The 111583-nt window shown below is 63.6% G+C and carries 107 protein-coding genes, 1 pseudogene and 1 riboswitch (2 of these 109 running past the window's edge); of the genes and pseudogenes, 58 read left to right on the forward strand and 50 right to left on the reverse strand.

Annotated features, from left to right (window positions below; genetic code table 11):
• The 5 genes from J2X19_RS20080 to J2X19_RS20100 all read left to right on the forward strand — a co-directional run.
• Positions 1-1002, forward strand: the 3' portion of a protein-coding gene (locus J2X19_RS20080) for a hydantoinase B/oxoprolinase family protein (RefSeq protein WP_310375902.1). It extends 792 nt beyond the left edge of the window; the window shows 1002 of its 1794 coding nt (coding positions 793-1794); the start codon falls outside the window, past its left edge; the stop codon is at positions 1000-1002.
• A gap of 8 nt (positions 1003-1010) precedes the next feature.
• The gene (locus J2X19_RS20085) at positions 1011-1379 is read left to right on the forward strand and encodes a hypothetical protein (RefSeq protein WP_310375904.1); all 369 of its coding nucleotides are present in this window, start codon (positions 1011-1013) and stop codon (positions 1377-1379) included.
• 2 nt (positions 1380-1381) lie between these two features.
• Positions 1382-2449 (forward strand): CobW family GTP-binding protein, encoded by a 1068-nt coding sequence (locus tag J2X19_RS20090; RefSeq protein ID WP_310375906.1) that lies wholly within the window; start codon positions 1382-1384, stop codon positions 2447-2449.
• 31 nt (positions 2450-2480) lie between these two features.
• Positions 2481-3452, forward strand: coding sequence for a Bug family tripartite tricarboxylate transporter substrate binding protein (locus J2X19_RS20095; RefSeq protein ID WP_405048701.1), 972 nt, complete (start codon positions 2481-2483; stop codon positions 3450-3452).
• Positions 3453-3594: 142 nt separating this feature from the next.
• On the forward strand, positions 3595-4704 hold the full coding sequence (locus tag J2X19_RS20100) for a porin (protein ID WP_310375908.1): 1110 nt from the start codon (positions 3595-3597) through the stop codon (positions 4702-4704).
• 461 nt (positions 4705-5165) lie between these two features.
• Here the strand turns inward: J2X19_RS20100 and cysC are convergent, their stop codons facing one another.
• Positions 5166-5699: an adenylyl-sulfate kinase gene (gene cysC, locus J2X19_RS20105; protein ID WP_310375911.1), complete on the reverse strand. Its 534-nt coding sequence runs from the start codon at positions 5697-5699 to the stop codon at positions 5166-5168.
• A gap of 412 nt (positions 5700-6111) precedes the next feature.
• On the opposite strand from cysC, the gene J2X19_RS20110 reads away from it, so the two are divergent.
• From J2X19_RS20110 to J2X19_RS20135, 6 genes are all read left to right on the forward strand, one after another.
• Complete coding sequence (locus J2X19_RS20110) at positions 6112-7299, forward strand: hybrid sensor histidine kinase/response regulator (RefSeq protein ID WP_310375912.1); 1188 nt, start codon at positions 6112-6114, stop codon at positions 7297-7299.
• A 185-nt stretch (positions 7300-7484) separates the two neighbouring features.
• Complete coding sequence (locus tag J2X19_RS20115) at positions 7485-8180, forward strand: methyltransferase (protein WP_310375914.1); 696 nt, start codon at positions 7485-7487, stop codon at positions 8178-8180.
• 2 nt (positions 8181-8182) lie between these two features.
• Positions 8183-9421 carry a hypothetical protein gene (locus tag J2X19_RS20120; protein WP_310375916.1) on the forward strand — a complete coding sequence of 413 codons (1239 nt, stop codon included), beginning with the start codon at positions 8183-8185 and terminating at the stop codon, positions 9419-9421.
• Entirely contained in the window at positions 9418-10245 is an 828-nt protein-coding gene (locus J2X19_RS20125) for an arginase family protein (RefSeq protein WP_310375918.1), read from the forward strand. Before J2X19_RS20120 ends, J2X19_RS20125 begins: the two co-directional genes overlap by 4 nt.
• The gene (locus J2X19_RS20130; RefSeq protein ID WP_310375921.1) at positions 10239-11288 is read left to right on the forward strand and encodes an ABC transporter substrate-binding protein; all 1050 of its coding nucleotides are present in this window, start codon (positions 10239-10241) and stop codon (positions 11286-11288) included. The genes J2X19_RS20125 and J2X19_RS20130 overlap by 7 nt, the downstream gene beginning before the upstream one ends.
• 10 nt (positions 11289-11298) lie before the next feature.
• Positions 11299-13872, forward strand: coding sequence for an ATP-binding protein (locus J2X19_RS20135; RefSeq protein ID WP_310375922.1), 2574 nt, complete (start codon positions 11299-11301; stop codon positions 13870-13872).
• A gap of 385 nt (positions 13873-14257) precedes the next feature.
• Here J2X19_RS20135 and J2X19_RS20140 read toward each other — a convergent pair whose 3' ends face one another.
• The 5 genes from J2X19_RS20140 to J2X19_RS20160 all read right to left on the reverse strand — a co-directional run bounded on the left by J2X19_RS20140 (position 14258) and on the right by J2X19_RS20160 (position 18133).
• Positions 14258-14506 carry a hypothetical protein gene (locus J2X19_RS20140; protein ID WP_310375924.1) on the reverse strand — a complete coding sequence of 83 codons (249 nt, stop codon included), beginning with the start codon at positions 14504-14506 and terminating at the stop codon, positions 14258-14260.
• A 131-nt stretch (positions 14507-14637) separates the two neighbouring features.
• Positions 14638-15612: a Bug family tripartite tricarboxylate transporter substrate binding protein gene (locus J2X19_RS20145; RefSeq protein WP_310375926.1), complete on the reverse strand. Its 975-nt coding sequence runs from the start codon at positions 15610-15612 to the stop codon at positions 14638-14640.
• A gap of 73 nt (positions 15613-15685) precedes the next feature.
• A complete protein-coding gene (locus tag J2X19_RS20150) occupies positions 15686-16447 on the reverse strand; it encodes an SDR family oxidoreductase (RefSeq protein ID WP_310375929.1) in 762 nt (253 codons plus the stop codon).
• Positions 16444-17172: a fumarylacetoacetate hydrolase family protein gene (locus J2X19_RS20155; RefSeq protein ID WP_310375931.1), complete on the reverse strand. Its 729-nt coding sequence runs from the start codon at positions 17170-17172 to the stop codon at positions 16444-16446. The genes J2X19_RS20150 and J2X19_RS20155 overlap by 4 nt, the downstream gene beginning before the upstream one ends.
• Positions 17173-17179: 7 nt before the next feature.
• Positions 17180-18133, reverse strand: coding sequence for a 2-hydroxyacid dehydrogenase (locus tag J2X19_RS20160; protein WP_310375933.1), 954 nt, complete (start codon positions 18131-18133; stop codon positions 17180-17182).
• A gap of 135 nt (positions 18134-18268) precedes the next feature.
• Here J2X19_RS20160 and J2X19_RS20165 point away from each other — a divergent pair, with 135 nt between their 5' ends.
• The 3 genes from J2X19_RS20165 (at position 18269) to J2X19_RS20175 (ending at position 20883) form a co-directional block, all read left to right on the forward strand.
• Positions 18269-19435 (forward strand): citrate synthase family protein, encoded by a 1167-nt coding sequence (locus tag J2X19_RS20165; RefSeq protein WP_310375935.1) that lies wholly within the window; start codon positions 18269-18271, stop codon positions 19433-19435.
• A 222-nt stretch (positions 19436-19657) separates the two neighbouring features.
• Complete coding sequence (locus J2X19_RS20170; RefSeq protein WP_310375936.1) at positions 19658-19837, forward strand: hypothetical protein; 180 nt, start codon at positions 19658-19660, stop codon at positions 19835-19837.
• A 326-nt stretch (positions 19838-20163) separates the two neighbouring features.
• Positions 20164-20883, forward strand: coding sequence for an alpha/beta fold hydrolase (locus J2X19_RS20175; RefSeq protein WP_310375938.1), 720 nt, complete (start codon positions 20164-20166; stop codon positions 20881-20883).
• 45 nt (positions 20884-20928) lie between these two features.
• Here J2X19_RS20175 and J2X19_RS20180 read toward each other — a convergent pair whose 3' ends face one another.
• The 7 genes from J2X19_RS20180 to msuE are packed head-to-tail and all read right to left on the reverse strand — an operon-like array spanning position 20929 to position 27632.
• Positions 20929-21684, reverse strand: a complete 756-nt coding sequence (locus tag J2X19_RS20180; protein WP_310375940.1) for an ABC transporter ATP-binding protein — start codon at positions 21682-21684, stop codon at positions 20929-20931.
• A gap of 10 nt (positions 21685-21694) precedes the next feature.
• Positions 21695-23011: an ABC transporter substrate-binding protein gene (locus J2X19_RS20185; protein WP_116607054.1), complete on the reverse strand. Its 1317-nt coding sequence runs from the start codon at positions 23009-23011 to the stop codon at positions 21695-21697.
• 41 nt (positions 23012-23052) lie between these two features.
• Positions 23053-24066 (reverse strand): branched-chain amino acid ABC transporter permease, encoded by a 1014-nt coding sequence (locus J2X19_RS20190; protein WP_116607053.1) that lies wholly within the window; start codon positions 24064-24066, stop codon positions 23053-23055.
• The gene (locus J2X19_RS20195; RefSeq protein WP_207776344.1) at positions 24063-24959 is read right to left on the reverse strand and encodes a branched-chain amino acid ABC transporter permease; all 897 of its coding nucleotides are present in this window, start codon (positions 24957-24959) and stop codon (positions 24063-24065) included. The genes J2X19_RS20190 and J2X19_RS20195 overlap by 4 nt, the downstream gene beginning before the upstream one ends.
• Positions 24959-25873 carry an ABC transporter ATP-binding protein gene (locus J2X19_RS20200; protein ID WP_310375947.1) on the reverse strand — a complete coding sequence of 305 codons (915 nt, stop codon included), beginning with the start codon at positions 25871-25873 and terminating at the stop codon, positions 24959-24961. The genes J2X19_RS20195 and J2X19_RS20200 overlap by 1 nt, the downstream gene beginning before the upstream one ends.
• Positions 25874-25885: 12 nt before the next feature.
• On the reverse strand, positions 25886-27016 hold the full coding sequence (sfnG, locus tag J2X19_RS20205) for a dimethylsulfone monooxygenase SfnG (protein ID WP_310375949.1): 1131 nt from the start codon (positions 27014-27016) through the stop codon (positions 25886-25888).
• Between the two features lie 28 nt (positions 27017-27044).
• Positions 27045-27632, reverse strand: a complete 588-nt coding sequence (gene msuE, locus J2X19_RS20210) for an FMN reductase (protein WP_310375951.1) — start codon at positions 27630-27632, stop codon at positions 27045-27047.
• Between the two features lie 462 nt (positions 27633-28094).
• Between msuE and J2X19_RS20215 the strand changes: the two genes are divergently transcribed.
• Positions 28095-28469 carry a nuclear transport factor 2 family protein gene (locus J2X19_RS20215; RefSeq protein WP_310375952.1) on the forward strand — a complete coding sequence of 125 codons (375 nt, stop codon included), beginning with the start codon at positions 28095-28097 and terminating at the stop codon, positions 28467-28469.
• A 136-nt stretch (positions 28470-28605) separates the two neighbouring features.
• On the opposite strand, the gene J2X19_RS20220 is transcribed toward J2X19_RS20215, so the two are convergent.
• The 9 genes from J2X19_RS20220 to ssuD form a co-directional block, all read right to left on the reverse strand.
• Positions 28606-30039 (reverse strand): LLM class flavin-dependent oxidoreductase, encoded by a 1434-nt coding sequence (locus J2X19_RS20220; RefSeq protein WP_310375954.1) that lies wholly within the window; start codon positions 30037-30039, stop codon positions 28606-28608.
• A gap of 3 nt (positions 30040-30042) precedes the next feature.
• Positions 30043-31296, reverse strand: coding sequence for an SfnB family sulfur acquisition oxidoreductase (locus J2X19_RS20225; RefSeq protein ID WP_116607046.1), 1254 nt, complete (start codon positions 31294-31296; stop codon positions 30043-30045).
• A gap of 28 nt (positions 31297-31324) precedes the next feature.
• A complete protein-coding gene (locus J2X19_RS20230; protein WP_116607045.1) occupies positions 31325-32590 on the reverse strand; it encodes an acyl-CoA dehydrogenase family protein in 1266 nt (421 codons plus the stop codon).
• 270 nt (positions 32591-32860) lie between these two features.
• Positions 32861-33988, reverse strand: coding sequence for an ABC transporter ATP-binding protein (locus J2X19_RS20235; RefSeq protein ID WP_116607044.1), 1128 nt, complete (start codon positions 33986-33988; stop codon positions 32861-32863).
• Positions 33989-33995: 7 nt separating this feature from the next.
• Complete coding sequence (locus J2X19_RS20240; protein WP_116607043.1) at positions 33996-34883, reverse strand: carbohydrate ABC transporter permease; 888 nt, start codon at positions 34881-34883, stop codon at positions 33996-33998.
• Between the two features lie 46 nt (positions 34884-34929).
• The gene (locus J2X19_RS20245) at positions 34930-35835 is read right to left on the reverse strand and encodes a carbohydrate ABC transporter permease (protein ID WP_116607042.1); all 906 of its coding nucleotides are present in this window, start codon (positions 35833-35835) and stop codon (positions 34930-34932) included.
• A gap of 4 nt (positions 35836-35839) precedes the next feature.
• The gene (locus J2X19_RS20250; protein WP_310375959.1) at positions 35840-37207 is read right to left on the reverse strand and encodes an ABC transporter substrate-binding protein; all 1368 of its coding nucleotides are present in this window, start codon (positions 37205-37207) and stop codon (positions 35840-35842) included.
• A gap of 258 nt (positions 37208-37465) precedes the next feature.
• Positions 37466-38671, reverse strand: a complete 1206-nt coding sequence (locus tag J2X19_RS20255; RefSeq protein ID WP_310375961.1) for an acyl-CoA dehydrogenase family protein — start codon at positions 38669-38671, stop codon at positions 37466-37468.
• Positions 38668-39840, reverse strand: coding sequence for an FMNH2-dependent alkanesulfonate monooxygenase (gene ssuD, locus J2X19_RS20260; RefSeq protein ID WP_310375963.1), 1173 nt, complete (start codon positions 39838-39840; stop codon positions 38668-38670). The genes J2X19_RS20255 and ssuD overlap by 4 nt, the downstream gene beginning before the upstream one ends.
• Before the next feature lie 276 nt (positions 39841-40116).
• Here ssuD and J2X19_RS20265 point away from each other — a divergent pair, with 276 nt between their 5' ends.
• Both J2X19_RS20265 and J2X19_RS20270 read left to right on the forward strand, forming a co-directional pair.
• Positions 40117-41340 (forward strand): acyl-CoA dehydrogenase family protein, encoded by a 1224-nt coding sequence (locus J2X19_RS20265; RefSeq protein WP_405048704.1) that lies wholly within the window; start codon positions 40117-40119, stop codon positions 41338-41340.
• Positions 41337-42458, forward strand: coding sequence for a sigma-54 interaction domain-containing protein (locus tag J2X19_RS20270; protein ID WP_310375965.1), 1122 nt, complete (start codon positions 41337-41339; stop codon positions 42456-42458). Before J2X19_RS20265 ends, J2X19_RS20270 begins: the two co-directional genes overlap by 4 nt.
• Here J2X19_RS20270 and J2X19_RS20275 read toward each other — a convergent pair.
• Entirely contained in the window at positions 42427-42933 is a 507-nt protein-coding gene (locus tag J2X19_RS20275; RefSeq protein ID WP_310375967.1) for a low molecular weight protein-tyrosine-phosphatase, read from the reverse strand. The two genes, J2X19_RS20270 and J2X19_RS20275, sit on opposite strands and share 32 nt — an antisense overlap.
• 133 nt (positions 42934-43066) lie before the next feature.
• Here J2X19_RS20275 and J2X19_RS20280 point away from each other — a divergent pair, with 133 nt between their 5' ends.
• Both J2X19_RS20280 and J2X19_RS20285 read left to right on the forward strand, forming a co-directional pair.
• The gene (locus tag J2X19_RS20280) at positions 43067-43393 is read left to right on the forward strand and encodes a hypothetical protein (RefSeq protein WP_310375968.1); all 327 of its coding nucleotides are present in this window, start codon (positions 43067-43069) and stop codon (positions 43391-43393) included.
• A 71-nt stretch (positions 43394-43464) separates the two neighbouring features.
• Complete coding sequence (locus J2X19_RS20285; RefSeq protein ID WP_310375969.1) at positions 43465-43719, forward strand: hypothetical protein; 255 nt, start codon at positions 43465-43467, stop codon at positions 43717-43719.
• A 101-nt stretch (positions 43720-43820) separates the two neighbouring features.
• Here J2X19_RS20285 and J2X19_RS20290 read toward each other — a convergent pair whose 3' ends face one another.
• Together J2X19_RS20290 and J2X19_RS20295 are read right to left on the reverse strand one after the other, a co-directional pair.
• A complete protein-coding gene (locus J2X19_RS20290) occupies positions 43821-44819 on the reverse strand; it encodes a Bug family tripartite tricarboxylate transporter substrate binding protein (protein WP_116607033.1) in 999 nt (332 codons plus the stop codon).
• 50 nt (positions 44820-44869) lie between these two features.
• Positions 44870-45766 carry a DUF1932 domain-containing protein gene (locus tag J2X19_RS20295; protein ID WP_310375971.1) on the reverse strand — a complete coding sequence of 299 codons (897 nt, stop codon included), beginning with the start codon at positions 45764-45766 and terminating at the stop codon, positions 44870-44872.
• Positions 45767-45974: 208 nt separating this feature from the next.
• On the opposite strand from J2X19_RS20295, the gene J2X19_RS20300 reads away from it, so the two are divergent.
• Positions 45975-47165: a LysR substrate-binding domain-containing protein gene (locus J2X19_RS20300; protein WP_310375974.1), complete on the forward strand. Its 1191-nt coding sequence runs from the start codon at positions 45975-45977 to the stop codon at positions 47163-47165.
• A gap of 44 nt (positions 47166-47209) precedes the next feature.
• Here the strand turns inward: J2X19_RS20300 and J2X19_RS20305 are convergent, their stop codons facing one another.
• Positions 47210-47551: an SMR family transporter gene (locus J2X19_RS20305; protein WP_310375977.1), complete on the reverse strand. Its 342-nt coding sequence runs from the start codon at positions 47549-47551 to the stop codon at positions 47210-47212.
• Positions 47548-48123, reverse strand: a complete 576-nt coding sequence (locus J2X19_RS20310; RefSeq protein WP_116607029.1) for a TetR/AcrR family transcriptional regulator — start codon at positions 48121-48123, stop codon at positions 47548-47550. The genes J2X19_RS20305 and J2X19_RS20310 overlap by 4 nt, the downstream gene beginning before the upstream one ends.
• Before the next feature lie 112 nt (positions 48124-48235).
• Here J2X19_RS20310 and J2X19_RS20315 point away from each other — a divergent pair, with 112 nt between their 5' ends.
• The 4 genes from J2X19_RS20315 (at position 48236) to J2X19_RS20330 (ending at position 53053) form a co-directional block, all read left to right on the forward strand.
• A complete protein-coding gene (locus J2X19_RS20315) occupies positions 48236-48568 on the forward strand; it encodes a FlxA-like family protein (RefSeq protein ID WP_310375979.1) in 333 nt (110 codons plus the stop codon).
• 258 nt (positions 48569-48826) lie between these two features.
• The gene (locus tag J2X19_RS20320) at positions 48827-49774 is read left to right on the forward strand and encodes an ABC transporter substrate-binding protein (protein WP_310375981.1); all 948 of its coding nucleotides are present in this window, start codon (positions 48827-48829) and stop codon (positions 49772-49774) included.
• A 5-nt stretch (positions 49775-49779) separates the two neighbouring features.
• The gene (locus J2X19_RS20325; protein WP_310375983.1) at positions 49780-51996 is read left to right on the forward strand and encodes a PAS domain-containing protein; all 2217 of its coding nucleotides are present in this window, start codon (positions 49780-49782) and stop codon (positions 51994-51996) included.
• Positions 51997-52111: 115 nt separating this feature from the next.
• Positions 52112-53053: an ABC transporter substrate-binding protein gene (locus tag J2X19_RS20330; protein WP_310375984.1), complete on the forward strand. Its 942-nt coding sequence runs from the start codon at positions 52112-52114 to the stop codon at positions 53051-53053.
• A gap of 106 nt (positions 53054-53159) precedes the next feature.
• Here the strand turns inward: J2X19_RS20330 and J2X19_RS20335 are convergent, their stop codons facing one another.
• A complete protein-coding gene (locus J2X19_RS20335; RefSeq protein WP_310375986.1) occupies positions 53160-54056 on the reverse strand; it encodes a LysR family transcriptional regulator in 897 nt (298 codons plus the stop codon).
• Positions 54057-54189: 133 nt separating this feature from the next.
• On the opposite strand from J2X19_RS20335, the gene speB reads away from it, so the two are divergent.
• The 7 genes from speB to J2X19_RS20370 all read left to right on the forward strand — a co-directional run bounded on the left by speB (position 54190) and on the right by J2X19_RS20370 (position 61394).
• Positions 54190-55143 carry an agmatinase gene (gene speB, locus J2X19_RS20340; protein ID WP_310375988.1) on the forward strand — a complete coding sequence of 318 codons (954 nt, stop codon included), beginning with the start codon at positions 54190-54192 and terminating at the stop codon, positions 55141-55143.
• Positions 55144-55157: 14 nt separating this feature from the next.
• Positions 55158-56027: a sugar phosphate isomerase/epimerase family protein gene (locus J2X19_RS20345; RefSeq protein WP_310375990.1), complete on the forward strand. Its 870-nt coding sequence runs from the start codon at positions 55158-55160 to the stop codon at positions 56025-56027.
• Positions 56028-56029: 2 nt separating this feature from the next.
• Complete coding sequence (locus J2X19_RS20350; RefSeq protein ID WP_310375991.1) at positions 56030-57085, forward strand: isopenicillin N synthase family dioxygenase; 1056 nt, start codon at positions 56030-56032, stop codon at positions 57083-57085.
• Positions 57086-57136: 51 nt separating this feature from the next.
• The gene (locus J2X19_RS20355) at positions 57137-57943 is read left to right on the forward strand and encodes a transporter substrate-binding domain-containing protein (RefSeq protein ID WP_310375992.1); all 807 of its coding nucleotides are present in this window, start codon (positions 57137-57139) and stop codon (positions 57941-57943) included.
• 207 nt (positions 57944-58150) lie between these two features.
• Entirely contained in the window at positions 58151-59680 is a 1530-nt protein-coding gene (locus J2X19_RS20360; RefSeq protein WP_310375993.1) for an amino acid ABC transporter permease/ATP-binding protein, read from the forward strand.
• A gap of 1 nt (position 59681) precedes the next feature.
• Complete coding sequence (locus tag J2X19_RS20365; protein WP_310375994.1) at positions 59682-60437, forward strand: class II aldolase/adducin family protein; 756 nt, start codon at positions 59682-59684, stop codon at positions 60435-60437.
• A gap of 12 nt (positions 60438-60449) precedes the next feature.
• Positions 60450-61394: a 2-hydroxyacid dehydrogenase gene (locus tag J2X19_RS20370; protein WP_310375995.1), complete on the forward strand. Its 945-nt coding sequence runs from the start codon at positions 60450-60452 to the stop codon at positions 61392-61394.
• A 10-nt stretch (positions 61395-61404) separates the two neighbouring features.
• Here J2X19_RS20370 and J2X19_RS20375 read toward each other — a convergent pair.
• Positions 61405-62351 (reverse strand): annotated as a pseudogene (locus J2X19_RS20375) (AEC family transporter).
• A 254-nt stretch (positions 62352-62605) separates the two neighbouring features.
• On the opposite strand from J2X19_RS20375, the gene J2X19_RS20380 reads away from it, so the two are divergent.
• The 9 genes from J2X19_RS20380 to J2X19_RS20420 all read left to right on the forward strand — a co-directional run bounded on the left by J2X19_RS20380 (position 62606) and on the right by J2X19_RS20420 (position 73188).
• Positions 62606-63601 (forward strand): LysR family transcriptional regulator, encoded by a 996-nt coding sequence (locus tag J2X19_RS20380; RefSeq protein WP_310375996.1) that lies wholly within the window; start codon positions 62606-62608, stop codon positions 63599-63601.
• Positions 63598-65079 carry an NAD(P)/FAD-dependent oxidoreductase gene (locus J2X19_RS20385; RefSeq protein ID WP_310375997.1) on the forward strand — a complete coding sequence of 494 codons (1482 nt, stop codon included), beginning with the start codon at positions 63598-63600 and terminating at the stop codon, positions 65077-65079. The genes J2X19_RS20380 and J2X19_RS20385 overlap by 4 nt, the downstream gene beginning before the upstream one ends.
• A gap of 82 nt (positions 65080-65161) precedes the next feature.
• Positions 65162-66136 carry an ABC transporter permease gene (locus tag J2X19_RS20390; RefSeq protein WP_310375998.1) on the forward strand — a complete coding sequence of 325 codons (975 nt, stop codon included), beginning with the start codon at positions 65162-65164 and terminating at the stop codon, positions 66134-66136.
• A complete protein-coding gene (locus tag J2X19_RS20395; RefSeq protein ID WP_092759252.1) occupies positions 66133-67032 on the forward strand; it encodes an ABC transporter permease in 900 nt (299 codons plus the stop codon). Before J2X19_RS20390 ends, J2X19_RS20395 begins: the two co-directional genes overlap by 4 nt.
• Entirely contained in the window at positions 67029-68051 is a 1023-nt protein-coding gene (locus J2X19_RS20400; RefSeq protein ID WP_310376006.1) for an ABC transporter ATP-binding protein, read from the forward strand. The genes J2X19_RS20395 and J2X19_RS20400 overlap by 4 nt, the downstream gene beginning before the upstream one ends.
• A complete protein-coding gene (locus tag J2X19_RS20405) occupies positions 68048-69073 on the forward strand; it encodes an ABC transporter ATP-binding protein (RefSeq protein ID WP_310376007.1) in 1026 nt (341 codons plus the stop codon). Before J2X19_RS20400 ends, J2X19_RS20405 begins: the two co-directional genes overlap by 4 nt.
• A 31-nt stretch (positions 69074-69104) precedes the next feature.
• A complete protein-coding gene (locus J2X19_RS20410) occupies positions 69105-70673 on the forward strand; it encodes an ABC transporter substrate-binding protein (RefSeq protein ID WP_116607012.1) in 1569 nt (522 codons plus the stop codon).
• Between the two features lie 3 nt (positions 70674-70676).
• Positions 70677-71993, forward strand: a complete 1317-nt coding sequence (locus tag J2X19_RS20415) for an acyl-CoA thioesterase/bile acid-CoA:amino acid N-acyltransferase family protein (protein ID WP_310376011.1) — start codon at positions 70677-70679, stop codon at positions 71991-71993.
• 31 nt (positions 71994-72024) lie between these two features.
• Positions 72025-73188, forward strand: a complete 1164-nt coding sequence (locus J2X19_RS20420) for a CMD domain-containing protein (protein WP_310376013.1) — start codon at positions 72025-72027, stop codon at positions 73186-73188.
• On the opposite strand, the gene trhA is transcribed toward J2X19_RS20420, so the two are convergent.
• The 5 genes from trhA to J2X19_RS20445 all read right to left on the reverse strand — a co-directional run bounded on the left by trhA (position 73185) and on the right by J2X19_RS20445 (position 76554).
• Positions 73185-73820: a PAQR family membrane homeostasis protein TrhA gene (gene trhA, locus J2X19_RS20425; RefSeq protein ID WP_116607438.1), complete on the reverse strand. Its 636-nt coding sequence runs from the start codon at positions 73818-73820 to the stop codon at positions 73185-73187. The genes J2X19_RS20420 and trhA overlap by 4 nt on opposite strands.
• Before the next feature lie 133 nt (positions 73821-73953).
• On the reverse strand, positions 73954-74370 hold the full coding sequence (locus J2X19_RS20430; protein ID WP_310376016.1) for an ACT domain-containing protein: 417 nt from the start codon (positions 74368-74370) through the stop codon (positions 73954-73956).
• A complete protein-coding gene (locus tag J2X19_RS20435) occupies positions 74367-75143 on the reverse strand; it encodes an ABC transporter ATP-binding protein (RefSeq protein ID WP_310376018.1) in 777 nt (258 codons plus the stop codon). Before J2X19_RS20435 ends, J2X19_RS20430 begins: the two co-directional genes overlap by 4 nt.
• Before the next feature lie 11 nt (positions 75144-75154).
• Positions 75155-75868 (reverse strand): ABC transporter permease, encoded by a 714-nt coding sequence (locus tag J2X19_RS20440; protein WP_310376020.1) that lies wholly within the window; start codon positions 75866-75868, stop codon positions 75155-75157.
• Positions 75868-76554: an ABC transporter permease gene (locus J2X19_RS20445; RefSeq protein WP_310376022.1), complete on the reverse strand. Its 687-nt coding sequence runs from the start codon at positions 76552-76554 to the stop codon at positions 75868-75870. Before J2X19_RS20445 ends, J2X19_RS20440 begins: the two co-directional genes overlap by 1 nt.
• A gap of 135 nt (positions 76555-76689) precedes the next feature.
• Between J2X19_RS20445 and J2X19_RS20450 the strand changes: the two genes are divergently transcribed.
• The 13 genes from J2X19_RS20450 (at position 76690) to J2X19_RS20510 (ending at position 91147) form a co-directional block, all read left to right on the forward strand.
• Positions 76690-77586, forward strand: a complete 897-nt coding sequence (locus tag J2X19_RS20450; RefSeq protein WP_310376025.1) for a LysR family transcriptional regulator ArgP — start codon at positions 76690-76692, stop codon at positions 77584-77586.
• A gap of 30 nt (positions 77587-77616) precedes the next feature.
• A riboswitch (cobalamin riboswitch) is annotated at positions 77617-77820 on the forward strand.
• A gap of 204 nt (positions 77821-78024) precedes the next feature.
• Positions 78025-79314 (forward strand): cobyrinic acid a,c-diamide synthase CobB, encoded by a 1290-nt coding sequence (locus J2X19_RS20455; protein ID WP_310376026.1) that lies wholly within the window; start codon positions 78025-78027, stop codon positions 79312-79314.
• 20 nt (positions 79315-79334) lie between these two features.
• Entirely contained in the window at positions 79335-79904 is a 570-nt protein-coding gene (gene cobO / locus J2X19_RS20460) for a cob(I)yrinic acid a,c-diamide adenosyltransferase (RefSeq protein ID WP_116604232.1), read from the forward strand.
• Positions 79905-79933: 29 nt separating this feature from the next.
• Entirely contained in the window at positions 79934-80773 is an 840-nt protein-coding gene (locus J2X19_RS20465) for an ABC transporter ATP-binding protein (protein ID WP_310376028.1), read from the forward strand.
• A gap of 29 nt (positions 80774-80802) precedes the next feature.
• Positions 80803-81777 carry an ABC transporter substrate-binding protein gene (locus J2X19_RS20470; RefSeq protein WP_310376030.1) on the forward strand — a complete coding sequence of 325 codons (975 nt, stop codon included), beginning with the start codon at positions 80803-80805 and terminating at the stop codon, positions 81775-81777.
• Positions 81778-81791: 14 nt separating this feature from the next.
• Positions 81792-82832, forward strand: coding sequence for a FecCD family ABC transporter permease (locus tag J2X19_RS20475; RefSeq protein ID WP_310376032.1), 1041 nt, complete (start codon positions 81792-81794; stop codon positions 82830-82832).
• 43 nt (positions 82833-82875) lie between these two features.
• Positions 82876-83922 carry a cobalamin biosynthesis protein CobW gene (gene cobW / locus J2X19_RS20480; RefSeq protein ID WP_310376034.1) on the forward strand — a complete coding sequence of 349 codons (1047 nt, stop codon included), beginning with the start codon at positions 82876-82878 and terminating at the stop codon, positions 83920-83922.
• Between the two features lie 8 nt (positions 83923-83930).
• Positions 83931-87737, forward strand: coding sequence for a cobaltochelatase subunit CobN (cobN, locus tag J2X19_RS20485; RefSeq protein ID WP_310376036.1), 3807 nt, complete (start codon positions 83931-83933; stop codon positions 87735-87737).
• Positions 87734-88777 (forward strand): magnesium chelatase ATPase subunit I, encoded by a 1044-nt coding sequence (locus J2X19_RS20490; protein WP_310376038.1) that lies wholly within the window; start codon positions 87734-87736, stop codon positions 88775-88777. Before cobN ends, J2X19_RS20490 begins: the two co-directional genes overlap by 4 nt.
• Positions 88778-88845: 68 nt before the next feature.
• The gene (locus tag J2X19_RS20495) at positions 88846-89457 is read left to right on the forward strand and encodes a vWA domain-containing protein (protein ID WP_310376040.1); all 612 of its coding nucleotides are present in this window, start codon (positions 88846-88848) and stop codon (positions 89455-89457) included.
• Between the two features lie 22 nt (positions 89458-89479).
• Positions 89480-89890 (forward strand): DUF1636 family protein, encoded by a 411-nt coding sequence (locus J2X19_RS20500; RefSeq protein WP_310376042.1) that lies wholly within the window; start codon positions 89480-89482, stop codon positions 89888-89890.
• 70 nt (positions 89891-89960) lie between these two features.
• Complete coding sequence (locus J2X19_RS20505) at positions 89961-90155, forward strand: CbtB domain-containing protein (RefSeq protein ID WP_092759215.1); 195 nt, start codon at positions 89961-89963, stop codon at positions 90153-90155.
• A gap of 155 nt (positions 90156-90310) precedes the next feature.
• Positions 90311-91147, forward strand: coding sequence for a CbtA family protein (locus tag J2X19_RS20510; RefSeq protein ID WP_310376045.1), 837 nt, complete (start codon positions 90311-90313; stop codon positions 91145-91147).
• Between the two features lie 315 nt (positions 91148-91462).
• On the opposite strand, the gene J2X19_RS20515 is transcribed toward J2X19_RS20510, so the two are convergent.
• The 5 genes from J2X19_RS20515 to cbiE all read right to left on the reverse strand — a co-directional run bounded on the left by J2X19_RS20515 (position 91463) and on the right by cbiE (position 95389).
• Positions 91463-92101 carry a LysE family translocator gene (locus tag J2X19_RS20515; RefSeq protein ID WP_310376047.1) on the reverse strand — a complete coding sequence of 213 codons (639 nt, stop codon included), beginning with the start codon at positions 92099-92101 and terminating at the stop codon, positions 91463-91465.
• 210 nt (positions 92102-92311) lie between these two features.
• The gene (cobF, locus tag J2X19_RS20520; protein WP_310376049.1) at positions 92312-93067 is read right to left on the reverse strand and encodes a precorrin-6A synthase (deacetylating); all 756 of its coding nucleotides are present in this window, start codon (positions 93065-93067) and stop codon (positions 92312-92314) included.
• Positions 93064-93849 carry a precorrin-4 C(11)-methyltransferase gene (cobM, locus tag J2X19_RS20525; RefSeq protein ID WP_310376051.1) on the reverse strand — a complete coding sequence of 262 codons (786 nt, stop codon included), beginning with the start codon at positions 93847-93849 and terminating at the stop codon, positions 93064-93066. The genes cobF and cobM overlap by 4 nt, the downstream gene beginning before the upstream one ends.
• Complete coding sequence (locus J2X19_RS20530; protein WP_310376053.1) at positions 93846-94211, reverse strand: cobalamin biosynthesis protein; 366 nt, start codon at positions 94209-94211, stop codon at positions 93846-93848. Before J2X19_RS20530 ends, cobM begins: the two co-directional genes overlap by 4 nt.
• Positions 94208-95389, reverse strand: a complete 1182-nt coding sequence (gene cbiE / locus J2X19_RS20535; protein WP_310376055.1) for a precorrin-6y C5,15-methyltransferase (decarboxylating) subunit CbiE — start codon at positions 95387-95389, stop codon at positions 94208-94210. Before cbiE ends, J2X19_RS20530 begins: the two co-directional genes overlap by 4 nt.
• On the opposite strand from cbiE, the gene J2X19_RS20540 reads away from it, so the two are divergent.
• On the forward strand, positions 95388-96137 hold the full coding sequence (locus J2X19_RS20540; RefSeq protein WP_310376057.1) for a cobalt-precorrin-6A reductase: 750 nt from the start codon (positions 95388-95390) through the stop codon (positions 96135-96137). The genes cbiE and J2X19_RS20540 overlap by 2 nt on opposite strands.
• Here the strand turns inward: J2X19_RS20540 and cobJ are convergent.
• The 4 genes from cobJ to cobG are packed head-to-tail and all read right to left on the reverse strand — an operon-like array spanning position 96113 to position 99351.
• Positions 96113-96847: a precorrin-3B C(17)-methyltransferase gene (gene cobJ / locus J2X19_RS20545; RefSeq protein WP_310376059.1), complete on the reverse strand. Its 735-nt coding sequence runs from the start codon at positions 96845-96847 to the stop codon at positions 96113-96115. The genes J2X19_RS20540 and cobJ overlap by 25 nt on opposite strands.
• A complete protein-coding gene (locus J2X19_RS20550) occupies positions 96844-97575 on the reverse strand; it encodes a precorrin-2 C(20)-methyltransferase (protein ID WP_310376061.1) in 732 nt (243 codons plus the stop codon). The genes cobJ and J2X19_RS20550 overlap by 4 nt, the downstream gene beginning before the upstream one ends.
• Positions 97575-98207, reverse strand: a complete 633-nt coding sequence (locus tag J2X19_RS20555) for a precorrin-8X methylmutase (protein ID WP_310376063.1) — start codon at positions 98205-98207, stop codon at positions 97575-97577. Before J2X19_RS20555 ends, J2X19_RS20550 begins: the two co-directional genes overlap by 1 nt.
• The gene (cobG, locus tag J2X19_RS20560; RefSeq protein WP_310376065.1) at positions 98191-99351 is read right to left on the reverse strand and encodes a precorrin-3B synthase; all 1161 of its coding nucleotides are present in this window, start codon (positions 99349-99351) and stop codon (positions 98191-98193) included. Before cobG ends, J2X19_RS20555 begins: the two co-directional genes overlap by 17 nt.
• A gap of 401 nt (positions 99352-99752) precedes the next feature.
• Between cobG and J2X19_RS20565 the strand changes: the two genes are divergently transcribed.
• Positions 99753-100439, forward strand: a complete 687-nt coding sequence (locus tag J2X19_RS20565) for a DUF2076 domain-containing protein (protein WP_310376067.1) — start codon at positions 99753-99755, stop codon at positions 100437-100439.
• 16 nt (positions 100440-100455) lie between these two features.
• Here J2X19_RS20565 and J2X19_RS20570 read toward each other — a convergent pair whose 3' ends face one another.
• From J2X19_RS20570 to J2X19_RS20595, 6 genes are all read right to left on the reverse strand, one after another.
• A complete protein-coding gene (locus J2X19_RS20570) occupies positions 100456-100923 on the reverse strand; it encodes a CreA family protein (protein ID WP_116604210.1) in 468 nt (155 codons plus the stop codon).
• Between the two features lie 16 nt (positions 100924-100939).
• Positions 100940-101203, reverse strand: a complete 264-nt coding sequence (gene minE / locus J2X19_RS20575) for a cell division topological specificity factor MinE (RefSeq protein ID WP_092762361.1) — start codon at positions 101201-101203, stop codon at positions 100940-100942.
• A gap of 3 nt (positions 101204-101206) precedes the next feature.
• A complete protein-coding gene (gene minD, locus J2X19_RS20580) occupies positions 101207-102022 on the reverse strand; it encodes a septum site-determining protein MinD (protein WP_116604209.1) in 816 nt (271 codons plus the stop codon).
• 26 nt (positions 102023-102048) lie between these two features.
• On the reverse strand, positions 102049-102783 hold the full coding sequence (gene minC, locus J2X19_RS20585) for a septum site-determining protein MinC (RefSeq protein WP_310376073.1): 735 nt from the start codon (positions 102781-102783) through the stop codon (positions 102049-102051).
• 75 nt (positions 102784-102858) lie between these two features.
• Positions 102859-105426, reverse strand: a complete 2568-nt coding sequence (gene cphA / locus J2X19_RS20590; RefSeq protein WP_310376075.1) for a cyanophycin synthetase — start codon at positions 105424-105426, stop codon at positions 102859-102861.
• Positions 105426-107663: a cyanophycin synthetase gene (locus J2X19_RS20595; protein ID WP_310376226.1), complete on the reverse strand. Its 2238-nt coding sequence runs from the start codon at positions 107661-107663 to the stop codon at positions 105426-105428. Before J2X19_RS20595 ends, cphA begins: the two co-directional genes overlap by 1 nt.
• Before the next feature lie 150 nt (positions 107664-107813).
• Between J2X19_RS20595 and J2X19_RS20600 the strand changes: the two genes are divergently transcribed.
• From J2X19_RS20600 to J2X19_RS20610, 3 genes are all read left to right on the forward strand, one after another.
• Positions 107814-110087 (forward strand): cyanophycin metabolism-associated ABC transporter, encoded by a 2274-nt coding sequence (locus J2X19_RS20600; RefSeq protein WP_310376076.1) that lies wholly within the window; start codon positions 107814-107816, stop codon positions 110085-110087.
• A complete protein-coding gene (locus J2X19_RS20605) occupies positions 110087-110560 on the forward strand; it encodes a cyanophycin metabolism-associated DUF1854 family protein (protein ID WP_310376078.1) in 474 nt (157 codons plus the stop codon). Before J2X19_RS20600 ends, J2X19_RS20605 begins: the two co-directional genes overlap by 1 nt.
• Positions 110561-110699: 139 nt before the next feature.
• The gene (locus J2X19_RS20610; RefSeq protein WP_310376080.1) at positions 110700-111386 is read left to right on the forward strand and encodes a hypothetical protein; all 687 of its coding nucleotides are present in this window, start codon (positions 110700-110702) and stop codon (positions 111384-111386) included.
• A gap of 51 nt (positions 111387-111437) precedes the next feature.
• Here the strand turns inward: J2X19_RS20610 and J2X19_RS20615 are convergent, their stop codons facing one another.
• Positions 111438-111583, reverse strand: the 3' end of a protein-coding gene (locus tag J2X19_RS20615; protein WP_310376082.1) for an ABC transporter ATP-binding protein/permease. 1630 nt of this gene lie beyond the right edge of the window; the window shows 146 of its 1776 coding nt (coding positions 1631-1776); its start codon lies beyond the right edge, outside the window — the gene reads right to left on this strand; the stop codon is at positions 111438-111440.

Here is a 111583-nt window from a genome sequence, read left to right on the forward strand (position 1 = left end):
GTCGCGGGTGACGAGATGACGGTGGATTTGTCCGAGGTCAGCAAGCAGGTGCGCGGCTTCTACAACTCCGGTTTCACCACCGGCATCGCCTGCGCGCAGGTGGCCTACAAGTGCCTGACCACACCGACCGACTACCCGGTGAATGATGGAAGCTTTCGGCCGCTGAAAGTGATCATGCCCATGGGCACGGTGATCAGCGCCCAGCGGCCATACCCGATGCGGGTGTGGATGACCTTCCCGATGACGGTGATCGACACCATCTTCAAGGCACTGGCCCCGGCCATTCCGCACCGTTCCATCGCCGGCCACCACGCCGACCTGGTGTTCCCCAATATCCACGGCATCTCGCCGGAAGACGGTCGGCTGTTCATCGTGGGCATCGGCCCGCTGGGCGGCGGCTGGGGTGCCAAGAGCAGCGAGGATGGCGTATCGGTCACCGTCTGTATTAACGACGGCGACACACACAACAGCCCGACCGAGCAGCTGGAGGCCAAGTATCCGGTGTTGGTGGAGAAGTACGAGATTCGACGGGACAGCGCGGGTGCCGGAAAATACCGTGGCGGCCTTGGCGCAGAGATGGTGGTGCAGGCGCTCTCGCCCTTCACCGTCACCACCCGCATCGACCGTGTGCACTGCAAGCCCTGGGGCCTGGAAGGCGGCGGCGACGCCATGGGTAATGGCCTGGCCGTGCGCCACAAGGGTGAGTGGAAGACCGATCACCTGAACGCGAAGATCTTCAACGTGCGCCTGGAGCGCGGCGACGCTTACAAAATGCTCTCGGGCGGTGGCGGCGGCTTCGGTGACCCGCTGGAGCGCGATGTCGAACTGGTCGCCGAGGATGTGCGCGAGGGCTACGTCAGCGCCGAGGTGGCGCGCGAAGTCTATCGGGTTGCGCTTGATTCGCAGGGGCAGGTTGCACAGGAGGCTACACGCGCTTTGCGAAAATCGTCTCCTGCGGCGCGCAATGGCACGACGGAAAACGTCGCCTGGGACGGACAGTGAGTCTCGCCATGGCGGATGACCTGGCGCAGCGTGCCGACCGCATGCTCAGCCTGTGGAGCGACCTGTCCATGCGCCATGTCGCCCTGGGGGGGGGCTGCGCCTGCGGTACCGGTGGCATAAGCCTGAGGCTGGAAGACTTCGAGCTTGACATTGTTGGCTACCTGGAAGACGTAGGCCTGCGCTGTGACGTGCTGGAAGTTGTCGACTTCTTCAATGCGCTGCAGAAGTCTGCTGCGCAGGATCAGCCCCTGCGCCACTTGCTGCACGAAGTACAGCAAGACCGGCTGCCAGGCGTTGTGGCGGAATGGTTGCTTCCCAAAATTGAGCGCACTTTGACGTCGTTTTTCGAGCTGCACGGTGCCGGGGCGAAGGGGTGATCATGGGCGGTCATTTTTCTTCATTGCTGGCTTCCGACGTTGCTCCGGGAGAGCGTGTGCCGGTGACGGTGCTGACAGGTTTCCTCGGTAGCGGCAAGACCACGCTGCTGAACCGGCTGTTGCGGCTCCCGGACTTGCATGGCACGGCGGTGATCGTCAACGAGTTTGGTGCGGTGGGTATTGACCACGACCTCATCGCGCAGACTACGGAAGGCACCATTCTGCTCGCCAATGGTTGCATGTGCTGCGCGGTACGCAGCGATCTGGTGGAAGCACTGAATCGGATTGCCGAGCGTACCGGGCCACCGTTGCGGCAGGTGCTGATCGAGACCAGTGGCCTGGTCGATCCAGGGCCGATTCTTCGCACCTTGATGGCGGATCCCGGCATCCGCAGTCGCTTCGAGCTGGCGGGCGTCGCCTGCACCGTCGATGCGGTGCTGGGCATGGGTACCCTGGATCGCCATCCTGAGTCTGTGCGGCAGGTGGCGGTCGCCGACCGTCTGCTCTTGACCAAAACCGATCTGCTGGAGGACGCCGCATTGCTGTCACCGCTGGTGGAGCGTCTACGCGAGATCAATGGGCTGGCCCAGCTGCATGCGGACCGCGAAAGCCAGCCCCAAGTGCTGCGCGATCACATCCAGGCCCGAAAGAGTACGCATGTGGCGCCGACCGATACGCTGTTCTACCGTGCGCAGTACGCCGCAGGGGATATGGCCACGGACAGTACGCCACAGCACCGGGACGGTATCTCGACCTTCGTTCTGGTGCGGGATATGCCGCTGCCGCGCGATGCGTTTGCTGCCTGGCTGGACATGGTGATCGCGATGCGCGGCGAGGATTTGCTGCGCGTCAAAGGCCTGGTCCACCAGGCCGAAGATCCTGACCGGCCCCTGGTAATCCATGGCGTCCAGCACCTTTTCCATCCTCCGGAGCTATTGCCGGCCTGGCCCAGCGCTGACCGGCGCACGCGCATCGTATTCATTACCCGCGGGGTCGATGCACAGGCGCTGGGAGAAACCCTCGACGTGCTGGTCCGCAGACACCTGCGGCGCAGTCCGTCCACTCTTTGACGATCCAAACTTTCGAACAGTAGGAGACAAGATGAAATTCCTGAAAATAATCGCCGCGACCGCCGCATTCGCAATGCTGCCGGCCTGGTCCCAGGGAGCGAAGTTCCCGGAGCACGAGCGCACCATCAAGATCATCGTGCCCTTTGCTGCCGGCGGCGGGGTGGACAACGCGGCCCGTCTGTTGGGCGACCAGCTGCGTAAGTTACTCGGTGTGACCGTGATCGTGGACAACAAAACGGGGGCCAGCGGTACCCTCGGTGGCAGGTTTGTCCAGACCTCAGCCGCCGATGGCTATACCTTGCTGTTCTCTGCCGCTACCCATGTTCTAGCCAAACAGGTGCTGGCCAATGCCCCTTACGATCCACAGACGGATTTCACGCCGGTTGCACGGGTGGGAGAGGCTCCACTGATGCTGGTCATAGCCCCGCAACTGCCACAAACAAAGGTGGCCGAGGTGCTCAGTGCAGCAAGGCAGCAACCAGAGAAGTGGACGGCTGGCATCCCCGCAGCGGGCGCACCCAGTCATCTGGCCACGCTGCTGCTGGCCAAGCAAGGCAACGTCAAGTTCACCTTTGTTCCCTATAAGGGCACGCAGCCGGCACTCGTGGACGTCGCCGGCGGCCATGTGAACGTGCTGCTGGATTCGATGATTTCGGTAATGCCGCTTGCCAAGGCGGGCCGGGTCAAACCCATCGCCATCACGTCGAAGAATCGCAGCGCACTGGCGCCTGAGGTTCCTACCGTGCAAGAGAGCGGTATTCCGAACTTTTCCTACGTGTCCTGGTATGGCGTGTGGGCTCCCAAGGGCATGCCCGCCGACCGGGTGGCGATCCTGAATGCCGCGATCAATGCTGCGACTACGGAACTCGCGAAGACGGGCGTGTTTGCCAATTTAGGGATCGAGCCCGTCACCGAGACTGCCGAGCAATTCCGGCAGTACATCGCCACCGATGTGGCGCAAGGCACCGAGCTTCTGAAGAGCGCTGGGTTCAAGCCCGAGTAGCGACTAAAGACTCTGACGCTCGGCGCCGCCAATCAGCGGTTTCCGGCGCCTTGCCGGTGGCGCCTGAGAGTGCCATCGGGGATCACTTCTGCGCGTTTGCGATAGCAAGGTTGCAGCACACACAACTTAAAGGAGAAGAAGTATGTCCCGAGCTATGGGTATGGTTGGCCTCGGCATGGCCTGTGTTTCAGTGATGGCGCAATCGTCGGTCACCATTTCAGGTACGGTGGACGTCGCCATTCGGCAGGTACGCAACGGATCACTGGGAGCGGTCAATTCTGAAGTCAGCGGCGCCAATTCAACGAGCAAGTTGATCCTTCGCGGGACGGAGGATTTGGGTGCTGGCTTGAGTGCAGCTTTTTACCTAGACGGGACTATCCTCGCTGACACCGGCGTCGGTGGGGCGAATGTGCCGGCCGGCCAGCTCTGGGACCGGCGCTCCACGGTGGGCCTGATCGATGCGCGGCTCGGCGAGATCCGTTTGGGCCGCGACTGGGTACCGACGCACCTGGTGTGGAGTAGTTTCGATCCATTCGCCACCCTCGGCATCGCCAGCGCCAACACCTTTCGATCGTTTTCCGCGTCACGTGCGCTAGGCCAGGCATTTGGCACCGCGCCTGAAAGTCAGGCGGCCAACCCAACCCTGCGGGTCAGCAACGCAGCAGAGTATTTCCTGCCTGCCGGTCTCGGTGGAGTGTATGGCAGCCTCATAGCCACAGCGAAAGAAGGTGGCACCACGGCAGCTGGCTTCACGCGGGGTGACGGCTTCCGGCTCGGCTGGTCTGGCAGTGGCTTCAATATCGCGGCTGCGCAATTCCGCACCCGCAATGCCGCCGCGGATCAGACATTCAAGGACCAGGTGTACGGCGCATCCTATGACTTTGGGGCCGCGAAGCTCGGCGTCGCCCAGAGACGCTGGATCTACGGTGCGGATCGCACGGTCAACACCCAGCTGGGCGCATCGATTCCCGCGGGCCCGGGTGCCATCAAGCTCAGCTACGTTCGCGCGGACCAGACGGGTGCTACTGTCGCGCAGAGCGCGAACGATGCCCATCTCATAGGCGTGGGCTACGTTTACAGCCTTTCCAAGCGCACGGCTGTGTATGGCCATATGGCTCGCGTGACAAATAAGGGTTCCGCGGTGTTCGTGGTTCCTGGTGGAATTGCGGTAAGTGCCAATGCGGTGGCAGCGAACTACTTTGGAGGCCAGAAGTCGAACGCTTTCGAGGTAGGTATTCGCCACGACTTTTGAGGCTACAACACGAGGCATATGACGAGCGCTACCTATGGACGCGGAGCTATTTATCCGAGGATTTGGCAGTTCAGAAAGTGGCGGGTTGAGGTCAAAAAAACCTGCTTACGACTTCAACTACGATTTAGCAACGGTCGAATTTAAAGTCGTAAACAACGCCACCAGATCATGCGGAGCAGGGCTGGTGACTGGAGCCAATAAAGTTCGTCGGACCTGATAGGTGGTCTTAACTTGAATGCTCTACGCGGCTAAAGGGGACTATTCGATCGTCATTTGCGACGCCAGGTATCGCCTGTGTAGTGTTTGCTGGAGTGACTGCCGCTGGTTGCAGCCCTTCGCTGTGAGCATGTCGGCTGGCTGCTATCGACGGCGAATTTAACCTATCGATGCAACACGACTAGGGGGGCAGGATTGGATCGGCTCTGACAACCATCCCGTCAAGACACGTAGTTGGATTCCATTCAGCTAAGTAGGCGTGCTGCAAGTAAATCCATGGTCAGGCCAACGCACTCTGTCAGTGGCTGAACAGCTGTATTGAAGGATAGGTCGGGCGACAGTGGCGCTTCGTATGGATCACTGATCCCGGTAAAGCTGGCAATGCCCCCGCTTCTTGCGCGGCGGTAAAGTCCTTTGGGATCGCGGGCCTCGCAGACGTTCAATGGTGTTGCCAAGTACACCTCGACAAAGCGTGCTGCGCCCACCGTTTCCCGGGCCAAGTTCCGGTCATCCCGGTAGGGAGATATCAGAGCAGCAATAGCCAGAGTTCCCGCATCATTCAATTGCTGGCATAGGTTGGCTACCCGGCGGATATTCTCGCGGCGATCTTTCCGTGAAAACCCCAGATCCCGACTCAGCTGCTGGCGTACCGCGTCACCGTCTAGAACTCGACATAACACGTCATCGGCCTCGAGGGATTCAGCCAGCGCCTCGGCTAAGCTCGATTTACCCGACGCACTGAGCCCAGTTAGCCAAAGGGTACACGCTAGTTTCGGCATTCAGTTCCTCATTGACTGGAACAACCTGGCACACCAACTCGCTTGCTCGGTGCTGATTCAGGCATTGAGTTGGCTTGCACGCATATCCACAAAAGCACGGATGGCCCCTCAATGAACGCAGCGTGATGCTGGAGTTACTCCATCTTAGGTATGGACGATCCTGTAACAACCGACTTCTGCTCGCTTTTGTCCCCCATATTGAGGAAACGGATGCCCCAAATCGCTGTTGGCCGCGACCGACGGGGCAGAGCCCCCATTGCGCTGACGGTGCATGTGCGACATGCTGTAATCAACAGGAAACAAGTTGTGATTTGTGCTTATTGGGCAGCACGCGGCACATGATTTTCTACGCCATGGCCAAGGAAATGTCCTGTGGATGAGCATCAAATTTCAATAGCAGCCAGGAGGTCACATGACCAGAACGGGAAAGGCTCCCAATATCCTGATCGTTGATGACGAAGCTGTACATATGCGCGCGTTGTGCGATATCTTGCGCCACCACGAATACACGACAACCGGCCTTGTCTCTGGTGAGGCTGCACTGAAACTGCTGCAGGCGGAACAATTTGATCTTTTGTTGTCCGACCTGATGATGCCTGGTATCGATGGCATCGCCTTGGTGCAGGCCGCCAGCAAGATCGACTCCAACTTAGCCTGCATCATCATGACCGGCGAAGGCTCCATCACCTCGGCGGTGCAGGCTATGAAAGTCGGGGCGCACGACTACATCGTCAAGCCGTTCAAGGTTTCCGTCATCCTTCCCGTGCTTGCGCGCGCTCTGGAGACGCGACGGCTGAGGATGGAGAACATCGTCCTGGAGCAACGCCAGCTTGCGCATGCCGCCGAACTCAAGCAACTGAACGGCGAGCTTGAGTTGGCGAAAAAAGAAGCGGAGCGAGCCAATCACGAGAAATCAAATTTCTTATCGCATATGAGCCATGAGCTACGCACACCGCTGAATGCGATTCTTGGATTTGCACAAATTTTGCAATCAGGGTCGGCTCCAACCACGTCCGAAGAAAAGAAGAAATTCGCAAAAAATATTGAAGATGCGGGCAAGCATTTGCTCACCTTGATTAATGAGGTCCTTGATCTTGCTCAAATTGAGTCTGGGACCATCTCGGTTTCACTTGAACCAGTTTCGCTGGCCGCTGTTTTGGAGGAATGTCGGACGATGATTGCGCCCATTGCGCAAAAATACGGAATTAGTATGTTTTATCCTGAATATATGGATGTATGCGTATTTTCAGATGAAACTAGACTGAAGCAGGTTTTGATAAATTTGCTATCTAACGCAATCAAGTACAACCATAAGAATGGAACAGTTACGCTAGATTGCCAGCTCACAGACGTCGGACGCATTCGAGTGTTTGTTATTGATACTGGTATTGGCCTTAGCTCTGAACAGTTGAAATTAATATTTCAACCATTTAACCGACTTGGCAGAGAAAAATCCAAAGAAGAAGGTACCGGAATTGGCCTCGCGCTAACAAAAAAGATCGTAGAGACTATTCGGGCGGAAATTGGCGTTGTAAGTAGGTTGAATATTGGGAGCACATTTTGGATTGAACTTCCAGTCCATCCAGTTGTTTTTCAGTAACGAATGATGTTAAGTGGAGATTTGACTCTATATGGCGGCATGAATAGTCCTTTTCCGTATATTGGGATTAATATTTTTTCTGGCGATTGAGGAATGGTGTATTTGCGGACTGGAGGTGTTTAATGAAATTATTGTAATTAATTATTTACTGAAAGTGTTCATTGATTTTTCAATAGGTGAATAATATGGAAAATGCATCGATGCCGGATGTTTTACGCATAGATCGGTGGCAAAAAGGCCGGCAAAAATTGTTCAAATCAGTTCCTGTTGATGGAAAAATGATTAAATATCTTGGTAAGGAATTTAAGGTATATCCAAATACTTTCTGGCCGTTTACGGACAGCAAACCGCTTGTCAAGAATTTTCATATACAACATGGCGAAAGTGTGCTTGATGTTGGAACAGGGTCGGGCGTTATTGCCATATTTTCCTGTTACCAAGGTGCTGGAAAAGTGGTTGGGATTGATATCAACCCCGCAGCAATAAAAAGCGCAAAGCATAACGTAAAAATGCATGGCTTTGAAAAAGTAATGAAAGTCGTTAAATCTAATTTATTTGATAATATTGCCGGTCAGAAGTTTGATGTTATTACGGCAAATATTCCATTTAGAGATAAATTCGCACATGACATCGTTGCCAGGGCTCAGTGGGATACCGATTTTCAAACGAACACTCGTTTTTTTGCTGAGGTGGGAAATCATTTGAATCCAGGTGGGCGAATTTACTTTATACACTCCAATTTTGGAGAGACTGATAGAGTAAAAAAACTGGCTAAAGCAGCAGGGTTCTCCGTTAAAGCAATTGGGCGTGAGGTTGCGGATAAATCTGAAACGAAGGTGTTTCACGCTTTTCTAATGAAAATAATTGTAGAAAATCACTGACGATGAGTAATATTATCGAGTCCGTTAATTCAAATCGGAATGTGCCACATTCTGATTTGAATTACTTGGTTAAGACGGTGGCGGTGATTTTGTGTAGTCCTCGATCTGGATCAAGTCTACTGAAGAAGTCCTTGGAGTCACATCCGGATGTTGCAACACTTGGCGGTGAAATTGAACCGTTTCTTGTATTGACGGGTAACGGTTTTGGATTTAACTCAGACTGCGATGCCATTGACAAGATAGAGAATAAGGAAAGTTTGGTAAATAATATATTTGACGATTTGAGCGTGGCCTCCGACGCGTTGTTGGGTGTGGATACTATTTTCAGAAAATACAGAAACAGGTTTTTGTTGCAGTTTCCTGAAATTTTTTCTACTGACATCATGCATGAAAATTTAATTCGTGTTTTGCATGCTGCCTTAGCGGATGGTAAATATTCCGATGTACAAGAGAGCGGTGTATTTGAAAAATTTGTTATTACCAATATTTTTGAACACGAGCAATGGAGAATAAATTACTACGATGGTTTTTTGAATTCAGGGACTGTTAGGTGGTTTAATGAGCCATTTAAGCTCGAGGAGCCACCTTTTGTTTTGCCTCATAACGGAAGGCGACCATTTCGAGAAAGCGATGCTGAAAATAAGATATTGCTTTTTAAAACACCGCCGGATGTCTACCGGATTGGAATGTATGAGGCACTGTTTCCGAATGCAAATATAAAATATATTCATTTGACGCGAGGGTACGCGCAGTCGGTTAATGGATTAATGGATGGATGGCTATCACCAATTGGATTCTTCTCTCACGATTTGCGACGCGCTGGCCTGGACTTGAATATTAAAGGCTATTCAGATCGGGTTCCATTTGGAAGGTGGTGGTGGAAATTCGATTTGCCACCCAATTGGCGAGAGTTCCTGGAAAGAAGATTGGAAGATGTTTGTCTCAATCAATGGATTTCGGCGCATCGGTCTATATTAGAAAGCAGAGTGGCTTGCCTTCGAATTTCTTTTGAGGATTTTTTGGTTTCACCAAACTCCGTATTAGGGAAAATTGAGAAATATTTAGGATTATCCCCGAGGAAGGTGCTCAAACCACTTCCGCACGTGATGGCAACGGACGTTCCCAAATTGCAACGATGGAAAAAGAGAAACGATTTGATGCTTTCATTGGGAGAACAGCAGCAGGTCGGAGTGATGATGGAGTCGCTGGGCTATGAGATGAACACGGAGACCTGGTTATGAACAACCACCTTATTGTTCCTTTCTTAATAGGGCAACGCCGTGATGGCCTTTGCCGCATTCGGGATGTGGATGACCATGCTTGGGACACCCTCATGCTTTCCGAATTCCAAGCAACGAAAATTGAAGATTCCAATGAGAAATTAAGAAGGATGGGTAAGGTTTACCGTATTCTGTCGGAAAAAGTAAAAACGTTGAGCGGCATGGGATTGGTGCCCATCGTTCTTGCTGGAGACTGCATTTCTACATTAGGTGTTTTAGCGGGATTGCAAAAATCCGGAAAACAACCAGATCGTATTCTTTGGCTGGACGCGCACGGCGATTTCCATACTTGGAGAACGTCCTCAACCAAATATTTAGGAGGAATGCCACTGGCGATGTTGGTTGGTCTGATTGATGAGAGTGAAGAGCATTTTTACCATATCAACTCTATGCTGAGGGAGATTGAGGTGAATCCATATCCAGAAAAACAAATCATACTGTCCGATGCACGTGATTTGGATATTGGCGAAAAAGAAGCATTGCAGAAATCAAAAATCGTTGTGTGTGAAATATCGGAAATTCTTGCGCAATTGACCAAGAATGAGAGTTTGTATATTCACTGGGATACGGATGTGGTCGATGCGGAAGTAGAAACTCCCGCCCTTAAATATCATGTAAAGAATGGTCCAAATTATTCGGAAATTGAAAATATTTTTAAATGTATTGCACACAAAGATATAGTGGCTGTTTCAATTTCTGCTTGGCACGAAGAGAAGGATTTGGAAAATAAGGCGGTAACGGCATGTCTGGGAGTCATTAAAAACTTGCAGGATGCACTATGCTAATAAATATTTGGAGGTTGGGTGCAGGTAAGGTATTGCATTTCATGCTTGCAGGCTTAATAGGTTTGCTAGTCATTTCCTCTCTTGGTGTCTATATATGGATTAACTACAGGTCGATTGATTATACAAACATGCCCCTAGAGAAAGTTATTGTCGCGGCGAATAGTGAGTATGTTGGGAGTTGTGCTGTTTTGGTAGCGCAAGAGAAGGGATTTTTTACCAACGAAGGGCTCAGTGTCACCATAAAACCTTACACCAGTGGCAAAGCCGCGATGGCGGCCATAGTGGATAAAAAAGCTGATATTGGCACTGTGGCAGATATTCCTGTCATGTTCGCTGGATTGGACAATATCCCCGTGTCGGTGATTGCAACCATCTTTGCGGCAAAGAAGGACCATGGGGTGGTTGGGCGAAAAGACAAAGGGGTTGGCATTGCTGCAAGTCTTAAGGGCAAACGGATAGGTGTTCCACTAAGTACGTCGGCACATTTCACGCTAGACGCTTTTTTGAATAGGCAAAAGCTGCTGCCCAATGAAGTTACAACGCGCAGCTATAAGCCCGAAGAACTTCCTGGCGCGCTTGCACAAGGCGATGTGGATGCTGTCGCTATATGGGAACCATTTTTAAGTACGGCAATGGAGAAATTGGGCACCAATGGCGTGATTTTTTATGGCCAAGATGTTTATGAAAGTATCTACAACATTGTAGGAATGCAAAGCTATATTTCCGAGCATCCTGAGACCATAAAGAAGATTTTGCGGGGCTTGATTGGTGGCGCAAGTGTATGCAGAAATAACCCGCAGTTAGCTCAAGAAATAGTATCTCAAACTACGAAGATAGATATCGGAGCACTGAAGGCATCCTGGCCTTCATACCGATTTGATATTGTTTTGGATCAAGGTTTGATACTGGCCCTAGAAGATGAGGCACGGTGGGCCATTAAGAACAAGTTGACCAGTAAAGAAAAGGTGCCAAATTACCTTAACAATATTTATATGCATGGGCTAGAGTCCTTGAGTCCATCGGTTGTAACAATAATACACTGAGAATTTCAGTATGAAAATCTCAACTAGACTCAAACTGGCCGAACTATTTTGTGGAGTAGTGGTCGCCATTATTGTGGGCGTTTTATTGTTCACAACCTCACAGATGAAGCGTGAGCTGTTGAAGAACGAGCAAGCGGGTGAAGTGCTACGCGCGGTGACGGCTCTCAGGTATCTCTCGATGGAATATGAACTCCGCCACGAGGACCGTTCGCGCGAGCAGTGGCAACTGCGGTCTACCTCTTTCTCAGCACTTCTCATGGGAAAAATGGGGCTCATCGATTCGGGTGACACCGAGACCATTGCCGGCCTCCGTCGTAACCAAGAAGATCTTCAGAAACTATTCGGTTTGTTGGTGGCAAATCGCCATGCGCTTGAAAATGAGCAGGGGCGAGCCGAGGTACTCAAGGAGTTGGAGTCGAGACTGTCTGGGCAGATCTCGAATAAGACGCAGGCCATGATTTCTGACGCCTTGCTTCTATCAGAACTCAGTCGCAAGGCCGTGCTCGATGCGCAGCAGAGGGCGAATGTGGCAGTGATAGCCTTTGGTCTGCTGGTCATGTTGGCTGTCGCTGCCACCATATTTATTACGCTGAAAAGCGTCACGCAGCCACTGGAGAAATTACGTGAAGGCACAACGGTGGTCGGGGCCGGCAACCTTGATTTCGTTCTGGGTGTCCACTCGCAAGACGAAATCGGAGAGCTTGCGCGCGCCTTCGACGGTATGACGGAAAAATTAAAGCTGACAACGGTTTCCCGGGATGAGCTTTTCAAGACAAACGAGGCGCTTGCGGCAGAAATTTTGGTGCGTCAGCAGGCAGAGCAGAAAGCGCGCGCGCAGCTCGAGCGTCTGAATTTGCTGCACCAGATTACGCGCTCCACAGGGGCACGCCAGGATTTGCGGAGCATCTTTCAGGTCGTCATCCGCAGCCTGGAAGACCAGTTGCCGATGGATTTTGTGTGTCTTTATTTATACGACCAGCCACAGAACGCGCTGGTGGTGACATGTGTGGGCCTTCGCAATGAGGCGTTGGTGCACGAGCTTTCGATGACCGAGAACAGCCGCATTTCGATAGATGAGAATGGCCTTTCCCGATGCGTACGCGGACAACTGGTCTATGAGGCGGATATCACGAAAGTGGATTTTCCTTTCCCGCAACGCCTGTCGCGAAGTGGACTGCGCGCTTTGGTGATGGCGCCATTGCTGGTTGAAAGTACCGTGTTTGGTGTATTGGTGGTTGCCCGGCAGCAGGCCCATAGCTTTAGCAGCGGCGAGTGCGAGTTCCTCCAACAATTGTGCGAACATGTTGCTCTTTCGGCGAACCAGGCACAACTGTACGCTGCCTTGCAGCAGGCCTATGACGATATGCGTCAGACCCAGCAATCGGTGATGCAGCAGGAGCGCTTACGGTCGCTCGGTCAGATGGCCAGCGGAATCGCTCACGACATCAATAACGCCATTTCTCCTATCGCCCTCTATACGGAACTACTGCTGGAGACAGAGCCCCATCTTAGTACCGGTGGTCGTAACTATCTGGAAATAATCCAGCGCGCCATTGACGATGTCGCAGCGACGGTCGCTCGCATGAGAGAGTTTTACCGACAACGTGAAACGCAACTCACCTTGAGTCCGGTGAACGCCAATCTCCTGATACAGCAGGTTGTGGACCTGACCCGCGCGCGCTGGAGCGATATGCCGCAACAGCGTGGTCTTGTGATTGAACTATGTACCGAATTGGACCCTGATCTGCCGTTCTTCATGGGGGTCGAGGGGGAAATCCGAGAGGCTCTGACCAACCTGGTTTTTAACGCGGTCGATGCTATGCCAGAGGGGGGCACATTGACTCTTCGCACCCGGGTGGCCGGGGTTCCCAGTAGGGATGGGCAGACCATGTCGCGGCATGTATTTGTTGAAGTGAGCGACTCCGGCGTGGGAATGGATGAAGATACCCGTCGACGCTGCCTGGAGCCGTTCTTTACGACAAAAGGGGAGCGGGGGACAGGATTGGGGTTGGCTATGGTGTACGGGATGATAGAGCGTCACAGTGCAAATATCGAATTGGAATCCCAGCCGGACGTTGGAACCACGGTGCGCATGGATTTTCTGATTCCTCCCGATGTTGCGGAAGTCGCGCCACTTGTTGAAGCGGATACTGCACCGTTGCATTTGCACATTCTGGTTGTCGATGACGACCCCCTGGTACTGAGATCGCTGCGCGATATCTTGGCATTCGATGGCCATTCGGTCGTCGAGGCCGATGGCGGCCAAGCCGGTCTCAACATATTCCACAGCGCGCAAGAGCAAGGCAAACCGTTTGATATTGTCTTTACCGACCTGGGAATGCCGTATGTAGATGGGAATAAGGTTGCAACGGCCATCAAATATTTATCGCCGGCAACACCTGTGGTTCTGCTGACGGGCTGGGGACAACGACTGGTCTCGGACGGCGTCGGCCCCGCCCATGTGGATTGCGTGTTAAGCAAACCCCCCAGGCGCAAGGAGCTGCGCAGTGCATTGACAGGAATATTTCAGAATGGTGGTGTGGTTGCCGGTACTGATTTGACCTATCTTGTCAAGGACCAGTGATCAGGTCTTTGACTGTTGACGCCAACTGCAGAATGACCAACACCACCAGTAATTTCATGACCACCCCGAGTCCTTGCAGAACAAAGCTGGATGCGCCTTTCCTGATATATGCGACCTATCAGTTCGGTATTGGCACAAGCGCGCTGAACTGGTCAATTCAAAGTCAGAGGTAACACCCGAACGATTGAAAGCGAGGGGTAGTGGGCACAAGGCTGTGCGTGTGAAAAGCTGTTTACGACTTTAATTACCTAGAATAATTGGAGTCGCAAAATAGAGTGCGAGCAAGAGTGAGCCGTTGTCTGGGTGTGTGCATGTCAACGTATTTGGCCAATCATCTTGGTCACTCTGGCGACCACCCCATCTCAAAGATCAACGGATGGTTCGACTAGCCCACGGGAGCCATGTTTTCGTCTTCCCCCACCAGGCGGGGGCCATCTGCATCGCTGCCCATCGACACCAGAATGGCCACGCCGGTGCGCAGAGCTTCCCCATAGGTCGGTACGCTCTCTCTCGCTGCGTACAGTTCATTCCAGACGGTGATGTCACCGGTTGATTCCATTAGCGTCCAGTAGAACTCACCCCGCTTGGGTTCATCTACGCTAACGGCGATGCGTCGTAAATGGTTGGAGGCCATGTGTTTTTTCCGTAGTGTTAACCCATAGAATCATGGCCGCATTGCTCTGGAACCGTTGTAGGACCAAGGCGCATGTGGGGAGGGAGAAAGCTGGTGGAGGCGCTAGGCTTATCCGCCCGCCGCCTGGAGACTCACTCCGGCTGAATGCCAGCCTCTTTGACGACCTTGCCCCATTTGACGAGGTCGGACTTGATCAGTGCCGCGTACTCCTGTGGGGTTCCACCCTGGATTTCAATGCCGGCAGCCTCCAGCTTGGCTCGCACATCCGGCAGTTTCAACGCCGCATTGATCTCGGCGTTCAGTTTGTTGGTGATGGCCTTGGGCGTGCCGGCCGGCGCCAGGAATCCGCCATTCGTATTGGCATCAAAACCCTTGAGTCCTTGTTCGTCGGCGGTCGGCACGTCAGGCAGTGATGTTGTGCGCTTTTTGGTCGACACCGCGACGGCCCGGACGTTGCCGGCCTTCACCTGTGACTGGATGGCGCTGATGGTGTCGATGTAGAGCGCGGTGCGCCCGGCCAGCAGATCCGGATGGGCGGCCGAAGATCCTTTGTAAGGCACCAGCAACATCTGTACTCCGCTTGCCATGCGGAACATCTCCGCTGCCATTTCCTGGGCACTGCCGCGGCCCGAGGTTGCTACCTTGGCTTCGTTCGGATTGGCCTTCATCCAGGCCACGAATTCGGGCAGTGTCTTGGCGGGAATCTGTGGGGATATGGCGAAGACCAGCGGAACCTCATGGGTGTAGACGATGGGTTCGAAGCTTTTTTCGGGGTCCCAGCCCAGGTTCTTGAAGAGGAACTTGTTGATGTTGTGGCTGCCACCCACGATGCCGATCGTGTAGCCATCGGGTGCTGATTTGGCGAGAACGTCTGTGCCCAGATTATTGGATGCACCGGGCTTGTTCTCGACGATCACCGCCTGGCCCATTGAAGCTCCTATCTTGTCGCCAACCACGCGGGCAATGATGTCGATAGCACCGCCCGGCGGCGCAGGCACGATGATCTTGATGGCGCGGGTCGGGTAAGCCTGGGCCGATGCCACGAGCGGAATCATGGCCAGAGATGCCGAGACGGCAAGAATTTTGAACAGGGATGTGGTTTGCATGGTTGTCTCCTTTTGTGGTGTCTTCAATCGTGATCAAGTGCCGATGGACTCAATGACTGTGGTGCTCTGCCTGCTAGCCGCGTCCGACGAAGGGCATTGCGCTGGCCATGACCGTCATGTTCAACACGTTGGCACTGAGTGGCATTGCGGCGATGTGGCGCACCGCATCGGCCACATGCGTTGCGTCCATCATGGGTTCGGGTGCTGTCGTGCCGTTGGCCTGCAGCACGCCGCGTGTCATGCGTTCGGACAGCTCGGTCAGTGCGTTGCCAATGTCGATCTGGCTGGCAACGATGTTGAAGGTTCGGCCATCCAGTGCCAAAGCCTTGGTCAGGCCGCTCACCGCGTGTTTGCTGATGGTGTAGGGCGCCGTGAACGGGCGCGGCGTGTGCGCCGAGATCGAGCCATTGTTGATGATGCGTCCGCCCTGCGGCGATTGGCGGCGCATCAGGCCGAAGGCGGCGCGCGCGCACAGGAACACGCCCGTCACGTTGGTATTGACGACGCTGAACCATTTGTCCAGGGGTAACTCATCCATGGGAACAGCGGGTGCATTCACGCCGGCGTTGTTGAACAGCAAATCCAGCCTGCCAAAGCGGTGCTCAATGGCAGCGAACAGCGCTTGCACACTGTCCGGGTCGGTCACATCGGTGGGTACGGCCATGGCGGTCTGGCCGCGTGTCTGGGCCTCATTCGCCAATGCCTGCAAGGGTTCGGCACGCCGACCCGCCAGGACGACGCTCCAGCCGTCGTTCAGCAAACCGATGGCCGTCGCACGGCCGATGCCGCTGCCCGCACCGGTAACCAACGCGATTTTCGGGGGTATGGTATTCAAGCGCTATCTCCTGTGAAGGGTGTTGAAGATCCGTAGCTGGCGTTTCCCACGGTCATGGAAAACTGGCCGATGTCCGCTACCCCGCCTTGGACAACGTCACCGCCTTGCAGCGGGCCCACGCCTACGGGGGTGCCGGTGTAAATCAGGTCACCCGGAGCGAGCGTGACCGAGCGCGACAGCATGGCTACCAGTTCGGGTACCGGCCACAGGAGGTCTGCCAGATCGGCGCGCTGTCGTTCTACGCCGTTGACCGTGAGCCAGACAGCGCCCTGTTTGGGGTGGCCGCAAACCGTTGCCGAGACCAGGGGTGTGCAGGGCGCCGAGTGGTCGAAGGCTTTGGCGGCCTCCCAGGGGCCACCCGCCCGCTTGGCTTGCAGCTGCAGGTCGCGCCGCGTGAGATCCAGTCCTGCGGCGTAGCCCCAGATGTGGTGCGTCTCTACCTGCGCCGGCGCTATGTTTTGACCGCCACGACCAATTGCCACCACCAATTCGATTTCATGGCAAAAGTCGCCGGTGCCTGGTGGGTAGGGCAGTACACCCTGTGCCTGCACTACTGCGTTGGCGGGCTTCATGAACCAGGTGGGCATTTCTTGAGGTGTTGCCTCGTCCTGGCTCCAGCGGTAGTTACGTCCGATGCAGTACACGCGCCCCACAGGGAAAACCGCCGTGCTATTGGTCACGGGCAAAGTGGTTGGCGCGGGTGCGGGAAATACGAAATACGCCATGCGGGGCTCAGGTAGTCAAACTCATCGCTGGGCGTTCGCCCGCCAGGGCCTGGGCGATACCGGCCAGAACCATTTCACCCATGGCGGTCCGGGTCTCCCAGGTGGCACTGGCACGATGGGCTTGCAGGGTTACGTTGTCGGATTCGCGCAGCTTCAGCGGAACGTGGGGTTCGTCGACGAACACGTCCAGGCCTGCACCGGCAATGCGACCAGCGGCCAGCGCTTCCGTCAGGTCGGCCTCGTTGACCAGTCGGCCACGGGCCACATTGACCAAGAAGCCGCGCGGGCCGAGTGCGTCCAGTACGGCGGCGTTGACGATGCCTTCGGCCGTGTCCGCCGCTGCGCACAGCACCAATGCGTCGGCGCCATGTGCCAGGTCTATGAGATTGGGCACGAATGCATGCGCAATATCGTCCATGGACCGCAGGTCGGTGTAGCTGACAACGCAGCCAAAAGCCGCCGCCCGGGTTGCAACGGCCCGGCCGACCCGGCCCATGCCGACGATGCCCACATGCATGCCACTGAACCGGCGGGCGAGGGGAATAGCGCTCGGCTGCGGGTGAAGCTCCCATTGGCCGTTGCGCACAAAGCGGTCACCTGCACACAGGTTGCGGCAGGCTGCGATCAACAAGCCTATCGCCAGATCGGCCACGTCTTCGGTCAGCGCACCCAGGGTTGCTGTGACGGGTAGGTGCCGCTCTCGGCAGTACGCCAGATCCACCGCGTCGGTGCCGACGCCATTGACCGCTACCACCTTGAGGTTGGGCAGCTGCTCCAGCATTGCACGCGAAATGCCGGTGTGCCCACCGGTGATCACGGCGTCGATGGACGCACCGTGCTCTCGCAGCCAGGTCGCCGGGTCGGGGGTCTCGAAGTGTTTGTCGACGCTGTAGAGCGATGCGAGCTTGTCGTTGATCGCGGGAATGAGGATCGGATTGAGTTGGAGGATTCTGGGTTTCATGTCGGTTCGGTCAGCAGGGGTAGGCGATGGGGTCTAGGTAGATGCTTCATAGATGGATGCATAGTAGTAAATGATTGATTTATTCGTCAATATTGATGTATAAAATCAACATAAATAAACTTTTTGCACCCAACAATGGCTTCCTGGATTTCAATGAACGAGGTTTGCAACCTCCTGGGGGTACAACCCCAGACGGTTTATGCGTACGTGAGTCGCGGCAAACTCGAAGTCACGCCGGATCCGTCCGACTCGCGCCGCAGCCTGTACCGTGCCGAGGATGTAGCCGGCTTGGCCAAACGCAAACAAGCCGGCCGCAAGCACGAGACCCTGGCCGCCAATACGTTGTTTGGCTCGGAGCCCAGCATTCCAACCGCCCTGTGTGCGTTTTTTCGGGGGCGCCCTTATTACCGCGGCCAGGATGCCGTGGGTCTTGCCGGGGCGGCTTCTTTGGAAGAAGTGGCTCAACTGCTGTGGGGCGCTGAGCAGCCCATCGACTTTTCGTCATCAATGTCCATGCGCTCGGGCAAGCAGGAGCCCGGGCGTGTGGCCGCATTCACCGCCTTGGCCAGTCTGGCGGCAGACGGTCATTCCACCCGCGGACGTCTGACCCGGGTGCTGCATAGCGAGTGCCAGAGCCTGGTCGGGACATTGGCCAATGCCTTCGGCGCGCAGGGAGGGCATGGGCCACTGCATCTGCGTTTTGCGCAAGGCTGGAAGCAATCCCCCCAGGTGGCAGATCTGTTGCGAACGGCTATGGTGCTACTGGTTGACCACGAGTTGACCAGTTCTGCGTTTGTCGCACGCATTGCGGCTTCCACAGGCGCCTCGTTGCCGGCATGCCTCTTGGCCGGATTGACCACGCTCTCAGGCCCGTTGCATGGCGATGCTTCAGGCCGCGTTCAGGCGCTGTTCAGTGAAGTAGAGCGATTGGGTGAAGACAAGGTGGTCGCCCACTATCTATCGACCGGTTTGCCCTTGGCTGGATTTGGTCACCACCTTTATCCCGATGGCGATCCACGCGCGGCCGCGTTGCTGGCCTTGTTCGAACCTCCGGAGGTGATTGCGCGCTTCATACACAAGGTAACGGTGCTGACCGGCTTGCAGCCCAATATCGACGTGGCTCTGGCCGCCCTGGTCGCGCACCATCAGCTTCCCTCCGATGCGGCCTTCGGCTTGTTCGCCACGGCGCGCAGCATCGGCTTACTGGCGCACAGCTTGGAGCAACTGGGCGTGGCGCAAGTCATCCGACCACGTGGACGTTATGTGGGGCCGATGCCGGATGTGCCGGGCGCTCGCACTTGAGCGCTATCTGTTGTCTTTGGGGGCGCTCATGGCGGGGATTTGGGGAAAAAGCGATTCAGCGGTCAACGTTGCAATATAGGGTCGCGCCGTTTGGTAGGCCTATCGCATGAAGCAGAGGAACTGCGCCCCGACGACGCATGACATGTTCGACGTGTGTATGTCTTTTGACATTCCATTGTTTTCGCCCGCGAGTACCCTAGGTGCATGGACATTACGAAATTTATGACGGTCATCGAAGACCTTGCCGTCAATGGCGGCGCGATATCTCCAGAGGAAGCGCTGATTGAGCTTGGGGACTACATTGAACATCTGGACCCCGCTCACGAGGACTACGACAAGAGCGTGGTGTTGCTGATGCGGATCGCTGCCAGCATGTGGAAGCAGCAACGCCTGTCGCACTAGCAATCAAGGCTGCTCGCTGCAGCCCATACGTGAAAAAGCCCGCTTGAAGCGGGCCTTTTTTGTATGTGGTCGTGGGCTCTTACGCGACCCACGTTTACGGACACTCTCGTGCAGGAGCTCTTTGTTATTTTTCTCGTCGCAAAAAGCTCTACTCGACGTGCCGCCGTGAGATTCGGCTTTGCCTGGCCAGGCTCCCAGCAGAGCGCTAACGGCTTGCTGGAGGCGGGATTATAGCGGATGTGGCCGGCGGCTGCACACCGCGGACCGCTTGCATGGGCCTGAGAAAAGCAATGCGCTGGGTTTTGCTGGAGCGCTACTATCCGCCTATGACACCCATTCTGCTTCCCGGTTTGCTGTGCGATGCCAGCGTATGGCAAGACATGCTTCCTGCGCTGCAACGCCGCTGGCCTTGCGTCGTACCGGACTACCGCGCGCTGGACAGCATCGAGGCCATGGCACAGCATGTACTGCAGACCGCACCGCCTGGGCCTCTGGCCCTGGCTGGTCACTCCATGGGCGGGCGCGTGGCTTTGGAGATATTGCGCCAACAGCCCGAGCGCATACAGCGCCTGGCTTTGATGGATACCGGCTTTGAAGCCCTGGCTCTGGGTGCCGCCGGGGAAAAGGAGCGCGCAGGCCGTATGGCTTTGCTGCAGACAGCGCGCCAGGATGGCATGCGTGCCATGGGTCGGGATTGGGCGCGCGGCATGGTGCATCCGTCCCGCTTGGACAGCCCGCTGTTTGACCGGATTCTGGACATGATTGAGCGCTCCACGCCCGAGATATTCGAAGCGCAGATCCATGCTCTGTTGCACCGCCCAGATGCGGCCGCGCTCTTGGGCCAGATACGTTGTCCCACGCTGCTGCTGTGTGGTCGTGAGGATGCCTGGAGTCCCTTGGCGCGGCATGCGCAAATGCGCAGCCTGCTGGGGGCTGCACCCGTTGAACTCGTGGTGATTGAACACGCGGGTCATATGAGCCCCATGGAGCAACCCGACGCCGTGTGCCAAGCGATGCAGCATTGGCTTGATGGGAGCCCCGCATAAGCAGCGGGTGCGGCCAGCCGCATCGCGCGGGTATCCGTTTGAGACTTAGGCCGCGGCCTGCAGGGTCGCCACACTCTCACCAAAGTAGAACGACTGGATATCGGAGCGCTGCCGCAGTTCTGCGGTGGTGCCGGCCAATACCGCTACCCCCGTATCCAGCACGGTCGCGCGATCGGCATATTGCAGCGCCACCGTCGAGTTCTGCTCGGCCACCAAGATCGACAGACCTTCTTCCCGGTTCAGTCGTTTGAGCTGTCGAAAGATGTCTTGCACGATCAACGGCGCCAGTCCCATGGAGGGCTCGTCCAACACCAGCAAACGCGGCCGCGACATCAGCGCCCGGCCTATTGCCGTCATCTGCTGCTCTCCGCCGGAGGTCAGCCCTGCCAGTGCACGGCGCTTGTCCCGTAGGTGCGGAAAGATGGCGTACACCCTCTCCAGATCCTTTGCCAGTTCGGTCCGGCTGGAACTGCGGCCCAGACCGCCGGTCAGCAGGTTTTCCTCCACCGTCAGGCTGCGAAAGCAGTGCCGTCCTTCGAGTACCGTCACCAGCCCTAGCCGCACCAGCGCAGCCGGGCTGGTACGACCCACGTTATGTCCGTCAAACACGATGCTGCCCGCAGTCACCTTGCCGCGCTGTGCTGGCAGCAGGTTGGATACGGCTTTCAGCGTGGTCGATTTGCCTGCGCCATTGGCCCCGAGCAAGGCGTGGAATTCGCCTGCCCGTACGTTCAGACTTACGCCATGCAAGGCCGCGATGGCATTTTGGTAAACCGCTTCGACAGCATCAATCTGCAGCATGGTGTGGGTTTCAATCGTTGATGCTGGTGCGCACTTTGATGTTCTTTTCCTTGGCGTAGGCCAGGGACGACTTTTCAATGATGGGGCGCAGCAGTTTCCAGTCGGGGGCGATCCAGTCGGACACCACATTCCATTTGCTGCCATCCCACTGCTGGAAGGCCACGCGGCCATCGCCTTCGTGGTTGTCCCAGGTCACGTTGATCGAATGAAACAAGCCCTTGGCACCCAGTGCGGCGGCGCGGGCTTCGTCGATCTTCAGGTTTTCCAGGCCCCAGCGGATTTCGTCACCGGTCAGCGTGCGTTTGCCGAACTTGGCCTGCGCGATGCGGATGGCTTCCACGTTCAGGATGCCGTTCAAAATGCCCAGATTGTGGTAGCGCGTACCGATGCGCTTCTTGTCTTCCAGATTGCCCTTGCCGGCGTCGTACACCGTCTTCACGATGTCCTGCACCACGGGAAACTGCGTGCCCGCAGCCACGCTGGTGATGGCCACATAGCCCTTGGCGGCGTCGCCAGCGGGGATCACGTCTTCTTCCGAATTCGACCACACATTGCCGATGATGTGGTCGGCTGGGAATCCAGTCTTCTGCGCGGTCTTCAACGCCACCGGGTTCATCACGCCCCAGCCACGCAGCACCACGTAATCGGGCTTGGCGCGGCGGATGGTCAGCCACTGTGACTGCTGTTCATTGCCAGGGTGTGGCACTTCGATTTGCTGCACGGTGAAGCCGTATTTCTTGGCCAGCAGCTCATAAATTGGGATGGTCTCTTTGCCGTAGGGCGAGCCGTGGTACAGCACCACGATCTTCTTGCCCTTGAGCTTGTCTTCACCACCCACCTTGCCGGCGATGTAGTTCACTATCCCTGAGGTTTCGCTGTAGGGGTTGAGCAGCAGCGGGAAGATGTATTTGAAGACGCGGCCGTCGGTGGTGTCGGTGCGGCCGTGGTTGATGGTCAGCAGGGGCACCTTGTCGGCCGTCACGCGGTCGATCAGCGCGTAGGCAATGCCGACCGACAGCGGGTTCCAGGCGGCGATGCCGGGTTTGGTTTTCAGGCGCTCGTACACCTCCACACCGCGTTCGACTTCGTACTGGGTTTCGCCTTCTTCCCAGGTGAGCTTGACACCACCCACGCCGCCGTCGCGGGTGTTGACCAGGTTCAGATAGTCAATGAAGCCGCCAAAGAATCCGGTGCCGCCGGCCGCATAGGGCCCGACGCGGTAGCTTTGCAGCGGAAAGAATTGTTCGTCGGCCTGGGCCGCTTGCAGGCCGCTGATGGCCAGCGTAGCGGCGATGGCCGCGGTACGCAGGTTTTTGATGAAGGACATGGATGAAAACTCCCGTGTATTTTTGAATTGAAATGCTGTTTTCAGACAGCCGGAGACAACTTCTTCCGCAGGCGACTCCCGAGGGCGGCCAGGCCTTGTGGTTCCACGATGAGGAAAAAGATGATCAGTGCGCCCAGCACGATGCGCTGGGTCATGTCGAGTACGCCGGAATCGAACCAGCCGCCAAATAGCAGGGCGCCTACGCGCGACAGCAGCAGCGGGAACACCACGATCAGCGCGGCACCCAGAAAAGCCCCGCGTATGGTGGCCAGGCCACCGATGATGACGATGAACAGAATCTGGAACGAGCGGTCCAGGTTGAAGCCCGCGGGCTCCACCGTGCGCAGGTACACAAAGGCCCACAGCACACCCGCCACGCCAACGATGAAGGACGAAATCGCAAACGCCAGCAGCTTGGTACGCAGCACCGGCACACCGATCACGCGGGCGGCCAGCTCGTTGTCGCGGATGGCGATGAAGTTATGCCCGGTCTGCGTACCCACCAGACGCCAGACCAGGGCCGTCAACACCGCCACCAGGGTCAGCGCAAACAGGTAGCGGCCCACGGGCGTGTCAAAGCTGAAGCCAAGCACCTGCAGCGGAGGTGCGTCGATCACACCGGATGCGTTGTCATTGGTGAACCAGCTGAACTTGGTCAAAGCCCATTGCACAAAAAACTGCGCTGCCAGTGTGGACACGGCCAGGTAGAAGCCGCGCAAACGCAGGCTGGGCAGGCCGAACACCAGTCCAATGGCGGTAGCCGACAGACCCGCCAGTGCGATGCTGGCCAACAACGGCAGGCCGGGCAGGCGCAGGTTGAAGTTGTATGCCGCGAACGCACCTACGGCCATGAAGGCGGCCGAGCCCAGCGACAGTTGACCTGCGTAGCCGGTCAGCAGATTCAGCCCCACGGCCGCCAGCGATAGCGCCAGGAACGGGATCAGGATCGCGTCGAACACATAGGCGCTGCCCAGCGCGGGCACCACGCCATAGGCGACCAACAGCAAGGCCAATGGTGCGCCCCAAGCCTTGGCGGGGAATGCAGCCTTGCTCATGCGCGCTCCACCAGCTTCTGGCCAAACAGGCCGGACGGGCGCACCAGCAAAAAGGCCAGCGCTGCGACATAGGCAAACCAGCTTTCAATGCCGCCGCCGACGAAGGGGCCTAGATACACCTCGGCCAGCTTCTCCAGCGCGCCGATCAGCAGGCCGCCGACGATGGCGCCCAGGATGGAATCAAAGCCGCCCAGCATCAGCACCGGCAGGGCCTTCAGCACCACCAGCGACAGCGAAAACTGCACGCCCAGCCGGGCACCCCACAGCAGGCCCGCCACCAGCGCGATGGTGCCGGCGGTGGCCCACACCGTGGCCCAGATGCGCGGCAGGCGCAGACCTACAGCGATGGCCGCATAGGTGTCGTCGGCCACGGCGCGGAAGGCCAGGCCCACATGGGTGTAGCGGAAGAAGGCCGACAGCAGCGCCACCATGGTGCCGGCAATGGCGGCCGCAAACAGGTCGAAGGTGGAGATCAAGATACCCCACACTTCCAGCGGTTCGTCGGCAATGCCCAGGTCCAGCGCATGGACCTGGGTGCCCCACAGCATTTGGGCCGCGCCCTCGATCACGTACGACAGGCCTAACGTGGCCATGAACAGGGTGATGGGCGGCTGGTTCACCAGCGGGCGCAGCACCACGCGCTCCACCGCCAGGCCCAGCAGCACCATCAGTGCAAAAGTGGCCAGCAGCGCCAGCGGAAAGCTGATGCCGCGCTCCACCAGGCTCACAAAGGTCAGTGCCGCAAACAGCAGCTGCGCACCCTGCGCAAAATTCAGCGCACCCGAGGTCTTGTAGATCAGCACAAAGCCGATCGCCACGAGGGAATACATCACACCGGAGAGCAGGCCGCCGACCAGCACTTCGGCAAAAAAGGCGAAATCAAATCCGTCCATCACAGGCTTTCTTCTGCATGGGCTACGCCCAGATAGGCGTCAATGACAGCCGGGTCGTCGCGCACCTGGGCGGGTGTGCCGTCGGCGATCTTGCGGCCATAGTCCAGCACCGCCACGCGGTCCGACAGGGCCAGCACCACACCAATGTCGTGCTCGATCAACAGGACGGTGGTGCCAAACTGGTCGCGGGCGGCGCGCACGAAATGCGCCATCTCGCTCTTCTCGGTCACGGTCATACCGGCCATGGGTTCGTCCAGCAACAGCAGTTGCGGGTGGGCCACCAGAGCGCGTGCCAGCTCCACCCGTTTTTGCAGACCATAGGGCAGGGTGCCGGCCAGGCGCTCGCGCACGCTGTGCAGGCCCAAGAAGCCCATGATCTCGTCGCTGCGGGCCCGCGCGTCGTCACGCTCGCGCCGTGCGCGGCCCAGGCCTATCCATTGCTCGATGAACGTGGAGCGCACCGTGGCGATCCGGCCCATCACGATGTTGTCGCGCACCGTCAAGCCCTTGAACAGCGCCAGGTTCTGGAAGGTACGCGCCACGCCCAGCCGCGCCAGCTGTGGAGTGGGTACCTGGGCGAAGTCTTTGCCGCCTATCCATATGCGTCCCTGGTCGGGCCGGTACAGTCCGCTGACCACATTCACCAGCGAGCTTTTACCCGCACCATTCGGCCCGATCACGGCGCGGATTTCTCCGGCCGCAATCGACAGGTCCACGCCGGCCAACGCGGTCACGCCGCCGAAAGACAGATGGATGTCTTTCAGCCGCAACACGGGCGTCGCTGCCGTGGCAGCGGCGGGCGCTGTGTGGGCGGGCCGTGCCGGGCGGGGCCGCTCGGTGCTTTGCCTGAGCGTGGTGGTGGGTGGCGGCGAGACCGGTGCGAGCCGGTCCAGGCCTAGGCTGGCGCTGGGCATGTTGTGCAGTCCTTAGGCCACGGCTTCCAGCGCAGGCTCGGCCTGCTTTTCTGCCTGGGCTGCTTCAAGGGCGCGCACCAGGGGCAGCACCTTCTGGCCGAAGTACTCCACCTCTTCGATGAAGTGCAAAAAGCCGGTCAGCACCAGGTCCACGCCAATCGCCTTCAGCGCCACGATGCGCTCGGCGATCTGCTGCGGCGTGCCTATCAGGTTGGTGCGGAAGCCGTCGTTGTACTGCACCAGGTCTTCAAACGTGGACTTGGCCCAGTTGCCTTCGCCTTCGGGCGACGCCTTGCCGGCCTGCTTCACCGCGTCGCCAAAGGCGTGCACGGCTTCCACGTGGGCATGTTTGATGATGTCGGCCAGCACGGCCTTGGCTTCTTCCTCGGTGTCGCGGGCGATGACGAAGGCATTCACGCCGATGCGCACCTTGTGGCCGTTTTTGGCGGCCTTGGTCTGGATGTCGTCGATCTGCTCCTTCAGCTTGTCGGGCGTGTTGCCGTTGGTGAAGTACCAGTCGGACACGCTGGCCGCGTTGTCGCGTGCCGCGCGCGAGCTACCGCCCTGGAATATCTCGGGGTGCGGCTTTTGGATGGGCTTGGGGCTCAACGTGTAGTCGGTGAAACGGTAGAAGTCGCCCTTGAAGCTGAAGTTGTCCTGCGTCCAGATGCCCTTGAGCGCGCGGATGAATTCGTTGGTGCGGCGATAGCGCTCGTCGTGCTCCAGCCAGGGTTCGCCAATCGCCTGGAACTCGCCCTTGAACCAACCGCTCACCATGTTGACGGCAATGCGCCCGCTGGAGATGTGGTCGATGGTGGCGATCTGCTTGGCCACTACGGCCGGGTTCCAGGGGCCGGGCAGGATGGCGGCTATCACTTTCAGCTTGGTGGTTGCATGCAGTAGCGCCTGGCTGAAGGACACGGATTCGTGCTGGTACTCGGCGCCGTAGCCGGCGGTGAAGCGGATCTGGCTCAGCGCGTAGTCGAAGCCGGCTTTCTCGGCCGTCTGCGCCAGCTTCTGGTTGTATTCCAGGCTCCAGTCGGTGCGCTGCGCGATGGTGCTGACCACCAGGCCGCCACTGACATTGGGTACCCAGTAGGCGAACTTGACTTCTGCGGGTGGGGTGCTGGATGCGTTGCTCATGGGAAGACTCCTGTGCGTTAGAGGTGGATCAGGCGGCGACGGCTTCTTGCGCCGTGGCAGTCACTTCATCGAGGGTGGCGCGGTGCGACAGCTGGGGAACGGCGCGGGCAATCGCCAGGGCAATGCGGTCGCGCAGCGCGGGGCTGCTGATCTCGTAGCCTTCGAAGTCCTTCTCCGTCGCATATACGCCGATGGGTAGCGTGCGCGACTGGAAGAAGCTGAACAGTGGTCGCAGCTGGTGGTCGATCACCAGTGCATGGCGGTCGCTGCCACCGGTGGCGGCCAGCAGCACCGGCACATCGGTCAGCGCCTCGTGGTGCACGAAGTCGAACAGGTGCTTGAACAGGCCGGTGTACGAGCCGCGGTACACGGGGCTGGCCACGATCAGCAGGTCGGCGGATTCGATGGCGGCCACTTCGGCCTCCACGTGGGCCGGCAGCTGGCTGCGGTACAGCGCGCCAGCGAACTGCGGGCCGATGTTGCCGAGCTCGATCAGATGCACGTCGATAGGCAGGGCATCGCCCAGCGCGGCCAACAATTCTTGTACCAGCACCAGCGTGCGGGAGGGGCGCTGCAAACCACCGGATACAGCCACGACTTTGAGTTTCTTCACCATGTTGATAGGACCTCTGTTTGGAAGCCGCAACCTATTTGCAGCACAGTGGCTTTATGCGAATGGCGTGCCAGAGAAAATATTGATGTAAATCAAGGGTTTAGTGTGTTTTTATGGAGCGTGTGAGTGCTGGGTTTGCAACATGCTGCGGATGTGTTGCTGCTGGAGCAGCAGTGCCTGCGGCATAGTCGGTTTGCGCGCATGCATATGCTGTTTTTGGATGCTGGTGGGGCAGCAGATGTCGGTGGTGTTGCTGCGTCGGCAGCAAGAAGCATTGCGGGTCGGTACGGTGTGGGATGGTCTTTTCCGAACCACTGGGCTGACTTATCGCAGGAGGAAGACCGGCTGCTGAATCGACGGCTAACATTGCCATCAAAGCCCTACGGGGTTTGGTAGAGCCTTTGTATCCCTGGACACTTGCCCAGGTATCTAAAGCGTCAACGATATAAGTGAAATGCAGTCGCCATGAATTCCCTTCTTTCCACCATTCAAGCCCTAGAGGGCGAGCTACACCATCCGGGTGTTCCTTGTGAAGTCGGTCGCCTAGAGCAGTTGCTACACAAAGACTTCTCCGAGGTGGGCCGCTCGGGGCGTGAGTACGATCGCGCAACGGTCCTTCGCTTCCTGGGCGCGCAGCAGACTTCTCCGCCTGTGGTCTCAAGTGACTTCTCGGTGTATGTGCCTGCAGCCGGGGTGGCATTGCTCACTTACCGCTCGGCGCACCGCCAACAAAACGGTGGTCTGGAAAATCACACGCTGCGTTCATCTATCTGGATGCAGGTAGATGGCCAGTGGCAGCTGCGCTACCACCAGGGAACGCCAGCTGCAGAGGCCTGGTAAGCGCGACCTCGCAGAATGCGACTCGCGGTACCGACGGTTGTTCACGTATTCCGATTCACAAGAAAAAATAGCCACCAGCGCAGAAGAGCCCTGCGCTGGCAGCTATCAAAAATGAAGCAAACGCCAATATGACGGTTTAAGACAAGGCAGCCTCCCGCTCTGTCTCCGCCGCCGCTGGCGCGCTTCTTTGCCCACCCTCTCTCTTCACCTTTTCAATATCGCGGTACTGCTGCGCTGGGTGGCTGGCGGGCAGCAGGGGGCCGTCGCCAAACAGCTTTTCGCGCAGCGTGCCGGGCTTGTAGGCCGTGGGGTAGACGCCACGGCGTTGCAGTTCGGGCACCAGGTGGGTGACGACATCTTCAAAGGTTTCGTGGGCGATGGCATAGGCCAGGTTGAAGCCGTCGATGTCGGTGGCCTCCACCCACTGTTGCAGGATGTCGGCCACGGTGGCGGCCGAGCCTACGAACACCGGGCCTAGGCCGCCCACGCCGCCCCACTTCGCCAACTCTTCAATGCTCCATGAGCGGTCGCCTCCGGCCAGCACTTCCACGGCCGACAGGATGGCGTTGGTGTCTACCTTGCGTACCAGTTCGGTGGGCGCGTACTGGCCAAAGTCGATACCGGTCCAGCCGGACATGAAGACCAGCGCGCCGTCGTAGGAGGCGTAGCGCTGGTATTCCTCGAACTTGGCCTGGGCCTTGGCATCGGTCTCGTCCACGATGACCGTCACCAGGTTGTAGACCAGCAGCTTGCGCGGGTCGCGCCCGGCCAGTGCCGCTTGCGCGCGTACATCGCGCACATAGTTCTTCAGCACGTTCTGCGTGGGTGCGGCGACGAATACGCATTCGGCATGCTTGGCCGCAAAGCTCTTGCCGAGGCCGGAGGCACCGGCCTGGTACAGCACCGGTGTGCGCTGGGGCGAGGGCTCGCTCAGGTGGTAGCCGGGCACGTCGAAGTACTTGCCCTTGTGGGCGATTTCGTGGATTTTTTCCGGGTGGGCGAAGATGCCCTTGGCGCGGTCACGCACCACGGCGTCGGCCTCCCAGCTGCCTTCCAGCAGCTTGTACAGCACCTCCACGTATTCGTTGGCCACCTCGTAGCGGTTGTCGTGGCGGCGCAGGCCGCCCTGGCTGATGTTCTTGGCGCCGCTCTCCAGGTACGAGGTGACGATGTTCCAGCCCAGGCGGCCCTGGGTGTGGTGGTCGGCGGTGGAGAGGCGGCGCGCAAAGGTGTAGGGGTGTTCGAACGAGGTGGACGCGGTAATACCTATGCCCAGATGCTCGGTCACCATGGCGATGGGCGCGGCCAGCTGCAGCGGGTCGTTCACCGGGATCTGCGCGCCTTGTTGCAGCGCGTGGTAGTTGCTGCCCTTGTAGACGTCGTAGTAGCCGATCACGTCGGCAATGAAGATGCCGTCGAAGAAGCCCTTCTCCAGCGTCTTCGCCAGGTCGGTCCAGTAGCGCAGGTCCTTGTATTCCCAGGACCGGTCGCGCGGGTGGGCCCACAGCCCGGGGGACTGGTGGGCTACGCAGTTCATTTCGAACGCGTTGAAGCGAATGTGCCGTCCCATCCATCAGCTCCAGGCGTGACGGGGAGCGTGCACACCGTTCAGGTGGTAGTTGCCCAGGTGGTAGTACTTCCAGCGCACCGGGTCGTGCAGGGTGTGCACGCGGGCGTTGCGCCAGTGGCGGTCCAGGTTGTGCTCGGCCAGGGTGGAGCGGGTGCCGGCCAGCTCGAACAGCTTGTTGGTGGCGGCAATCGCGGCTTCGGTGGTCAGCACCTTGGCTTCGGCGGTGGCCAGGGTGGCGGCGTTGACCGTGGCCTCGTTCGGCTCGGCCAGGGCCAGGTCGATGGCGCGGCCGGCGCGCTCCAGCAGGGCCTCGGCCGCATGCAGGCGCAGCGTCAGGTCGCCGATGGCGCTGATGGTGAACGGGTCTTCGGCAGCGGTTTCCTTGCCGCTGTCGATCCAGGGGCGGCTGCGGTTCTTCACGAACGCGATGGTCTCGGCAATCGCGCCAGCGGCAATGCCGCCGTCGATCGCGGCCTGGATGATTTGCGAGATGGCGCCCGCTGCCGTGGGCCGGTCGAACGCGGCTACCGGCACCAGCCGGCTCAGCGGCACGCGTACGTCCACGATCTGGATTGAGCCGGATGCTGTGGTGCGCTGGCCGAAGCTGGACCAGTCGTTCAGCACCGTCAGGCCGTCGGCGTTGCGGTCGGCAAACGCCAGGTAGCCCTTGCCCTCCAGCGGGTCCACCGTGACGATGGGCACGATGTGCGCCAGCAGCGCGCCGGTGGTGTAGAACTTCTGGCCGTTCACCACAGCGGTGTCGCCCTCGATCTTGAAGGTGGTCTCGAAGGCGGCCACGTTCTTGCTGTTTTTTTCCGAGAACGCATTGCCGAAGCGTATGCCTTGCAACACCAGGCCGAACAGCTCGGCCTGCTGGGCCGGCGTGCCATCCAGCCCGATGTGGGCGACCAGGGCCAGGTGGTTTTGCGTGATCTGGGCCAGGCTGGAATCGCCCTCGGCCAGGATGCGTATCACCTGCGCCAGCGTGGCGTAGGAGACGCCCGCACCGCCATAGGCTTTGGGCACGTTAATGCCCCACAGCCCGCTTTGCGAATACGCGTCCAGCTCTGAAAGTGGTAGCAGGCCTTCGCGGTCGCGCAGTGCGGATTCGGTGCGGAACTCGGCTGCCAGGCGGTGCGCCACGGTGATGGCTTCGGCATCGTCGCGGATCACGTGGGCCGGTTGACTGGGGCGGGGGCGGGCGGTGAACGGCGCGGTGGAGTTGACGCGGGGGCGGTCCAGGGTGGCAGTGCTCATGGTGATTCCTTGAAGATGAAAGAACGCTTCAAACCTTGCGGCCTGTGCCGTTGCCGATTTGCCAGACGTAGGGCGGCTCGGTGCCGTTGATGCGCCAGTCGCCCACGATGCGCGACTTGTAGACGATGGGGTTGTGCGATGCCACGGTGCGGGCGTTGCGCCAGTGCCGGTCCAGCGACTTGCTGGTGCTGGCGGCGGATGCGCCCAGCGCGTTGAACAGGTCGGTGCCCGCGCGCAGCACCAGCTCGGACACGACGATCTGGCCCTGGGCGGATTCGATTTCGGCGTCGATATTGGCCTGGCGTTCGGCCTCGGCGTTGTCGCCCTGCAGCCGCGCTTCAAATGCGCGCTGGGCGGGCAGGGTGGCGCGCAGGGCCGTGGCCTCGGCGGCATAGACCAGGGCCGATATCTGGCCCACCACTTGCTGGATTTGCGCGTCCTGGCTGACGTGCGATGCATTGCCGTTGCTGTAGACGCGCTGGCGGTCCCGCACCTGCTGGGCCACATCGCGTTCAATCGCGCGGCCAATACCGGCCAGCGTGGCCAGGTGGAACAGCTGGTAGTAGGCGGTCTGGTACTTGAAGCGGGTCTCGAAGGGGAAGATGTTTTCTTCGGCAATCTTGGCGTCGGTGTACACCGAGGTGCCGCTGCCGGTGGTGCGCTGGCCAAAGCCGTCCCAGTCGTCCTGCTGCACCACGCCCGGCTGGTGGGTGCTGACGGCGGCGATGATGTCTGCGTTGTTGTCGGCACGGCGCGCGTACAGGTCGATCCAGTCGGCAAAGATGCTGCCGGTGCTGTAGAACTTGCGGCCATTGGCCACCCATTCGCCGTCCTTCTGCGACACCTTGGTGATCACGTCGCCGATGGCCACGCTGCCCACTTCCGACCAGGCATTGCCCACCAGCTCGCCCGCCACAAAGCGCTGCAACCACAGGTCGCGCTGCGCGCTGGCCGGGGCGTTGAGCCGGTCTTCGACAAACGCGAAATGCCCGCGCAGCGCCTGGGTGACGTTGGAGTCGGCTTCCGACAGTTCGATCAACAGCTGGAACAGCTGCGGAATCGACGCGCCGCCGCCGCCATGCTCCACCGGCACCCGCACCGCGCCAAAGCCCGCCTGCTTCAGCCAGGTGATGGGTTCAAACGGCAGGGTGCGGGTGCGCTCGCGCTCCAGCACGGTGTCGGCGATGCGCTGGAAGATGGGGCGGAACTTCTCGGCCAGCGCCGGGTGGTCGTAGGGGCTGGGCCGTGCGTCGTGAACGCTAGGGGGAGCAAAAACCTGTGGTGTGCGATCCATGCTGATATGCCTTTTGGTTACAAGCCGCAAACGATTAACGGCATGTTGGCTATGTGCGAATCCTGTGCCAATATTTTTGTATTTGAAATCAAGGGTTTAGGTGTTCTGTGGGGCGGCGGGTCTGCTGTGTTTGCAGCAGGCTGCGGTTGGGGTGCTGCAAGGGCAGCAGCCAGGGCCAGGCTGCGCAAGGCGCCTCTGGCCTGTGGAGGATCGCAGGGAAGAGTTCCTAATTTGATAGCGGTCTGCGCAGGTACTACCTGCGCTAGAGGCCTAAAACGCTTGTAATTCTGCAGGGCGCGTTGCCGCTGCCCAGCGCAGCCCGGTAGTGGCATCAAACAGGTGGTTGCGCTGCGCTTCCCAGGTCAGCGTGACTTCGTCCCCCGCCCGTGCGAAGTAGCGGCCATGCAGCCGGGCCAGCCAAGGGCCCTGGTCTTCGGCGCCCACCACCGTGCCGTACAGCTCGGTCGCCGCGCCCAGGTGGTCCAGGCTGTGCACCCGCAGGCGCAGGCGGGGTGCGTCGGCGGGCAAGGGGCTGTCTCCGGTCCACAGCAGCAGATGTTCGGGCCGCACGCCCAGGTGAACTGGCGCGCCCTCTGGTCCTGTGCTGCCGGGGGGCGCGGGCAGGTGCACGCCGGGGCCTAGGGTCAGGCCCTGGGGGCTCCAGCGGGCGTGGATGAGGTTCATCGGCGGGGAGCCAATGAAGCGGGCGACGAAGGCGTTGGCGGGGTGGTCGTACAGCTCCAGCGGTGCGCCGATTTGTTCGATGCGGCCCGCGCGCAGCACCACGATGCGGTCGGCCATGGTCATGGCCTCTTCCTGGTCGTGGGTCACGTAGACGGTGGTGGTGCCCAGCTGGCGCTGCAGGGCGCGGATTTCGGCGCGCATCTGCACCCGCAGCTGGGCGTCCAGGTTGGACAGCGGTTCGTCGAACAGAAAGGCCACCGGCTCGCGCACCATGGCCCGGCCCATGGCCACGCGCTGGCGCTGGCCGCCGGAGAGCTGGCGCGGGTAGCGCTCCAGGTAGTCGTCCAGGTGCAGCACGGCGGCGGCTTTGGCGATGCGCGCCTGCACCAGCGCCTCGGGCTGGCGTTGTTCGCGCAGGCCGAAGGCCATGTTGTTGCGCACTGTCATGTGCGGGTACAGCGCATAGCTTTGGAACACCATGGCCAGTTTGCGCTGCTGGGGCGGCAGGTGGTCGATGCGCTGGCCGTCGAAGGCAATGCTGCCGCCGTCGCTGCGCTCCAGCCCGGCCAGCGCGCGCAACAGGGTGGACTTGCCGCAACCAGACGGGCCGACCAGTACGACGAACTCGCCCTCGGCGATGTGCAGGTCGATACCGTGCAGCACGGCGGTGTCGCCATAGGTCTTGTGCAGGCCGGAGATGTGGATGTTGGCCATGGGATTCCTAGCGACCAGCACCGGCGCTGAGGCCGCCGATCAGGTTTTTCTGGAAAGCCAGGGCCAGCAGGTAGACCGGCGCAATGCCGACCAGGGATGCGGCGGCCATCTGGCCGAAGTTGACGATGCGCTCGCCCTGGAACAGCGAGATGGCCACGGTGATACTGCGCAAATCGGGCCGGCTGTTCAGCACCGATGCCAGCAGGAATTCGTTGTACGACAGGATCAGGCAGACCAGCGCGGTGGACACCAGGCCGGGCCACAGCAGCGGCAGGTTGATGCGCCACAGCGTCTTCCAGTAGCCCACGCCGTCCAGCCAGGCGGCCTCGTCCAGCGCCAGCGGTATCTGCTTGAAGAAGCTGCGCAGCAGCCAGAAGGCCACCGGCACGTTCACCAGCCCGTGCACCAGGCCCAGGCCGACCAGGCTGTTGTTCAGCCCCAGCCAGCGCAGCAGAAAGAACAGCGGCAGCAGGGCCACCACCGGCGGCGCTACATAGCTGGACAACAGCGCCCCGGCCAGCCAGCGGCCGCGCTGCAGCTTGACCACGGCGTACACCGCGGGCACGGCAATGGCCAGGGTGATCGCCACGCTGAGCACGGCCACGGCCAGTGAATTCAACAGGTGCAGGTGCAGCGGGGCGATGTCGAACACCTTGCTCCAGTTGGCCAGCGTGGGGTGCAGCGGCAGGAACTGGCCGGACAGCACTTCGTCCCGCGTCTTGAACGAGGTGGCGGCCAGAAAGGCGATGGGCAGCATGAAGAACACCAGCACCGCCGCCATTGCCGCCCACAGCCAGGCGCGCAGCGGCGGCCTGGGGAAGCGCAGCTTGTGCAGGCGCAGCGGCAGATGCCATAGCGGCAGTGGCGAAGTGGGTGGGTTGGGCAGGTAGGACATGGGGGCTCCGGCAGCAGGTGTCTGGTGTAGGCTGTCTGGGCCGGCTTCAGCCGGTGCGGCGTTCCACCCATTGCAGGGCTTTGAGGATCGGCCAGGTGACGGCGGCCACCGCCAGCGAGAACACCAGGGTCTGGGCGGCAGCCGCTCCGATATTGAAGTTCTGCAGGCCAGTCTTCCAGACCTCGTAGCTGGCCAGCGTGGTGGCGCTGCCCGGGCCGCCGGCGGTGAGGATGTAGACCAGGTCGAAGGTCTTGAGCGACATCACCACCCGCAGCAAAAAGATGCCCAGCAGCGCAGGGGCCAGCAGCGGCAGGGTGATCTTCAAGAAGGTGCCGCGCGGGCTGGCGCCGTCCAGCGCGGCGGCTTCAAAGACGTCGGCCGGCAGGGTTTGCAGGGCGGCAAAGCACAGAATTACCACGAAGGGCAGCCACTGCCAGGTATCGGCCAGCAGCACGGCCGGCAGGGCCCAGGTGTCCGAGCCCAGCAGCGACACCGGCTCGCTGATCCAGTCCAGGCGCAGCAGCGTGCCGTTGACCAGGCCGCCCGCCGGCGCCAGCAGCAGCTTCCAGGCCACGCCCACCAGCACCGGCGGGGTCATCAGCGGCAGCAGCACCAGGCTGCGCACGAACTGGCCCTGGCGCAGCGCCTGTAGCAGCAGCGCGATGAGCAGGCCCAGGCTGAGTTGGATGAAGCTGGCCGGCAGGGCATACAGCACGGTGCGCAGCAGGGTCTGGGCAAACGTGCTGTCGCGCCACAGCGCCTGGAAGTTGGCTGCGCCGTTCCAGGCCGCCAGCGGCTGGCCCAGGCTGGAATGCGTGAAGGCCAGCGCCAGCGTGTACAGCGCGGGCACGATGGACACCACCAGCAGGCCGAAGCTGCCGGGGGTCAGCATCCACAGCGGCGCGCTGCGCGCCAGCCTTGGGCTCACCCGGTTCGGGCGCAGTGCGGCCATGGCTTCAGGCGCTCAGCAGCTGTTCCCAGCGGGCCTGGGCGGCGGCCAGCGCGTCGCGCGGCTTCTTCTTGCCGGACACGATCAAGGCCAGTTGCTCGGTCAGCGCGTCCATCAGCTGCGGGCTTTGGGCTTGCAGCGGCCAGGCCAGGGCACTGCCGATGGTGGCCTGGATTTCGGCCTGCAGCGCAGGTGCGGCCTTGCCATACACCGGGCTGTTGAGCACCGAGCTGCGGTTCGGGTCGATGCCGCTGCCGGGCAGCACGTCCTGCTTGAGCGACACATCCTTGCTGGTCGCCCATTTGATGAATTCCCAGGCCAGCTCGGTCTTCTTGGTGCCGGTGGTGATGCCCAGGCCGAAGCCGGCATTCAGGGCGGCCCGCGGCGTGGTGTTTTTGCCGCCCACAGGCAAGGCCACCAGCGCCCATTTGTCGACGATCTGCGACGACTGCGGGTCTTGCGCGGTGACGCCCAGGTCGGTCCAGAAGTCGATCATCGCGGCCTTGCCGGACAGAAAGGCCGGCAGCGCGTGTTCGAACGCGGTCTCAGCCGGGGTGGGCAGGGCGTAGGGCACGATGCGCAGCAGCTCTTCGGCGGCGGCGATGGCTTCCGGGCTGGTCAGCGCGGGCTTGCCGTCGGCAGTGAAGAAGCTGCCGCCAAAGCCGGCCAGCCGGTTGGCGTAGGACGAGCCCACGATCACCGGGATCTTGAAGCCCTGCACCGCGGCACCGTAGATGCCGTTGGCCGATTCTTTCTGGGTGATGAGCTTGGCAGCCTGGTAATAGTCTTCCCAGGTTTTGGGTGCGCTCAGCTGGTGGCGGGCGAAGATTTCTGTGTTGTAGAACAGCACGTGGGTGTCGCCGTCGTAGGGTAGGCCCCAGCGGCGGCCGTTGCGCAGGGTGTAGGTGTCGTACAGCGAGGGCAGGAAGTCGGCAGGCTCGATCTGCGCCTGGTCGCGTGCTATCCAGTCGGTCACGTCCACTACCACTTTGTCGGACACCAGCGCGCCCAGCGTATGGTAGAAATAATCGATCACATCGAACTGGTTGGCGCCCGACTGCACATCCAGCGTGGCCTGCGCATGCAGCTGGTCGTACGGCACGGGGGTGATGTTGATCTTGGCGCCGGTCAAGGCCTCGAAGTCTTTGGCCAGCAGCTTGCCGGCCACGGCGTGGGGCTGGTTGAACAGCAGGTTCAGCGACTGGCCCGCATATTTTTTGCTGTCTGTGCTGGCAGCGGGGGCTGGTGCGGATGCGGCCGGTGCTGGCGCGGCGGGCTCTTTGCCGCAGGCGGCAAGCATGCCCGCTGCGCCCAAGGCGGAGGCCGTGCCCAGGAAGCGGCGGCGGTTGAAGGGGGACGCATCGAATGGAGTCATGGTGGTCTCGCTGTGTGGATGTTGATATGCCATCTGTATAGAAGCCGCGGTAAATTTGCGGTGCATTGCATATATGCGAATGGCATGCCAGTCCACTTTTCTTTATGAATCAAGGGTTTACGTATTCCTGGGTTCGGCGGTTTGCTGTGCCTGCAGCAGGTTGCGAACAGATTGCTGCCAAACAAGCAGCACGCCAAAGTCAAAGCGGGCCCACAGCTTTCGCTGTGGGCCCGCGGGGTCGGCAAGGGGATGGCTGGGTCAGGAATAGAAGCTGGGATGGGGAAGGGTATCGTTCAGCGCCCATTCGCCCAGCTCGCGCAGCTTGTAGTCCACCGGGTCGTGCAGGGTGTGCACGCGCAGATTGCGCCAGTAGCGGTCTAGCCGCAGTGCAGCCGTGGTGGCGCGCGCGCCGGTGACTTCGAACATCCTGTGCACCACGTCCAGGCTGGCGCGGGTGGTAGCCACCTTGGCGGCGGCCACGGCAATGGCGACGGCGCCGCGTTCGGCCTCGGTGAGCGCCGTGCCGCGGGCCCAGGCCTGGTCGAAGGCGGTGGCGGCGTTTTGCAGCAACAGGCGTGCGCCTTCGAGCGCCAGCCAGAAGTCGCCGTAATGGCCGAGGATGTACGGGTCTTGCTGGGCCGACGCCGCGCCGGAGGCCATCCACGGCCGGCCTTGCTGCAAAGTGAACTGGCGCGCTTCGGCCAGTGCGCCTTCGCCCAGGCCCTGGTAGATGTGGGCCAGGATCAGCTGTGCCAGCAGGGGGCGCAGGCAGGCATAGGGCGTAGACAGCGGGCCGGGGTCGGTCAGCAATTCGTCTGCAGCGACGGCCACCTGGTCGAAGACGACGCTGCCGCTGTCGGTTTGCCGCTGGCCCATATTGTCCCAGTCGTTCAGCACGCGGATGCCGGTGCGGGCGGTAGGCACCACGCTAATCAGCAGGCGGCCATGGACGTCCAGGGCCGAGGCCAGCAGCATGTCGGAGTCGCTGGCGCCCGAGCAAAAGCTTTTGCGGCCGGTGAAGGTGTAGCTGCCATCGGCCTGCTGCAGTGCATGGGTGGATTTGTCCAGCGGGTTCAGTGCATTGCCCCAGAACCAGCGCTGCGCCAGCGTTTGCTCTATCCAGGGCTGCCACTGTGCGGGGCGGCCAAACAGTTGCGTGGTGGCCAGCAACAGGTGGTGGAAGGCGAATAAATGGGCCAGCGCGCTGTCGACCTGCGCAAAGCTGCGCACTACCTCCAGCGTCTGCTGCCAGTTGGCGCCCAGGCCACCGAGTGCGGTGGGCACGCTCAGGCCCAGCAGGCCGCTGGCGCGGATGGCATCGCGCTCGGCCTTGGCGGTGCCGCCGCGCTGGTCGCGGGCCACGGCGGTGGCGGCCAGCGCCTGGGTGACGGATTGCACGCTGTCCTGCCAAGGCAGGCGGGCCTCACCCTCGCCTTTTCCCGTCTCCGACTGAAAATGCTTCATGCGGCGGTCTCCTCGCGCACGGCAGCATGCGGTGCGCGGGCGGCCGGGGGCACGATGTCGTTGGCAATCACCTCGCCAAACGGGCCGGTGATGTTGGCCGTGCCGGGCGGACGGGTGTTCTCCAGCGGCAGCAGCGGGAACAGCAACTCGGCCACGCGGTAGGCCTCTTCCAGATGCGGGTAACCCGAGAAAATGAAGGTATCGACGCCTAACGCCGCGTACTCCTGGATGCGGGCGGCCACCTCTTGCGGATTGCCGACCAGGGCCGTGCCGGCACCGCCGCGCACCAGGCCGACACCGGCCCACAGGTTGGGCGATACCTCCAGCTTGTCGCGCCGCCCGCCGTGCAGCGCGGCCATGCGCTGCTGGCCCACCGAGTCGAAGCGCGAGAAGGCTTTTTGCGCAGCCGCAATCGTGTCGTCGGTGACGAAGGAGATCAGCTCGTCGGCCGCACGCCAGGCCGCGTCGCTGGTCTCGCGCACGATCACATGCAGCCGGATGCCGAAGCGCAGCGTGCGCCCGTGCACGGCGGCGGCGGCACGGGCCTTGGCGATCTTGTCGGCCACATCGGCCGGCGGCTCGCCCCAGGTGAGGTACACGTCCACCTGCTCACCGGCCAGGGCAATTGCCGCGTCGGACGAGCCACCAAACCACAGCGGTGGATACGGCTTTTGCACCGGGGGGTACAGGGTCTTGGCGTTCTCCACGCGCAGGTGCTTGCCGCTGAAGTTGACGGTTTCGCCAGCGGCCACACCGCGCCAGATGCGCAGGAATTCATCGGTGACTTCGTAGCGCTCGGCATGGGTCAGAAAGCTGCCGTCGCCGTGCTGTTCATCCGGGTCGCCGCCAGTCACCACGTTGATGAGCAGGCGCCCGTTGGAGAAACGGTCTAGCGTGGCAGTCTGGCGTGCCGACACGGTGGGCGAGATGATGCCGGGGCGGATCGCCACCAGGAACTTGAGCCGCTCGGTCCACGCGGCCAGGGACGACGCGACCACCCAGGAGTCTTCACAGGACCGGCCGGTGGGGATCAAGACGCCTTCATAGCCCAGCTCGTCGGCCGCCTGCGCCACCTGCCGCAGATAGTGGTGGCTGACGGTGCGCGCACCGCGCGAAGTGCCCAGGTAGCGGCTGTCGCCGTGCGTGGGAAGAAACCAGAAAATCTGCATGGCGGGCCTTTGTAGAGATGTCGCTAACGTAGAAGCTAATGCCATGGATCAGCAGTAAGCATGCCAGTGCGGCATCCCCTTGGTGGCGTGGCCGCTGCCGTGTTTTTCTGCTGCTACAGCAGCAGTCCATCACCAGCATTGCTGGCATTTACGCAGCGGGAAGGCCTGGTTGCTGCTACAGACGCATTTCACCTATGCATATCTGAATTGCGTGCTTGGTCTTCGGCCTGAAACCCGCAGAATCTGCTGGATACGCAGCAACCCAAGGTTTCACACGTGAGTACTGTTTGGATGGAAGCCACCCCGCCTGTTCTGGATGCCGATGCAGCTGCTGCGCAGCCAGCATCGCTGCAGCAAGTTGCCCAGCAGCTGGCAGCCGTTTTCGCTGCCACGGCCGCGGAGCGGGACGAACGTGGCGGCACGCCCAAGGCCGAGCGCGATGCCTTGCGCAGCAGCGGCCTGCTGGCCTTGAGCATTCCGGTCGAGTTCGGCGGCATGGGGGCCAGCTGGCGCGAGACCCTGGACGTGGTGCGGCTGTTGGCCCAGGCCGATAGTTCGCTGGCCCATGTGTTCGGCTTCCACCATCTGATGCTGGCCACCGTGCGCCTGTTCGCCCAGCCGCAGCAGTGGCAGCCCTGGTTTGAGCAGACCGCGCGCCGGCGCTGGTTCTGGGGCAATGCGCTGAATCCGCTGGACGACAGAACCCTGTCCAGCGTGCACGGCCCCTGGCGCGAGTTCACCGGGCAGAAGAGTTTTTGCTCGGGTGCGTTGGACTCCGAAATGCTGATCGCCTCGGCCCGTGAAGCCGATACCGGGGCTTTGCTGGTTGCGGCGCTGCCTACCGGTCGCTCGGGCATTTCGGTATCGCCCGACTGGAACAATATGGGCCAGCGCCAGACCGACAGTGGCAGTGTGACTTTTGAAAAAGTGCGTGTGGAGCACCACGAGCTGCTGGTCGATCCCGGGCCCTTGTCTACACCGTTTGCCTGTCTGCGGCCCCTGGTGTCGCAGCTGGTGCTGGCCAATGTCTACCTGGGGATTGCCGAAGCGGCCTTCAACGACGCCCGCTACTACACCTTGCATGAAGCCCGACCCTGGCACGCCGCCAAGGTGGCGCAGATGACAGACGACCCCTATGTGCTGGGCCACTACGGCGACTTCTGGGTGGGGCTGGAGGGTGTACGCGTGCTGGCCGACCGCGCAGCCGAGCGTCTGGATGCCGCCTGGCTGCGGGGTGCGGCTTTGACCGAAAAAGAACGCGGCGAGACGGCGCTGGCAGTCGCCACAGCCAAGGTAGCCGCCACCCACACCGGGCTGGACATCTGTACCCGGATGTTCGATGTGGCGGGAGCGCGCGCCACCCACGGTGGTCTGCGGTTGGACCGCCACTGGCGCAATCTGCGCACCCATAGCCTGCACGACCCGGTGGCCTACAAGCTGCGCGAGATTGGCGAGTGGGCGTTGAAACAGCAATATCCCGTACCGAGCTTTTACTCATGAACATACAGTCCAGCTACCTGCACACACCGGACGTCTTCGAGCCCGCAGACCGGCTCTGGGAGCCGCCGCAACTGCTGACCTTGCCCGACCCGCGCAAGCTGACCACCTCCATCCGCGCGACCGCCCAGGTATTTGAAGACCCGCGCTCGGTGGCCTTGCTGGAGCGCATCCGCATGGTGGCGCCCAGCGATGCCAGTGTGCTGATCATCGGCGAGACCGGTACTGGCAAAGAGCTGATTGCCCGCCATGTGCACGACCTGAGCCAGCGCCGCAGCCGCCCGTTCGTAGCGGTGAACTGCGGGGCTTTTTCCGAGACCCTGGTGGAGAGTGAATTGTTTGGCCACGAAAAAGGCGCGTTTACCGGCGCCTTTGCGGCCAAGACCGGCTGGTTTGAAGCGGCCAATGGCGGCACCCTGTTTCTGGATGAGATTGGGGACTTGCCGCTGTCCATCCAGGTCAAGCTGCTGCGGGTGCTGCAGGAGCGGGAAGTGGTGCGTCTCGGCTCGCGCAAGAGCGTGCCCATCGACGTGCGCGTGGTAGCGGCCACCAATGTGCGGCTGCAGGACGCGGTGGCCGCCGGCCATTTCCGCGAAGACCTGTTCTATCGCTTGCATGTGGTGCAACTGGCCCTGCCCACGCTGCGCGATAGGCCCGGCGACATCCTGCCGCTGGCACGCCATTTCATCGAGGAATACCGCGGTCGGCTGGGCTATGGCCCGGTGCGGCTGGATGCGCAGGCCGAGCGCAAGCTGGGCGAACACAGCTGGCCCGGCAATATCCGCGAGCTGGAAAACGTGATCCACCATGCGCTGCTGATCTGCCAGCACGGTGTTTTGGGTGCGGACGATCTGCATCTATCGTCGATGCAGATCCAGCGTCGTCCTGCAGAGAGCGAAGCGCCCCAGGGTACGCCCCAGCAGGCGCTGGAGGCGGCGCTGCACGGCCTGTTCAACGAATCCCATGACGACCTGTTCGAACAGATCGAAGACACCGTGATGCGTGCGGCATTCGAGTTTTGCCACCGCAACCAGGTGCAGGCCGCCAAGCTGTTGGGTATCAGCCGCAACATCTTGCGCGCGCGCCTGATCAAAAGCCGGGAGATCTCCGCGCTGAAGTAGCCAGCTGGCGCTGCACATACTTGAGCAGGCCGTCGCATGCGTCCTCCACCAGGTCCAGCACGTCCTCAAAACCGCGGTCACCACCGTAGTAGGGGTCTGGCACGACGGGGCTGTCGTGGCGCTCACAGAACTCGGTCAAGCGCCGGATCTTGGCGTGGTGGCGGGATGGGCTTTCGCTTTGTGCCAAGGCCAGGTTGTCCCAGTCCATCACCAGGATCAGGTCGTGGGCTTCAAAGTCCGCGTCCAGTATTTGGCGGGCCCGTAGGTGGGACAGGTCGTAGCCGCGCCGGGATGCATGTGCTTGGGAACGGGTGTCCGGCGGGCTGTTCGGATGGTAGTTATGGGTGCCCGCAGAATCCACCTGGATCTGCTGGCCCAGGCCGAGCGCGGCTACCTTGTGCAGAAACACGCCGTGGGCGGTCGGGCTGCGGCAGATGTTGCCCATGCAGACAAACAGAACAGAGAAGGTTTTCATCGTCCAATCGTGTGAGGTGTGCGGAAGTGGTGGTGCGGATCATGCTGGAACCCACGGTATCAGAAGTCGCTCGCACAGGTGTGTGTACGGGGTTTAATGCTGTATATTAATACAGTATTTTGTCAATATCCGCATGGAAGGAACCCGTATGGAAGCCCTGATCGAAACCCTATACACCGTCACGCTCACCGACTATCCAGGGCTGCCTGCCAAGGAGCGTATCGCCGCGGAAGCGCGCTACTGCAAGGCGTTGGAGCGGCGGATCGGCCCGCCGGAGGATGTGGTGCATGCGCTCAAGGCGGTAGAGCGGCTGGCGGACGATGGCGATGTGTCGGAGCTCACTGACGAAGCCCGTCGGCTGGTAAGCCAGTGGCATCTGGCCTGCAACACGGCGCGGACCGCAGGCCTGCAAGGCCTGGGCGATCTGCCCGAAGCCTGGTTTGAGGTACGCGTTTCGTGAGCATCCTCTAGCCATGTGGGTGGTGGTTGACCCACAATCTTCTCAAACTTTGAAAGGCCGTGGCTGTCTGGATGGCGCGCATTGCTAGCGTCGAATATCAAGCTCTGAACCTTATGCTGAATATCGCCCTTATGTCCTTTGCCGCTGTGCTTGCCGCCGCCGGGGCGTCCGTTTTGGCGCCGCCCTGGTTGGGGCGCAATCTCAGCCTTTGGGAGGGCTTGCTCTGCGGCGGCTTGGCGTGGCTCATTGCCGGCCTGGTGCTGCGTTACCGGAAGCGCCAGGAGCGCAAGCGGCTGATTGGCATGCGCGACTCTGCTTTGTGGTGATTTCGTAGTCTTTTTGCTATTTAAATAGTAGCTGCTGGCGCTTATTGAATATGCGCCAGAGACCAATTTGTTCTTGGATTTTCTAGGTGCTGGCGCAAGCCTCACTCCACCTTGACGCCGCCTTTTTCGATCACCGTGCGCCAGCGCGAGAGTTCGCTGACGATCAGGTCGGCAAATACCTTGGGCGGGCTGGGCATGGCCTCCGCGCCTTCGCTGGCCAGGCGGTTGCCGATTTCCGGCGAGGCCAGCGCCTGGTTGATCTGCTGGTTCAGCTTGGCGATGATGTCCGGCGGGGTTCCGGCGGGTGCCACCACCCCATACCACTGGTCGGCCTCGAAGCCCGGATAGCCGCTGGCAGCGACCGTGGGCAAGTCGGGCACCGCCTTGACGCGGTTCGGTGACGACACCGCCAGCGCCCTCAGCTGCCCGGCCTTGACCTGGCCCATCACCGCGGGCACGCCGGTAAACATCAGCTGGATCTGCCCGGCCACCAGGTCGGTCACCGCGGGGGCTGTGCCTTTGTAAGGCACGTGCTGCATCTGCGTGCCTGTCTGCAGCTTGAAGTATTCGGTGGCGATGTGCGCCGCGCTGCCGTTGCCGCCCGATCCGTAGTTGATCTTCCCCGGGTTGGCCTTGGCATAGGCGACCAGTTCCTGCACCGTCTTCACCGGTAGCGAGGGGTGTACGACCAGCACGTTGGGCACCCGTGCGACCCAGGCCACCGCGGCAAAGCTTTTGATTGGGTCATAGGGCAGGCGCGGATACAGCGACGGCGTCACCGCCAGCGTTCCGATGTGGCCCATCAGCAGGGTGTAGCCGTCGGCCGGTGCCTTGGCGACTTTGTCCGCGCCTATGCTGCCCCCGGCGCCGGGCACGTTGTCTATGACCACCGACTGGCCCCAGGCCTGGGTCAGCTGCTGGCCGATGGTGCGGCCCAGGATGTCGGTTGAGCCGCCGGGGGTGAAGGGCACCACCATGCGGATCAGCTTGTTGGGGAAACTGCTTGCGGCCGATTGCGCTGCTGCGGACAGCGGCAATGCGGAGGCCAGCAGCGCCAAATTGAAGTGGCGGCGGGACGCCGAGGTGTGGATGGTTGTCATATGCGTGTCTCCTTGGATTTTTTAGCGGGGAAGTGTGGCGCTTGCGGTTATCAGGCCTTGCCAACCTGGGCAATGAGCCGGTCTGCATAGGCTTGCCAAGGGGCTTTGTCGGCGATGCCGTCGAATACCCCTTCGCGTGCCAGCCCGGCCACCCAATCCTGCTTCTCGGCGATGGCACTGGCCATCACGGGAGCGAAGCCGCCTTCTTCCACCGTATGGGCCGATTCGCGCATTTCCTCGGCACGGCGTTTGCCGTGCTGCACCACCCGGCTGAAGAAGTAGGCGCCTTGTGCCTCCCAATCGATCTGGGGAAAGGTTTCTTTCAGCGTGGGCAGTACATGGTCTTCCACGCCATAGCGGCGGGCGTTGGTATAGCTTTCCACCACCAGGGCTTCCAGGCCTTTGATCATGATGCTGCGGCTCATCTTGATGGCCGAGGCGATGCCGAGCTTTTCCGACACCGCCTTCGCGTCCATGCCCCAGGCCGTGAGCTGGGGTACCAGCGTTGCGGCATGTTCGCCACCCAGCAGCATAGGCACGCGGATGCCATAGGGCGGCACCGAGGTCATGACGCCGGCTTCAACATATTGCGCGCCGGCCGCTTCCAGCGCTTGGGCCGCACGCAGCTTGGTACCGGGCGAGGCGGAATTCAGGTCCAGGAACACCGTGCCCGGACGCACATGGCGTGCGGCTTCTTCCGCGACCGCCCAGGTGTTCGATGCCGTGACCGCCGACACCAGAAAGTTGCTGCTCGCGCACAGGTCCGCCATGCCGGTTGTGACTTGCATGCCGTGCGTCTGCGCGGCTGTGCGGGCCTGCGCGCCCGCGGCGCCGGTGAACTTCAGGTCCCAGGCATGGACCGATGCCACTCCGGGTTTGCCGCGCAGGCCGCGGCCGAAAATGCCGCCCACCTCGCCGTAGCCGATGATGCCGAGAATCGTGTCCATGCCTGTCTCCTTGTTTGAGGGCCAAAGTTGCGTTTTATCAATGTCTATGCCATCGAAACGGCGCTGTGGGTGTCCCGGTTTGCCCATGTCGCATTGTGTGAAGCCTTGACCCATCCAAGGTTGCTTTATCGCAGCGGGACCGTTCGAATCGGTTGATGAAGAAGATTAAAAAACATGGCACGATGGTTTTTTTGTGAAGCCGTGATCCATGCTGTCCTTGCACAAGCTCCGCACCCTGGGCACCGTCGTGCGTCTGGGGGGTATTCGACCCTCCGCTGAACCTTTGTTGCGGGCCGCGTCCGCTGTGAGCCGGTCGGTGGGGCTGCTTGAGGCTTCATTGGGTACTGCGCTGTTCGAACGCAAGGGGCGAGGCATGCTTTTGACCCCCATGGGGGAACTGGCCCACAAGCGCTTTTTGCGTATCGCGCAGGAACTGGGGGCGGTGCTGGACGAGGCCGCAGTAGGAAGAGACTCTCTGACGGCAGCGGCGCTGGATGTCCTCTACGACGAAAAGCGCCTGCTGGCGGTTTCCCTGCTGGCCGAAGTCCACCACATGCCGACGGTCGGGCGGCACCTGGGCGTTTCACAGCCGGCCGTTAGCGCAGCGGTGGCGCGGCTGGAGCGCGCGCTCGGGCACAAGCTCTTTCTGCGCACCGCGCGCGGCCTGATGCCCACCGATGTGGGGGCCCGATGGGTGCGCCGCTTCGACCGGGTGCTGGCCGAGCTCCGTTATCTGGAGGACGACGTGGCCGCGGCCCGGGGCACGATGGAGGGCGTGATCACCGTCGGGACATTACCGCTGGTCCGCACCCATGTGTTGCCATGCGCGATCAGCAGCTTGCTGGCGAAGCACCCCCGCTTGCAGGTGCAGTCTGTCGAAAGCCCCTACGAGCAGCTGTGCGCCGGGCTGCTGAGCGGCAAGGTCGACTTCATTCTGGGGGCTCTGCGTCCTTTGGCCGACAAGGCGTTGACCAGCGAGCCCTTGTTTGCCGACCGGCTGGGTCTGATGGCTTCTGCCAATCACCCGTTGAATCGGCGCCGCCGCATCCGGTTCCAGGATCTGCGGGAGTTCCCCTGGGTACTGTCACGTTCCGGCACGCCCTTGCGCGAGTCGCTGGCCACATTCTTTGCGGCGCATGGCGAAGCTGCACCGATGCCCACGGTGGAAACCGGCGACCTGGCGATGGTGCGGGGCCTGCTGCTGCAGGGGCCGATGCTGACGGTCTTGTCCACCCACCAGTTGCGCTACGAAGTGGACGCCGGCCAGCTGTGCGTGCTGCGCTTTCCGATGGAGGGCTTGCAGCGCCACATCGGTGTCACCACGCGGGCTGGCGCCCATTTGTCCGTAGCGGCATTGGCTTTGTTGGCGGCGATACGGGAGTGCTCTCCAGCTGAATGAGCCAAGCTTGCCGCAGCTGAACTGCGGCCTGCGGTTAGGCGCTGTCAGTGCGTCATGCTCTTGGAGAACAGATTCACCACCAGTACGCCAGCGACGATCAGGCCCAGTCCCAGCATGGCGGGAAGATCCAACCGCTGGCCGTAGTAGATCCAGCTCACGCTCGAGATCAGCACGATGCCCGCACCCGACCAGATGGCGTAGGCAATACCGATAGGCAGGGTCTTGAGTGTCAGCGACAGCACATAAAAGGATGCGGCATAGGCCACCACCGTTACCAGGCTGGGTACCAGGCGTGTAAATCCATCGGACGCCTTGAGGGCCGTGGTTCCAGATACTTCTGCCAGGATCGCAATGCCCAGAAGCAGATAGCTTGTAGTCAGGTTCATTTCACCGCCTCGTCACATAAACGCAAAAGTACAAGAAGAATGCTGGCCTTGCGTGGCTCGTCCAGGTCGTAGGCATCCAGCATCTGGGCGAACCAGAAGCCGTCGGCAGCCAAACGGCAGACCAGCAGAAGATTGGCGACCTCTGGGGCCGATCCGTCCTGGTTCAGGGCAAGCCGCATCATGGTGTTCCAGCGCTCGCGGCACTCGGGCAAGCTCAACGCGAGCAGGGCGATGGCCCGTTGTGTTTCCACCTGCTTGCAATCACCACCGCTGTCAAAGCAGGTGCGTACGTAGGCCCGGGCATGCCGGCCTGGCGTTTCTTCCTCGATGCGGAGCGCTTGCTCGTAGCGTTCTTCAAATTCTTCGAACAGCTGGTCGCTCAGCGCATTCAGCAATGCCTGCTTGCTGCGAAAGTGGTGCTGGAGCCCGCCTTTGGTGACGCCCGCACGCTTGGAAACTGCGTCCAGGGTCAGCGCTTGTGGGCCTTCAAGCACCAGCAGTTCCCGCATGACGGCCAGCAATTGGCTGCGGACCAGTTCGGGCTGTTTTTGTCGTTGGTGGGCTAATGTCATAAAGAAACCATCTAGATGGAATGTTTATTGTAGCTGCAAACAAACTTTCACGCTGGGGTTCAATTTCCGAAGCAGCACTTCAGAATTTGCCGTTTTTGCCGATAACGGTTGTATGCAGATTTCCTCAACAACTTCGACGGGTGGGCTGGGTTCCAAGGCTGGAGGCGACATCGCTGCGCTGCAAAAGCAGTTGCGTCAGCTCACAGACCAACTGAAGAACGTGGCGTCGCTGGACATGGAGCCCAAAGCCAAAGAGGAAAGGGTGAAACTGATCCAGGCCCAGATCCAGATGGTGCAGCAGCAAATTGCCGCCATACAGCGGCAAAGCCAGCAAGAACAGATGAGCAAACAGCTCGCGGAACAAGCTGCCAAGCAAGTGAAGGCCAGCGATGCAAGCCCGGCACGTACACCGGGCCTGGGTGGGTCTGTAGACGTGTACGTGTAAGTCTTACGCCCGACGACGTTTGACGGCGTCTGCATTGAGCGATTGACCGCTGCGCCGGTCGTGCTCGTCCACTCCTTTTGGGTACCTACTCCGGCAATGCAGAATTTGCGCGCGACTTCGCCGCATGGCGTGCAAGAATAAGTCACGACACACCATCCCATTCCAAAATTCTGGGGCGACGCCATGCAGCTATCGAATTGTTTTCGACGCAACCGTTGGAAGAAGGCCGGCCTTCGTTTATGCGGTGGCCTTTGCCGTATGGGTGTGCTTGCCTGGATGGCTGCGGGGGCCACCGCGCATGCCGGGGCCTTGAATATTGCTGTCGCCAAGACGCCTTTGTCGCTGCCGATCTATATCGCCAGCCAGAAAGGATTCTTCGCGGACGAAGGGCTGGATGTGACGTTGACCGAGTGCAGCGGCGGCCACCGTTGCCTGCAGCTGGTGCTCGAGGGGCAAGCCGATGTCTCCACATCGAGTGAGTTGCCCATCGTCTTTAACAGCTTCGAGAGAACCGACTTTGCGGTGATCGCCACCATGGTCACAACGAGCCAGGATGTCAAGCTGTTGGCCCATACGCGCTCGCGTATCGCCAAGCCTATGGATTTGGCAGGCAAGCGTGTGGGGGCTGTGGCCCGTACCTCCAGCCAGTATTTTCTGGAACTGTACCTGCTGACCATCGGCCTGAATCCGCAAAACCTGACCGTGGTGAACATGCAGCCAGAGGAGATGTCCACGGCCCTGCAGAATGGCCAAATTGATGCGGTGGCCTTATGGGAGCCGTATGCCTATTCCGCCATCAAGGCGCTGGGCCGCAATGCCGTCGTTCTTCCTCCCAACCGGGCCTACATTCTGACTTTCAACTTGGTGGCGCACCGCAACGTGGTCAAACAGCGCGACGGCGACCTGGTGCGGTTGTTACGCGCCGTAGAGCGCGCCGAGCGCTTTATCCGGGAGTCGCCGGTGGAGGCCAAATGGGTGTTGCGCAACGCGTTAAAGTTGGACCAGGGCTTCGTCGATTGGGTGTGGGCGGGTGCTACCTACCGGCTGGGGCTGGACCAGTCCCTCATCAGCACCATGGAGGGTGAGGCCCGATGGGCCCGCCGCGAGGGCCACGTAACCGGGGCTGCGACGCCCAATTTCCTTGGATTAATGCATATGGCGCCTCTCAAGGCGGTCAATCCGTCGGCGGTAGGCATCCACCCCTAGTTGCTATGCGCGTGAGAACCCAGCTGATTGCCGCGATTTCTGTGACCTTGTTGGTGGGCCTCGTTGTCGCCGTGTTTACCGTCGGTGCCGCCCAGGACGAGAATGCTGCCGACGAACGCCAGTCGCGTGCGCAGACGGCCTCGCACGAGGTGTCGGGTCTGCTGGTGTTGACGCAGGAATATGTGCGCCATACCGAAGACCGGTCGGCGCAGCAATGGCGGCAGCGCCACGGCGAGATCGTGGATTTGCTGCAGGAGGAATATACGAAGGCCGGCATCGGCCCGACTTTGCTGGAGTTTCGCTCGGTGGTGCAGGCGCTGCCAGAGCTGTTCTCCAGCCTGCAGCAGCTGCCCCAGGAACCCGATAGTTTCACCCAGCGCCGCAAGGAGCTGCTGATTGACCAGCTGCTGACCAGCACCCAGGCGATGAGCGACCTCGCGTACCAGTGGTACCAGGAGGCCGCCCGCAACCGGCGCCAGGCCGAGTTGCGCTTCCAGGCGCTGGCCATTGCATCCCCGCTGGCGATGTTCGCCATTCTCGTGGCGGTATCTTTGCTGGTACGCCGGCGCGTACTCGGCCCGCTCAGCCAGCTGGACGATGCCACGGCCGCCGTGGCGCGTGGCGACCTGAACGTCCGCACCGCCTACGACCGCAACGACGAGTTCGGCCAGCTGTCGCGCCGGTTCAATGAAATGACCTTGGCGCAGGCCAAAAGCATAGAGAAGATGCACCGCACGCAAAAGCAGTTGAAGGCAGTAGCCGACAATCTGCCCGCACGCATAGCCCATGTGGATGGGGAAGGGCGCTACACCTTCACCAACGCGGGCTTGCAGCAAGCCATGGGGCAGGACGCCGACACCTTGTTTGGCCGCAAAGTGGTGGACGCCAATGGCGGGCCTGGTACGGATATGGCGCCCCATGTCGCGGCGGCGCTGGAGGGCGAGTACCGCGCATTTGAGCGAACGGTCAAGAGCGACCAAGGCGACGTTTACTACCACTCGGTCTACATCCCGGACACCGACGCAGAAGGCCAGGCCAATGGCTACTACGAGATGACTTTTGACATCAGCGAGCGCAAGCGTGCGGAGCTGGCGCAGGCGCAAAGCGAGCAGCGCATACGCAGCATCCTGACGCACGCCCCGGACGCCTTCATCGGTATCGATGCCGACAGCCGGGTGCATGAATGGAACCGCCAGGCCGAGATTACCTTTGGCTGGCAGCGCGACGAGGTGTTGGGCAAGCCGTTGATGGATTTCTTGATCCCACCGGACGCGCGCGCTGCCCATACCCACGGAATGGACAAGTTCGCCTTGACGGGCGAAGGCCCTATCGTCAACCGGCGCATTGAAATCCAGGGGCAGAACAAGCAGGGCCAGCTGATCCCGATTGAGCTGTCGGTGGCCGCAGTCCGTGACGGTGAGCGCTACGGTGCCAACGCCTTTTTGCGTGACATTACCGAACGCAAGCGGGCCGAAACCCAGCTACTCGCCAGTGAACGCCGCTTGCGGGATATCACTGACCATATCCCCGCAATGGTGGGCTATTTCGACCGGGATGAACGCTGCCTGTATGCCAACAGCACCGTGCTCCGGATCTACGGTATCAAGGCGGAAGATACCGAAAGCTACACCTTGCGCTCCGGCCTTGGCGAAGAGGCATATGCCATCCATGAACCGCACGTGCGGCAGGTGCTGAATGGCGAGGTAGCCCACTTCGACGGGCATATCCAGCACAAGGGCCAGGGCGCGTACTTCCAGGCGCACATGGTGCCGGACAGGGCCGAAGATGGGTCGGTGCGTGGTTTCTATGTCATGACATTTGACGTGACACGGGTGCGGCGTGCGGAGGTGGAGCAGGCGCGCAGCGAGCAGCTCTTGCGCGCCATCACCAACAATGTTCCGGTGCTTATTTCGTACATAGATGCCGGGCACCGTATCCAGTTTGCCAACGATACCTACCGTCTTTGGCTGGGCGCCGATCCGGTGGGCTTGGTCGGCATGCATCTGCGTGACGTGGGCGGCGCCGCGCTGTACGAGCAACGCCTGCCCTATCTAGAGCGGGCCTTCGGCGGCGAGCGCGTGGAGTTCGACAGCGAGATGCTGATGCAAGGCGTCACGCGCTCCACGCACACCTCGTATGTGCCGGATCCGCACCCGGACGGCAGCGTGCGCGGCCTGTATGCGGTGACCGTAGATGTTTCCTCCCTCAAAAGGGGGGCATAAACCCACACGCCAAGCGCTTCCTTCTGCCGGCAACTTTAAGATGCGAGAGAGCTTTTACAGGAGGACATCGGCAATGGGTATTTGGCGCAGGCTGGTTGTTTTCTGGAGCGTATGCGTGCTGTTGGCTACGGGGAGCGGGTCTGCCGCCGCGGCCGGCTTGAGCGTGGCGCTGGCGGAAGGGCCGGTGTCACTGGTTTTCTATGTCGCGCAGGCCAACGGCTACTTTGACAGCGAAGGCGTGGCGGTAACCACCCGCAGCTGCAGCAGCGGCCGTGACTGCTACCGGCTGATGGCGGATGGCAGTGTGCAGCTGGCCACGGCGGCCGAACTGGTGGCCACCATCAACAGCTTCACCCGGCCGGACCTGGCTTTTATTGCGTCCATCAGTTCCTCGGCAAACCAGATCAAGGTGGTGGCGCGCCGCAGTGCCGGCGTATCGGCGCCCGCCAGCCTGGCGGGCAAGCGCATCGGCACGGTGGTGGGCAGTTCGGCTGAGTACTTTCTCGACAGCTGGTTGCTGTTCCATAACCTGAGCGCACGCAACCAAACCATTGTTCCCTTGACGCCCGACAAGATGGTCCGGGCGCTGCAGCAAGGCGACATTGACGCTGCCGCCATCTGGGAACCGGTAGCCACCAACGCCTTGGTGGCCTTGGGCGCCGATGGCGTGCTGCTACCGGCCCCGCGCGTTTATACCCAGCACTTTGGCCTGCTCACCACCCGTGCCATGCTGGACGCACAGCAAGCCGATCTGCTCAAGCTGCTGCAGGCCTTGCTGCGTGCCGAACGCTGGATTGCGGAGCAGCCCGTGAAGGCACAGCAGGTGCTGATGGCACGCCTGGGCCTGAGCCAGGCGGTGGCCGAAGCCCATTTGCGCGAGCATGATTTCAGGATACGCATGGACCAGTCGTTGAGCAACACCATGGACAGCCAGGCGCGCTGGGCCGTCCGTGAAGGCCATGTACCGCCCAGATCCAAACCCGAAGACCTGCTGTCGGTGACCGAGCCCGCATTGCTGCGCAAGCTTGCGCCGAATGCGGTGACCATCGTTCGATAGGCCATCCGGGCTGATTTCCAGTGAAATCAATTTGCTATTGAATTTGTAGCTGGTTGCGCAGGATAAATATGCGCTGGGCACCAATTTCTTATACATGCTTGCTGTCCTAGCGCTTGCTGGCCCGCTTGGCGGGCTGCAGCAGTTCGCGCATGGCCTGCAGCGGCAGTTCGCGGCTGCGTCCGCGGCGCAGCACCAGGGAAAACTGCGACTGGTAGCCAAACTCGGCGGGCAACAGCACCTTCAGCCGGCCCTGCTCGACCCAGGACTGGGCGTAGTGCTCGGGCAGGTAGCCGATGTAGCCGCCCGACAGGATCAGGATCAGCTGGGCTTCCATGCTCTCCACCGTGGCCACGCTGCGCTTGAAGCCGTGCCGGCTGAGCTCGGTCTGGCTCCAGTAGCTGCGGCTCACCACATTCAGCTCGGACACCACGGCCGGCAGCAGGTGCTTCTGGGTAAAGCAGGGGTGCCGGTCGCTGCAGTACAGCCATTGCTGCTCGCGGTACAGCGGGTGGTAGACCAGGCCATTGGCCTTGGCGGGGAAGAAGCCCACGGCGATATCGAGCTCGTTGTCGAGCAGGCCCTTTTGCAGCTCGTAGGGGCTGCGGATCAGCAGGCTCAGGTGCATGGCCGGGTACTTGCTGGAAAACACCCCGATCGCCTGGGCCAGCGGCAGCGAGGCATCGGTCACCGTGGTGTCGAGCACGCCCATCTTTAGCGTGCCGCCGAGCTCGCCCTTGAGCGACTGGGTGTAGCGCTCAAAGCCGTCCAGCTCGCCCAGCACGCGCAAGGTTTCCGACAGCAGCAGTTCGCCCTTGGCCGTCAGCGCAAAGCCGCCGCGGCCGCGCCGGCACAGCGAGAAGCCCACATCGCTCTCCAGCTGGGCCATATAGGTGCTGATGGCCGAGGTGGTCAGGTTCAGCTCCTGCTGGGCGCGGGCAAAGCCCTGGTGGCGGGCTACGGCCGCAAAAATACGCAACAGCTTGAGATCAGCGCCCTGTGCCATGGGAAAACCCTGTGTTTGGTTATGAATTTCAAAAACTGATTATTTGTTTACTGCTATTTTTCCATAACCCAGACTGGCTAAAGATCAGCCCATCGCAGCACGTAGGCGTGCTGCCAGATGAAAAGGCTGATGCATGGTGTCCAAAGTTCTGTACCAACCCCAAAGCGGCAACGAGATGCCGCGGTTTGCCGGCCGCTCCACCATGATGCGGTTGCCCGCCATGGAAACCGCCGAGGGCCTGGACGCGGCCTTCATCGGCGTGCCGCTGGATATCGGCACCTCGCTCCGCGCCGGAACCCGCTTTGGGCCGCGGCAGATCCGCGCCGAATCCGTGATGATCCGGCCCTACAACATGGCCACCGGCGCTGCCCCGTTCGATTCGCTGGCCGTGGCCGATATTGGCGACGTAGCCATCAATACCTACAACCTGCTGGAGTCGGTGCGCATCATCGAAGACAGCTACACCCGGCTGATGCAGTACCCGGTGGTGCCCATGACCCTGGGCGGCGACCACACCATCACCCTGCCGATTCTGCGGGCCATCGCGCGCAAGCACGGCCCGGTGGCCTTGGTGCATGTGGACGCCCACACCGACACCAACGAAGACATGTTCGGCGAAAAGATCGCCCACGGCACCACTTTCCGCCGCGCGGTGGAAGAGGGCCTGCTGGACTGCAGCCGCGTGGTGCAGATCGGCCAGCGGGCCCAAGGCTATGCGAGCGGCGACTTCCAGTGGGGTGTGGACCAGGGCTTTCGCCTGGTGCAGGCCGAGCAATGCTGGTACCAGTCGCTGGCGCCGCTGATGGCCGAGGTGCGGGCCCAGATCGGCGACAAGCCGGTGTATTTGACGTTTGACATCGACGGCATCGACCCCGCCTGGGCACCCGGCACCGGCACCCCCGAGGTCGGCGGCCTCACCGCCATCCAGGCGCTGGAGATCGTGCGCGGATGCCGCGGCCTGAACATCGTCGGCTGCGATCTGGTCGAGGTGTCGCCGCCATACGACCTCAGCGGCAATACCTCGCAGCTGGCAGCGAACTTGCTTTACGAAATGCTGTGTGTGCTGCCGGGTGTGGCATACCGCTAACCGGTTTTTGGTCCATGGAACTCAAGATATTCCGCTCTACTTGGGGCGCCCAAGGCGATATGGCTGCCACCGTGGCCCAGCTGCGCGAAGCCGGCTGCGTGGGCCTGGAAGCCCGCCTGCCCATGGATGCACCGGAGCGGCGCCTGCTGCGTGACAGCTTGCAGGCCGAAGCCCTGGACTACATCGCCACTGTGTTCAGCGGCGCTGACGTGATTCCGCGCCAGCAGGACGGTCCTGAAGTGCATTTGCAGCATCTGGCGCGGGCCTTCGATGCCGCCGCCGAATTGAATCCGCGTTTCGTCAACCTGCTGGCCGGCAACGACCGCTGGCCATTGGCGTTGCAGGTGGATTTTCTGGGCCAGGCCCAGGTCCTGGCCGATGCCGCCGGCGTGGCCTGCACCTTCGAGACCCACCGCGCCAGTTCGCTGTACAGCCCCTGGGTCACGCTGGACATCGTTCGCCAGCTGCCGCAGCTGCAGTACACCGCCGACATCAGCCACTGGGTGGTGGTGTGTGAGCGCCTGCTGGACGACCCGTTGGACGACCTGACGCCCTTCCTGGAGCGGGTCCACCACGTCCAGGCCCGCGTGGCCTATGCCCAGGGGCCGCAGGTGCCCGACCCGGCCGCGCCCGAGTACGCCGCCGAGCTGGCGTTTCACCAGCGTGTCTGGGAGACGGTGTGGGCGCTGCAGCTGCGCAAGGGCTACACCACCACCACGCTGACCCCCGAGTTCGGCCCCGACGGCTATATGCATTTACTGCCCTACACCCGCAGCCCGGTGGCTGACCTGTGGCAGGTGAATCGCTGGATGGCGCTGGAAGAACGGCGGCATTTCCAGCGCTGGTCGCAACACAACATTTCCCAACCCACGGCAGGACTCTGAGCATGCAACCCGGACCACGTAACTTCACGGCCTTGCCCGTGATCAACATCAGCGGCCTCTACAGCGACAGCCTGGCCCAGCGCCAGACGGTGGCCGACGCCTTGGGCCAGGCGGCGCGCGATGTTGGCTTTTTCTACATCGTCGGCCACGGCATTGATGCCAAGCTGATCGCCGGCCTGCGCGAGGCCAGCCGCACTCTCTTCGCCCAGCAGATGGAATGGAAGATGCGCTACTACATCGGCGAATCCTGGGGCCACAAAGGCTATGTACCCGAAGGCGAAGAGGTGTATTCCAAAGGCCGGCCCGACCACAAGGAAGCCTTCGACATCGGCTTTGAAGCGCCGGCCGACCACCCGCTGGTGCTGGCTGGCACGCCGCTGATCGGCAACAACAAATGGCCGGATCTGCCGGGCTTCCAGGCCGCGGTGGCCAGCTATTACGCCGCGGTGTTCGCCCTCGGTCGCCAGCTGTTCCGCGGCTTTGCTTTGTCGCTGGGCCAGCCGGAAGACGCGTTCGAGGCGCTGGTGACCTGCCCACCTTCCAAGCTGCGGCTGATCCACTACCCGGTGGACACCGAGGCGGTGGATGCACCCGGCATCGGCGCGCATACCGACTACGAGTGCTTTACCCTGCTGCTGGCCGACCAGCCGGGCCTGGAAGTGATGAACGACCAGGGTGTCTGGGTCGACGCGCCGCCGTATTCCGAAGCCGGTGAAGAAGCCTTCGTTATCAACATCGGCGACATGCTGGAGGTGATGACCGCCGGCGCTTTCCCCGCCACCTCGCACCGGGTGCGCAAGGTGCAGCACGAGCGCTATTCCTTTCCGCTGTTCTTTGCCTGCGACTACCACACGCGCATCCGGCCGCTGCCGCAGTTTGCCCGTGAAGCTGCGACCACCAGCTACAGCGAGCTGTCGATCGGCGACCACATGTATTCGCAAGCCCAGCAGACCTATACCTACCTCAAGCGCAAGGTGGAGGCCGGCGAAATCGCCTTGCCCGACGGCGCCTTGAAGCCGAACAGCTTCGGCCACCTGAAGTCCCAGGCCACGGCCTGAACCCCGTTTCCGTTTCCCTTGTTTGTCCACCCACCCCAGGAGTTAAGCACCATGATGAAAACCATCCGCACCGCATCCCTCAACCGCAGCCTGCTGGCTGTCGCACTGGCGGCTTTGCTGCCGGTGGCTGCATTCGCCCAAACCATGGTGCCCGGCCAGATCAAGGTCGGCATGGAGATCACCTACCCACCGTTCGAATCCTGGCGGGGCGACAAGGTGGTGGGCTTCGATCCCGATGTCGCCGAGATGCTGGGCCGTGTGATCAAAGCCAAACCGGCTTTTGTGGACACCAAGTTCCCCAGCCTGATCCTGGGCCTCGGTAGCGGCCAGTTTGATACCGTGATCTCCGGCATGTACATCACCCCTGAGCGCACTGCCCAGGCCGATGCCATTGCCTATGCGCGTACCGGAGCCTCCATCATGGTGGCCAAGGAGGGTGGCGTCGCGCCCAAGACCGAGCAGGATCTGTGCGGCATGAAGGTCGGTCTGCAAGCGGGCACCAGCTGGGTCAAGGCCCTGGCAAAGCTGTCTACCGATTACTGCGTGCCGAACGGCAAGCCTGCCGTGGCGGTGAGCGAGTTCCCTACGGCACCCGAAGCCTCCCAGGCCTTGCTGTCCAAGAACATCCAGGCCCAATTGGAAATTGCCGGTGCCGCCAAGATGCTGGCCGAACGCAGCAAGGGCCGCATCGTGGTCAGCTCGCCAGCCCTGGTGTATCCGCAAACCCTGGGCATTTACGTGAAGAAGGGCAATACCGCGCTGTACCAGGCGATGGAGAAGGCCCTGGCAACAGCGCAAGCGAACGGCGAGTACGCGGCCCTGATCGCCAAGTACGAGCTTGAGCCCGTAGGGAAGTAAGAAACACCCCCAGGCTGCAGTGCTGCGCATCTTTCGGCAACCCCCTTGCAGGGGGCGATACCAGTGGCCCGGCAAAGCCGGTTCCACGGTATCTCTGGAAGGGGCGTTCTGCCTATCTGCCGCTGGGGAGCCGTTATTAAGTAAGTCAGCAAAAAGGGGGGTAGCGCTGCTGCGCCCCTTCGATAGTTTGCCTCCTGGAGCATCCGCATGGATTTAGATTGGTCGTATTTCTGGTCCTTGTTTTCCATGGGGGTTTTCTGGCGGGCCTGCGTGACCGTGGTGCAGCTGGGCTCGCTGGCCTGGGGGCTCGGCCTGGTGCTGGGCTTCTTCCTGGCCTGCGCGCGCATCTCCAGCACCGGCTGGATCAGCGCGCTGGCGGGGGCTTATATCTGGCTGTTCCGCAGCGTGCCGCTGCTGGTGCTGGTGGTGTTTGTGTTCAACCTGCCGCAGATCTTTCCGGCGAGCCGCAGCGTGATCGGCGAGCCCTTCTTTGCCGGTCTGCTCGCCATGGTGCTGACCGAGGCCGCCTATATGGCCGAGATCCACCGTGGCGGCCTGCTGTCGGTGGCGCGTGGCCAGCGCGAGGCGGGCCGGGCGCTGGCCTTTGGCCGCTTGGGCGCGATGCGTCTGATCGTGGTACCGCAGGCTTTTCGCATCGCACTGCCCACGTTGATCAACGAATTCGTCACCATCATCAAGCTGACCTCGCTGGTGTCGGTGATCTCCCTGCCCGAGCTGCTGATGACCGGGCTGCGCCTGTATTCGCAGAATTTCCTGGTGATGGAAACCTTGCTGGGTGTGGCGGTGTACTACGTGATGCTGGTCACCATATTCAGCACGCTGCTGGGCTGGCTGGAAAAGCGCCTGGACCTGCAACTGCGTCGTCCGACCACCTTGGACGATGCCGCCTGCACCGCGCTGCGCAACAGCCTGGGCGGCCCGGCGGCCTTGCAGCCGGTGATTGCTGCGCCCGGCCAGCCCGCCGCGCTGGAGCTGCGCAATATCCACAAAGCCTATGGCGCCCACCAGGTGCTCAAAGGCGTGAACCTGAAGGTCGGCGCGGGCGAGGTGATCTCCATCATCGGCCCTTCGGGCTCGGGCAAGACTTCGCTGATCCGCACCATCAATGCGCTGGAGAAGATCGACCAGGGCGAAGTCATTCTGTTTGGCGAAAGCTATATCCACGCCCACGAGTCGCTGGACAGCAGCCGGGTGCGCAACGGTATCCGCCGCATCGGCATGGCTTTCCAGAGCTTCAACCTGTTCCCGCACCTGAGCGTGATGGACAACGTGCTGCTGGCGCCGCGCTACCACGGCCAGCCGGCCGATGGCAAGCTGCGCCAGACCCGGGCCCAGCAGCTGCTCGACAAGGTCGGCCTGCTGGCACACCAGCACAAATACCCGCACCAGCTGTCCGGCGGCCAGCAGCAGCGCGTGGCGATTGCCCGCGCGCTGGCCATGGCGCCCGACGTGATGCTGTTCGACGAGCCCACCTCGGCCCTCGACCCGGAGCTGGTCGGCGAAGTGTTGAAGGTAATCCAGGACCTGGCGCAAGAGGGCATGACCATGGTGATCGTGACCCATGAGATGGACTTCGCGCTGGCCATCTCCGACCGCGTGCTGTTCATGGAAAACGGCCTGATCCAGCTGGACGCCGCGCCGCAGCAGATACAACAACCCGACGCGCCCGATAGCACAACACAGCGCGTACGCAGATTCATGGGATTGGAATCCTGATATGACAAGCACTTCTGACGAAGCCACCCTGCGCCGCGACCTGGCGGCCGCCTACCGTCTGGCCGCGCTGTTCGGCTGGGACGACACGCTGTACACCCACTTCTCGGTGCGCTTGCCGCGTGCTGCCGGTGCGGCACCGGAAGACGACCGCTTCCTGATCAACCCCTTCGGCCTGCTGTTCGAGGAAGTCCGGGCCAGCGACCTGCTGGTGGTGGACATGCGCGGCCGGGTGGTGTCGGGCAGCGCGGATTACAACGTGGCTGGCTTCACCATCCACAGTGCCGTGCACATGGCGCGCGACGACGCCCACTGCGTGCTGCACACCCATACCCTGGCGGGCATGGCGGTGGCGGCCTGCGAGGGCGGGCTGCTGCAGCTGAACCAGATCAGCACCGAGTTCTACCAACGCGTAGGCGTGCACGCCTACGAGGGCGTGGCTTTTGACCTGGGCGAGCGCGAGCGCATCCAGCAGTCGCTGGGTGCGAACATCGCCTTGCTGCTGCGCCACCACGGTCTGCTGTCGGTGGGGGCCAGCGTGGCCGATGCGTTCTGCATCATGTTCTACCTGAACCGCGCCTGCGAGATCCAGATGGCGGCCAGCCAGATGGCCGCTACTGCCGGCCCGGTCACAGCGATCCCCACGCACCTGAGCCAGCATGCCTGCGAGCAACTGCAAAGCGTGGAGCACGAACGCCAGATACTCTGGCAGGCCTGGCTGCGCCGCCTGGACCGCATCGACCCCTCTTACCGCGATTGATCTCTTAGCTCCATGCCCACTCTGCTGCTCTGTAGTGCCACCGATGACCTGAGCGACCTGTACCCGCTCTTCCGCGACGAGGTCGCGCGCCGCCTGCCTGGTTTGCAGGTACGGCTGTGGCCCGACATGCCCGACCCTGCCGATGTAGAGGCCGTGGCCGGCTGGTATCCGCCGGCCGGGCTGATGCAGACCCTGCCGAACCTGCGCCTGGCCTCGTCCATCGCCGCCGGTGTCGACCATGTGCTCGGCCCGGCCCAGCCGCGCCCCGAGGTGCCGGTCTGCCGCATCGTCGATCCCGGCCTGGCCGCCGGCATGGCCGAATACGTGCTGTGGGCCGTGCTGTACTACCACCGTGCGCTGGACCAGGCAGTCCAGCAGCAGGCGCAGCGCCTGTGGAAGATGCCAGTGCAAAAGGCCGCCCCGCAAACCCATGTAGGCCTGATGGGCCTGGGCGCGCTGGGCAGCCACCTGGCCCGCGTGCTGCGGGCTCAGGGTTTTGCCGTCAGCGGCTGGTCGCGCTCGGCCCACGCCATCGACGGCGTGACCACCTATGCAGGGCCAGAGGCGTTGAATGACTTTCTGCGCGCGCCCGATGTGTTGGTGTGTCTGCTGCCGTTGACCGATGCGACCCGCGGCATATTGAATCGCCCGCTATTCGACAATGTGAAGCCTGGTGCGGCCCTGGTGCATTGCGGCCGGGGCGAGCATCTGGTGGTCGACGACCTGCTGCAGGCGCTGGACCAGGGCCATCTGCGCGGTGCTGTGCTCGATGTATTTGCCCAGGAGCCCTTGCCGGCTGCCAGCCCGCTGTGGGCGCACCCGCGCGTGGTGGTCACGCCGCACATGGCTTCGGGTGCGCAGCCCGCGGTCATCGTCGGCCAGATCCTCGACAACCTGCAGCGCGTGCGCAGCGGCCAGCCGGTGCTGAACACCGTGGACCGCAGCGCCGGTTACTGAGTTTGCTGGCTTAGCCGTAGAGCCAGGCTACAAAGCCCATCACGGCCGACACCGTGATCAGGGCCAGCAGGGTGGACACCGCCACGCTGGCGGTGATCAGCTCCTGTTTCACCTGGTAGCGCTGGGCGAACAGGAATACGTTCGCGCCCATGGGCAAGGAGGCGGCCACCACCATCACGGTCAGCGGCAGGCCGCCCAGGCCCAGCAGCCAGCCTATGGCGACCACCAGCAGCGGGTGCAGCAGGTTCTTCACCAGGGCTAGGCCCATGGCGCCGTGTAGATGCGGGCCGATGCGGTTCTGCGCCAGGGTCACGCCCACCATCACCAGGGCCAGCGGGCCAAACGCCTGGCCCAGCAGCATCAGCGGGGTGTCGACCACCGCCGGGATGGTCCAGCCGGTTTGCGCGAACAGCAGGCCCGCCAGGATGGGAATCGGCACCGGGTGGACCACCGCGTTGCGCACCGCCTGCCAGACCAGCAGGGCCATGTGGTGCTGCGGACCGCCGCTCTGCGCATCCTCGCGCGCCACGGCCAGCTCCACGGCCACCGTGGCCGTGGTCAGCATCACCAGCGCATGCAGGGATACCAGGGTCAGCAGCGTCACCATGCCTTCGGGCCCGTAGGCCAGGCCCACCAGCGGGATGCCAATCATCACCAGGTTGCTGTAGGTATTGGCCATGCCCAGCACCGCGGCCGTGCGGTTAAAGCCACGGACCAGCAGCGTGCCCGCAAAGATCAGGCCGGCGGCCAGAAAGTACGCGGCCACCGGCTTCAGGTTCAGCTGTTCCACGTGCACCTGGCTCATGGCCCGGAACAGCAGGGCGGGCGACAGCAGCAGGAACACCAGGTTCGACAGGTCTTTGACCGAGGCCGCGCCAATCCACTGGCGGTGGCCGGCCAGCCCAGGCTGATCAGCAGCACCACGGGCAGCAGGGAAGAAAGGATGAGGTGGTTCACGAGCGGGTCAGCGGGGTTGTGGCCGCAGTGTAAACACCGCGTTGACTGCGGCTTGTGCGTGATTTGCTATTAAATAAGTAGCTGCTTGCGCAGGAAGAATATGCGCTAGAGCCATTATTTCCTTAAATTTCTGCGGAGTACGGCGGTGCTTCTGCCTGGGCACTTGGCCGATTTCTGCATATGCACATGCGGATTTATTATTTGTAAATGGCATGCTAAATGCGTCATGATTCATTATTTGGATAATACGAGCGATGGAATTCCGACAACTTGAGGCCTTTGCCGCGGTCATGTCCACTGGCAGCATCACCGCTGCGGCCCAGCTGTTGGCGCGTTCCCAGCCGGCGGTGACGCGCTTGGTGCAAGAACTCGAGGCCGAGATCGGCTATGCACTGTTTTCGCGCAACGGCCCGCGGGTTACGCCCAGCGAGCAAGGTTTTCTGCTGTATGAAGACGTGGAGCGCGCCCTGGGCGGCCTGCGCCAGATCCACCAGCGCGCCGCCGAAATTGCCCGCGGCGATGCCCAGCCGCTGCTGCTGGCCGCTACCTCGGCCTTGTCGGTCGGCCTGCTGCCGCAGGCGCTGAAGCGCGTTGAAACGCAGACCGGCGCCGCACCTATCCAACTGCGCACCGCCTCGCCCGAGCAGGTGGTGCATGCGGTGCTGACCGGCGCGGTGCAGCTCGGCGCCAGCAGCCTGCCGCTGGAGCACCGTGGCCTGGACGTGCACTGGATCGCCCAGCTGCCCTGCGTGGCCGTGCTGGCGCAGGACGACCCCCTGGCCGCCCATGCCACCGTGCCGTTGGCGGCCCTGGCCCAGCGCCGCATCATCACCATGAGCAATCCATTCCGCCTGCGGCACCGGCTGGACGCGGTGCTGGCGCGTGCCGGCCGTCCGCCCGAGCAAAGGGCGGCGCTGATAGAAACCAATTCCTCGGTGAACGCCCAGGCCCTGGTGCGCGCCGGCTTGGGCGTGGCCGTGCTGGAGCCGCTGACGGCCCACGGCGCGCCGCTGGAAGGCGTGGTGGTGCGGCCCATCGATGTAGATATTCCGTTTTTCTTCGGCGTGATCACGCCCCAGTCCCGGCCGCTGACCGCCGCGGTGCAGGCCGTGATCGACGCACTGCTGGTCGTCGCTTCCGTGCTGCCCGGCTTTGTGCAGCACGACGCCGCCAACCACGCGGCCCTGCTGCAAGCGATTTACGGCGACGAGGCCGGAGTGCAAAAAGTTTCCCGAAAGGTGTCCCGATGAATTCCCGCTCTCCCGACCTGGCCGCAGCCACCGGTCTGCCCGCGCTGGAAGCCCGCCTGCGGCAGGACCTGCAGTGGCTGGGCTTGCCCGCGCGCCGCTGGGTGCCGCCGCGCAGCCGCGACGGCGCGCCGGTGCTGGACGTGGCCATCGTCGGCGGTGGCATGGCCGGCCTGGCGCTGGCGGCGTCGCTCAGCCACCTGGGCGTGCAGGCGCGCATCTTCGACCGCGCACCTGCGGGCTTTGAAGGCCCGTGGGCTACCACGGCGCGCATGGAAACCCTGCGCTCACCTAAGGAGCTGACCGGCCCGGCCTTGGGCCTACCGGCGCTGACCTTTCGCGCCTGGTTCGAAGCCCAGTTTGGCCTGGCCGCTTGGGACGCGCTGGACAAAATTCCGCGCCTGCAGTGGGCCGAATACCTGCGCTGGTACCGCCAGGTGCTGGCCCTCGACGTGCGCAACCAGCAGCAGGTGCTGGCCGTGCGTCCGCGGGCCGATGGCCTGGTGCAGCTGGATTTGGCAGACGGCGCACGCGGCGGCGCGACTTACCAGGTGCTGACCCGCCATGCGGTGCTGGCCACCGGCCGCGATGGGCTGGGTGGCCCCTGGGTGCCCGACTGGGCGCAAGCGCTGCCGCGCGCCGCCTGGGGCCATTCGGCCGAGAACTGGGATGCCGCGACCCTGGCTGGCAAGCGCGTCGCTGTGGTCGGCGGCGGTGCCTCGGCCATGGACAGCGCGGCCACCGCGCTGGAAGCCGGTGCCGCCCGGGTTGACCTGCTGGTCCGCCGCGCCGAGCTGCCGCGCATCAACAAGGGCAAGGGCGCCGGCAGCCCCGGCATGGCCCACGGTTTCCAAGTCTTGCCGGATGACTGGAAATGGCGCATCCGCCACTACATCAATGTGCAGCAGGTGCCGCCGCCGCAGGGCAGCACGCTGCGCGTGTCGCGCCACGCGAATGCCCACTTCCACCTGGGCGCAGCGGTGCAGTCGGCTGCGCTGCGGCCCGATGGCGCACTGCGCCTGGAAACCGCCAAGGGGCCTATTGCCGCCGACTTTGTGATCTTCTGCACCGGCTTCCGCGCCGACTGGAGCCTGCGCCCCGAGTTTGCCGCCTTTGCACCGCAAGTGCGCCTGTGGCAAGACCGCTACCAGCCCGCCGCCGGCCTGGCCGATGGCGAGCTGGCCGAATCGCCCGACCTGGGGCCGCTGTTCGAGTTCCAGGAAAAAAAACCCGGCGCCTGCCCGGGTCTGGAGCGCGTGCACTGCTTCTGCTACCCGTCCGCGCTGACGCATGGCGCGGTGTCCGGCGATATTCCGCAGATCAGCGACGGCGCCAAGCGCCTGGCCCAGGGCCTGGCGGGCAAGCTGTTCAGTGACGACGTGGCCCTGCATTTCACCGCGATGGAAAACTACGCGGAGCCCGAGCTGGTGGGCGACGAGTGGATGCCCGCCGAGTTTCCTGCTTACGAGGAGCGGACATGAGCGCCGCCGAGCCGTCCCAAGGCGCGGGCCTCCTTGAGGGGGTGGGTGCAGCACACGCAGTGGCAAGCCTGAGGGTGTGCATATGACCGGCTGGCTGTTGCGTCGCATCGGCCAGGCCGGGCTGGTGGTGCTGGTGATGACCCTGATCGTCTTCGTCGGCCTGCACGCCATCGGCAACCCGGTGGACATCCTGATCGGCGACGACCTGAACCAGCAGGAGCGCCTGGCCGCCATCGCCCGCCTGGGCCTGGACCAGCCGCTGTGGCAGCAATACATTGCTTTCGCCAAAGGCGCGCTCAGCGGCAACCTGGGCAAGAGCTTTGTCTACCAGGAAGACGCGGTGCGCCTCATCCTGCAGCGCCTGCCAGCCACGCTGGAGCTGGCGGTGTCGGCGCTGCTGCTGGCTGTGCTGCTGGGCGTGCCCATGGGCTTGTTCGCCGGCATGAAGCCCGACCATGCGCTGTCCAAGGCCTTGATGGCGACCAGCATCGTCGGGTTCTCGCTGCCGGCCTTCTGGGTGGCGCTGATGCTGATCATGCTGTTCAGTGTGCAGCTGGGCTGGCTACCGGCCAGCGGCCGTGGCGAGACGCGTATGTTCCTGGGCATTGCCTGGTCCTGGCTGACGCTGGACGGCCTGCAGCATCTGGTGCTGCCGGCTTTCAACCTGGCGCTGTTCAAGATCTCGCTGGTACTGCGCCTGACCCGCGCCGGTGTGCGCGAGGTGCTGCCGCAGGACTTCGTGAAGTTCGCGCGCGCCAAGGGCTTGTCGCCGCTGCGCGTGATGCTGGCCCATGTGCTGCGCAATACCTTGATCCCGCTGGTGACGGTGCTGGGCCTGGAGCTGGGCTCGACCATCGCCTACGCGGTGGTCACCGAAACCATCTTCGCCTGGCCGGGTGCCGGCAAGCTGATCCTGGACAGCATCAACTCGCTGGATCGCCCGGTGGTGGTGGCCTACCTGATGGTGGTGGTGGTGCTGTTCGTCTGTATCAACCTGGTGGTGGACCTGCTCTACCGCCTGCTCGACCCGCGTGCGCGGCTGGAAGGTGCCAAATGAAGCCGGCGCGTAATTTTGACGAGCGCTCCATCTGGTGGCGCGTGGCTACGGACTTTGCGCAGTCGCGCATCGCCCTGGGTGGCTTGGCGGTGCTGGCCCTGGTGCTGCTGGCCGCGCTCTGCGCGCCCTGGATCACGCCGCAGAACCCGTATGACCTGATGCAGCTGGACGTGATGGATGCGCGCCTGCATCCGGGCACGGCCAACGGCCTGGGCAGCTTCACCTACTGGCTGGGCACCGACGGCCAAGGCCGCGACCTGTACTCGGCCATCGTCTACGGCCTGCGCATCAGCCTGCTGGTGGGCATAGGCTCGGCGCTGATCGCCGGCATTCTTGGCACCCTGGTGGGCCTGCTGGCCGCCTATGCGGGCGGCAAGGTCGATGCGCTGCTGATGCGCCTGGTCGATCTGCTGCTGTCCTTCCCCACCATCCTCATGGCCTTGATGATCCTGGCCTATGTGGGCAAGGGCGTGGGCAATGTGATCCTGACCCTGGTGCTGCTGGAGTGGGCGTATTACGCGCGCACCGCCCGCGGCCAGGCACTGGTGGAGGGCCGGCGCGACTACGTGGAAGCCGCGCGCGGCCAGGGCATTCCGGCCTGGCGTATCGCCATCGGCCATGTGTTACCTAACTGCATGCCACCGCTGATGGTGATCGGTGCGCTGCAGGTGGCGCGCGCCATCACGCTGGAGGCCACGCTGTCCTTTCTGGGCCTGGGCGTGCCGATTACCGAGCCCTCGCTGGGCCTGCTGATTTCCAACGGCTACCAGTACCTGCTGTCGAACGAATACTGGATCAGTTTCTTCCCCGGCGTGGCGCTGCTCGCCACCATCGTCGCCATCAACCTGGTCGGCGACCAGCTGCGCGATGTACTCAATCCAAGGTTGCAAAAATGACGACTACCGCAACCACATTCGCCGAAGTCCCGCTGTTGGAAGTGCGCGGCCTGCGCACCCAGTTCAATACCCGCGCCGGCGTGCTGCCGGTGGTCGACGGCGTGTCGTTCACCCTGGGCCGCGGCAAGGTGCTGGGCCTGGTGGGAGAGTCGGGCTCGGGCAAGTCGGTCACCGGTTTTTCCATCATGGGCCTGGTCGATGCGCCGGGCAAGGTGGTCGGCGGCGAGGTGCTGTTCAAGGGCCAGGACCTGACGCAGATGCAGCCGTCGGCGCTGCGCCAGCTGCAGGGCGACCGCATCGCCATGATCTTCCAGGACCCGATGGCCACGCTGAACCCGGTGCTGCGGGTGGACACGCAAATGGTCGAGGCGGTGCGCGCCCACCGCAAGGTCTCGCATACCCAGGCCTGGAACCATGCGCGCGATACCTTGGGCCTGATGGGCATTGCCAGCCCGGAGGATAGGCTGCGCGCCTATCCGCACCAGCTGTCGGGCGGCATGCGCCAGCGCGTGGCGATTGCCATCGCCATGCTGCACGGGCCGGACCTGATCATTGCCGACGAACCCACCACCGCGCTGGACGTGACCATCCAGGCGCAAATCCTGTCCGAGGTGCAGAAGCTGGTGCGCGAGCGCGGCACCTCGCTGGTCTGGATCAGCCACGACCTGTCCGTCGTGGCCGGCCTGGCCGACGAGATTGCGGTGATGTATGCGGGGCGCATCGTCGAGCATGGCTCGGTCGATGACGTGCTGGACCACCCGCAGCACCCCTATACCCAGGGCCTGATCGGCAGCCTGCCCAGCGCGAACCGGCGCGGCGCGCGGCTCAAGCAGATTCCCGGCATGGCGCCGAGTCTGCTGGACATGCCCCCAGGCTGCGCGTTTGCGCCGCGTTGCACCCGCGCATCCAGCGCCTGTGCCGTGCCGCCCGGTTTGACCCAGCCGCGCGCACAGCAGCCCGGCCACCAGGTGCGCTGTTTCCACCCCGGGGCCGTGGCCCCCGCCAAGGAGTTTGCATGAGTGCCGTGTCTGTGGAAGCGACCCCGCTGGTGGAGTTGCGCGGTGTCGCCAAGCGCTTCGGCGCGGCACCGCCGCCCGGCCCGGTCGGCCGTGCTTTGCGCACGCTGGGCCTGACCCAGCCGCCGGTCGTCACCCATGCGCTGGACGGCGTCGATCTGGCGGTGCGGCCCGGCGAGGTGGTCGGCCTGGTTGGCGAATCCGGTTGCGGCAAGTCCACGCTGGGCCGCATCGCTGCCGATCTGCTGGCGCCGACCGAAGGCGAGGTCTGGGTCGGCGGTACGCCGCTGGCGCAGCAAACGCCGGCCCAGCGCCTGGCCGCGCGGCTGCGCATCCAGATGGTGTTCCAGGACCCGTTCGCCAGCCTGAACCCGCGCCTGCGCATCTCCCGCATCGTTGGCGAGGCAGCGCTGCTGCACGGCCTGACCGATGCGACCGGCTACGACGACTATGTCTGTGCCCAGTTGCAGCGTGCCGGCTTGGACCCGGCTTTGCGGCACCGCTACCCGCACCAGTTCAGCGGCGGCCAGCGCCAGCGCATCGGCATTGCGCGCGCGCTGTCGGTACAGCCCGGCCTGCTGGTCTGCGACGAAGCCGTGGCCGCGCTCGATGTGTCGATACAGGCGCAGATCCTGAACCTGTTCATGGATCTGCGCGACCAGCTGGGCCTGACCTATCTGTTCATCAGCCACGACCTGGGCGTGGTCGAGCATGTATGCGACCGGGTGGTAGTGATGTACCTGGGCCGGGTGGTGGAGAGCGCGCCAGTCGAAGAGCTGTTTGCCCGCGCCCACCACCCTTACACCCGCGCACTGCTGGCCGAGATTCCGCGCATCGATGCGCGCCGCACCCGCTTCAGCGCGCTGCGTGGCGAGATACCGAGTCCGATCGCGCCGCCCCCGGGCTGCCACTTCCATCCACGCTGTCCGCAGGCCATGCCGCGCTGCCGCACCGAGGTGCCGCGCCTGCGTGGCATTGCCATCCACCACCAAAGCGCCTGTCATCTGGATGACGACGCAGTCTGAACTTTCTCTACTTTTCATCTGAAGGATTGCCATGCACCCCCTGAAGCTTTCTCCCTTGTTCGCCGCCGCCCTGCTGGCCGTGGGCGTGTCCGCCTCGGCCCAGACCCTGTCCATCGGTTTTGCCGACCCGATTTCGTCGGCCGACCCCGAGCTGAACAACCACGCGGGCGACCGTTCGCTGGCCCTGCATTTCTGGGACTCCATCATCAGCTCGCGCGACGGCGGCAAGCTCGAGCCAGCGCTGGCCAGCAGCTGGAAGTCGCTGGACGACCGCACCTGGGAATTTAAGCTGCGCACCGACATCAAGTGGCAGGACGGCACGCCGTTCAGCGCGGACGACATCCTGTTCTCGTTCCAGCGCGCGCGCAATGTGCCGGGCAGCGTGGCCTCTTATGTGGGCGCCTTGCGCACGGTGGAATCGGTGACGGCCAAGGATGCCAGCACCGTCATCATCAAGACCAATACGCCGAATCCCAACCTGCCGCTGGAGATCGCCTCGGTCTACATCGTCAGCAAGCACATCGGTGAAAAGTCCAAGACCGAGGACTACAACGCCGGCCGCGCCATGGTCGGCACCGGGCCGTACAAGTTCATCTCCTATGTGCCGGGCGACCGCGCGGTGTTCGAGCGCAGCAGCAGCTACTACGGCCCCAAGGCCCGCTGGGAGAAGGTCAACTACCGCTACATCAACAACGGCTCGGCGCGCACTGCCGCGCTGCTGGCCGGCGATGTGGACGTGATCGACAAGGTGGCCGTGTCCGACGTGGAGCGGCTGAAGAAGACCGCCTCGGTCAGCGTCTACACCTACCCCGGCCTGCGTGTGCTGTTGCTGCAACCCAGCTTCCGCCCCGGACCCAACGAGTTCATCACCGACAACGCCGGCAAGCCGCTGGAGAAGAACCCGCTGCAGGATCTGCGCGTGCGCCAGGCCTTGTCGCTGGCGATCAACCGCAAGGCCATCGTGGACCGCATCCTGCAGGGCACGGTGACCGAGGCCAACCAGTGGATGCCCAAGGGTACCTTCGGCTACAACGCCGAGGTCAAGGACATTGCCTACAACCCCGAGCAGGCGAAGAAGCTGCTGGCCGAGGCCGGCTTCCCGCAGGGTTTCCAGATCACCATCCACGTGCCCGGCGACCGCTATCCGCAGGCCCCCGAAACCGCCCAGGCCGTGGCCCAGTTCTGGACCCGCATCGGCGTGAAGACCCAGCTGCAGGTCGTGCCCTGGTCGGTGTATTCCGGCCGCGCCAACAAGAACGAATACGCGGTCACCGCACTGGCCTGGGGCAATGGCACGGGCGAGGCGGGCTACGGCCTGCTGAATGCTTTTGCCAGCGCCGACCCTAAGAAGGGCCGCGGTGCTTCCAACTGGGGCCACTACAGCAATGAATCGGTGGACAAGGCGCTGGACGCCGCCACCGTGGAGTTCGACGCCAAGCGCCGTGAAGCCATGCTGCGCCATTCGGTGAAGCTGGTGACCGACGACGTGGGTGCGATCCCGTTGTTCCATTACCAGAACATCTGGGCCGCCAAGAAGGGCCTGAAAGTGGTGCCGCTGCTCAGCGACCGCACCACCGCCATCCAGGTCAGCAAGCAGTAGGCCATGGCTGTGCTGTCCATCACGTCGGCCGATGCGCTGATCGACGTGCCGCGCCGCATCGCGGTGCAAGGCCTGGCAGCGGGCGAGGAGATTCTTGTCTCCAGCCGCACGCTGCGTGGCCCCGGTATCGTCTGGCATGCCGAGGCCCGTTTCCGCGCTGCTGCCGATGGCACGGTGGACCTGGAACGCGACGCGCCCTTGTCGGGCAGCTATGCCGGTGTCTCGGCCATGGGCCTGGTTTGGTCGCAGGCGCCCGAAACAGCCGGTGCCTCGCGCGAGGTATTCGCGGCCGAGCCAGGTGCTGCGTTGGAAACGTCTATCCGCGTGCAGCGCAGCGACGGCAGCCAGCTGCAAGGCCATTTTGTCCAGCGCCTGGCGGGCGAGGGCGTGGGCCGGCGCGAGATCCGCGAGGACGGCCTGGTCGGCACGCTGTACCTGCCGCCCGGCCCAGGGCCGCATCCCGCGGTGCTGGTGCTGAACGGCTCGGGCGGCGGCATCAACGAGCCGCGCGCTGCGCTGTATGCCTCGCACGGCTATGCGGCCCTGGCCCTGGGCTACTTCAAGGCACCGGGTCTGCCGGACTACATCTCCAACACCCCGCTCGAATACTTCGAGAAAGCCCTGTACTGGATGCACCGCCGGTTGCGGCCCGCGCAGGGCTTTGTGGCCCTCAGTGGCCAGTCGCGCGGCGGCGAGCTGGTGCTGCTGCTGGGCTCGCTGTTCCCGGATTCGGTGTCGGCCGTCATCGGCTACGTGCCGGGCGCCGTGGTGCACAGCGCGCAGAACGCCTGCGACCCGGCCACCGGCAGGGATGGCCCGGCCTGGATCTACCGCGGCAAACCGCTGCCGCACCTGTGGCAGAACAACCGCACCGCGACCTGGGCGCCCTGGGACGAAGGCCCGCAGCCGCGCCGCCATGCGAACGCCTTGCTGACCGCGCTGCAAGACCCGGACGCTGTGGAGCGGGCCCGCATCCGTGTAGAGAACATCCGCGGCCCGGTGCTGCTGCTGTCGGCCAGTGACGACGGCTCCTGGCCGTCCAGCCGCTACAGCCGCATGGTGGTGGAGCGGTTGGAACAGCACCAGCATCCGCATGCGGTGGAGCATCTGGACTTTGCAGATGCCGGCCACTCCATCGTCTTCCCCTATGTGCCCACGACCCAGCTGGTGTATGCGCATCCGGTGTCGGGCCGCAGCAGCACCAGCGGTGGTGCGCCTGCGCCGAACGCTGTTGCAGATGCGCAATCCTGGCCGGCCGTGCTACGATTTTTGAAGCATGCCGTGCAGGTGCAATCTGCGCCAGAGGCCGAAAACGCTTAAAGAATTGAATTCCCCCCGATTGGAGACACTGATGACTTTGACCACAAGTACCGCCGACGTGGTGGATAGCGTTGCCGCCCTGTCCAATGCCAGCGCAGCCTACGCCGTGCGCCACCAGCGCGACAAGGTGGTGACCGCCACCCAGGGCAGCTACGACGGCCTGTTCGACCCGGACCTCAGCGGCCCCACTCTCGCCGAACGCCTGCTGGCCGCACACAGCATCGCCCGCCTGGCCGGCAGCGCGGTGCTGCTGGCGCATTACCTCGAACGTCTGGCGGCTTTGCCAGCACTGACGGCTGCGCAGCAGGCTGCCATCGATGGCGAAGCGCCCAGCAGCGACCCGCGCCTGCAAGCCATCCTGGCGTTCACCCGCACGCTGACCGAGCGCCCGGTGGACGGCGACCAGGCGGCCTTGCTGCAGCTGCCGGCTGCCGGCTTGGCTACGGCCGAAGTGATTGCTCTGGCCCAGCTGGTGGCCTTCGTGGCCTACCAGCTGCGCGTGGTCGCTGGACTGCAGGCGCTGGCGGCTCTTGGGGACGATGGCGGTTCGGCTCCCTCCGTTGTTGCCGATGCACCGTTCGTGCACCCGGCAAACCTGCCCAAGCCTGGCGAGGTGCTGCGCGTCAACGGCTACACCAGCGAAACCCTGGGCTGGAAAGCCTGGCTGCCGGTGGTGGATCTGGAGCAGGCCACGCCGGCGCAGCTGGCGGTGCTGGAGGCCAGCCACCCCAAGGCCAAGACCAGCGACTACTACCGCGTGCTGGTGCACCAACCACGCATTCTGGAAGAGCGCTCCACGGTGTTCAACGCCATCATGTACGCGCCGGGCGGCTTGTCGCGCGCCGAGCGCGAGCTGGCCAGCGCCGTGGTGTCGCGCATCAACGGCTGTGTCTACTGCGCCTCGGTGCACGCCCAGCGCTTTGAGCAGCTGGCCAAGCGCAACGACGTGATCTTCCAGGTGTTTACCGAGCCGCAGGGCGCCGGCACCAACGCCCGCGAGCGCGCCATCGTCCAGGCTTCCATCGACTTGACGCTCAGGCCGGCGCAGTTCGGCGCGGCCCAGTTGCAGGCGGTGCGTGCCGCTGGTTTGTCGAACCTGGAGATACTGGACCTGGTGCACGCCATCGCCATCTTCGCCTGGGCGAACCGGCTGATGCTGAACCTGGGCGAGGCGGTGTTCCCGGCGGCGGCCTAAGCCGCGTAGCCCAGCACGGCAAAGAAGTGGAAGGCCGTGCCGGCCGTCACAAAGCCGTGCCACACCGTGTGGGCGTAGCGCACCTTGTTGTCCAGCATGAAGAACACCACGCCCAGGGTGTAGGCCAGGCCGCCGGCGACCAGCAGCGCCACGCCGGCCGAGGGCACGCGCTGCACCAGGGGCACGGCGGCGATCAGTACCAGCCAGCCCATGGCCAGGTACAGGCCGGTGGACAGCCAGGGGTGCGACAGGCGGTTAAAGGCCTTGAGCAAAATGCCCATGGCCGCCATCGACCAGACCAGGCCAAACAGCGTCCAGCCCCAAGGCCCCTTGAGTGCGCCGAGTGCGAATGGCGTGTAGCTGCCGGCGATGAACAAATAGATGGCGCCGTGGTCCAGCTTCATGAAGACGCGTTTGCCGCGGCCTGCGGGCAGGGCGTGGTACAGCGTGGAGGTCAGGTACAGCAGCACCATGGTGAAGGCAAACACGGCGGCGCCGACCAGGCTGGCGACCGACAGCTCGCGGGCCGACAGAATCAGGAACGGGGTTCCGACGATGGCAGCCAGCAAGGCCACGCCGTGGCTCACGCTGTTGGCGATTTCCTCGCCAAGGGTTTGGGTGCGCTCAGTCATGGGCGAATTTTCGCACCCATAGGTTACAGAAATGTAAAACTGCATCCATGGCCCTTCGAGGCCCACTGGCAGCGCCGGGGTGTTTTAAAGAAAACCGGCCGCTGGCGCTTATTCCATCAGCGCGAGGCGCTATTTAAAACGTAGCGTTGTGCTGCAGCTGCCGCAGGGCAGCCATCGCATCCTCGGCCCGCTCCACAGGCACAAAGATGTGGTCATGGCAGGCGCCGGCGACCACGTTGCAGCTGATGCCCGCATCCCCCAGCGCCCTGGCAAACGCGGCGGTCAGGCCGACGGCCTGCAGGTCGGAGTGCACGGTCAGCGTGATCCAGGCGCAGCGGAACAGCGGCGTCAGTTGTAGTTCCAGTGCCCGGGCCTCGGGCAGCACGATGGACAGGCCTTCGGGCTCGCGCACCGTGGCGACCACGTCGCCGAGGGTGATGGTACTGCCCGGGTCCACGCTGCAAAACGCATAGCTGCCGGGGTTCAGCGTGGGCTCCATGTGGGCCAGCAGCGTCGGCAAATCGCTGATCGGCGAGGTGATGGCGTTCACTTCAAGCTACCCGACAAGAACTGCTGCAGCCGCACGCTCTTGGGCTGGCCCAGCACCTCGCGCGGCACGCCTTGCTCTTCGATGCAGCCCTTGTGCAGAAACACCAGGTGGTTGGCTACCTCACGGGCAAAGCCCATCTCGTGGGTGACCACCACCATGGTCCGGCCTTCCTGGGCCAGGGTCTGCATCACCTTCAGCACCTCGGACACCAGCTCGGGGTCGAGCGCGCTGGTGGGCTCGTCGAACAGCATCACCTCGGGCTCGATGGCCAGGGCCCGGGCAATCGCTACCCGCTGCTGCTGGCCGCCGCTCATATGGGCCGGGTAGCTGTCTTCCTTGCCCTGCAGATCGACCAGCTTCAAATATTTGCGGGCGCGCTCGATGGCTTCGTCCTTGGACACGCCGAGTACGTGGATGGGCGCTTCGATGATGTTCTGCAGCACCGTCATATGCGCCCACAGGTTGAAATGCTGGAACACCATGGCCAGCCGGGTGCGCATGCGCTGCAGCTGCTTGGCCTCGGCAGCCACCAGTTCACCGTTCTTGTCGGCCACCAGCTTCAGCTCTTCACCGGCGACGACGATGCGCCCGGCGTTCGGCTTCTCCAGCAGGTTCATGCAGCGCAGAAAGGTGCTCTTGCCCGAGCCCGAGCTGCCGATGATGCTGATCACGTCGCCGGCGCGGGCCTCGAGTGACACGCCTTTGAGCACCTCGTTGGAGCCGAACTTCTTGTGGATGTCGATGGCCTGGAGTTTCAGGGATGGGGTCGTCATGGGGTGCGTCCTTACTTTCTACGCGGAGCCAAATAAGCCAAGAAATGCCGTTCCGCCAGCCGGAACATGGCAATCAAGGCAAAGGTGCCGACCAGGTAGATCGCGGCGGCAAACAAATAGGCCTCGAACGGCAGGTAAAAATCGGAATAGATGCGGCTGGCTGCCGCCGTCACATCCAGCAGCCCCGGCACCGCACTGGCCAGGCTGGTGCTTTGCAGCATCATCACCACCTCGTTGCTATAGGCCGGCAGGGTGCGCCGCATGGCGCTGGGCAGCACCACCCGGGCCAGGATCTTGAAGCGGCCCATGCCAAACGACTGCGCAGCCTCGATCTCGCCCGCGTTGGTCTCGCGGATGGCCCCGGCCAGCATCTCGGCGGTATAGCCGGCGGTGTTTAGCGCAAACGCCAGCAGCGCGCAGAAGAACGCGTCCTTGAAGTACACCCAGGGCCACAGCGTGTCCCAGCGCGCCTGGATCCAGTCCAGCTGGGCCAGGCCGTAGTAAATCAGATACACCTGGATCAGCAGCGGCGTGCCGCGGATCACAAAGGTATAGGCGCCCACCAGCCGGCGCAAGAAGGCGCTGTTGCTGGTCAGTGCCAGCGCAAACAGCAGGGCCAGCACCGCACCGATGGCCACCGAGGCGCACAGCAGCCACAAGGTGGTCAGGATGCCTTCGCCGAACATCGCCAGGCTCTCGGCCCGGAATATGACTTCCCAGTTCATTACAAGCTAATCCTCTTGGTTCCGAGGCTATAGCGCTCGTTGAGCTTGCGCAGCACCTGCAGCGACACCCAGGTGTAGACCAGGAACAGCCCACCCGCAAACAGCAGGAAGGCAAACGGCGAACGGGTGGCCGCACTGGCCTGCTTGGCCAAATAGGTCATCTCCTGCAGGCCGATCAGGCTCACCAGGGCCGTGGCCTTGATCAGCACCAGCCAGTTATTGGTAAAGCCGGGCAGGGCATAGCGCACCATCTGCGGGGCCGTGATGCGCAGGAACGCCTGCTTGGGGCCCATGCCGAAGGCCGCAGCGGCTTCGAACTGGCCGCGCGGGATCGCCATGATGGCGCCGCGGAAAGTCTCGGTCATGTAGGCGCCGTAGATGAAACCCAGGGTCAGGACCCCGGCGAAGAACGGGTTCAGGTCCAGCGTCGCCTCGCTGCCGGCCATCTCCAGCAGGGCATTCACGCCAATCGTGCCGCCGTAGAACACCAGCAGCATCAAGACCAGGTCGGGGATGCCGCGGATCACGGTGGTGTACAGCGTGGCGGGGACCACCAGCACCGGCCGGCCCGAGAGCTTGGCGGCAGCGCCCAGCAGGCCCAGCAGCACCGAGACCACCAGGGCGGCCAGGGAGATGCCGACTGTGAGCACCGCGCCGTGAAGAATGGATGCGTAGTAATCGTTCAAAGGAGGTCCTTTGGAAGAACAAACAAGCGATAGCGGCTACGGATGCACCGCCGGTCGCCAGGGAGCCGCAGGTTAGTGGCAAAGCAGAAAGAAATAAAACTAATTTTTTTAACGATGGTTTAGTATTTCTAAATAATGAAGATAGACAACGCCCATCTTTCGGCTTTTGCCACGGTGCTGCGCGAGGGCAGCTTCGAGGCCGCCGCCAAGCGCCTGCACGTCACGCCATCTGCCATCAGCCAGCGCGTCAAGCAGCTGGAAGCCCATCTCGGCCAGGTGCTGCTGCAGCGCTCCACGCCCACCCAGGCCACCAGCGCCGGCATGGTGTTGGCCCGCCATGCCGAGCAGGTGGCGATGCTGGAGGCCGAGATGCTGAGCGAGGTCGGCGCGCCCGAGATGCTGGGCGGCGCCACCCAGCGGGTGCCGATTGCGGTGAACGTGGATTCGCTGGAAACCTGGTTTCTGCAGGTATTCGAGCTGTTGCCGCCGGGCCTGCCGGTGTGCCTGGACATCCGCGTCGAAGACCAGGACCATTCGGCCATCCTGCTGCGCGAGGGCACGGTGATGGGCGCGGTCAGCTCCAGCGCCGAGCCCATCCACGGCTGCACCGCCGAAACCCTGGGCGTGATGCGCTACGTGGCCGTGGCCTCGCCGGCGTTTGCGCAGATCCATTTTGCGGCGGCCGACCGCGAGGAGGCGTTGCACCGCGCGCCCATGCTGGGCTTCAACCGCAAGGACAGGCTGCACGACCTGTTCATCGCCCAATTGGCCAACACCGCCCAGCTGTCGCCCACGCACTACATCCCCTCGGTGCGCGGCTTTGTGCATGCGGTGAAGCGCGGCCTGGGCTGGGGTCTGGCGCCCGAAGCCCTGGTGGCCGAGGGCATTGCCGCTGGCGAGCTGCTGGACATCCTGCCCGGCCAGCACCTGGACGTGGCCTTGTACTGGCATCGCTGGCGCATGCGCTCGGCCTTCCTGGACCTGATCGGCGCGGCGCTGAAGCAGGCTGTGCAAAGTGGGCTGCGGGTCTAGCCTGCGGGGCGGCTGGTACACTCGAACGACGTTAGCAGGTGTCTTTCAGCCCTTGGATATGTTCTTGGGTTTGGAGGATTAAACGGGAAGTCGGTGCGATGCCGACGCTGCCCCCGCAACGGTAAGCGAGCCAAAGCGCGGCCTTATCTGCCACTGTGCATCCAATGCATGGGAAGGTGGCCCCGCAGAAAAGTCCCCCTTTTCCCTCGTGAGCCCGGATACCGGCCTGCCAACCATAGCGTGACCTTGCGGTGGGCGGGTGTCAGCGGGCTCCATGGTGTGCCGGACATTGCTCCGTCTGCGCCTGCGCCTTCTGATCTCTTTGCCCCCGGGTCACACCGATCCATCTTGTCGCGCGGCGGGCGTGTGGGGCTGAACCATGTACTACCAAATTTATAGCTGCTCGCGCAGGTGGAATATGCGCTGGCGGGCAATTTGATGCCTAAAGTGTGCGACGCACTGCTGGTGTCCGCCCCGGCCTCCGGCCAGGGCAAGACCACGGTCACGGCTGCGCTGGCCGCCTGGCACCGCAGCCAGGGCCGGCGCGTGCGCGTGTTCAAGACCGGCCCCGACTTTCTGGACCCCATGGTGCTGGAGCGCGCCAGCGGCCACCCTGTCTACCAGCTGGACCTGTGGATGGTGGGCGAGGCCGGGTGCCGGGCGCTGCTGCATGCGGCTGCCGCCGAGTCCGATGTGATCCTGGTGGAAGGCGTGATGGGCTTGTTCGATGGCACGCCCAGCAGCGCCGATCTGGCCCAGGCGCTGGGCTTGCCGGTGCTGGCGGTGATCGATGGATCGTCCATGGCCCAGACCTTTGGCGCCGTGGCCCATGGCCTGTGCAGCTACCGCCCCGGCCTGCAGTTTGCCGGCGTGCTGGCCAACCGCGTCGGTAGCGACAGCCATGCCCAGATGCTGAAAGACAGCCTGCCCGCCGGCCTGCGCTGGTTCGGCGCCATGCCCCGCTCGGCCAGCTACAGCCTGCCCGAGCGCCACCTGGGTTTGGTGCAGGCGTCTGAAGTCGCGCAGCTGGACGAGCGCATTGCCCAGGCCGCCCAGGCCATCGGCCCCAGCGTCGAGGGTATGGCCAGCCCGGTGCGTTTTGAGCCGGTGGTCGCCGAGCCGTTACCGCCGTTGCTGGCCGGTGTGCGCATCGCGGTGGCGCGCGACGCGGCCTTTTCTTTCTTGTACACCGCCAATCTGGACTGCTTGCGTGCGCTGGGTGCCGAGCTGGTGTTCTTTTCGCCGCTGGCCGATGCCGCCTTGCCCGATGCGCACAGCCTGTACCTGCCCGGCGGCTACCCCGAGCTGCATCTGCACACCCTGCAGGCCAACACTGGGATGCGCGAGGCTATTCGTAGCCACCACGCGCAGGGCAAACCCATCGTCGCCGAATGCGGCGGCATGCTGGCGCTGCTGGACAGCCTGGCCGGCCACGATGGCGTGCCGGTGCCCATGTGGGGCCTGCTGCCCGGCACCGGTGCCTTGCAAAAGCGCTTCGTGAACCTGGGCATGCACGCAGTGCAGCTGCCCGAGGGCCGTCTGCGCGGCCACAGCTTCCACCACGCGCGCATGGACAGTACGCTGCCCGCCGTGGCCTTTACCGCGCCGCAGCGCGAACGCAGCCACGCCGAGCCGGTGTACCGCAGCCGTCGCATGCATGCCTCGTTCATGCACCTGTACTTTCCGTCCCACCCCGGCGCCGTGGCGCAGTTGTTTGCGCCCGGCTGACTCTTCACAAGGACAACCCCATGGAAATTGAATCTCCCCCGCTGCTGCGCGACACCCCCAAGCCCCAGGGCGAACGGCGCGGCCTGGTCATCGTCCACACCGGCACCGGCAAGGGCAAGAGCACGGCCGCCTTCGGCCTGGCCCTGCGCGCCCATGGCCGCGGCAAGACGGTCAAGGTCTACCAGTTCATGAAGGTGCCGACCGCGCGTTTTGGCGAGCACCGCTTGTTTGAGCAGCTCGGCATTCCCATCGTCGGCCTGGGCGACGGCTTCAGCTGGAAGAGCCGCGACCTCGACCATTCGGCCGAGCTGGCCCAGGCCGGCTGGGCCCAGGCCGAGGCCACGGTGCGCGCTGGCGAACATTTCATGGTGGTGCTGGACGAAATCATGTACCCGCTGCGCTATGGCTGGATCGCACTGGAGCCGGTGCTGGCCTGCTTGCGCGAACGTCCGCCCCATGTACACGTGGTGCTGACCGGCCGCGGCGCACCCGCCGAGCTGGTCGAGCTGGCCGACACGGTGACCGAGATGACGCTGATCAAGCACCATTTCAAGGCCGGCGTGCCCGCGCAGCGCGGCATCGAAGACTGAGCGTTTGCTGCAGCCATGACCACCCCACCATGACCACCCCGAATTTCTCCGCCCAACCACTGCTGGAAGTGCAGTCCGTGTCGCTGCAGCGGCAGGACAAAGCGGTGCTGAGCCAGGTCTCGGTGTCCGTGCCGTTTGGTGCACACATCGCGCTGGTGGGGCCGAACGGTTCGGGCAAGACCAGCCTGCTGCAGGTGATGGCTGGACGGCTTCAACCCAGCGCAGGCCGGGTGCTGGTGGGTGGCCAGGATCTCGCGCAGATGCCCGGCATGCAGCGCGCGCGCCAGCTGGCGGTGGTGCACCAGCACGAGCAGGTGCATGGCCAGCTGCGGGTACGCGACTACGTGGCCCTGGGCCGCACGCCGTATCCCGAGGCCAGCCGCGATGAAAACACGCAAGTGGTCAGCGACGCACTGCAGCGCTGCCGGCTGGACGGGTTGCAGGACCGCCTGATGCGCAGCCTGTCGGGCGGCGAGCAGCAACGGGCCGCCATCGCCCGCGCCATCGCGCAGCAGCCGCGCATCCTGCTGCTGGACGAGCCCACCAACCACCTCGATCTGCGTACCCGCGCCGACATGCTGGACCTGCTGACCGGGCTGGGCGTGACCGTGGTGGCGGCCCTGCACGAGCTGAGCCTGGTGCAGCGTTTCGCCCACCGTGTGCTGCTGCTGGGCCAGGGCCGGGTGGTGGCCGAAGACCTGCCGTCCAAGGTGTTGACCAAAGAGCTCGTGCTGGGCAACTTTGGCATGGACGTTTTCTACCTGCCGCTGCCGCACCGCGCGCATGAGATTGCGGTGTTCGAGTCGCCGCAAACCGCACACAAGCCGCTGCATACCACGCGGCCCCATGCCCGGCCGCGGGCACACTGATGTTTAACCCTTGAAGCAAAGAAAAAACCATGGCATCTACCGTGCGTCGTTGGAAGTTCCGCCCTGTTGTGCATCTGCTGCTGGGTGCGGCATCGCTGTGGGTTGCCGGCGTGCAGGCCCAGACCTTCCCGGTGACGGTAGACAGCTGCGGTGAAAAACTCACTTTCGCCGCACCGCCCAAGGCCGCGCTGATCCACGACATCAATATGACCGATATGGCGCTGTCGCTGGGCTTGCAAAAGAGCATGGTGGGTGTCAGCGGCATCAGCGGCTGGTACAAGATGAGCCCCGAGTTCAAACAGGCGCTGGGCAACATCCGCGAGATTGCACCCAAACAGCCGACCCTGGAAAACATCCTGGCCGCCAACCCCGATTTCTTTTTTGCCGGCTGGAACTACGGCATGAAGGTGGGCGGCGACGTCACGCCGACCACGCTGCAGAAGTACAAGATCCCCACTTTGGTGTTGTCCGAGAGCTGCATCCATGTGGACAAGGCACGCCCGCGCGCATCCATGGACCTGCTGTACGGCGACTACCTCAAGCTGGGCACCATCTTCGGCAAAGAGGCCGAAGCCAAGGCCCAGATAGAGGGCTGGAAGCAGCGTCTGGCGCGCCTGCCCAAAGCCGCGGGCAAGCAGCCCTTGCGCATGTTCCTTTTCGATTCGGGCGAAGACAAGCCCTTCACCGCAGGTAAGTACGCCATTCCCACCGCCATGATGGAGGCCGCTGGCGGCCGCAATGTGATGGACGATGTGGAAACCAGCTGGGGCACGGTGTCGTGGGAGGCGGTGGCCGCGCGCAACCCCGAGTTCCTGGTGCTGCTGGACTACCAGAACGACGGCGGCGCCGACAAGCTGCTGCAGCTCCTGCAAAAGCATCCGCTGATGCAGCACACCGATGCGGTAAAGAACAAGCGTTTTGTAGCCCTGCGCTATGAAGAGCTGACGCCCGGCCCGGCCAATATCGGCGCCATCGAAAAGATCGCCAAGGCAGCCACCCGTTGAGCACCTCGACCACCATGCCGTCTGTATCCCGCTGGCTGACCGGCGGACCTGCACCGGTGCGCGTGGCGCTGCTGTTGGTGGCGCTGGTCTGCGTAGGCATGGTGTCGGTGGTGTCTGGGTCTACCCCCGTGGGCCTGTCTGAGGTGGGGCACAGCCTGGGCCTGCTGCTCAGCGGCGCAGGCGATGCGCGCTACAGCATGGTGGACCGCATCGTGGTCGATCTGCGCCTGCCGCGCATGCTGCTGGCCATCCTGGTCGGTGGCGGCCTGGCACTGGTGGGCGCCTTGCTGCAGACGGCCACGCGCAATGACTTGTCCGACCCGTATCTGTTCGGCCTGTCCTCCGGCTCGGCCGCGGGGGCGGTGGCGGTGATCACGCTGACCGGCGAGGTGCTGGGCATCTGGACGCTGCCGCTGGCGGCGTTTGTGGGCGGCATGGCCTCGGTGGCCGTCGTCTTGTTGCTGCTGCGCCGTTACCGCAGCCACACGCCGGAGCGGATGATTCTGGCGGGCCTGTCGGTGTCCTTCTTGTTCACCGCGCTGACCTATTACTTCACCTTTTTCGGCGACCAGCGGGCTGCGCAGTCGGTGCTGTTCTGGACCATGGGGGGCCTGGGTTCGGCGCGTTGGGACAACCTGTTTGTGCCCTTGCTGGGCCTGCTGGTGCTGGCGGTTTTTTGCTGGCGCAAGCTGGGCGCACTGGATGCGATGCTGGCCGGCGAGAACACCGCGCACAGCCTGGGCATCAACCCGCAGCGCCTGCGCATCCAGGTGTTTGTGGTCTGCGCATTTGCCACCGCCTGCTTTGTGGCGGTGTCGGGCGTGATCGGCTTTGTGGGCTTGATGGTGCCGCATTTGGCGCGTGCGCTGGCCGGCGCCTTGCACCGTGGCATGCTGGGCCTGGCGGTGCTGATGGGCGCGCTGCTGCTGTTGCTCAGCGATGTGGTCTGCCGCACCGTGCTGGCGCCGCAGGAGCTGCCGGTGGGCATCATCACCGCCAGCCTGGGCGCGCTGTTTGTGATGTACAACTTGCTGCACCAGCCCGACGCGGCGTGACAGCACTTTTTATTCTTTGAATTCTGTTTTGAAAGACTGCACCATGCAAACCCGCAAGATCCCCGCCACCATCGTCACCGGCTTTCTGGGCAGTGGCAAGACCACCCTCCTGCGCAACCTGCTGACCAACGCCCAAGGCCGCCGCATTGCGGTCATCGTCAACGAGTTTGGCGAGCTGGGCATTGACGGCGAACTGCTGCGCGGCTGCGGCATTGGCTGTGACGAAAACGGTGTCGAAAACGGCCAGCTGTTCGAGCTGGCCAACGGCTGCCTGTGCTGCACGGTGCAAGAAGAATTTGCCCCGGTGATGGAGCAGCTGGCCGCGCGCCGCGACCAGATCGACTATCTGGTTATCGAGACCTCTGGCCTGGCCCTGCCCAAGCCGCTGGTGCAGGCCTTCCAGTGGCCCGCGCTGCGCAATGCCTTCACCGTGGACGCGGTGATCACCGTGGTGGACGCGCCGGCCGTGGCCGCTGGCGATTTTGCCGACGACCCTGTGGCTGTGGATGCCCAGCGCCGCGCCGACGACAACCTGGACCACGATTCACCGCTGCACGAATTGTTCGAAGACCAGTTGGCCACGGCCGACCTGGTGATCGTGCACAAGGTGGATGGCATGGATGCAGCCGCGCTCGCAGCGGTGGAAGCCACCATCCGGGCAGAAGCGCCTGCCGGTGTGAAGCTGGTGCGGGCATCGCACGGCCAGGTGCCCATGGATGTGCTGCTGGGCCTGGAGCGCGCGGTGGAAGACGTGATCGACGCCCGTAAAACCCACCACGACGCGGAAGAAGACCACGACCATGATGCTTTCGATTCGGTGTCGATTGCGCTGGAAGTGACGGACCGCGCCAAGCTGCTCACCGCCTTGGCCGCCCTGGTACAGCGCCACGAGATCTACCGCGTCAAAGGCTTTGTGGCTGTGCCGGGCGCGGCCATGCGCCTGGTGGTGCAGGGCGTGGGCCAGCGCTTTGACAGCTACTTCGACCGCGCCTGGCGCGCCGATGAGACACGTGCCACCCGACTGGTGTTCATTGGCGACCATCTTGAGGCCGCCACCCTGCAAGCCGAGTTGCAAGCCGCATTGGCGTAAGGGACTCCATGCATTTGCTCTCCACCCGCCCCGGCGGCCATGTCGAAGACGATGGCAACGGCATCGTGCGCGTGGAGCAAACGCCGGGCGACATCGTAGTGCTCACCGTGGCGGACACCACCTTGTCGCTCCTGGCCGAGGTGGCCAGCAACCTGCCGCTTGATTTCCCGAGCGTACGCCTGGCCAACCTGATGTGGCTGCGCCAGCCCGCGTCTACCGATTTGTACATGGACGACGTGCTGCGCCACGCCAAAGCCATCGTCATCGAGCACCTGGGCAGCCCCAGCGACTGGGCCTACATCGTGGACCAGGTGTGCGCATCCGCCCAGGCGCGCGGCCAGTGGCTGGTGATGGTGTCGGGCGAATCTGTGGAAGACGCGCAGCTCCTGCTGCGCAGCACCGCCACACAAGACGACTGCAACCACCTGTGGCGCTGCCTGCGCGAAGGCGGACGCGACAACGCCCAGAACTTTTTTCAGCTCATCGCCCACGCTGCATTCGGCCAGGGCGAGCGCCCCGCGCCACCCGCAGCGTTGCCCGCCGCCATGCGCTACGCACCCGCTGTGCCCTTGGCCCCCTGGCGCGCTGGCGCACCCGTGGCCCTGTTGGTGTTTTACAAGGCACATTTGCAGGCAGGCAACACGGCGGTGTTTGATGCCATGCTGGCCGCGCTGGCCGAGGAGGGCCTCAACACCCTGGCCGTGGCGCTGGACTCGCTCAAAAATCCCGCCAGCATGGCGCTGCTGCAATCGCTGGCCCAAGAGCACAGGGTGGACGTGGTGCTCAACGCCACCAGCTTTGCTGTGGGTGCGATGGACGGCAACGACAGTGGTGCCGAAGTGCAGCCCGTGCTGCTGGCAGGCGACGCGCCGGTGTTGCAGCTCATCACCGCAGGCTGCTCGCAAACCCAGTGGCAAGACGACCCGCACGGCCTCACCCCGCGCGACCTGGCCATGCAAATCGTGCTGCCCGAGGTGGACGGCCGCATCGGCACCCGGCCCATCAGCTTCAAAGGCCTGGCCTGGCGCTGCGAGCGCGCCGAGATCGACGTGGTGCGTTACCAGCCCGAGCCCGAGCGTATTGCCTATGTGGCCGCTCTCGCCCGTCGCTGGTGCGCGTTGCGCTATAAAAAATGTAGTGAAAAGCGCGTGGCCCTGGTGCTGGCCAATTACCCGAATGACGACTCCCGCCTGGCCAATGGCGTGGGACTGGACACGCCCGCGTCCACCGTGGTCATCTTGCAAGCCCTGCAGGCCGCGGGCTATGCCACTGGCGATGTGCCGCAGCACGGCGACGCGCTGATGGCCGACCTGGTGCGCGGCATCACCAACAATCTGGACGCCAACAACGACCGCCCCGCAGGCCAAAGCCTGGCCATGGCGGACTACCTGCAAGACTTTGCCGCCCTGCCGCCCGAGAGCCAGGCCGCCATCAACGCGCTGTGGGGCCCGCCAGAGCAGGACCCGCTGGTGCGCGCCGGCCGCTTCATGGTGTCGGGCCAGCGCTATGGCAATGTGTTCGTAGGCAACCAGCCGGCCCGCGGGCGCGACCTGGACCTGGTCGCCACCTACCACGATGCCGATCTGGTGCCCACCCACAACTACCTGGCCTTTTACTTCTGGCTGCGCCGCGCCTACGCGGTGGATGCAGTGGTGCATGTGGGCAAGCACGGCAACCTGGAATGGCTGCCCGGCAAAAGCGTGGCGCTGGGCGCCGCCTGCTGGCCCGATGCCATCCTGGGCCCGCTGCCGCACCTGTACCCCTTCATCGTCAACGACCCAGGCGAGGGCGCGCAGGCCAAGCGCCGCACCCAGGCTGTCATCATCGACCACCTGATGCCGGCCATGACCCGGGCCGAAACCTATGGTCCCTTGCAGCAGCTCGAAGGCCGTATGGACGAGTACTACGAAGCCTTGTCGCTCGACCCGCGCCGCGCCAAGTTGCTGCGCGCCAGCATTCTCGAAAAAGTGTTGGCAGACGGCCTGCACGAAGAACTGGGCTTCACCAAGCCTGTCGATGATGCACAGCGCGACGCGCTGTTGCGCCGCCTCGATGCCTACCTGTGCGAGATCAAGGAATCGCAGATCCGCGACGGCCTGCACGTCTTCGGCCAGTCTCCCACTGGGCGCCAACGCGTGGACACCCTGGTGGCGCTGGCCCGTTACCCTGGCGGCGCAGGTGCCGCGCAAGGCAGCCTGACAGTCGCCTTGGCACACGACCTGGGGCTGCAAGACTTTGATGCGCTCAGCCACGACTGGGCCGCGCCGTGGACCGGTGAGCGCCCGCAGGTCTTGCAAGCCTTGAGCGCCGACCCCTGGCGCCATGCAGGCCACACCCGTGAGCGGCTGGAGTTGCTGGCCGTGCAGTTGGTGCAAGACGGCGCAGCGCTTGCGCCCGCGCTGTGGCCCCACACCGGCCAGGTGCTGGAGCGCCTGCACACCATACTCGCCCCGCGTCTGGATGCCTGTGGCCCGAATGAAATCGGCCAGCTGCTGCGCGGCTTGGACGGGCGCTTTATCCCTCCCGGCCCCAGCGGCGCGCCGTCACGCGGCCGGCCGGATGTGCTGCCCACCGGGCGCAACTTCTATTCGGTGGACACGCGTGCCATCCCCACCCAAACCGCCTACGCCATGGGCGCCAAGGGTGCAGACCGGGTGGTGGAGCGGCACCTGCAAGACCACGGCGCGTACCCTAAGGCCATGGGCTTGTCGGTCTGGGGCACCAGCACCATGCGCACCGGCGGCGAAGATGTGGCCCAGGCCTTCTCGCTGCTGGGCGTGCGGCCCAAGTGGGCGGCGGGCAGCAATCGCGTGGTGGACATTGAAGTCATGCCCATGACCGTGCTGGGCCGCCCGCGCGTGGACGTGACGCTGCGCGTCTCTGGCTTCTTCCGCGATGCATTCCCCAATGTGATCGACCTGTTCGACACCGCCGTGCGTGCCGTGGCCGCCATTGCGGTGGAGGATGAGCCGGACGACGTGAATCCCATCCGCGTACGCGTGCAGGCCGAGGCTGCGCAAGCGCAAGCCGCAGGGCAGTCGGAAGCGGACGCCGAGCGGGCCTCCACCTGGCGCGTGTTCGGGCCACGGCCCGGCGGCTATGGTGCGGGTTTGCAGGCCAACATCGCCAGCGGCAATTGGACCGAGCGTTCGGAGCTGGCCGAAGCCTATTTGCGCGCCGGTGCCTTTGCCTATGGGCAGGACGCGCACGGAACCAAAGCGCCCGAGGCGTTTGCCCAGCGCCTCGCCGGGCTGGACGCGGTGCTGCACAACCAGGACAACCGCGAGCACGACATTCTGGATTCCGGCGACTACTACCAGTTCATGGGCGGCATGGCCGCCGCGGTGGAGCACCTGGGCGGCACGCCTGCCGCGCTGTACCACGGCGACTTCAGTGTGCCCGGTGCGCCGCGCATCCGCACGCTGGGGGAAGAGGTGGCGCGGGTCGTGCGATCGCGAGCGGTCAATCCCAAGTGGCTGGACGGCATCAAGCGCCACGGCTACAAGGGCGCGTTCGAGATCGCCGCCACCGTGGATTTTCTGTTTGCCTTTGACGCCACCACCGGCGTGGTGGGCGACCACCAGTACGCGCTGGTGGCCGATGCCTATGTGCACGACGCTGCCACCCGCGATTTCCTGTTGCAGTACAACCCGCTGGCGCTGCGCAGCATCGGAGAGCGCCTGCTGGAAGCGATGGACCGCGGCCTCTGGGCCGAACCGGGCGACCAGCGCACACGCATTGAAGACCATCTGCTGGCCTTGGAGCAGCAGTTGGAAGCATCTGAAGAAGTATTAGAAAAAGGGGCTATGCGATGAGCACTGTTCAATCTGCCGCACGCGTGGCATTCCCGTTCACCGCCTTGGTAGGCCAGCCGTTGCTGCAGCGCGCCTTGCTGCTGGTGGCCATCGATCCACGCATCGGCGGCGTGCTGGTCAGCGGCCCGCGCGGCACCGCCAAATCCACGGCCGCGCGGGCATTGGCCGCCATGCTGCCGGAGGCGCCGTTTGTCACCCTGCCGCTGGCTGCCAGCCTGGAGCAGTTGGTGGGCACGCTGAATGTGGAAGACGTTTTGCGTGATGGCCAGCTGCGCCTGGCGCCGGGCCTGGTGGCGCGCGCCCACAACGGCGTGCTGTATGTGGACGAGGTGAATCTGCTGCCCGATGCGCTGGTCGATGCGCTGCTGGACGTGGCCGCCAGCGGCATCAACACCGTGGAGCGCGACGGTATCTCGCAGCAGCATGCCGCGCGGTTTGCGCTGGTCGGCACGATGAACCCCGAAGAAGGCGAACTGCGGCCACAGCTGCTCGACCGGTTTGGCCTGTCGGTTTTGCTGGGCAACCCTAGCGATCCACAGCAGCGGCAAGAGATTCTGCGCACCCGCCTGGCTTTCGACGAAGACCCGCAGGCGCTGACCGCAGCCCATGCGGCGCAGCTGCGCCAGCTGGCGGATACCGTGGCTGCGGCCCGGGCTGCGCTGCCGCGCCTGGCGTGGCCGGACGCCGTGTTGCAACATGCCGCCGCGCTGGCCCTGGCCGCCGGTGTCGATGGCATGCGGGCCGACCTGGTGATGCTGCGCGCTGCGCGGGCCTTGGCCGCGTTGGAAGGCCGCGACGCGGTGAGCACGCAGGACGTCGACGCCGTGGCCGAATTGGCGCTGGCGCATCGGCGCACGGTGGAGCCCTCTACCAACCGCACAGCGCCTTCTGCCAACGACAACAGCGGTCCGCGCTCAGACAAGCCGCCCGCCCCCGCTGCCACGCCCAGCTCCGAGGGCGACTGGGGCGCGCTGCCGCCGCAGCCCACGCCCACCACCCGTGTGCTGTCTACAGGAGCCTGGCCCGCAAAAAAAGCCTGAGCCACCACACCCGCCGGCCGCCCACATCGGCCGGCAGTGTGCGGTGGCGCAAACCCTTTTCAAGTGCATTGCCGCCGCTCAAGCCGGCGGTGCAAGCCCTGGGCGACACTGCGGTGATTGCCTGGCTGCGTACCCTGTTGGCCAAAGGCCCGCAGGCGCTGCAGCGCGAGCACCTGCGTTACCAGCCGCAGGCGGTGGCCGTGCCGCGCCTGCATCTGATCCTGCTGGACACCTCGGGCTCGATGCGCCAGGGCGGCCGCCTGGCGCTGGCCAAAGGCCATGCGGCCCGCCTGATCGAGCAAGCAGCGCGTGCCGGCGACCACGTGGGCCTGCTGTGTTTCGGTGGCAGTGGTGTGGAACTGGTGGTACCCCCGGGCCCGGCGCGGGCCGCCGGTGCGGCACGGGTACGCCAGTGCGGTGGCGGCGGTGGCACACCGCTGCGGCGGGCATTGGACGTGGCGAACACTTTGCTGGCGCAGGCCCAGCGGCGCAGCGGCATAGGGCCGGCCTGGTTGTGGCTGCTGAGCGATGGCCGCACCCTGGAACAGCCGGCCGCGCCGCGGGGCACCGAGCACGCGGTGGTGCTGGATTTTGACGACCGCTCGCCGGCGATAGGCCGCTGTGCCGCCTGGGCCGAGCGCTGGGGCGCGGAGTACCGTCTGGCCAGTGCACCCACTTAATTATTCAAATATGCCGATACCCATGACCGAATTTGTTTCTGAACCCACCGTGACCGAGCTCATCATCTGCACCACTTGCAGGCCCGCCGGTGTGTCGCGCGACGTACCGGCTGCCGGCGAGGCACTGCTGGAAGCCGTGCAGGTCGCCACCTGGGATCTGGACGCTACCCAGCAGGCGCGCATCCGCGTGCGCGGCCTGGCTTGCATGAGCGGCTGCGCGCGTGCCTGCACCGTGGCACTGCAGGCTGCGGGCAAATACACCTACTACTTTGGCGATCTGGTGGCCGATGAGGTCACCGCTGCCCAGGTGCTGGCCTGCGCGCAGTTGCACGCCGACAGCGCCGACGGTAACCTGTTGCGCAAAGAGCGGCCCGAGCGCCTGCGCAGCGGCATCCTGGCGCGCCTGCCCCCGCTGGGGTTGGCTACCAGTTAGCAATAGTTTTTTCGCAGCGCATCCGTAGCCCCACGGGTGCATTTATCTGGTTTTTCAAAAGGAGCATCGCATGCAGCCATCCAACCCGTCCACCACCACCGAACTGCCCCGCACCTCCAGCGCGACGCGCAGCCTGTTGTTGCAACTCGCCGCCGGCGCCGCCCTAGGGCTTGTCGTGCTGTACGGCGTGGCTTTCGCCGAGAGCCCGCTGATGCACAACGCCGCGCACGACGTGCGCCACATCACCGTCAAGCCTTGCCACTAGATTTGGCTCACCCCCAGGCTGCAGTGCTACGCACTTTTCGCCAACCCCCTTGCAGGGGGCAACACCTGCAGCCTGGCAAAGCCAGTTCTGCGGTGTTTCTGGAAGGCGTGCGTTCTGGCTGTGACTTGGTTTAACGACATTTACCGGGAGAAGAGATGATTTTTCAAAAATTGGTATGGGCCGGTCTGGCCGTTGCCGTGGTCGTGGGCAGTGTAGAAACCGGCGTGCAGCGCCTGCAGGCCGCGCCGCTGATTCTGGCCGCCGAAGTCTATGAAGGGCAAAAGGCCGAAGCGCCTGCGCCCACCGATACGCTGACTGCACCTGCGCAGGCCACGGCCGTTGCGCATGAACACGAACACGAGTATGAACACGGCGGCGCCGCGGAATGGGAGCCTGCCAATGGCGCCGAGCGCATCGGCTGGACCTGGGTGGCCAATGTGCTGCACGCTTTCAGCATGGCTTTGCTGGTGTTTGCTGTGATGGGCGTGTGGGTGTACCAGCGCGGCACCAAGCTGGCATCCCTGCCGCTGGCCTGCCTGGTGGCCGCTGCCGGTGGCATCAGCTTCAACCTGTGGCCGTCCCTAGGCCTGCACGCTGAAGTGCCAGGCATGGAAGCCGCGCCCTTGCATGCGCGCCAGCTCTGGTGGCTGCTGTCCATGGGCAGCGCCGCCCTGGCCTGCGCGGTGCTGGGCTTTGGCCGTGGCGCCTGGCGCTGGATCGCCGCTGTAGCGCTACTGGCGCTGCCGTTCGTGGTCGGTGCCCCTGAGCTGGAAGGCGATGCCCTGGCCGGCTACGGCCCCGAAGCGCATGCGGCGCTGAAGCAATTGGGTAAGCAGTTCATCTGGGCCACCAGCTGGGTGGCAGTGTCCTTCTGGGTGACTATGGGCGTGGTGTCCGGCCTGGCTTTCCAGCGCTGGGTGCGTCCGAGCTTGTTGGCCGTTCTGAAGGGTGCTGACGTGGCCGATGCGAAGGCGGTGAACGCAGTTCGCTAGCAGGGTAACGGTATGGTGGGCTGCGCTGACCACGGGCCCCGCCGTGGTCAGCACTCCGTAGCGTGGTTGCGGATTTGGATGCAACCAAGTGATTGCCAGAAATATGCCCAGATTGGGTATGGCGATGGTTGGTGAGTATCTGTGAGCTTAGTTCCGATTTTCTACTTTTTTAATAGCTGATTGCGCTGGTTACATCTGCGCTAGCCGGGTATTTGACTTGATTTTCTAAGCAATAGAGAAATGTGATGCGTGTGAATGACGATTCTTAGCGACCCGCCGCCAGAAGCCGCCGTTCGGCGCGGATGAGAGCGAGCGTCAGCGCGCGGGGCGGGTGCCCATGGCCGTGAGCACGCCCAAACCGATAAATGATGTTCCCGCGAGCCGGTTACCCCAGCGGCCGCCCCATGCAGCCCGTCTCAGGCGCGGAGCGACGAGACTTGCTGTTAGCACATAGATGACGTCGGTGCAGCAAGCAATACCAACGAAAACACCACCGAGCGCAACGGTCTGCATCAGCGGGTTGCCATGAGCGTCCATGAACTGCGGCAGGAAGGCGGCGAAGAACAAAGTGGTTTTTGGGTTCAGCAGCGCGACCATGAAGCCATCTCGAAAGACGCGCCGCAAGGGCTGCGCCAGCGCCTGCGGCGTTGCGTCGGCGACTGGCGACGCCGTCCTCCACATCCGGATACCGAGATACACGAGGTAGGCGGCGCCGGTCCATTTCACTGCGGTGAAAGCGGCCGATGACACGGCGAACAAGGCGGCCAGGCCGAGCGCAGCTCCCAACGCATTGGAGAGATTGCCAAGCGCGACGCCCAGTACGGATGCAAGACCGCATGCGCGACCCTGCGCCAAAGTACGGGCCACGATGTAGACGACGGCGGGTCCGGGGGTGATGGCCAACACCAGGCTGGCACCCACAAAAGCCAGGAGCAAAGGCGTGTCGGGAAGCATATGAACTCCGAATGTTGAGGTGGCAAGCATCGCTGCACCACCGCTATTTACAAGGAACCATCCTACAGAATACTTGCATAAAGGATGCCTTGTACCTCGTCTTGCAGGCGCGAGTTGCAAGGTCAGCTTCGGAGCAGTGGCGAGGTCGGTTTGGGTTCCAAATTTGACCTTGGGCATTGGTTGCCGAATGTCTGCTTCAAGTCAAGCAGCCTATCCCCGCCGCATCAAATACGTATCCATGATCCATCCATGCGCCGCCCGCGCCGCCTGCCGCTCCGCCTGAATCCTTTCGCCCACCTCGGCCAGTGGCCCGGCGATGCACAGCTGCTGCGGCATGCCCAGGTAGGCGCCCCACCAGATGGTGATGCCCTCCGGCACCAGGTGCTGAAACGCGCAGGCCCCGTCCAGCATTACGGCAACAGTGTCGGCGCTTGGGGGCCAGCCGTGGTCGCGCAGCTGGCGGCCGGTGGTGATGGTGACGGGGGCATTGATGTCGTTCAGCGCAATGGCATGCGCGGCGGTTAGCGCCTGCAGCGCGGTGATGCCAGGCACCACAGAGACCTTCAGCGGCAGTTGCACCGCCAGGCGCTCCGCGATGCGCAAGGTGCTGTCGTACAGCGAGGGGTCACCCCACACCAGCAAGGCCACGCGGCCACCTGCGGGTAGGTGGGTGCGGATGGTGGCCAGCCACACTTCGGCAATCGCGTCATGCCAGCGGTGCACTGCGGCGGGGTAGTCGGGGTCGTCGGCATCGCGCACCGGCATGTCAAAGCCGACCACCTGCGTAGCGGGGTTGGTAACGAGCGCCCCGCACAGCTGCAGGCGCAGCTCGGCCAGGTCGGCTTTGCCCGCACCTTTGCGCGGCACCAGAATCAGGTCGGCGGCATTGAGCGCCTGCACGCCTTGCCGGGTTACATGGTCGGGGTTGCCGGTGCCTATGCCGACCAGGCAGAGGTCGATATTCACTCGGTACCCGCCGGAAAGCGCGGCGCGGTGCCTAGCGGGCGGTAGCGGCGGTCGTAGTCGCCGGCATACAGGCGGCTGGTGGCGAAGTCCTCGGCGCCCAGGGTGTGGCCGACCAGGATCAGCGCGGTGCGTTCCATGCTGTCGCCGACGGCTGCCTCTATGGTGGCCAGCGTTCCGCGCACCACGCGCTCGTCCGGCCAGCTGGCGCGCCAGACCACGGCGACTGGGCAATCGGCGCCGTAGTGCGGGCTCAGCTCGGCCACAACCCGCGCCAGCACGTGCACCGACAGGTGGATCGCCAGCACCGCGCCCGTGGCCGCGAAATTCGCCAGCGCTTCGCCCTCGGGCATGGCCGAGGCGCGGCCCGAGGTGCGGGTTAGCACCACCGATTGCGCCAGGCCGGGCAAGGTCAACTCGGCGCCCAGCGTCGCGGCAGCTGCCGCAAACGATGGCACGCCGGGCGTGACGGTGTAGGGGATGCCAGCGGCGCGCAGCCGGCGCAGCTGTTCACCCATGGCCGACCAGACCGACAGGTCGCCCGAATGCAGGCGCGCCACGTCCTGGCCTTGTGCGTGGGCGGCGCTGATTTCTTCGATGATGCTGTCCAGCGACATGGGCGCGGTGTTCACCAGCCGCACGCCGGGCGGGCAGTGGGCCAGCACACCTTCGGGTACCAGGGAGCCTGCGTACAGGCAGACGGGGCAGGCGGCGATCAGGTCGCGGCCGCGCAGGGTCAAGAGGTCGGGGGCGCCGGGGCCGGCACCGATAAAGTGGACAGTCATAGCCCGGTATTTTCCGCGATCGCAGCGGTGGCCAAGCTGTCGGCGGACACGGCGCGGGCCGCGAGCAGCCGCGCGCCAGGGCCGGCCGCTGCCAGCGCTGCCGCTTCGGCCAGGCTGTGGCTGCCGTAGCGTGCGGGCACGTAGGGGCTGGCGGTGGCGGTCTGCTGCTGCAGTGCGGTTAGTGGTACCGCGATTACCGGTAGTCCTAGTTCCTTGGCCAACTGCAGCAGCGCGGGGGCGTGGGCTTTGTCTTCGGCCGTTGCCAGTGCGCTGAGGCCGGTGCTGTTGCCCGCAGCCTGCAAGGCGCTGCGCAGCGATGCCACACTGGCCTGGGCCCGAAAGCCCAGACCGGCTACCTTCACAGCGTGGTGCTCCACTGCACTACCGGGCGCACCGGTGACCAGCCGCGCATCGTGCCCAGCGGGGCCGAATGGGCCAGATCGATGCGCAGCAGACTGCCGCCGTGCTGCAGGTGCAGCTGGGCCAGCGCGGATTCGGTCTCCAGCGTGACCGCATTCACCACCAGGCGACAACCCGCAGGCGCCAGCGATTGCAGCGCCGCGAACAGCGCCAGGTTGAAACCGCCGCCGACAAAAATCGCCTGCGGTGCGGCCAGGCCGGCCAGTGCCTGCGGTGCCAGGCCTTCGAGCACCTGCATGGCCTTGCCCAGGCCAAAGCGGGCGATGTTGGTACGGATGTTGGCAACCCGCGCTGCGTGCTGTTCGATGGCGGTGGCACGCCCACCGGCCAGGCACCATTCCACAGAGACCGAGCCCGAGCCAGCGCCTATGTCCCACAGATGCTCACCCGGCCGCGGCGCCAGCGCGGCCAGCGTCAGTGCGCGCACCGGGGCCTTGGTGATCTGGCCGTCATGCGCAAAGTGGGTTTCGGGCAGGCCGGGACTGCGCGGCAGGCCGAGTGCGCCTGCTACCTCTACGGCCACCGCGACCGGCGCCACGATGCCATCCAGATCGAAACCTGTGGCGCTGCTGCTGCGGATGCGCTCGCGCGGCCCGCCCAGCGCTTCCAGCACCCACAGCGACGATGCGCCACAGCCTTGCCCGTCCAGCCAGCGCGCGAAGTCACCCACCGCCGCGCCGTCGCGCAGCAGGCAGAGCAGCCGCGCGCCGCGTTGCAAGGACGAGCGGGTACTTTCAAAGGCGGTGGCGTGCAGACCATGGCAGTGCACGTCTTCGAGTCGCCAGCCCAGCCGCGCAGCGGCCAGGGCGAAGGTGGAGGGCGCTGGATAGGCCATCCACTCATCCGACGCCAGATGCGCCGCCAGGCTGCCACCGGCACCAAACCAGAACGGGTCACCCGAGGCCAGCACCGCCACCGCCTGGCCGCGCAAGGCCAGCACCGGTGCGACGTCGAAGGGCACAGGCCAGGCCTGGCCGCGTGTGCCCACCTCGGCCAAGGCCAGATGGCGCGGCCCGCCGAATACGGTGTGGGCGGCATCCAGAGCGTCGCGGCTGGTAGCCGACAATCCTGCCAACCCGTCCTCGCCCATACCAATGATAGAAAGCCAGCGCTCAGCCATGTCCCGCATCCTTGTTCTGGGTGGAACCACCGAAGCCAGCCAGTTGGCCTGTGCACTGGCCGAGGCGGGTGTCGATGCCATATTTTCGTATGCCGGCCGCACCGAGGCGCCCATCGCCCAGCCGTTGCCAACGCGGGTGGGCGGCTTCGGTGGGGCTGTGGGCCTGCTGGCCTGGCTGCGCGAAAACCGCATCACGCAGGTGGTGGATGCCACGCACCCGTTCGCCGCGCAGATGAGCTGCCACGCCATCGTCGCCTGTGGCGAGGCGCGTATTCCGCTGCTGGCCCTGGAGCGCCCGGCCTGGGTGGCGCAGGCTGGCGATGCCTGGCAGCACGTGCCAGACATTGGTGCCGCCGTGGCCGCCTTGCCCGCTGCGCCGGCCCATGTGTTTCTGGCCATCGGGCGCCAGCAGCTGGCGCCGTTTGCACGTCTGCCCCAGCATCGTTATTTGCTGCGCCTGGTCGATGCCGTGCCCGATCTGCCTTTGGCGAACGCCGAGGTGGTGCTGGCCCGCGGCCCGTTCACCGAGCAAGGTGACCGCGCGCTGATGCTGGCCCATGGCATCACCCACGTGGTGGCCAAGAACGCCGGTGGCAGCGGTGCCGAGGCCAAGCTGCTGGCCGCGCGGGCGCTGGGCCTGCCGGTGGTCTTGATCGACCGGCCGCTCATTCCCAAGCGCGCCACTGTTGCCAGCGTGGCCGAGGTGGTGGATTGGATCGCCGCTCATACCGCCGACCGCGGGGTGTAGACAAAGCGGCCAACGCGGCGCGTGGCGGCATTGCCGACCAGCACCACGGTGCGCATATCAGCCATCTCGGGTGTGGCCTCCGCCAGGCTGACGGTGCGGATCTGCTCGTCGGGCGTGGACACCGCGCGGGCAAAGGTGATCAGCCGGTCCGGGCCGCAGATGCTGCGCAGCAGCGCCAGGATGCGGCCAAAGGTGTGCGGTCGACTGGCCGAGCGCGGGTTGTAGAAGGCCATCGCAAAGTCGGCCTCGGCCGCGGCGCGCACCCGCGCTTCGATCAGGCTGGCGGGCTTGAGGTTGTCGCTGAGGTTGATGGCGCAGAAGTCGTGGCCCAGCGGCGCGCCAGCGCGGGCCGCTGCCGCCAGCATGGCGGTGATGCCGGGCAGCACGCGGATGTCCAGCTGCTGCCAGTCGGGTTGGTTTTCCAGGGCTTCGAACACTGCCGAGGCCATCGCAAAAACTCCTGGGTCGCCGGAAGAAACTACGACCACCTGGCGGCCTGCGGCGGCCATGGCCAGCGCGGCGGCGGCCCGGTCCAGTTCTACCCGGTTGTCGGACGGATGCAGCGTGAGTCCGGCGCGCGGCGCGATGCGGGCCACGTAGGGGATGTAGCCGACCACGTCGGTGGCGGCATCAATTGCGGCGGTGACTTCGGGTGTGACCAGATGCGGGTCGCCCGGGCCAAGACCCGCAATGCACAGCCAGCCGCTCATTCGATCACCTCGGGGCGGCGTCCCTGGCCGTGTACCAGCACGATGGCGAAATAGGGGCAGTCGGTGCCGTCCACTTCGGACAGCGGCACGACGCGCTCGCCCGGCATGGTGCCGCGCTCGACCAGCCAGGCCTGGTCGAGCCGTCCGGCGGCGGCCAGCGCGCTGCGCACGCGGGGCAGGTTGCGGCCGGTCTTCATGATCACCAGGGCGTCGGCCGATTGCATGTGGCGCAGCAGTTCGGCCTCGGGCAGCGTGCCCATCAGCACCACCAGCACATCGTCGCCCCAGGTGATCGGCGTGCCGGTGGCCGACCAGCAGCCGACCATGCCGGGAATGCCGGGAATCACCTGCACCTCGGCCCGGCCTTGGAGACGGGTGTACAGGTGCATGAACGAGCCATAGAAGAACGGGTCGCCCTCGCACAGCACCAGCACGTCCTTGGTCTGCGCCAGCGTTGCCAGGCGGTTGGCCCAGTCATCGTAAAAGTGGGCCAGGCAGGCGATGTACTCGGGGCTATCAAAGGGCAGTTCGGTAGTCACCGGATATTCCATCGCGTACTCGGTCACGCCTGGCGCCAGCATGCCTTCGACGATGCGCCGGGCCTGGCCGGGGCGGCCTTTCTTGCGGAAGTAGGCCACGTGGCCGGCGGCGCGGATCGCGCGGTCGGCGCGCACGCTCATCAGGTCCGGGTCGCCAGGGCCGAGGCCGGCGCAGAGGATAGTACCCATCAGATTTCGCTCCGGCTGGCCAGCGCGTTGACCGCGGCAACCGTGATGGCCGAGCCGCCGAGCCGGCCTTGCACTACCAGCGCCGGTGCCGGCGGCGCAGCCATCAGCGCGGCCTTGGATTCTGCGGCCCCGACAAAGCCTACGGGACAACCGATGATGGCCGCGGGGCGCGGGCAGGCCGGGTCTTGCAGCATGTTCAGCAGATGGAACAGTGCGGTCGGTGCATTGCCGATGGCCACTACCGCGCCGGCTAGGTGCGGCCGCCACAACTCCAGCGCAGCGGCGCTGCGGGTGGTCGCCATGGCCTGGGCCAGCTCGCGTACCGACGGATCGTTCAGCGTGCAGATAACCTGGTTATTGGCCGGCAGGCGGCTGCGGGTGATGCCTTCGCTGACCATGCGCACGTCGCACAGTATGGGCGCACCGGCCTCCAGTGCCGTGCGCGCGGCTTCGGCCATGCCTTCAGAGAATCGCACATGGGCTTCCAGGCCCACCATGCCGGTGGCGTGGATCATGCGGACGACGGCCAGTTCTTCGATGGGGTTGAAGCGGGCCAGATCGGCCTCGGCCCGGATGATGGCGAAGGACTGGCGGTAGATGGCAGTGCCATCGGTTTCAAATACGTGGGGCATCGGACGTCGGGAACAAATAGGAAGCAATCATTTCGGGGGCCAAGGCCAGCAGATCGGGGGTAGACGCTGCTGTGCCGTGGCGTATCAGGTTAAAGCCCGCAGGCGTGGCTACCAGCGTCAGCGCCGCGCGCGGATGGGCGCAGCCCTTGCTGCAGCCAGAGACATGCAACAGCCGGCCGGCGGGCACCTGCGGCGCCAGTGCGCGGGCCAGTGGACGGGTGGCGGCGGCGGCCTGCAGGCAGCCTGGGGCGCCGGTGCAGGCGACGACGCGCATGCGCGCATCATGGGCCTGGGTGACCAGCGCGGGCAACGCAGGTGCGTGCTGCAGGCCTTCGATCAGCAGCATCTGCCAGGGCGTCATGCGCAGCGCACCCAGCGTGGACAGGGCGGCCAGGGTCTCGGCCTGCAGTTGGCCAAATTCGGCGCCCACCAGCCAGCCAGCCGCGACCGGGCCGGGCCGGGGTTTGGGGGCGGACGGCACAAAGTCGGTGGCGGCCTGGAATCGCTCGGGTAGCGCATGCAATGGGGCCAGTGCCGCCATGCGGTTCAGTCCACCGCGTTGCGCCAGGAACCAGTGCGCAAGCGCCATCGCGGCGGGTACGGCTTCTTCGATGCCGATGTTGGCACCCGTGGCATAGCCGTCGGCGCGCACGGTGTAGCCGCCGGTGCCGCGTTCGATGCGGATGTCGGCCGGATTGGCGCGCAGCACGGCCTGCGCGCCACCGTCCACCGCAAAGCCGAACTTGCCGGGCAGGGCGGGGGCGTCGGGGGCGGCCAGGGCCTGGGCCAGCGTGGCGGCGATGCGCTGCGTGCCGTCATCCGGCTGCCAGAAAGGCGTGACCAGGATGTTGCGGCGGGATTCGCTGTCGGCGCTGCTATCCACCAGGCCGAGTGTCTGCAGGCCTTGCAGCACTGCCGCATGGGCCTCGGGAGCGATACCGCGCAGCTGCAGGTTGGCGCGGCTGGTCAGGTCCAGCATGCCGTTGCCGTACTGGTGGGCCAGCGCGGCGATGCCGGCGGCCTGGACCGATGTGAGCCTGCCCGCATGCGGTCGTACCCGCACCACCAGGCCGTCGCCCGACAGCATCGGGCGCAGCGCACCCGGGCACCAGCCTTTGATCTGCGGTGCTGGGGCGGGATGCATGGGAGGAGGGGCTACGGCGGTTCGCATCCGGGGCGGCTGGTTCTGGGTGGTGTGTGGTGCGAATTCTGGGGAAAGGCGGTGGCCGATGGCTGCGTCAAAAATGCCCCACTGCGTACCCCCCAAGTATCGCATCTGTGCCTGTGGCCGGCCCTGGGGGCTGCGCGGCGGTGGGCGCCGGCCGACGGCACGCAGCGCATGCCGCTGGGAGGGATCGAAAATTTATAAAAAATAATGCTCTGGCGCAGGTAGTATCTGCGCTAACAGCTATTAAAAGCGTAGCAATTGTGAAGTCGGCCTTGCGGATCTTTACCGCCACTTCACCACGGCAACCCGGTGGGGCATTGAATTTCTGCGGCGCGGGTGGCATCTGACGGCTATCGACCACCACCGTTGAGGTTTCCATGAACACCCAAGAGCGCGACCAACTGAACACCTTTTTGCTGCAACTCGGCCAGGCGCGGGCCGGCGTGAAGGACAGCGAAGCGCAGACCTTGATCGACAACGCGCTGGCGCGGCAGCCGGACGCGGCCTACCTGCTGGTGCAACGCTGTTTGCTGCAAGACGGCGCCTTGCAAGCTGCGCAGGCCCAGATCAGCAGCCTGCAGGCCGAACTGCAGCAGGCCCGCCAAGGCAGTTCTGCGAGCGGCACAGGCTTTCTGGACAGCAACGCCTGGGGCCGTGGCCCCGCGGTGCCCAGCTACGTCGCGCCGTCGCCGGTCGCAGCATCTGCGCCTGGCTATTCCCAGGCTACGCCAATGGCCACTGCGCCATCGCGCTTCCAGGCGCCCAGCTTTTTGACCGGCATGGCGACGACCGCGGCCGGCGTGGCGGCGGGTGCATTCCTGTTCCAGAGTATTGAGAGTCTGATGGGCCACCACGGTAGCAGCGGCAACGACAGTGGCGCCAGCCATGGCTTGGGTGGTGGCAGCGCTGCGTCGGCCTTCGGCCTGAGTGACCCTACGCTTCCATCACTCGACAGCGCCGACAAAAACAGCTTGCTTAGCGGCGATGCCACAGCCGATGCAGACAGCTTCAGCGGCGACGACGGAATGGACTTTGGCGTCGGCGATTCCAGCGACTGGGCCTGAGGCCCAGGCTGCGTTGTTACTTGACCGGGATCGCCGTGGCCCGGTCTACCGGCACGGCGGTCACGGCGTTTTGCGGTGAGCCGTCGATCAGCTTGTCGGAGTAGGTGAGGTAAACCAGGGCATTGCGCTTCTTGTCCACCATGCGCACGATGCGCAGCTTCTTGAACAGGATGGACAGGCGCTCGTTGAACACCTCGTCGTTCAAGGGCAGTGGCTTGGTGAAGCTGATCGGGCCGACCTGGCGGCAGGCGATGGAGGCCTCGGCCTTGTCTTCGGCCAGGCCGAACGCGCCTTTGAGGCCGCCGGTCTTGGCCCGCGACACAAAGCAGGTGACGCCCTGGACTTCCGGGTCGTCATAGGCTTCGACCACGATCTTGTGGTCCGGGCCTATCCATTGGAAGGCGGTATCGACCGCGCCGATTTGCTCGGCCTGGGCGACGAGGCAGGCTGCGCCAAGCGCCAAACCAACAGTCCATAGCTTCATGTGCGTGGCTTTCGGGTTAACGCAGGGCTTCGGGGAGCTCGATTTTGACCTCGAGAACTTCCAGGTTGTCCTGGCGCTCCAGGTGCACCTTGATGTCATCCGGGTTGATCGACACGTACTTGGAAATCACCGCCACCAGCTCGCGCTGCAGCGCCGGCAGGTAGTCGGGGCGGCTATTGCCCCGGCCGCTGCGTTCGTGCGCCAGAATGATCTGCAGCCGCTCCTTGGCCACGGTAGCGGTTTTTTTCTTTTCCCCGAGCAGGAAAGACAGGAAAGACATGGCTTATTTCCCTCCGAACAAGCGCTTGAAAAAGCCCGGCTTCACGGCATCGACAAAACGCATGGGCTTTTCTTCGCCCAGGAAGCGGGCGACCACGTCCTTGTAGGCTTCGGACACGTCGGTTTCGTTCAGGTGGATCGCGGGCAGGCCCTGGTTCGATGCCTGCAGCACGGTTTCCGACTCGGGGATCACGCCCATCAACGGAATGCGCAGGATGTCCTGGATGTCTTCCAGCGACAGCATATGGCCGTCTTCCACGCGGGTGGGGTTGTAGCGGGTGATGACCAGGTGTTCTTTGACCGGGGCCAGGCCTTCGATCGCACGCTTGGTCTTGGAGCCCAGCATGCCCAGGATGCGGTCCGAGTCGCGCACCGAAGAGACTTCGGGGTTGGTGACCACCAGCGCCTCGTCAGCAAAATGCATGGCCATCAGCGCGCCGGTTTCGATACCCGCCGGCGAGTCGCAGACGATGTATTCGAAGCCCATCTCGCCCAGGTCTTTCAGCACGCGCTCTACGCCGTCCTGCGTCAGCGCATCCTTGTCGCGGGTCTGCGAGGCCGCCAGCACGAACAGGTTGTCGCACTGCTTGTCCTTGATCAGCGCCTGGTTCAGGTTGGCTTCGTTGTGGATCACGTTGATCAGGTCGTACACCACGCGGCGTTCGCAGCCCATGATCAGGTCGAGGTTGCGCAGGCCGACGTCAAAGTCGATGACCGCGGTTTTATGGCCGCGCAGTGCGAGGCCGGATGCAAAACTGGCGCTGGTGGTGGTCTTGCCAACGCCACCTTTGCCGGATGTCACCACAATGATCTTGCTCATGGGTTGCGGGTCTTTCAAGTTCAGAGTTAAAGAGGTTCCATCACCAGCTTTTCGCTGATGAGCCGTACCTGGGCCGGTTTGCCCAGCACATCGGCGGGCAGGGGGATTTCAGAGGTGCGGTAGGTGCCGGCAATCGACACCAGCTGGGCTTCCAGGCAGGTGCTGAAGATGCGCGCATCGGTATTGCCCTTGGCGCCGGCAATCGCCCGGCCGCGCAGGGGCGCATACACGTGGATGTTGCCATCGGCCAGCACTTCGGCGCCAAAGCTCACCACCGCCAGCACCACCAGATCGCCACCGCGCGCATACACCTGCTGGCCGGAGCGCAAGGGCTTGTCGATCACCACCGTGCCCTGAGTTACTACGGGTGCAGGCACTTCGGGCGCGGCCGGTGCGGCGGCAGGGGCCGGCGCCAGGGGTTGGGCATGGCTGATGTCCGGCGTTTCCACCAGACCCACGGCCCTGGCCGCAGCGCGTTGGGCAGTGCTGCCGCCGTGGACCGCAATCGCCCGCATGCGGTAGCTGTGCAAAAGCATGCACAGCTGTTTGAAGTCGATAGGCAGGGCTTCTTCTTCCACTGCGACCAGGTTGATGACCACCGGGTCGTAGTCGAAGAAGTCGGGTGTCTCGCCATAGCGCGCTTCCAGCTCTTGGCCCAGAACCGCCAGATTGGCGGTTTTGAGCACCAGGGCTATCAATGGCAGGGATGCGCTTTTCAGGTCAAAGCAAGCACGGGCGTGCCCAGCGGGGACAGACGACATGGGTGGAGCAGGGGGCGGAAAAGGCGCGATTTTACCGTGCGCCCCAGAGGGTCCGGTCCATCTGCTCCCCTTGCACTAGGCCGCAGCCACCCGCTGCGCCAAATGTGCCAGGGCTTCCTCCACCTGGTCGACCAGAATCAGGCACAGATCGCCGGGCTGCAGCCGGGCCAGGGCCTGGTCGATGGCGATGAATTCGCCGTAGATTTCGTCCACATTGCGGGTGCGCTGGGCGTTGGCCAGGCCTTCGCGCAGCAGTTTGACCACCTCGCCGTCGGCACGGCCGCGCTGGCAGGCGTCTTCGAACAGGATCACGTCGTCAAAAGCGTCGCCCAGGATCACGGTTTGTTCGCGGATGTCTTCGTCGCGCCGGTCACCGGCGCCGCTGATGACCACCGAGCGGCGTTTGGCCGGCATGGCCTCGACAGCCGATACCAGGGCACGCATGGCGTCCGGGTTGTGGCCGTAGTCGGCGATCACGGTGGCGCCGCGGTAGTCCATCACATTGAAGCGTCCGGGGGCGTTGTCGGCATCGTTGGCAAAGCTCGACAGGCCGCGGCGGATGGTGTCCCAGTTCAGGCCCACGCCCCAGGCCGCCGCCACGGCAGCCATCGCGTTGTCGACCTGGAAGCCGATGGTGCCGGCACGGGTCAGCGGCACATCGCGCAGGGCGATCTGTTCGCGCCACGAGCCCACGGCAGCCACGATGTGTTCGCCATCGACATAGACCGTGCGCCGGCCTTGGGCGCGGTGCGTGGCCATGACAGGGTGGTGCCGGTCGGCGGTGAAGTAGATCACGTTGCCCGGGCAAACCGAGGCCATGGCGGCGACGATGGGGTCGGCTGCGTTCAGCACTGCGTAGCCGGTGGATGGCACGTTCTGCACGATCACCCGCTTGAGCACCGCCAGGTCTTCGACCGTGGTGATGTAGTTCAGCCCCAGATGGTCGCCGGCGCCGATATTGGTGACCACGGCCACCTGGCAGCGGTCAAAGCCTAGGCCTTCGCGCAGCATGCCGCCGCGCGCGGTTTCAAACACCGCGGCATCCACATCGGGGTGCATCAGCACATTGCGGGCGCTTTTCGGGCCGCTGCAGTCGCCACTGTCAATCTGCCGGCCGTTCACGTAGACGCCGTCGGTGTTCGTCATGCCGACGCGCAGGCCGCTGCTGGTGAACAAGTGGGCGATCAGCCGGGCGGTGGTGGTCTTGCCGTTGGTGCCGGTGACGGCAACGGACGGAATCCGGCCATCGTCGCCCGGGCCGAACAGGTTGCTGACCATGGCTTCGCCGACATTGCGGCCTTTGCCGAAGGAGGGCGAGATGTGCATGCGCAGGCCGGGTGCGGCGTTGACTTCGACGATGCCGCCGTGCTGCTCTTCCAGCGGCTTGAGCATGCTTTCGCAGACCACGTCGACGCCGCAGATGTGCAGGCCGATCATCTGCGCCGCAGCCACCGCCTGGGCGGCAACGGCGGGGTGCACGTCGTCGGTTACGTCGGTGGCGGTGCCGCCGGTGCTGAGATTGGCGTTGTTGCGCAGGATGATGCGGCGGCCTTTTTCGGCGATGGACTCGGGTTTCAAGTCCTGCAGCGCCAGCCGCGCAATTGCGATGTCATCGAAACGGATCTTGGTCAGCGAGGTCGCATGGCCCTCACCGCGCTTGGGGTCGGAGTTGACGATGTCCACCAGCTCGCGCACGGTGTGCACACCGTCGCCCAGCACCTGGGGGGGGTCGCGGCGCGCGGCGGCGACCAGCTTGTTGCCAACCACCAGCAGGCGGAAGTCGCTGCCGGGCAGGAATTTTTCGACCATCACTTCGCCGATTTCGGCGGCGGCGGCATAGGCTACCTCCAGGTGCGCGCGGTCGACGATGTTGACGGTCACGCCCTTGCCCTGGTTGCCGTCCTGCGGCTTGACGACCACCGGCAGGCCGATTTCGCAGGCGACTTGCCAGGCTTCTTCCACGCTGTCGACCGGACGGCCCAGCGGCACCGGTACACCGGCAGCGTGCAGCAGCTTCTTGGTCAGGTCTTTGTCCTGGGCGATGGCTTCGGACACGGCACTGGTGGAGTCGAACTCGGCCGCCTGGATGCGGCGCTGGCGCGAACCCCAGCCGAATTGCACCATGCTGCCCTTGGTCAGCCGGCGGAATGGGATGCCGCGGGCCACGGCGGCGTCCACGATGGCGCCGGTGCTGGGGCCCATGCGTTCGTCTTCGTCGGTCTCGCGCAGCTGGGCGATGGCGCTGTCTTTGTCAAAAGTGCTGTGGGCCAGGGCGGCTTGGATCAGCGCCTGGGCCAGTTCCAGTGCCTGGCGGCCTACGGCTTCCTCGCTGTACTCCACTACGACCTGGTAGACGCCGGGCAGCTGGGTGGCCGCGGTGCGGCTGAAAGTGACCGGGCAGCCAGCCTGGGCTTGCAGCGCCAGGGTGGCGGCTTCCAGCACATGGGCTAGCGACACCGAGGTGTGTTCGGGGCTCGCACGCAGCGGGCCGATGGCCGGGAACAGCGCCCGTAGCGTGGTTTCGAAACCCGGCAGTTGCGCAATCGCACGTTCGGATTCTGCACACGTCACCACGGCCTCGATGGCGGTGTGGCGGCTCCAGAGGTTGGGGCCGCGCAGGGCCCGGATGCGTGAGACTTCCATCAGTCGGTCTTTCTATCTTCTTGTTCGGTACGGAGTGCGGCCGGTGGGACGGCGGGGCGGGTGGGACGCGCCGTGGGCAGGTCCAGCTCGAAGGTCTTGAGGCCGGCGACGATCAGGTCGGGCGAAATATCCATCGCCCAGGCTGCGGCGATCGAGGCCAGGATGGGCTCCAGCTGGGCTGGGCGGGTCCATCCTGCGGTCAGCAGGTCGAGGTTGACCAGCGGCACTTCGGCGCTGCCGGTGGCCAGCATGATGTAGCCCTTGTGGATTACAACTGCTCTACCTTCTATAGCGCGATGTGCAATGGTGGCGGACAGCTGCGGGTCAATTCCATACAAAATGGCAGAGCCGTCGCAGAGCTCGGCCATGGCAGCGACGCGCGGGTCCACGGCGTTCAGCACGGCCACGCCTTCGGACAGCACCACGTCGACTTGGGTGCGCAGCACCTTGACCAGTTGGTCGTCTTCGGTGATGTCGAACTCGGCTAGCGTGTCGGCGCCGCCCAGGTCGGTCACGATGCCGACCACGCAGCGGTCGTAGGCCAGGCCGTCGCGCAGGATGCTGGCCGCGCCGTTTTCGATCACGGCGGCTTCCATCGCGCGGTTGATCAGCAGGCGGTGCGCAGGCTCCCAGTGCGCGCAATCGGTGGTTTCGACGCGCCGGGTGTCCAGGAACAGGCCGTCGCGGCAGGCCAGGCCCACGCGCATGCCGCTCAGGTGCAGCAGCCAGGCGACCAGCCGGGCGATGGTGTGCGTGCCCTGGGTGCCGGCGACGCCGACGATGGGGATGCGGCCGGTTTCGTCTTCTTCAAACAGATGGTCGACGATGGCCCGGCCCACCGGGCGGGGCGAGCCCTCGGCCGGCTTCAGGTGCATCAGCAGGCCCGGGCCTGCATTCACCTCGACAATCGCGCCGCCCTGCGGGCCCAGCGGTTTGGAGATGTCTTCGGCCACCACGTCGATACCGGCGATGTCCAGCCCGACGATACGTGCGGCCAGCGAGACGATGTGGTCGACCTCGGGGTGCACCAGGTCGGTACAGTCGATGGCGACATTGCCGTTGCGCTGGATCAGCACCTGGCGGCCGGCGGCGGGCACCGAACTGGACGTCAGCCCCTGGCGCTGCAGGTCCAGCCGCACGGCTTCGTCCTTGTCGATTTCGATCAGACCCAGCGGTGCGTCTTCGTGGGTGCCGCGGCGCGGGTCGGTATTGATATGCGCATCGACCAGCTCGGCCACAGTGGATTGGCCGTTGCCCGTGACCCAGGCTACCGAGCCGCGGGCTGCGGCGACCACGCGGCCGCCGACCACCAGCAGGCGGTGTTCGTTGCCGCGTACAAAGCGTTCGACCAGCACTTCGCTGCCGTGCTGCTCGGCCACCAGATAGGCGGCTTCCACATCGGCCTGGGTGGACAGATCGAGGGCTACGCCCCGGCCGTGGTTGCCGTCCGAGGGCTTGACCACTACCGGCAGGCCGATGTCTTGGGCCGCGTCCCAGGCGGCTTGCGGGCTGTCGACCACCGCGCCTTCGGGAATCGGCACGCCGCAGGACTGCAGCAGGGTCTTGGTCAGATCCTTGTCGTGGGCAATGCCCTCGGCAATCGCGCTGGTGAATTCGGTCTCTGCGGTCCAGATGCGGCGCTGGCGTGCGCCATGGCCGAGCTGCACCAGGTTGCCGTTGTTCAGGCGGATGTGCGGAATGCCGCGGTCGGTGGCGGCCGCGACGATGCAAGCCGTGCTGGGGCCGAGGTAGCAGTCGTCGACTTCGGTGCGGACCGCGGCCACGGCGGTTTTCACGTCGAACGGCTGGTCGTTGATGGCGGCCATCAGCAGCCGGTGGCCTTGGGCCAGGGCGGTGCGGGCCACTTGCTCGTCGCGCGCCCGGAACACCATGCGGTAGACACCACGCTGGCTGGTGCTGCGGGTCTGGCCAAAGCCGGTCGGCATGCCGGCCAGGTTCAGCAGCTCGATCACCACGTGTTCCAGTATGTGGCCGGCCCAGGTGCCTTCGACCAGGCGCTGCAGGAAGCCGCCGCGCTCACCCACGCCGCAGTGGTGTTCGACCAAAGCGGGTAGCAGGGCGACCAACCTGTCGGTAAAGCCGGGCAGCAGGTTGGAGGGGAATTCCTCCAGCTCTCCCAAATCGAGCCAGACTTCGAGGGCAGGGCGGTAGGTCCAGATGTTGGGGCCGCGCAGGTATTTGGTGCGCAGTAGTTGGATGTCGTCCTTGGGGCTCATGTGCTTGGGGTAGGTAATGGCCGGGCTCCCCGGCTGCGGGTGGCTATTGTGCGTAGATGCCATATGGTAATTAGAAACAAGGCGCTATCGGCGAGAATCTGAGCCCCGGCGAGGCGCTAGCACCAGGCAAGAGATCGCGGGAACTAAAAAATGCACCAAAACCTTCCTGTTGAAATTACCAGTGGTCTGCAATCGCAGCTGCTAACCCACGAGAACGTCCAAGCCAGCCTGTCCGTTGACCTGGACGCCCAGCTGCGCTTTGTCCCTGGCCTGCTGGCCCTGACCGACCAGCGCCTGGTTTCCTTCCAGGACGGGGTCTGGCAGTCTTGGCCGCTGGCCGCCGATCTGGTGTTGCGCCACTCCGACCATGCCGGCGTCGGCACGCTGGAGTTGCACAATGCCCACACCCGGCTGGCCCGCTGGCGCTATACCCTGGTAGCCGATCCGCAGGCCTTGCGGCTGGTCAAGCTGTTTGGGCAGCGTTTGCTGTCGCAGGATACCCACCTGGACGAACCCGGCCAGTGCCCCACCTGCCACGCCCCGCTGCCGCCCGACAGCGATGAATGCGCGGTCTGTACCCGCGAGCTCAACACCGTGCCCAGCACCTGGGTGCTGCTGCGGCTGTGGCGCTTTGCCAAGCCCTACCAGGGGCAACTGCTTACCGGTTTCCTGCTGATGCTGGCGTCCACCGCCGCCACACTGGTGCCCCCCTATCTGACGATTCCCCTGATGGACGAGGTGCTGATCCCGTTCCAGAGCGGCAAGCAGATCGACGTTGGGCAGGTGAAATGGCTGCTGGCCGGGCTGCTGGGTTCGGCGCTGCTGGCCTGGAGCTTGGGCTGGGTGCGCACCTGGCTGCTGGCGCTGGTGTCCGAGCGCATCGCCGCCGACCTGCGTACCACGGCCTTCGAGCACCTGCTGGGCCTGTCGCTCGACTATTTCGGCGCCAAGCGCACCGGCGACCTGATCGCCCGGATTGGTTCGGAGACCGACCGCATCTCGGTCTTCTTGTCGCTGCATGCGCTGGATTTCGCCACCGACGTGCTGATGCTGCTGATGACCTCGACCATCCTGTTTTCCATCAACCCCTGGCTGGCGCTGGTGACCCTGCTGCCGCTGCCCTTCATCGCCTGGATGATCCACGCGGTGCGCGACCGCCTGCGCACCGGCTTCGAGAAGATCGACCGGGTCTGGGGCGAGGTCACCAACGTGCTGGCCGACACCATCCCCGGCATCCGCGTGGTCAAGGCTTTTGCCCAGGAGCGCCGCGAGGCCGACCGTTTTCATGCCGCCAACCAGGCCAATCTGGCGGTCAACGACCGGTTGAACAAGACCTGGAGCCTGTTCACTCCCACCGTGTCCTTGCTGACCGACATCGGCCTGCTGGTGGTCTGGGCATTTGGCATCTGGCAGGTCAGCAAGGGCCAGATCACCGTGGGTGTGCTGATTGCGTTCCTGGCCTACATCGGCCGCTTTTACACCCGGCTGGACTCGATGAGCCGCATCGTCTCGGTGACGCAAAAGGCCGCTGCCGGGGCCAAGCGGATTTTTGACATCCTGGACCACGTCTCCAACGTGCCTGAGCCGACCCAGCCAGTGCCCGTCAGCAAGGTGGAGCGCGGCATGCGCGGGCAAATCGAGATGAAGCGCATCGGTTTCCGCTACGGCAACCGCGCGGTGATCCGCGACCTGGACCTGGTGATACGTCCCGGCGAGATGATCGGCCTGGTCGGCCACAGCGGCTCGGGCAAGAGCACGCTGGTCAATCTGATCTGCCGCTTCTACGACGTAACCGACGGCTCGATCCAGGTCGACGGCACCGACATCCGCCGCTACGCCGTGGCCGACTACCGGCGCAACATCGGCCTGGTGCTGCAGGAGCCGTTTTTGTTCTTCGGCACGATTGCCGAGAACATCGCCTACGGCAAACCCGACGCCACACGCCGCGAAATCGTGGCCGCGGCCCGTGCCGCCCACGCGCACGAGTTCATCCTGCGGCTGCCGCAGGGTTACGACTCGCTGGTCGGCGAGCGCGGCCAGGGCTTGTCGGGTGGCGAGCGCCAGCGCATCTCGATTGCCCGGGCATTGCTGATCGACCCACGCATCCTGATCCTGGACGAAGCCACCTCCTCGGTGGACACCGAAACCGAAAACGAAATCCAGAAGGCGCTGGACAACCTGGTGCAAGGCCGCACCACCATCGCCATCGCCCACCGCCTGTCCACCCTGCGCAAGGCCGACCGCCTGGTGGTCATGGACCGCGGCCGGGTGGTCGAGGTCGGCCCGCACGACGAGCTGATGGCCCGCGAAGGCGCGTACTGGCGGCTCTACCAGGCGCAGCTGCGCCGTACCGAGAGCGAGGACGAAGGCCTGAGCCTGTCCCGTTCTGTTGAGCACTCAGCCCACCCTGCTGGAAACCCATGATGAAAAACAACCCTGATTTCCAGCTGGAGCGCGACGCCTTTGGCCGGCTGGTGCTGGTTTTTGCCACCGGCGAACGGCACGAAGGCGTGGTGCCGGTGCGGGCCTTTCCGATTGCTGCGCCCGATGAAGGCGTGTCGCTGGTCGGCACCGAAGGCCATGAGCTGGTGTGGATAGAACAGCTGAGCGCCATGCCCCCGGCGCTGCGCGGTTTGCTGGAGGAGGAGCTGGCAATCCGCGAGTTCGTGCCCGAAATCCGGCGCCTGAAAGCGGTTTCAACCTTTTCCACCCCCAGTGTCTGGACGGTGGAGACCGACCGCGGCGACACCGAATTCGTGCTCAAGACCGAGGAAGACATCCGCCGCCTGGACCGTACCGGCTTGCTGATTGCTGGCGGCGCGGGTGTGCAGTTCCGGGTGCAGGACATGACGGCGCTGGACCGGGCGTCCCGGCGCCTGCTGGAGCGCTTCCTGTAAAGCGCGCCGACTTCTCGCTGCGAAGGTAAAGTTTTTTAAACTATTTTCGAAATAGCCCTAAATAACCCTGCATTTCTGCCGTTAACCAGTTACGTGGTCTAAAAAATCGAGTTTTAGGCCGGCTAACCAGGTGAACTCCATGCAATTACCTTCTGTCGAGCGCAACGTGAACTGGCCGCTATCGGCTGCCGGTTCGCAGTCTGGCGGCAGTGCGGCTGCAGCCAAAGCTGAAACTTCCGCCATCCAAGAGGCGACAGCCAAGGTCGAGGCGGTGAGCAAGCCTGAGCCTTCGGTCAAGCTGGATATATCTACCGCCGTCAAGGAAATTGTGGAGTTGGAAGTGGCGGCACGGGCCCGTGCGCAGGCGCGGGTGGCGAATCCCCAAGACGATGCGAACGGCTTGGAAGCCGTGGGCCGCATCGATTCCACCGGTACTACCAGCGCCTTGCAGTCGGTCAACGCCGCCGAAGAAAGCAAAAATACCGGCAATTCCTTGCAGAACGAATCGCCCGAAACCGCGGCCAAAGCCGCCAAATTGCTGGCGGCCGGCAAGGAGCCCGGCCCGAACCAGCCCACAGCGGTAGACGACGAGCCCTCCACCGACTGGACTACGGCACCCAAAGCGGCCGAGAAAAAGCCCGAAAACCCGCCGCCCGAGCCCATCTCCAAGAAGCTGCTCGACTTCTTGCAGGCCTTGTGGCGCGCCGGCGGCAATGCGGTGGACGTGGCCCAGGAGGCCAACAAAACCCTCAATCCCGACAAGCTGGCCGAAGGCCCGCTGACCTACGAAGACCCGTCGGCGGTCAAGAAGACCAGCGGCGTCTGACACGCCCCTGCTGTCTGTTGCCGCTTGCCAGGTCTGGCAAGGGCTCTCCTCTTATTCCTTGGTTTCCTTGATCTGGTAGCGCACGGCTGCGTTTGCGGCTTGCGGCTCCAGCGTCCAGCGGGTCCGGTGCAAGGCGGCCACGTTAGGTCGGTGTGCTATGGAGATGATAGCGCCCTGCGCTTGCTGTACCTGCGCCA

The sequence above is a fragment of the Rhodoferax ferrireducens genome (genome assembly GCF_031458075.1).
GTDB classification, from domain to species: Bacteria; Pseudomonadota; Gammaproteobacteria; order Burkholderiales; family Burkholderiaceae_C; genus Rhodoferax_B; species Rhodoferax_B ferrireducens_A.

Excerpts from the sequence above, each read along its gene's own strand:
- J2X19_RS20085 (WP_310375904.1), top strand. The coding sequence starts at position 1,011 with ATGGCGGATGACCTGGCGCAGCGTGCCGACCGCATGCTCAGCCTGTGG.
- J2X19_RS20090 (WP_310375906.1), top strand. The coding sequence starts at position 1,382 with ATGGGCGGTCATTTTTCTTCATTGCTGGCTTCCGACGTTGCTCCGGGA.
- J2X19_RS20095 (WP_405048701.1), top strand. The coding sequence starts at position 2,481 with ATGAAATTCCTGAAAATAATCGCCGCGACCGCCGCATTCGCAATGCTG.
- J2X19_RS20100 (WP_310375908.1), top strand. The coding sequence starts at position 3,595 with ATGTCCCGAGCTATGGGTATGGTTGGCCTCGGCATGGCCTGTGTTTCA.
- cysC (WP_310375911.1), bottom strand. The coding sequence starts at position 5,699 with ATGCCGAAACTAGCGTGTACCCTTTGGCTAACTGGGCTCAGTGCGTCG.
- J2X19_RS20110 (WP_310375912.1), top strand. The coding sequence starts at position 6,112 with ATGACCAGAACGGGAAAGGCTCCCAATATCCTGATCGTTGATGACGAA.
- J2X19_RS20115 (WP_310375914.1), top strand. The coding sequence starts at position 7,485 with ATGGAAAATGCATCGATGCCGGATGTTTTACGCATAGATCGGTGGCAA.
- J2X19_RS20120 (WP_310375916.1), top strand. The coding sequence starts at position 8,183 with ATGAGTAATATTATCGAGTCCGTTAATTCAAATCGGAATGTGCCACAT.
- J2X19_RS20125 (WP_310375918.1), top strand. The coding sequence starts at position 9,418 with ATGAACAACCACCTTATTGTTCCTTTCTTAATAGGGCAACGCCGTGAT.
- J2X19_RS20130 (WP_310375921.1), top strand. The coding sequence starts at position 10,239 with ATGCTAATAAATATTTGGAGGTTGGGTGCAGGTAAGGTATTGCATTTC.
- J2X19_RS20135 (WP_310375922.1), top strand. The coding sequence starts at position 11,299 with ATGAAAATCTCAACTAGACTCAAACTGGCCGAACTATTTTGTGGAGTA.
- J2X19_RS20140 (WP_310375924.1), bottom strand. The coding sequence starts at position 14,506 with ATGGCCTCCAACCATTTACGACGCATCGCCGTTAGCGTAGATGAACCC.
- J2X19_RS20145 (WP_310375926.1), bottom strand. The coding sequence starts at position 15,612 with ATGCAAACCACATCCCTGTTCAAAATTCTTGCCGTCTCGGCATCTCTG.
- J2X19_RS20155 (WP_310375931.1), bottom strand. The coding sequence starts at position 17,172 with ATGGCGTATTTCGTATTTCCCGCACCCGCGCCAACCACTTTGCCCGTG.
- J2X19_RS20160 (WP_310375933.1), bottom strand. The coding sequence starts at position 18,133 with ATGAAACCCAGAATCCTCCAACTCAATCCGATCCTCATTCCCGCGATC.
- J2X19_RS20165 (WP_310375935.1), top strand. The coding sequence starts at position 18,269 with ATGGCTTCCTGGATTTCAATGAACGAGGTTTGCAACCTCCTGGGGGTA.
- J2X19_RS20170 (WP_310375936.1), top strand. The coding sequence starts at position 19,658 with ATGACGGTCATCGAAGACCTTGCCGTCAATGGCGGCGCGATATCTCCA.
- J2X19_RS20175 (WP_310375938.1), top strand. The coding sequence starts at position 20,164 with ATGACACCCATTCTGCTTCCCGGTTTGCTGTGCGATGCCAGCGTATGG.
- J2X19_RS20180 (WP_310375940.1), bottom strand. The coding sequence starts at position 21,684 with ATGCTGCAGATTGATGCTGTCGAAGCGGTTTACCAAAATGCCATCGCG.
- J2X19_RS20185 (WP_116607054.1), bottom strand. The coding sequence starts at position 23,011 with ATGTCCTTCATCAAAAACCTGCGTACCGCGGCCATCGCCGCTACGCTG.
- J2X19_RS20190 (WP_116607053.1), bottom strand. The coding sequence starts at position 24,066 with ATGAGCAAGGCTGCATTCCCCGCCAAGGCTTGGGGCGCACCATTGGCC.
- J2X19_RS20195 (WP_207776344.1), bottom strand. The coding sequence starts at position 24,959 with ATGGACGGATTTGATTTCGCCTTTTTTGCCGAAGTGCTGGTCGGCGGC.
- J2X19_RS20200 (WP_310375947.1), bottom strand. The coding sequence starts at position 25,873 with ATGCCCAGCGCCAGCCTAGGCCTGGACCGGCTCGCACCGGTCTCGCCG.
- sfnG (WP_310375949.1), bottom strand. The coding sequence starts at position 27,016 with ATGAGCAACGCATCCAGCACCCCACCCGCAGAAGTCAAGTTCGCCTAC.
- msuE (WP_310375951.1), bottom strand. The coding sequence starts at position 27,632 with ATGGTGAAGAAACTCAAAGTCGTGGCTGTATCCGGTGGTTTGCAGCGC.
- J2X19_RS20215 (WP_310375952.1), top strand. The coding sequence starts at position 28,095 with ATGAATTCCCTTCTTTCCACCATTCAAGCCCTAGAGGGCGAGCTACAC.
- J2X19_RS20220 (WP_310375954.1), bottom strand. The coding sequence starts at position 30,039 with ATGGGACGGCACATTCGCTTCAACGCGTTCGAAATGAACTGCGTAGCC.
- J2X19_RS20225 (WP_116607046.1), bottom strand. The coding sequence starts at position 31,296 with ATGAGCACTGCCACCCTGGACCGCCCCCGCGTCAACTCCACCGCGCCG.
- J2X19_RS20230 (WP_116607045.1), bottom strand. The coding sequence starts at position 32,590 with ATGGATCGCACACCACAGGTTTTTGCTCCCCCTAGCGTTCACGACGCA.
- J2X19_RS20235 (WP_116607044.1), bottom strand. The coding sequence starts at position 33,988 with ATGGCCAACATCCACATCTCCGGCCTGCACAAGACCTATGGCGACACC.
- J2X19_RS20240 (WP_116607043.1), bottom strand. The coding sequence starts at position 34,883 with ATGTCCTACCTGCCCAACCCACCCACTTCGCCACTGCCGCTATGGCAT.
- J2X19_RS20245 (WP_116607042.1), bottom strand. The coding sequence starts at position 35,835 with ATGGCCGCACTGCGCCCGAACCGGGTGAGCCCAAGGCTGGCGCGCAGC.
- J2X19_RS20250 (WP_310375959.1), bottom strand. The coding sequence starts at position 37,207 with ATGACTCCATTCGATGCGTCCCCCTTCAACCGCCGCCGCTTCCTGGGC.
- J2X19_RS20255 (WP_310375961.1), bottom strand. The coding sequence starts at position 38,671 with ATGAAGCATTTTCAGTCGGAGACGGGAAAAGGCGAGGGTGAGGCCCGC.
- ssuD (WP_310375963.1), bottom strand. The coding sequence starts at position 39,840 with ATGCAGATTTTCTGGTTTCTTCCCACGCACGGCGACAGCCGCTACCTG.
- J2X19_RS20270 (WP_310375965.1), top strand. The coding sequence starts at position 41,337 with ATGAACATACAGTCCAGCTACCTGCACACACCGGACGTCTTCGAGCCC.
- J2X19_RS20275 (WP_310375967.1), bottom strand. The coding sequence starts at position 42,933 with ATGAAAACCTTCTCTGTTCTGTTTGTCTGCATGGGCAACATCTGCCGC.
- J2X19_RS20280 (WP_310375968.1), top strand. The coding sequence starts at position 43,067 with ATGGAAGGAACCCGTATGGAAGCCCTGATCGAAACCCTATACACCGTC.
- J2X19_RS20285 (WP_310375969.1), top strand. The coding sequence starts at position 43,465 with ATGGCGCGCATTGCTAGCGTCGAATATCAAGCTCTGAACCTTATGCTG.
- J2X19_RS20290 (WP_116607033.1), bottom strand. The coding sequence starts at position 44,819 with ATGACAACCATCCACACCTCGGCGTCCCGCCGCCACTTCAATTTGGCG.
- J2X19_RS20295 (WP_310375971.1), bottom strand. The coding sequence starts at position 45,766 with ATGGACACGATTCTCGGCATCATCGGCTACGGCGAGGTGGGCGGCATT.
- J2X19_RS20300 (WP_310375974.1), top strand. The coding sequence starts at position 45,975 with ATGCTGTCCTTGCACAAGCTCCGCACCCTGGGCACCGTCGTGCGTCTG.
- J2X19_RS20305 (WP_310375977.1), bottom strand. The coding sequence starts at position 47,551 with ATGAACCTGACTACAAGCTATCTGCTTCTGGGCATTGCGATCCTGGCA.
- J2X19_RS20310 (WP_116607029.1), bottom strand. The coding sequence starts at position 48,123 with ATGACATTAGCCCACCAACGACAAAAACAGCCCGAACTGGTCCGCAGC.
- J2X19_RS20315 (WP_310375979.1), top strand. The coding sequence starts at position 48,236 with ATGCAGATTTCCTCAACAACTTCGACGGGTGGGCTGGGTTCCAAGGCT.
- J2X19_RS20320 (WP_310375981.1), top strand. The coding sequence starts at position 48,827 with ATGGGTGTGCTTGCCTGGATGGCTGCGGGGGCCACCGCGCATGCCGGG.
- J2X19_RS20325 (WP_310375983.1), top strand. The coding sequence starts at position 49,780 with ATGCGCGTGAGAACCCAGCTGATTGCCGCGATTTCTGTGACCTTGTTG.
- J2X19_RS20335 (WP_310375986.1), bottom strand. The coding sequence starts at position 54,056 with ATGGCACAGGGCGCTGATCTCAAGCTGTTGCGTATTTTTGCGGCCGTA.
- speB (WP_310375988.1), top strand. The coding sequence starts at position 54,190 with ATGGTGTCCAAAGTTCTGTACCAACCCCAAAGCGGCAACGAGATGCCG.
- J2X19_RS20345 (WP_310375990.1), top strand. The coding sequence starts at position 55,158 with ATGGAACTCAAGATATTCCGCTCTACTTGGGGCGCCCAAGGCGATATG.
- J2X19_RS20350 (WP_310375991.1), top strand. The coding sequence starts at position 56,030 with ATGCAACCCGGACCACGTAACTTCACGGCCTTGCCCGTGATCAACATC.
- J2X19_RS20355 (WP_310375992.1), top strand. The coding sequence starts at position 57,137 with ATGATGAAAACCATCCGCACCGCATCCCTCAACCGCAGCCTGCTGGCT.
- J2X19_RS20360 (WP_310375993.1), top strand. The coding sequence starts at position 58,151 with ATGGATTTAGATTGGTCGTATTTCTGGTCCTTGTTTTCCATGGGGGTT.
- J2X19_RS20365 (WP_310375994.1), top strand. The coding sequence starts at position 59,682 with ATGACAAGCACTTCTGACGAAGCCACCCTGCGCCGCGACCTGGCGGCC.
- J2X19_RS20370 (WP_310375995.1), top strand. The coding sequence starts at position 60,450 with ATGCCCACTCTGCTGCTCTGTAGTGCCACCGATGACCTGAGCGACCTG.
- J2X19_RS20380 (WP_310375996.1), top strand. The coding sequence starts at position 62,606 with ATGGAATTCCGACAACTTGAGGCCTTTGCCGCGGTCATGTCCACTGGC.
- J2X19_RS20385 (WP_310375997.1), top strand. The coding sequence starts at position 63,598 with ATGAATTCCCGCTCTCCCGACCTGGCCGCAGCCACCGGTCTGCCCGCG.
- J2X19_RS20390 (WP_310375998.1), top strand. The coding sequence starts at position 65,162 with ATGACCGGCTGGCTGTTGCGTCGCATCGGCCAGGCCGGGCTGGTGGTG.
- J2X19_RS20395 (WP_092759252.1), top strand. The coding sequence starts at position 66,133 with ATGAAGCCGGCGCGTAATTTTGACGAGCGCTCCATCTGGTGGCGCGTG.
- J2X19_RS20400 (WP_310376006.1), top strand. The coding sequence starts at position 67,029 with ATGACGACTACCGCAACCACATTCGCCGAAGTCCCGCTGTTGGAAGTG.
- J2X19_RS20405 (WP_310376007.1), top strand. The coding sequence starts at position 68,048 with ATGAGTGCCGTGTCTGTGGAAGCGACCCCGCTGGTGGAGTTGCGCGGT.
- J2X19_RS20410 (WP_116607012.1), top strand. The coding sequence starts at position 69,105 with ATGCACCCCCTGAAGCTTTCTCCCTTGTTCGCCGCCGCCCTGCTGGCC.
- J2X19_RS20415 (WP_310376011.1), top strand. The coding sequence starts at position 70,677 with ATGGCTGTGCTGTCCATCACGTCGGCCGATGCGCTGATCGACGTGCCG.
- J2X19_RS20420 (WP_310376013.1), top strand. The coding sequence starts at position 72,025 with ATGACTTTGACCACAAGTACCGCCGACGTGGTGGATAGCGTTGCCGCC.
- trhA (WP_116607438.1), bottom strand. The coding sequence starts at position 73,820 with ATGACTGAGCGCACCCAAACCCTTGGCGAGGAAATCGCCAACAGCGTG.
- J2X19_RS20435 (WP_310376018.1), bottom strand. The coding sequence starts at position 75,143 with ATGACGACCCCATCCCTGAAACTCCAGGCCATCGACATCCACAAGAAG.
- J2X19_RS20440 (WP_310376020.1), bottom strand. The coding sequence starts at position 75,868 with ATGAACTGGGAAGTCATATTCCGGGCCGAGAGCCTGGCGATGTTCGGC.
- J2X19_RS20450 (WP_310376025.1), top strand. The coding sequence starts at position 76,690 with ATGAAGATAGACAACGCCCATCTTTCGGCTTTTGCCACGGTGCTGCGC.
- J2X19_RS20455 (WP_310376026.1), top strand. The coding sequence starts at position 78,025 with ATGCCTAAAGTGTGCGACGCACTGCTGGTGTCCGCCCCGGCCTCCGGC.
- cobO (WP_116604232.1), top strand. The coding sequence starts at position 79,335 with ATGGAAATTGAATCTCCCCCGCTGCTGCGCGACACCCCCAAGCCCCAG.
- J2X19_RS20465 (WP_310376028.1), top strand. The coding sequence starts at position 79,934 with ATGACCACCCCGAATTTCTCCGCCCAACCACTGCTGGAAGTGCAGTCC.
- J2X19_RS20470 (WP_310376030.1), top strand. The coding sequence starts at position 80,803 with ATGGCATCTACCGTGCGTCGTTGGAAGTTCCGCCCTGTTGTGCATCTG.
- J2X19_RS20475 (WP_310376032.1), top strand. The coding sequence starts at position 81,792 with ATGCCGTCTGTATCCCGCTGGCTGACCGGCGGACCTGCACCGGTGCGC.
- cobW (WP_310376034.1), top strand. The coding sequence starts at position 82,876 with ATGCAAACCCGCAAGATCCCCGCCACCATCGTCACCGGCTTTCTGGGC.
- cobN (WP_310376036.1), top strand. The coding sequence starts at position 83,931 with ATGCATTTGCTCTCCACCCGCCCCGGCGGCCATGTCGAAGACGATGGC.
- J2X19_RS20490 (WP_310376038.1), top strand. The coding sequence starts at position 87,734 with ATGAGCACTGTTCAATCTGCCGCACGCGTGGCATTCCCGTTCACCGCC.
- J2X19_RS20500 (WP_310376042.1), top strand. The coding sequence starts at position 89,480 with ATGACCGAATTTGTTTCTGAACCCACCGTGACCGAGCTCATCATCTGC.
- J2X19_RS20505 (WP_092759215.1), top strand. The coding sequence starts at position 89,961 with ATGCAGCCATCCAACCCGTCCACCACCACCGAACTGCCCCGCACCTCC.
- J2X19_RS20510 (WP_310376045.1), top strand. The coding sequence starts at position 90,311 with ATGATTTTTCAAAAATTGGTATGGGCCGGTCTGGCCGTTGCCGTGGTC.
- J2X19_RS20515 (WP_310376047.1), bottom strand. The coding sequence starts at position 92,101 with ATGCTTCCCGACACGCCTTTGCTCCTGGCTTTTGTGGGTGCCAGCCTG.
- cobM (WP_310376051.1), bottom strand. The coding sequence starts at position 93,849 with ATGACTGTCCACTTTATCGGTGCCGGCCCCGGCGCCCCCGACCTCTTG.
- J2X19_RS20540 (WP_310376057.1), top strand. The coding sequence starts at position 95,388 with ATGTCCCGCATCCTTGTTCTGGGTGGAACCACCGAAGCCAGCCAGTTG.
- cbiE (WP_310376055.1), bottom strand. The coding sequence starts at position 95,389 with ATGGCTGAGCGCTGGCTTTCTATCATTGGTATGGGCGAGGACGGGTTG.
- cobJ (WP_310376059.1), bottom strand. The coding sequence starts at position 96,847 with ATGAGCGGCTGGCTGTGCATTGCGGGTCTTGGCCCGGGCGACCCGCAT.
- J2X19_RS20550 (WP_310376061.1), bottom strand. The coding sequence starts at position 97,575 with ATGGGTACTATCCTCTGCGCCGGCCTCGGCCCTGGCGACCCGGACCTG.
- J2X19_RS20555 (WP_310376063.1), bottom strand. The coding sequence starts at position 98,207 with ATGCCCCACGTATTTGAAACCGATGGCACTGCCATCTACCGCCAGTCC.
- cobG (WP_310376065.1), bottom strand. The coding sequence starts at position 99,351 with ATGCATCCCGCCCCAGCACCGCAGATCAAAGGCTGGTGCCCGGGTGCG.
- J2X19_RS20565 (WP_310376067.1), top strand. The coding sequence starts at position 99,753 with ATGAACACCCAAGAGCGCGACCAACTGAACACCTTTTTGCTGCAACTC.
- J2X19_RS20570 (WP_116604210.1), bottom strand. The coding sequence starts at position 100,923 with ATGAAGCTATGGACTGTTGGTTTGGCGCTTGGCGCAGCCTGCCTCGTC.
- minE (WP_092762361.1), bottom strand. The coding sequence starts at position 101,203 with ATGTCTTTCCTGTCTTTCCTGCTCGGGGAAAAGAAAAAAACCGCTACC.
- minD (WP_116604209.1), bottom strand. The coding sequence starts at position 102,022 with ATGAGCAAGATCATTGTGGTGACATCCGGCAAAGGTGGCGTTGGCAAG.
- minC (WP_310376073.1), bottom strand. The coding sequence starts at position 102,783 with ATGTCGTCTGTCCCCGCTGGGCACGCCCGTGCTTGCTTTGACCTGAAA.
- cphA (WP_310376075.1), bottom strand. The coding sequence starts at position 105,426 with ATGGAAGTCTCACGCATCCGGGCCCTGCGCGGCCCCAACCTCTGGAGC.
- J2X19_RS20595 (WP_310376226.1), bottom strand. The coding sequence starts at position 107,663 with ATGAGCCCCAAGGACGACATCCAACTACTGCGCACCAAATACCTGCGC.
- J2X19_RS20600 (WP_310376076.1), top strand. The coding sequence starts at position 107,814 with ATGCACCAAAACCTTCCTGTTGAAATTACCAGTGGTCTGCAATCGCAG.
- J2X19_RS20605 (WP_310376078.1), top strand. The coding sequence starts at position 110,087 with ATGAAAAACAACCCTGATTTCCAGCTGGAGCGCGACGCCTTTGGCCGG.
- J2X19_RS20610 (WP_310376080.1), top strand. The coding sequence starts at position 110,700 with ATGCAATTACCTTCTGTCGAGCGCAACGTGAACTGGCCGCTATCGGCT.